The organism is Nocardia rhizosphaerihabitans, from assembly GCF_014646295.1.
GTDB lineage: Bacteria > Actinomycetota > Actinomycetes > Mycobacteriales > Mycobacteriaceae > Nocardia > Nocardia rhizosphaerihabitans.
In genome coordinates this window covers 1-115,343 of record NZ_BMNE01000001.1, presented here as the reverse complement: position 1 = coordinate 115,343, position 115,343 = coordinate 1, and the positions used below count along the sequence as shown (strand labels likewise).

Annotated in this window: 107 protein-coding genes, 1 pseudogene and 2 CRISPR repeat arrays (1 of these 110 running past the window's edge); of the genes and pseudogenes, 76 read left to right on the top strand and 32 right to left on the bottom strand. The window is 65.8% G+C overall.

All coding sequences use genetic code 11. From position 1 onward, the window contains the following. Window positions 1–513 carry the 5' portion of an endonuclease domain-containing protein gene (locus IEY60_RS35460; RefSeq protein WP_229739451.1) on the bottom strand. Its footprint begins 489 nt before the window's first position, so the window shows 513 of its 1,002 coding nt (coding positions 1–513); it begins with the start codon at window positions 511–513; its stop codon lies beyond the left edge, outside the window. A 659-nt stretch (window positions 514–1,172) separates the two neighbouring features. Next, window positions 1,173–2,912: direct repeats of the CRISPR family, unit length 29 nt; unit sequence GTGCTCCCCGCGCGAGCGGGGATGAGCCC. A gap of 202 nt (window positions 2,913–3,114) precedes the next feature. Here IEY60_RS35460 and cas3 (IEY60_RS00530) point away from each other — a divergent pair. The 17 genes and pseudogenes from cas3 (IEY60_RS00530) to IEY60_RS00455 all read left to right on the top strand — a co-directional run bounded on the left by cas3 (IEY60_RS00530) (window position 3,115) and on the right by IEY60_RS00455 (window position 28,497). Then, window positions 3,115–5,595 carry a CRISPR-associated helicase Cas3' gene (cas3, locus tag IEY60_RS00530; RefSeq protein ID WP_189022625.1) on the top strand — a complete coding sequence of 827 codons (2,481 nt, stop codon included), beginning with the start codon at window positions 3,115–3,117 and terminating at the stop codon, window positions 5,593–5,595. Window positions 5,596–6,571: 976 nt separating this feature from the next. Then, a complete protein-coding gene (cas3, locus tag IEY60_RS00525; protein ID WP_189022624.1) occupies window positions 6,572–9,169 on the top strand; it encodes a CRISPR-associated helicase Cas3' in 2,598 nt (865 codons plus the stop codon). After that, on the top strand, window positions 9,159–10,697 hold the full coding sequence (gene casA / locus IEY60_RS00520; RefSeq protein ID WP_189022622.1) for a type I-E CRISPR-associated protein Cse1/CasA: 1,539 nt from the start codon (window positions 9,159–9,161) through the stop codon (window positions 10,695–10,697). Before cas3 (IEY60_RS00525) ends, casA begins: the two co-directional genes overlap by 11 nt. Continuing rightward, window positions 10,694–11,221 (top strand): type I-E CRISPR-associated protein Cse2/CasB, encoded by a 528-nt coding sequence (gene casB / locus IEY60_RS00515; RefSeq protein ID WP_189022620.1) that lies wholly within the window; start codon window positions 10,694–10,696, stop codon window positions 11,219–11,221. The genes casA and casB overlap by 4 nt, the downstream gene beginning before the upstream one ends. A gap of 81 nt (window positions 11,222–11,302) precedes the next feature. Further along, window positions 11,303–12,448: a type I-E CRISPR-associated protein Cas7/Cse4/CasC gene (cas7e, locus tag IEY60_RS00510; protein WP_189022618.1), complete on the top strand. Its 1,146-nt coding sequence runs from the start codon at window positions 11,303–11,305 to the stop codon at window positions 12,446–12,448. Then, on the top strand, window positions 12,445–13,320 hold the full coding sequence (cas5e, locus tag IEY60_RS00505; protein WP_189022616.1) for a type I-E CRISPR-associated protein Cas5/CasD: 876 nt from the start codon (window positions 12,445–12,447) through the stop codon (window positions 13,318–13,320). Before cas7e ends, cas5e begins: the two co-directional genes overlap by 4 nt. Next, window positions 13,320–14,006, top strand: a complete 687-nt coding sequence (gene cas6e / locus IEY60_RS00500) for a type I-E CRISPR-associated protein Cas6/Cse3/CasE (protein ID WP_189022614.1) — start codon at window positions 13,320–13,322, stop codon at window positions 14,004–14,006. Before cas5e ends, cas6e begins: the two co-directional genes overlap by 1 nt. Then, entirely contained in the window at window positions 14,003–14,602 is a 600-nt protein-coding gene (locus IEY60_RS36335; RefSeq protein ID WP_308426058.1) for a CRISPR-associated endonuclease Cas1, read from the top strand. Before cas6e ends, IEY60_RS36335 begins: the two co-directional genes overlap by 4 nt. A gap of 62 nt (window positions 14,603–14,664) precedes the next feature. Continuing rightward, window positions 14,665–14,964 (top strand): CRISPR-associated endonuclease Cas1, encoded by a 300-nt coding sequence (locus tag IEY60_RS36330; RefSeq protein WP_308426057.1) that lies wholly within the window; start codon window positions 14,665–14,667, stop codon window positions 14,962–14,964. Continuing rightward, window positions 14,958–15,332 (top strand): type I-E CRISPR-associated endoribonuclease Cas2e, encoded by a 375-nt coding sequence (gene cas2e, locus IEY60_RS00490; RefSeq protein ID WP_189022612.1) that lies wholly within the window; start codon window positions 14,958–14,960, stop codon window positions 15,330–15,332. The genes IEY60_RS36330 and cas2e overlap by 7 nt, the downstream gene beginning before the upstream one ends. Window positions 15,333–15,507: 175 nt before the next feature. Next, a CRISPR array of direct repeats spans window positions 15,508–16,331; the repeat unit is 29 nt; unit sequence GTGCTCCCCGCGCGAGCGGGGATGAGCCC. Between the two features lie 543 nt (window positions 16,332–16,874). Next, window positions 16,875–18,116, top strand: a complete 1,242-nt coding sequence (istA, locus tag IEY60_RS00485; RefSeq protein WP_229739589.1) for an IS21 family transposase — start codon at window positions 16,875–16,877, stop codon at window positions 18,114–18,116. Then, window positions 18,116–18,583 (top strand): annotated as a pseudogene (locus IEY60_RS00480) (ATP-binding protein); the annotation flags it as partial. The gene istA and the pseudogene IEY60_RS00480, both read left to right, overlap by 1 nt. Before the next feature lie 397 nt (window positions 18,584–18,980). Beyond that, the gene (locus IEY60_RS00475; protein WP_189022610.1) at window positions 18,981–19,187 is read left to right on the top strand and encodes a hypothetical protein; all 207 of its coding nucleotides are present in this window, start codon (window positions 18,981–18,983) and stop codon (window positions 19,185–19,187) included. Window positions 19,188–19,341: 154 nt separating this feature from the next. Continuing rightward, window positions 19,342–20,727 carry a hypothetical protein gene (locus IEY60_RS00470; protein ID WP_189022608.1) on the top strand — a complete coding sequence of 462 codons (1,386 nt, stop codon included), beginning with the start codon at window positions 19,342–19,344 and terminating at the stop codon, window positions 20,725–20,727. Beyond that, window positions 20,724–22,148: a hypothetical protein gene (locus tag IEY60_RS00465; RefSeq protein ID WP_189022606.1), complete on the top strand. Its 1,425-nt coding sequence runs from the start codon at window positions 20,724–20,726 to the stop codon at window positions 22,146–22,148. The genes IEY60_RS00470 and IEY60_RS00465 overlap by 4 nt, the downstream gene beginning before the upstream one ends. Before the next feature lie 148 nt (window positions 22,149–22,296). Then, on the top strand, window positions 22,297–23,523 hold the full coding sequence (locus IEY60_RS00460) for a CHAT domain-containing protein (protein WP_189022604.1): 1,227 nt from the start codon (window positions 22,297–22,299) through the stop codon (window positions 23,521–23,523). 24 nt (window positions 23,524–23,547) lie between these two features. Further along, window positions 23,548–28,497, top strand: coding sequence for a tetratricopeptide repeat protein (locus IEY60_RS00455; protein ID WP_189022602.1), 4,950 nt, complete (start codon window positions 23,548–23,550; stop codon window positions 28,495–28,497). A gap of 980 nt (window positions 28,498–29,477) precedes the next feature. Here IEY60_RS00455 and IEY60_RS00450 read toward each other — a convergent pair. The 4 genes from IEY60_RS00450 to IEY60_RS00435 all read right to left on the bottom strand — a co-directional run bounded on the left by IEY60_RS00450 (window position 29,478) and on the right by IEY60_RS00435 (window position 31,902). Continuing rightward, window positions 29,478–30,173, bottom strand: a complete 696-nt coding sequence (locus tag IEY60_RS00450) for a hypothetical protein (RefSeq protein ID WP_189022600.1) — start codon at window positions 30,171–30,173, stop codon at window positions 29,478–29,480. A gap of 212 nt (window positions 30,174–30,385) precedes the next feature. Next, window positions 30,386–30,616 carry a helix-turn-helix transcriptional regulator gene (locus IEY60_RS00445; protein ID WP_189022598.1) on the bottom strand — a complete coding sequence of 77 codons (231 nt, stop codon included), beginning with the start codon at window positions 30,614–30,616 and terminating at the stop codon, window positions 30,386–30,388. Further along, complete coding sequence (locus IEY60_RS00440; protein WP_189024716.1) at window positions 30,613–31,533, bottom strand: phosphotransferase; 921 nt, start codon at window positions 31,531–31,533, stop codon at window positions 30,613–30,615. Before IEY60_RS00440 ends, IEY60_RS00445 begins: the two co-directional genes overlap by 4 nt. A 54-nt stretch (window positions 31,534–31,587) precedes the next feature. Next, window positions 31,588–31,902 carry a hypothetical protein gene (locus IEY60_RS00435; protein WP_189022596.1) on the bottom strand — a complete coding sequence of 105 codons (315 nt, stop codon included), beginning with the start codon at window positions 31,900–31,902 and terminating at the stop codon, window positions 31,588–31,590. Between the two features lie 245 nt (window positions 31,903–32,147). On the opposite strand from IEY60_RS00435, the gene IEY60_RS00430 reads away from it, so the two are divergent. Both IEY60_RS00430 and IEY60_RS00425 read left to right on the top strand, forming a co-directional pair. Continuing rightward, complete coding sequence (locus tag IEY60_RS00430) at window positions 32,148–32,363, top strand: hypothetical protein (RefSeq protein ID WP_189022594.1); 216 nt, start codon at window positions 32,148–32,150, stop codon at window positions 32,361–32,363. A gap of 223 nt (window positions 32,364–32,586) precedes the next feature. Continuing rightward, window positions 32,587–33,306 carry an NADase-type glycan-binding domain-containing protein gene (locus IEY60_RS00425; RefSeq protein WP_189022592.1) on the top strand — a complete coding sequence of 240 codons (720 nt, stop codon included), beginning with the start codon at window positions 32,587–32,589 and terminating at the stop codon, window positions 33,304–33,306. 772 nt (window positions 33,307–34,078) lie between these two features. Here the strand turns inward: IEY60_RS00425 and IEY60_RS00420 are convergent. Then, window positions 34,079–34,279, bottom strand: a complete 201-nt coding sequence (locus tag IEY60_RS00420; RefSeq protein ID WP_189022590.1) for a hypothetical protein — start codon at window positions 34,277–34,279, stop codon at window positions 34,079–34,081. A gap of 546 nt (window positions 34,280–34,825) precedes the next feature. Further along, window positions 34,826–35,644, bottom strand: coding sequence for a helix-turn-helix domain-containing protein (locus IEY60_RS00415; RefSeq protein WP_189022588.1), 819 nt, complete (start codon window positions 35,642–35,644; stop codon window positions 34,826–34,828). Window positions 35,645–36,287: 643 nt separating this feature from the next. Between IEY60_RS00415 and IEY60_RS00410 the strand changes: the two genes are divergently transcribed. From IEY60_RS00410 to IEY60_RS00275, 28 genes are all read left to right on the top strand, one after another. Continuing rightward, window positions 36,288–37,181, top strand: a complete 894-nt coding sequence (locus IEY60_RS00410; RefSeq protein WP_189022586.1) for a hypothetical protein — start codon at window positions 36,288–36,290, stop codon at window positions 37,179–37,181. Next, window positions 37,178–38,395, top strand: a complete 1,218-nt coding sequence (locus tag IEY60_RS00405) for a cutinase family protein (protein WP_189022584.1) — start codon at window positions 37,178–37,180, stop codon at window positions 38,393–38,395. The genes IEY60_RS00410 and IEY60_RS00405 overlap by 4 nt, the downstream gene beginning before the upstream one ends. Beyond that, window positions 38,395–39,522, top strand: a complete 1,128-nt coding sequence (locus IEY60_RS00400) for a lipase family protein (protein WP_189022582.1) — start codon at window positions 38,395–38,397, stop codon at window positions 39,520–39,522. Before IEY60_RS00405 ends, IEY60_RS00400 begins: the two co-directional genes overlap by 1 nt. 77 nt (window positions 39,523–39,599) lie before the next feature. Beyond that, complete coding sequence (locus IEY60_RS00395) at window positions 39,600–41,159, top strand: cutinase family protein (RefSeq protein WP_189022580.1); 1,560 nt, start codon at window positions 39,600–39,602, stop codon at window positions 41,157–41,159. Between the two features lie 461 nt (window positions 41,160–41,620). Next, complete coding sequence (locus IEY60_RS00390; RefSeq protein ID WP_189022578.1) at window positions 41,621–41,953, top strand: DUF8176 domain-containing protein; 333 nt, start codon at window positions 41,621–41,623, stop codon at window positions 41,951–41,953. Between the two features lies 1 nt (window position 41,954). Further along, complete coding sequence (locus IEY60_RS00385) at window positions 41,955–42,602, top strand: hypothetical protein (protein ID WP_189022576.1); 648 nt, start codon at window positions 41,955–41,957, stop codon at window positions 42,600–42,602. A 20-nt stretch (window positions 42,603–42,622) separates the two neighbouring features. Further along, window positions 42,623–42,901 (top strand): hypothetical protein, encoded by a 279-nt coding sequence (locus tag IEY60_RS00380; protein WP_308426056.1) that lies wholly within the window; start codon window positions 42,623–42,625, stop codon window positions 42,899–42,901. Window positions 42,902–42,992: 91 nt separating this feature from the next. Continuing rightward, window positions 42,993–43,766, top strand: a complete 774-nt coding sequence (locus tag IEY60_RS00375) for an alpha/beta fold hydrolase (RefSeq protein ID WP_189022573.1) — start codon at window positions 42,993–42,995, stop codon at window positions 43,764–43,766. After that, on the top strand, window positions 43,766–43,996 hold the full coding sequence (locus tag IEY60_RS00370) for a hypothetical protein (protein WP_189022571.1): 231 nt from the start codon (window positions 43,766–43,768) through the stop codon (window positions 43,994–43,996). The genes IEY60_RS00375 and IEY60_RS00370 overlap by 1 nt, the downstream gene beginning before the upstream one ends. Window positions 43,997–44,013: 17 nt before the next feature. Then, window positions 44,014–44,652, top strand: coding sequence for a DUF8175 domain-containg protein (locus IEY60_RS00365; protein ID WP_189022569.1), 639 nt, complete (start codon window positions 44,014–44,016; stop codon window positions 44,650–44,652). Window positions 44,653–44,716: 64 nt separating this feature from the next. Next, complete coding sequence (locus IEY60_RS00360) at window positions 44,717–45,463, top strand: DUF8175 domain-containg protein (protein WP_189022567.1); 747 nt, start codon at window positions 44,717–44,719, stop codon at window positions 45,461–45,463. Next, window positions 45,460–46,893, top strand: a complete 1,434-nt coding sequence (locus IEY60_RS00355; protein WP_189022565.1) for a TrbL/VirB6 family protein — start codon at window positions 45,460–45,462, stop codon at window positions 46,891–46,893. Before IEY60_RS00360 ends, IEY60_RS00355 begins: the two co-directional genes overlap by 4 nt. After that, the gene (locus IEY60_RS00350) at window positions 46,890–48,362 is read left to right on the top strand and encodes an SCO6880 family protein (protein WP_189022563.1); all 1,473 of its coding nucleotides are present in this window, start codon (window positions 46,890–46,892) and stop codon (window positions 48,360–48,362) included. The genes IEY60_RS00355 and IEY60_RS00350 overlap by 4 nt, the downstream gene beginning before the upstream one ends. Beyond that, the gene (locus IEY60_RS00345; protein WP_189022561.1) at window positions 48,359–50,068 is read left to right on the top strand and encodes a putative type IV secretion/conjugal transfer ATPase; all 1,710 of its coding nucleotides are present in this window, start codon (window positions 48,359–48,361) and stop codon (window positions 50,066–50,068) included. Before IEY60_RS00350 ends, IEY60_RS00345 begins: the two co-directional genes overlap by 4 nt. Window positions 50,069–50,148: 80 nt before the next feature. Then, window positions 50,149–51,774: a VldE C-terminal domain-containing protein gene (locus IEY60_RS00340; protein WP_189022559.1), complete on the top strand. Its 1,626-nt coding sequence runs from the start codon at window positions 50,149–50,151 to the stop codon at window positions 51,772–51,774. An 8-nt stretch (window positions 51,775–51,782) separates the two neighbouring features. Next, window positions 51,783–52,334, top strand: a complete 552-nt coding sequence (locus IEY60_RS00335) for a hypothetical protein (RefSeq protein WP_189022557.1) — start codon at window positions 51,783–51,785, stop codon at window positions 52,332–52,334. 459 nt (window positions 52,335–52,793) lie between these two features. Further along, a complete protein-coding gene (locus IEY60_RS00330; protein ID WP_189022555.1) occupies window positions 52,794–53,324 on the top strand; it encodes a hypothetical protein in 531 nt (176 codons plus the stop codon). 29 nt (window positions 53,325–53,353) lie between these two features. Further along, a complete protein-coding gene (locus IEY60_RS00325; RefSeq protein WP_189022553.1) occupies window positions 53,354–54,016 on the top strand; it encodes a hypothetical protein in 663 nt (220 codons plus the stop codon). Further along, window positions 54,013–54,558, top strand: a complete 546-nt coding sequence (locus IEY60_RS00320) for a hypothetical protein (protein ID WP_189022551.1) — start codon at window positions 54,013–54,015, stop codon at window positions 54,556–54,558. The genes IEY60_RS00325 and IEY60_RS00320 overlap by 4 nt, the downstream gene beginning before the upstream one ends. Next, entirely contained in the window at window positions 54,555–55,577 is a 1,023-nt protein-coding gene (locus tag IEY60_RS00315; protein WP_189022549.1) for a hypothetical protein, read from the top strand. The genes IEY60_RS00320 and IEY60_RS00315 overlap by 4 nt, the downstream gene beginning before the upstream one ends. A 1-nt stretch (window position 55,578) precedes the next feature. Then, complete coding sequence (locus IEY60_RS00310; protein ID WP_189022547.1) at window positions 55,579–56,445, top strand: hypothetical protein; 867 nt, start codon at window positions 55,579–55,581, stop codon at window positions 56,443–56,445. Between the two features lie 70 nt (window positions 56,446–56,515). Further along, window positions 56,516–57,463: a hypothetical protein gene (locus tag IEY60_RS00305; protein ID WP_189022545.1), complete on the top strand. Its 948-nt coding sequence runs from the start codon at window positions 56,516–56,518 to the stop codon at window positions 57,461–57,463. Window positions 57,464–57,626: 163 nt separating this feature from the next. Continuing rightward, entirely contained in the window at window positions 57,627–58,574 is a 948-nt protein-coding gene (locus IEY60_RS00300) for a hypothetical protein (protein ID WP_189022544.1), read from the top strand. A gap of 215 nt (window positions 58,575–58,789) precedes the next feature. After that, window positions 58,790–60,052 carry a hypothetical protein gene (locus IEY60_RS00295; protein ID WP_189022543.1) on the top strand — a complete coding sequence of 421 codons (1,263 nt, stop codon included), beginning with the start codon at window positions 58,790–58,792 and terminating at the stop codon, window positions 60,050–60,052. A gap of 16 nt (window positions 60,053–60,068) precedes the next feature. Then, window positions 60,069–61,964: a type IV secretory system conjugative DNA transfer family protein gene (locus tag IEY60_RS00290; protein ID WP_189022542.1), complete on the top strand. Its 1,896-nt coding sequence runs from the start codon at window positions 60,069–60,071 to the stop codon at window positions 61,962–61,964. Further along, window positions 61,961–62,818 carry a DUF4913 domain-containing protein gene (locus IEY60_RS00285; RefSeq protein WP_189022541.1) on the top strand — a complete coding sequence of 286 codons (858 nt, stop codon included), beginning with the start codon at window positions 61,961–61,963 and terminating at the stop codon, window positions 62,816–62,818. The genes IEY60_RS00290 and IEY60_RS00285 overlap by 4 nt, the downstream gene beginning before the upstream one ends. Before the next feature lie 2 nt (window positions 62,819–62,820). Then, entirely contained in the window at window positions 62,821–63,681 is an 861-nt protein-coding gene (locus tag IEY60_RS00280) for a hypothetical protein (protein WP_189022540.1), read from the top strand. Window positions 63,682–63,706: 25 nt separating this feature from the next. Continuing rightward, window positions 63,707–64,609 carry a hypothetical protein gene (locus tag IEY60_RS00275; protein ID WP_189022539.1) on the top strand — a complete coding sequence of 301 codons (903 nt, stop codon included), beginning with the start codon at window positions 63,707–63,709 and terminating at the stop codon, window positions 64,607–64,609. Between the two features lie 658 nt (window positions 64,610–65,267). Here IEY60_RS00275 and IEY60_RS00270 read toward each other — a convergent pair. After that, window positions 65,268–65,558 carry a hypothetical protein gene (locus tag IEY60_RS00270; RefSeq protein ID WP_189022537.1) on the bottom strand — a complete coding sequence of 97 codons (291 nt, stop codon included), beginning with the start codon at window positions 65,556–65,558 and terminating at the stop codon, window positions 65,268–65,270. Between the two features lie 914 nt (window positions 65,559–66,472). Between IEY60_RS00270 and IEY60_RS00265 the strand changes: the two genes are divergently transcribed. The 5 genes from IEY60_RS00265 to IEY60_RS00245 all read left to right on the top strand — a co-directional run bounded on the left by IEY60_RS00265 (window position 66,473) and on the right by IEY60_RS00245 (window position 69,635). Then, a complete protein-coding gene (locus IEY60_RS00265) occupies window positions 66,473–66,805 on the top strand; it encodes a phage tail protein (RefSeq protein ID WP_189022535.1) in 333 nt (110 codons plus the stop codon). Between the two features lie 153 nt (window positions 66,806–66,958). Next, the gene (locus IEY60_RS00260) at window positions 66,959–67,258 is read left to right on the top strand and encodes a carboxylesterase family protein (protein WP_189022533.1); all 300 of its coding nucleotides are present in this window, start codon (window positions 66,959–66,961) and stop codon (window positions 67,256–67,258) included. Window positions 67,259–67,963: 705 nt separating this feature from the next. Then, window positions 67,964–68,575 (top strand): MauE/DoxX family redox-associated membrane protein, encoded by a 612-nt coding sequence (locus tag IEY60_RS00255; protein ID WP_189022531.1) that lies wholly within the window; start codon window positions 67,964–67,966, stop codon window positions 68,573–68,575. Further along, window positions 68,572–68,871: a hypothetical protein gene (locus IEY60_RS00250; protein WP_189022529.1), complete on the top strand. Its 300-nt coding sequence runs from the start codon at window positions 68,572–68,574 to the stop codon at window positions 68,869–68,871. The genes IEY60_RS00255 and IEY60_RS00250 overlap by 4 nt, the downstream gene beginning before the upstream one ends. Window positions 68,872–69,038: 167 nt before the next feature. Next, window positions 69,039–69,635: a hypothetical protein gene (locus tag IEY60_RS00245; RefSeq protein ID WP_189022527.1), complete on the top strand. Its 597-nt coding sequence runs from the start codon at window positions 69,039–69,041 to the stop codon at window positions 69,633–69,635. Between the two features lie 244 nt (window positions 69,636–69,879). On the opposite strand, the gene IEY60_RS35455 is transcribed toward IEY60_RS00245, so the two are convergent. Further along, the gene (locus IEY60_RS35455; protein WP_229739614.1) at window positions 69,880–70,032 is read right to left on the bottom strand and encodes a hypothetical protein; all 153 of its coding nucleotides are present in this window, start codon (window positions 70,030–70,032) and stop codon (window positions 69,880–69,882) included. Window positions 70,033–70,042: 10 nt separating this feature from the next. Here IEY60_RS35455 and IEY60_RS00235 point away from each other — a divergent pair, with 10 nt between their 5' ends. After that, window positions 70,043–70,306, top strand: a complete 264-nt coding sequence (locus IEY60_RS00235) for a DNA cytosine methyltransferase (protein ID WP_189022525.1) — start codon at window positions 70,043–70,045, stop codon at window positions 70,304–70,306. An 83-nt stretch (window positions 70,307–70,389) separates the two neighbouring features. Here IEY60_RS00235 and IEY60_RS00230 read toward each other — a convergent pair whose 3' ends face one another. Next, on the bottom strand, window positions 70,390–70,929 hold the full coding sequence (locus IEY60_RS00230) for a hypothetical protein (RefSeq protein WP_189022523.1): 540 nt from the start codon (window positions 70,927–70,929) through the stop codon (window positions 70,390–70,392). A 180-nt stretch (window positions 70,930–71,109) separates the two neighbouring features. On the opposite strand from IEY60_RS00230, the gene IEY60_RS00225 reads away from it, so the two are divergent. The 6 genes from IEY60_RS00225 (at window position 71,110) to IEY60_RS00200 (ending at window position 78,302) form a co-directional block, all read left to right on the top strand. After that, window positions 71,110–71,535, top strand: coding sequence for a hypothetical protein (locus IEY60_RS00225; RefSeq protein ID WP_189022521.1), 426 nt, complete (start codon window positions 71,110–71,112; stop codon window positions 71,533–71,535). A gap of 233 nt (window positions 71,536–71,768) precedes the next feature. Further along, on the top strand, window positions 71,769–73,433 hold the full coding sequence (locus tag IEY60_RS00220) for a TnsB C-terminal domain-containing protein (RefSeq protein ID WP_189022519.1): 1,665 nt from the start codon (window positions 71,769–71,771) through the stop codon (window positions 73,431–73,433). Continuing rightward, window positions 73,427–74,338 carry a TniB family NTP-binding protein gene (locus IEY60_RS00215; protein ID WP_189022517.1) on the top strand — a complete coding sequence of 304 codons (912 nt, stop codon included), beginning with the start codon at window positions 73,427–73,429 and terminating at the stop codon, window positions 74,336–74,338. The genes IEY60_RS00220 and IEY60_RS00215 overlap by 7 nt, the downstream gene beginning before the upstream one ends. After that, window positions 74,335–75,717, top strand: coding sequence for a TniQ family protein (locus tag IEY60_RS00210; protein ID WP_189022515.1), 1,383 nt, complete (start codon window positions 74,335–74,337; stop codon window positions 75,715–75,717). Before IEY60_RS00215 ends, IEY60_RS00210 begins: the two co-directional genes overlap by 4 nt. A 494-nt stretch (window positions 75,718–76,211) precedes the next feature. After that, window positions 76,212–77,045 (top strand): hypothetical protein, encoded by an 834-nt coding sequence (locus IEY60_RS00205; RefSeq protein WP_229739450.1) that lies wholly within the window; start codon window positions 76,212–76,214, stop codon window positions 77,043–77,045. 366 nt (window positions 77,046–77,411) lie between these two features. Further along, window positions 77,412–78,302 (top strand): recombinase family protein, encoded by an 891-nt coding sequence (locus IEY60_RS00200; protein ID WP_229739449.1) that lies wholly within the window; start codon window positions 77,412–77,414, stop codon window positions 78,300–78,302. Here IEY60_RS00200 and IEY60_RS00195 read toward each other — a convergent pair whose 3' ends face one another. Then, window positions 78,303–79,370 carry a M35 family metalloendopeptidase gene (locus IEY60_RS00195; RefSeq protein WP_189022511.1) on the bottom strand — a complete coding sequence of 356 codons (1,068 nt, stop codon included), beginning with the start codon at window positions 79,368–79,370 and terminating at the stop codon, window positions 78,303–78,305. A 436-nt stretch (window positions 79,371–79,806) separates the two neighbouring features. Here IEY60_RS00195 and IEY60_RS00190 point away from each other — a divergent pair, with 436 nt between their 5' ends. Then, window positions 79,807–81,009, top strand: a complete 1,203-nt coding sequence (locus tag IEY60_RS00190) for a hypothetical protein (RefSeq protein ID WP_189022509.1) — start codon at window positions 79,807–79,809, stop codon at window positions 81,007–81,009. Window positions 81,010–81,031: 22 nt separating this feature from the next. Here the strand turns inward: IEY60_RS00190 and IEY60_RS00185 are convergent, their stop codons facing one another. Next, complete coding sequence (locus IEY60_RS00185) at window positions 81,032–81,250, bottom strand: hypothetical protein (RefSeq protein WP_189022507.1); 219 nt, start codon at window positions 81,248–81,250, stop codon at window positions 81,032–81,034. 142 nt (window positions 81,251–81,392) lie between these two features. After that, the gene (locus IEY60_RS00180; RefSeq protein WP_189022505.1) at window positions 81,393–81,776 is read right to left on the bottom strand and encodes a hypothetical protein; all 384 of its coding nucleotides are present in this window, start codon (window positions 81,774–81,776) and stop codon (window positions 81,393–81,395) included. Window positions 81,777–81,996: 220 nt separating this feature from the next. On the opposite strand from IEY60_RS00180, the gene IEY60_RS00175 reads away from it, so the two are divergent. Further along, window positions 81,997–82,884: a hypothetical protein gene (locus tag IEY60_RS00175; RefSeq protein WP_189022503.1), complete on the top strand. Its 888-nt coding sequence runs from the start codon at window positions 81,997–81,999 to the stop codon at window positions 82,882–82,884. Between the two features lie 32 nt (window positions 82,885–82,916). After that, window positions 82,917–84,002 (top strand): hypothetical protein, encoded by a 1,086-nt coding sequence (locus tag IEY60_RS00170; RefSeq protein WP_189022501.1) that lies wholly within the window; start codon window positions 82,917–82,919, stop codon window positions 84,000–84,002. A 331-nt stretch (window positions 84,003–84,333) separates the two neighbouring features. Here the strand turns inward: IEY60_RS00170 and IEY60_RS00165 are convergent, their stop codons facing one another. Next, a complete protein-coding gene (locus IEY60_RS00165; RefSeq protein WP_189022499.1) occupies window positions 84,334–84,525 on the bottom strand; it encodes a YegP family protein in 192 nt (63 codons plus the stop codon). A 162-nt stretch (window positions 84,526–84,687) separates the two neighbouring features. Between IEY60_RS00165 and ligD the strand changes: the two genes are divergently transcribed. From ligD to IEY60_RS00145, 4 genes are all read left to right on the top strand, one after another. Then, entirely contained in the window at window positions 84,688–85,638 is a 951-nt protein-coding gene (ligD, locus tag IEY60_RS00160; protein WP_189024704.1) for a non-homologous end-joining DNA ligase, read from the top strand. A 277-nt stretch (window positions 85,639–85,915) separates the two neighbouring features. Further along, the gene (locus IEY60_RS00155; protein ID WP_308426055.1) at window positions 85,916–87,019 is read left to right on the top strand and encodes a tyrosine-type recombinase/integrase; all 1,104 of its coding nucleotides are present in this window, start codon (window positions 85,916–85,918) and stop codon (window positions 87,017–87,019) included. After that, window positions 87,016–89,526, top strand: coding sequence for a tyrosine-type recombinase/integrase (locus tag IEY60_RS35440; RefSeq protein WP_229739448.1), 2,511 nt, complete (start codon window positions 87,016–87,018; stop codon window positions 89,524–89,526). The genes IEY60_RS00155 and IEY60_RS35440 overlap by 4 nt, the downstream gene beginning before the upstream one ends. A gap of 2 nt (window positions 89,527–89,528) precedes the next feature. Further along, window positions 89,529–90,047, top strand: a complete 519-nt coding sequence (locus tag IEY60_RS00145) for a DUF6262 family protein (RefSeq protein WP_189022497.1) — start codon at window positions 89,529–89,531, stop codon at window positions 90,045–90,047. Between the two features lie 166 nt (window positions 90,048–90,213). On the opposite strand, the gene IEY60_RS00140 is transcribed toward IEY60_RS00145, so the two are convergent. Next, window positions 90,214–91,614, bottom strand: a complete 1,401-nt coding sequence (locus tag IEY60_RS00140; RefSeq protein ID WP_189022495.1) for an alpha/beta hydrolase family protein — start codon at window positions 91,612–91,614, stop codon at window positions 90,214–90,216. Window positions 91,615–91,630: 16 nt separating this feature from the next. Between IEY60_RS00140 and IEY60_RS00135 the strand changes: the two genes are divergently transcribed. Further along, complete coding sequence (locus IEY60_RS00135) at window positions 91,631–91,939, top strand: hypothetical protein (protein WP_189022493.1); 309 nt, start codon at window positions 91,631–91,633, stop codon at window positions 91,937–91,939. Window positions 91,940–91,984: 45 nt separating this feature from the next. Here IEY60_RS00135 and IEY60_RS00130 read toward each other — a convergent pair whose 3' ends face one another. After that, window positions 91,985–92,332 (bottom strand): HIT family protein, encoded by a 348-nt coding sequence (locus IEY60_RS00130; protein WP_189022490.1) that lies wholly within the window; start codon window positions 92,330–92,332, stop codon window positions 91,985–91,987. Between the two features lie 467 nt (window positions 92,333–92,799). Between IEY60_RS00130 and IEY60_RS00125 the strand changes: the two genes are divergently transcribed. From IEY60_RS00125 to IEY60_RS00110, 4 genes are all read left to right on the top strand, one after another. Beyond that, window positions 92,800–93,057, top strand: coding sequence for a fluoride efflux transporter FluC (locus IEY60_RS00125; RefSeq protein WP_373291653.1), 258 nt, complete (start codon window positions 92,800–92,802; stop codon window positions 93,055–93,057). Between the two features lie 171 nt (window positions 93,058–93,228). Further along, window positions 93,229–93,615, top strand: a complete 387-nt coding sequence (locus IEY60_RS00120; RefSeq protein WP_308426054.1) for a universal stress protein — start codon at window positions 93,229–93,231, stop codon at window positions 93,613–93,615. Window positions 93,616–94,577: 962 nt separating this feature from the next. After that, the gene (locus tag IEY60_RS00115; protein WP_189022486.1) at window positions 94,578–94,907 is read left to right on the top strand and encodes a hypothetical protein; all 330 of its coding nucleotides are present in this window, start codon (window positions 94,578–94,580) and stop codon (window positions 94,905–94,907) included. Continuing rightward, window positions 94,904–96,187, top strand: coding sequence for a UbiA prenyltransferase family protein (locus IEY60_RS00110; protein ID WP_189022484.1), 1,284 nt, complete (start codon window positions 94,904–94,906; stop codon window positions 96,185–96,187). Before IEY60_RS00115 ends, IEY60_RS00110 begins: the two co-directional genes overlap by 4 nt. A 163-nt stretch (window positions 96,188–96,350) precedes the next feature. On the opposite strand, the gene IEY60_RS00105 is transcribed toward IEY60_RS00110, so the two are convergent. Then, window positions 96,351–96,554: a YegP family protein gene (locus tag IEY60_RS00105; protein WP_373291652.1), complete on the bottom strand. Its 204-nt coding sequence runs from the start codon at window positions 96,552–96,554 to the stop codon at window positions 96,351–96,353. Between the two features lie 500 nt (window positions 96,555–97,054). Between IEY60_RS00105 and IEY60_RS00100 the strand changes: the two genes are divergently transcribed. Beyond that, window positions 97,055–97,444, top strand: coding sequence for an ArsR/SmtB family transcription factor (locus IEY60_RS00100; protein WP_189022482.1), 390 nt, complete (start codon window positions 97,055–97,057; stop codon window positions 97,442–97,444). Beyond that, complete coding sequence (locus IEY60_RS00095; RefSeq protein WP_189022475.1) at window positions 97,441–99,405, top strand: heavy metal translocating P-type ATPase; 1,965 nt, start codon at window positions 97,441–97,443, stop codon at window positions 99,403–99,405. Before IEY60_RS00100 ends, IEY60_RS00095 begins: the two co-directional genes overlap by 4 nt. A 393-nt stretch (window positions 99,406–99,798) precedes the next feature. Here the strand turns inward: IEY60_RS00095 and IEY60_RS00090 are convergent, their stop codons facing one another. The 14 genes from IEY60_RS00090 to IEY60_RS00025 all read right to left on the bottom strand — a co-directional run bounded on the left by IEY60_RS00090 (window position 99,799) and on the right by IEY60_RS00025 (window position 110,842). After that, window positions 99,799–100,443: an NUDIX hydrolase gene (locus tag IEY60_RS00090; RefSeq protein ID WP_189022474.1), complete on the bottom strand. Its 645-nt coding sequence runs from the start codon at window positions 100,441–100,443 to the stop codon at window positions 99,799–99,801. A gap of 114 nt (window positions 100,444–100,557) precedes the next feature. Continuing rightward, window positions 100,558–101,259 (bottom strand): phosphotransferase, encoded by a 702-nt coding sequence (locus tag IEY60_RS00085; protein WP_189022472.1) that lies wholly within the window; start codon window positions 101,257–101,259, stop codon window positions 100,558–100,560. Next, a complete protein-coding gene (locus IEY60_RS00080; RefSeq protein ID WP_189022470.1) occupies window positions 101,256–102,077 on the bottom strand; it encodes a class I SAM-dependent methyltransferase in 822 nt (273 codons plus the stop codon). The genes IEY60_RS00085 and IEY60_RS00080 overlap by 4 nt, the downstream gene beginning before the upstream one ends. 29 nt (window positions 102,078–102,106) lie before the next feature. Then, entirely contained in the window at window positions 102,107–102,628 is a 522-nt protein-coding gene (locus IEY60_RS00075) for a P-loop NTPase family protein (RefSeq protein WP_189022468.1), read from the bottom strand. 50 nt (window positions 102,629–102,678) lie between these two features. Further along, window positions 102,679–103,713: a hypothetical protein gene (locus tag IEY60_RS00070; RefSeq protein ID WP_189022466.1), complete on the bottom strand. Its 1,035-nt coding sequence runs from the start codon at window positions 103,711–103,713 to the stop codon at window positions 102,679–102,681. Beyond that, window positions 103,710–105,425, bottom strand: coding sequence for a carbamoyltransferase family protein (locus IEY60_RS00065; protein ID WP_189022464.1), 1,716 nt, complete (start codon window positions 105,423–105,425; stop codon window positions 103,710–103,712). The genes IEY60_RS00070 and IEY60_RS00065 overlap by 4 nt, the downstream gene beginning before the upstream one ends. Continuing rightward, window positions 105,422–106,375, bottom strand: a complete 954-nt coding sequence (locus IEY60_RS00060) for a thymidylate synthase (protein ID WP_189022462.1) — start codon at window positions 106,373–106,375, stop codon at window positions 105,422–105,424. The genes IEY60_RS00065 and IEY60_RS00060 overlap by 4 nt, the downstream gene beginning before the upstream one ends. Further along, window positions 106,372–107,385, bottom strand: coding sequence for an NAD-dependent epimerase/dehydratase family protein (locus IEY60_RS00055; RefSeq protein WP_189022460.1), 1,014 nt, complete (start codon window positions 107,383–107,385; stop codon window positions 106,372–106,374). Before IEY60_RS00055 ends, IEY60_RS00060 begins: the two co-directional genes overlap by 4 nt. Before the next feature lie 159 nt (window positions 107,386–107,544). Continuing rightward, window positions 107,545–108,336 carry an SAM-dependent methyltransferase gene (locus tag IEY60_RS00050; protein ID WP_189022459.1) on the bottom strand — a complete coding sequence of 264 codons (792 nt, stop codon included), beginning with the start codon at window positions 108,334–108,336 and terminating at the stop codon, window positions 107,545–107,547. A 115-nt stretch (window positions 108,337–108,451) separates the two neighbouring features. Further along, window positions 108,452–109,060 carry a DUF5753 domain-containing protein gene (locus IEY60_RS00045; protein WP_189022458.1) on the bottom strand — a complete coding sequence of 203 codons (609 nt, stop codon included), beginning with the start codon at window positions 109,058–109,060 and terminating at the stop codon, window positions 108,452–108,454. A gap of 191 nt (window positions 109,061–109,251) precedes the next feature. Further along, on the bottom strand, window positions 109,252–109,773 hold the full coding sequence (locus IEY60_RS00040) for a DUF8176 domain-containing protein (RefSeq protein ID WP_189022457.1): 522 nt from the start codon (window positions 109,771–109,773) through the stop codon (window positions 109,252–109,254). A gap of 171 nt (window positions 109,774–109,944) precedes the next feature. Beyond that, on the bottom strand, window positions 109,945–110,088 hold the full coding sequence (locus IEY60_RS00035) for a hypothetical protein (protein ID WP_189022456.1): 144 nt from the start codon (window positions 110,086–110,088) through the stop codon (window positions 109,945–109,947). Between the two features lie 74 nt (window positions 110,089–110,162). Then, a complete protein-coding gene (locus tag IEY60_RS00030) occupies window positions 110,163–110,639 on the bottom strand; it encodes a DNA-directed RNA polymerase subunit beta (protein WP_189022455.1) in 477 nt (158 codons plus the stop codon). After that, complete coding sequence (locus IEY60_RS00025; protein WP_189022454.1) at window positions 110,636–110,842, bottom strand: hypothetical protein; 207 nt, start codon at window positions 110,840–110,842, stop codon at window positions 110,636–110,638. The genes IEY60_RS00030 and IEY60_RS00025 overlap by 4 nt, the downstream gene beginning before the upstream one ends. Before the next feature lie 194 nt (window positions 110,843–111,036). Here IEY60_RS00025 and IEY60_RS00020 point away from each other — a divergent pair, with 194 nt between their 5' ends. The 3 genes from IEY60_RS00020 (at window position 111,037) to IEY60_RS00010 (ending at window position 113,706) form a co-directional block, all read left to right on the top strand. Then, window positions 111,037–112,395, top strand: coding sequence for a hypothetical protein (locus IEY60_RS00020; RefSeq protein WP_189022452.1), 1,359 nt, complete (start codon window positions 111,037–111,039; stop codon window positions 112,393–112,395). Between the two features lie 70 nt (window positions 112,396–112,465). Then, window positions 112,466–112,981, top strand: a complete 516-nt coding sequence (locus tag IEY60_RS00015; protein ID WP_229739447.1) for a flavoprotein — start codon at window positions 112,466–112,468, stop codon at window positions 112,979–112,981. 2 nt (window positions 112,982–112,983) lie between these two features. Continuing rightward, entirely contained in the window at window positions 112,984–113,706 is a 723-nt protein-coding gene (locus IEY60_RS00010; RefSeq protein WP_189022447.1) for an HAD family hydrolase, read from the top strand. A gap of 10 nt (window positions 113,707–113,716) precedes the next feature. Here IEY60_RS00010 and IEY60_RS00005 read toward each other — a convergent pair whose 3' ends face one another. Next, the gene (locus IEY60_RS00005; protein ID WP_189022445.1) at window positions 113,717–115,081 is read right to left on the bottom strand and encodes an NsdA family TPR-like regulatory protein; all 1,365 of its coding nucleotides are present in this window, start codon (window positions 115,079–115,081) and stop codon (window positions 113,717–113,719) included. Window positions 115,082–115,343: the final 262 nt, after the last annotated feature.

Here is a 115,343-nt window from a genome sequence, read left to right as displayed (position 1 = left end):
GGCCTTCTCGTTGTGAGACAGGCGTGGGCGCTCCACGCTCGTGGTGGTGCGCAGCAGCTCCCACTCGCCGACGAGCCGGTAATTGGAAAGGTGTGGCCGGTTCCGCAGGGACACCGATACCCGTCTGAATACAGCCCAGTTCCGTTGCTTCCATGGTCGTCTGGTGTCGATGTAGGTGACACCGTCCGGCGCGACCGCGTGCGGCCGACACACCCCGTTCGCATCGAGCAGCCTTGCGCGCAAATCAACGAGCTCCTGCTCGAGCCAGAGCTCCGGCGTACGTGCGAGGCTGATCGCCGCCTCCTCGTAGAACTCGCCGTCGGTTCGAAGAATCCTCATACGCGCAGTGTCCGCGTCGGATACGACAAGTTCGAAGGCAATGTCTGCTCCGCAGATCTGCTGGGCGACAGCCGGATCGAGCCTGACGCGCTGGCGTTGGCACACGCGATGGCAGCTGCTGTCGACGACTTCCTGTGATCTGGAGCGGCGGTGGTGGGTTCGGAAGACGTTCATGTGGCCGTCGGCTTGGGCGATGGGATCACCTTGAGATGCAATCGATCTCGTGCTGCGTTGTCAGACCTGCGGTCGGCTGTGTCAAGTGAGACCGAAGGTGCCTGACTCAAGGTGCCTAAAGACCGCACGTATGCGACGGGCGCTGGTTCGAGACCTTGTCAGCCTCGCATTTGCGGTGACGGTCCCGCCAGGTTCTTCGGTGTTGTGCTCCATGCTCTTCGGCACTCGCGTCTAAGGTCTCACCAGGTTTCACGGTGCCTCGGATGGCTGTGGCTACGGTTGTTCTGACGTCGACCGTGGGTTGCGGTGGCCGGCGAGCACCGCATGGACGCGATTCTTCACTCGTTTGCGTGGAGAAGTGCGTGACCGTAGGGCCCTCCTCGCAGCCTGGCCGCCTGAGGGGGTGAGGAACGATCGTGCCGAAGGCTCTGGCGTTGACGCCTGTCGGGCTGTAACTACCGACCACCTGACGCGGATGCTTACCTGCGGCGACGGGAGGAAGACAGTTGAACCAAGGTTGTTAGGCCGTTTCCGGGTCCCGCTGACGCTACGGTGTAGGGGGAGGGTTAGGGACGGGATGCAGTCGCCAGGCTAGCGAGGAGACTGATCGAAAGTGAAAAGATTTCGCTGTTTGGCTTGTAAACATACAGGTCGGTTAGGTGCTCCCCGCGCGAGCGGGGATGAGCCCCAGGTCGCGACACCGTCTTCGCGGGCCCAGTCGTGCTCCCCGCGCGAGCGGGGATGAGCCCGCGTTCCGCGGCACCGCCGCAGACCTGGACCGGTGCTCCCCGCGCGAGCGGGGATGAGCCCGACGAAGGCGAATACGTCCTCATCACCCGCGAGTGCTCCCCGCGCGAGCGGGGATGAGCCCAAAGGGAGTCTGCCGAACCCGAATGACCTGATGTGCTCCCCGCGCGAGCGGGGATGAGCCCTTGCGACGTGACTCGGTGACTGGGTTACGCCGGTGCTCCCCGCGCGAGCGGGGATGAGCCCTGGCGAACCCTCCGGCGCAGTTGTGCTCCCGCGTGCTCCCCGCGCGAGCGGGGATGAGCCCGGAGCTGTACTTGAGTTCTCGTGAACCCGTGAGTGCTCCCCGCGCGAGCGGGGATGAGCCCCGACTGGCGGCGCTGGAAATCGCCGAGTGGTCGTGCTCCCCGCGCGAGCGGGGATGAGCCCCGAATTCGCCCGGCTTGCGTCAAACCATGTGGGTGCTCCCCGCGCGAGCGGGGATGAGCCCGCGCCGACCTTGCCGGTATCGGTGACCGGCTGGTGCTCCCCGCGCGAGCGGGGATGAGCCCGGATCGCGAAGAAGGAGAACACGATGAACATAGTGCTCCCCGCGCGAGCGGGGATGAGCCCCAGATCCGCGTCAGCCGCGCCGAACTCCTCAAGTGCTCCCCGCGCGAGCGGGGATGAGCCCCGGTGAACGTGAATCGTCCCAGCGTAACGCGCGGTGCTCCCCGCGCGAGCGGGGATGAGCCCCCGGTACCGCCGGTCGACTCGAAATGCTCACCGTGCTCCCCGCGCGAGCGGGGATGAGCCCGCGAGCTACGCCATCGACTTTGCACACTGCGTGTGCTCCCCGCGCGAGCGGGGATGAGCCCGCGACCATCGCTCGCACCACACAGATGATGACGTGCTCCCCGCGCGAGCGGGGATGAGCCCAGGCCGATGATGTAGGCCCGGCGCAGCACGTTGTGCTCCCCGCGCGAGCGGGGATGAGCCCGACGCTTCAGCCCCTTTTCGCGTTTGTGTGTGGTGCTCCCCGCGCGAGCGGGGATGAGCCCTCGAAGTCGCCGGCGGGCAGCGAGCGGTGTTCGTGCTCCCCGCGCGAGCGGGGATGAGCCCGAGCCGCCTGCATCGGTGCACCGTGGATTCGCGTGCTCCCCGCGCGAGCAGGGATGAGCCCGTCGAGCGCGAGAACCTCGACGTCCTCGAGGAGTGCTCCCCGCGCGAGCGGGGATGAGCCCTACAGCGGCGAGGACCAGTCCGACAGCTACGGGGTGCTCCCCGCGCGAGCGGGGATGAGCCCAAGGATCTTGAGGATTCGCAGCGCGACCTGAAGTGCTCCCCGCGCGAGCGGGGATGAGCCCCTCGGGATTCTGAACGGCGACTCGGGTATCACGTGCCCCCCCGCGCGAGCGGGGATGAGCCCACCTTGGGCCTGCTGTAGGCCTTGCCGGGGTTGTGCTCCCCGCGCGAGCGGGGATGAGCCCGGCACCGGCGTCATCAAGACGGACGACGGCACGTGCTCCCCGCGCGAGCGGGGATGAGCCCCTGTACGAGGTGCAGGTGGCGTGGACGAGCCCGTGCTCCCCGCGCGAGCGGGGATGAGCCCAGCTCGGTTTCGAATCGCGATGCCATGCCAGCGTGCTCCTCGCGCGAGCGGGGATGAGCCCTGAATAACGATGGCTGGACGTCGCCCCGGCCCGTGCTCCCTGCGCGAGCGGGATGAGCCCCGCCCCACCTTCGTGATCCAGACGAGGCGCTCCGGGTGGTAGCGGGTTTCCGCCGAATTTTGCTGGGGGAGTGTAATTGTCAGTGGGCGTGGGTATGGTCGGCAGTCGCGTTGGTCGGGTGGGTTCGCGAAAGGGGGGAGTAGTGGTTTCGTCAGCGGTGATGTCTGCGTGGGCAAAGAGCGATCGTGCTGGAGGCAGTCTGTCGTTGTTTCGGCATTTGGCTGATTCGTCGGCGGTGGCTGGTCTGGTATGGGATCACTGGCTGCCGGAACATGTTCGGGCCCTGTTGGCTGATGGTCTGCCCGGGGGACTGGCAGACGCGCGAATCTTGTTCTGCTGGTTGGCTGGCTTGCATGACGTCGGCAAGCTGACTCCGTCCTTCGCGTGTCAAGTGCCAGAGCTGTTCGATCGCATGCACGATCACGGTTTGCCTGCAGTGGGGATGCCGGTGGACCGGAAGTTGTTGCCGCATGGACTGGCCGGCCAAATAGTTCTGGAGAAATTCCTCGTCGACCAAGGCTGGTCGAAGCGAGTGGCGTCGACCTATGCGGTGGTCATAGGAAGCCATCATGGAGTTCCCGCGACAGTGGGCCAGATTCAGGCCGCGATCAATGGCGGGCGTTCGTTGTGGGGTGGGCCGGAGTGGGGTGATGCTCGCAGCGAGTTGATCACGTTGGTAACAGTCCGGACCGGTGCTGCGGATCGGGTAGCTGATTGGGCCACGGTCCGGTTGTCGACGATGCAGCAGGTACTTCTGACGGCAGCGGTGATCGTGACCGACTGGATCGCCAGCAACCAAGACCTGTTCCCGCTGGACAGTCAGCGGGTATCGAGCGTCGAGGCTGTCAAGGCGTGGACGCTGCTCGGGTTGCCCGAGGCGTGGTCTCCGGCGGGGGCGGCTACGGATTCGGAGCCTACCCGTCAGGAGTTGTTCCGGTCGCGGTTCGCACGTGAGGATCCGATGCGGCCCTTGCAGCAGGAGTGCCTGCGGATCGCCTGCGAGCTGCCCGAGCCGGGTTTGATGATCATCGAGGCGCCAATGGGGGAAGGAAAGACCGAAGCCGCGCTGCTCGCTGCCGAAGTTCTTGCTGAAAGGTTCGGTGCGGGTGGGGTATTCGTTGCACTACCGACGATGGCGACCTCGGATGCGATGTTCGCCAGGGTGCGCCAGTGGGTGGACTCGGTGTCGGGAACGCCGGGCAGCATGATCCTCGCGCACGGCAAGGCGGCGCTGAACGAGGACTATGCGCAGCTGAAGCGGCAGAGCTTCGTCGATATCGGTTCGGACTGTGAAGACAGCACGGTGCTTGCGCATGGCTGGTTCGTCGGGAAGAAGGGTCCGCTGGCGAACTTTGTTGTCGGCACGATCGATCAGGTGCTTCGAGGTGCGCTCAAGACTCGTCACGTGATGCTGCGGCACCTGGGTTTGGCGAACAAGGTAGTGGTGATCGATGAGGTCCATGCTGCGGACAGCTACATGTCGACCTACCTCTGTCGGGTCCTGGAATGGCTTGGCGCCTACCGTGTTCCGGTGCTGTTGTTGTCCGCGACGCTGCCGCCATCGCAGCGTGTAGCCCTGCTGGAAGCCTATCGGAGTGGTCGCGCTGAGGGGGCCGAGTCCGTTGACGCCGCCGCGGTCGGTTATCCCGCGATCTCGGTGTGGCCGCATCCCGAGCTGTCCTGCAGGGTCCCTGCATCGGGTAGGTCGATCGACGGTATCGCGCTCGACTTCATCGACGACGACGCTGAGCTGTTGACCAACAGGTTGGCCGAGGCGCTCGCCGAGGGCGGGACTGCTGGGGTGGTGTGCAACACGGTCGCTCGTGCTCAACACCTGTTCGAGGTGATGACCACAGACCAACGATTCGGCACTGGCGAGGTGCTGCTGCTGCATTCGCGGTTCGTGTCGGTGGACCGCGCGCGGTATGAGAACCGGTTGCGTCGGCTACTAGGCCCGCCGGGCACCGGGGATCGCCCGGCGCGGTTGGTGGTCATCGGGACACAGGTCATCGAGCAGTCCCTCGATATCGATGTCGACCTGCTGGTCACCGATCTGGCGCCGGTGGACCTGATTCTGCAGCGGATCGGCCGGCTGCACCGTCACCTGCGTTCGGGCCGCCCCACCCGGGTGAGCCGACCGCGCTGCTGGATCCGCGGCGCCCAATGGGGATCGATCCCCCCGAAGCTGGACAAGGGATGTGAAAAGGTCTACGGCCGAGCACGTTTGCTCCGCGCGGCCGCAGTCCTGACCGGTAGGCGCTCGTCGGGTGTCGATGTGCCCGCAGACATTCCGGGCCTGGTGGCGCACGCCTATGCCGAGGGTTTCACTGTTCCAGAGGGCTGGGCGGAGACGTTCGCAGACGCCGAGTCGGCGTGGGAGATTCACGTGGCTGATCAGCGCAAACGTGCCGGTGACTATCTGCTGGGCCCGCCGCACACCGAGAACTCGACCATTCGTGATTGGCTCGTGGCCGGGGTACGCGACGACGCGGACGGTGTCGGCGGCCAAGCGCTGGTCCGTGGAGCAAGCACCCCGGGTGCTCCCCGCGCGAGCGGGGATGAGCCCTGGGGTTTTGAGGCTGAGATCTGGTACCCGGTGTGCTCCCCGCGCGAGCGGGGATGAGCCCTTCGACGAAGTCATCGTCCGGGACCTGATCGGGTGCTCCTCGCGCGAGCGGGAATGAGCCCTCGATTCGGTCTACATCCCGCCGGGTGTCGGGGTGCTCCCCGCGCGAGCGGGGATGAACCCTAGCGAAAGCCACGGCTGGTCAGGATGTTTCGGTGCGCCCCGCGCGAGCGGGGATGAGCCCGCGCAGGCGTTGACGACGACGGTGGAGGCGATGTGCTCCCCGCGCGAGCGGGGATGTGCCCTGGGCGGCGAGCGCGGTCTCCTTCGGGGGAACCCCAGTCAATCAATATGCTCCCCGCGCCAGCGGGGATGAACCCGAGGCCTTCCGCTCGACCCAATACGCCCACTAATGGTCCCTGCGCCAGCGGGGATGAGCCCCCGATCCAGCGGCCCGACTCGAAGTTGACGCGGTGCTTCCCGCGCGAGCGGGAATGCGCCCGTGGATCCCCGGGACCTGTGGATCATGAACGAGTGCTCCCCGCGGCCGGCCAATCGGGCTTCTCCCCGCTTGCGCGGGGAGCAGGCCGAAGCCAGTTCTCCCCGCATGAGCGGAACGGTTCCAGCGCAACGCCTTTGATGTCGTTGCCGTTCGTCCCGCGCGGGGATGGGTCGAGCCAGGGCGACGACCTCAAGGTCGACACGTGCTGCCCGTGGGCATGAGGAAGTGCGGTAGCGGGTTTTCGACGAGTTCCGCAGCAGGAGTGTAAATGTCGGTGGTTGTGGGTATGGTCGGCAGTCGCGTTGATTGGGCGGGTTCGCGAAGGGGGAGTTGTGGTTTCGTTTGCAATGGCTGGCTCGGTATGGGACCAGTGGTTGCCGCAGGACGCTCGAATGCTGCTGGCTAACGGCCTGCCTGGCGTCGCGACGGTCGCGCGGTGGCTGCCGGCGGGTCGCCACCCCATGACACGGCACCGCTCAGCGGCCGGTGCATGCTCTGCGCCCCAGCGTATTTGCGACCCGTCGTGGCACTGTGGCTGACCCGTGGGGCAAGCGGTGGGGACTGCCGCGGCCATACCTGCTGAAGTGGCATCTGCTCGACACAGCTGCAGTGGCCTATGTGTTGTGGGATGTGCACCTGCCAGCTGGGGTGCGTGAGTGGATCGGTGCTCAGCTCGGATTGAGCCCCGAGGAGGCTCGTCGGTTCGTGGCGTTGTTGGCTGGCTTGCACGATGTCGGCAAGGCCTGCCCTTGCTTTCAGAATCAGGATCCGCCGCCGGGCACGGTAGGTTGGATTCACCACGCCAATGTCACCTATTTGACGTTGCCTGAGTTGCTGAGCTACTCCGGCCGGGAGCATCGAATCCCGTTCCGCTCCAGTCCGTATCGGATGGCAGAGCTTCTCGGTGGGCACCACGGCGTGTTCCAGGAACGCAACACCGGCGCGATCGGCAGACGCACCTCTCGCCTGGAAGGCAAACTGGGCGGTCCGGGGTTTCATCAGTGGCGGCGTGAGCTTGTCGACGGTCTGCGGTCGGTGTTGGGCGACCCGACGATTCCTGAGCACATCGGTGGCCCCGCGGCAGGTGTTCTCGCGGGGTTCGTCATCTTGACCGACTGGATCGCGAGCGATACCGACTGGATCAAGAACTCGCAACTGTCGGCGCCCACCAATCCCACACAGCGCTGGAGCCACACCATCACGTCGATGCGAGTCCGGCTGCCAGGCTTGGGGTTGGGGGTGCCCGAGCTGGCTGGCTTGGTGTCGATCGAGTTGCTCGTCAGCGGGCCGCCGAATCCGCTGCAAGAATCGATTGAGCACGACTTCCATCCGACAGGGCCCGGCTTGCTGGTGATCACCGCAGGCACTGGATCGGGAAAGACGGAAGCCGCTTTCGTCGGCGTGCACCGATTCGGCGTAGCGACGGGGCGCCCGGGAATGATCATGTGCTTGCCGACCCAGGCGACAACCAATGCTATGTGGATACGCGGAACGTCGTTCGCGGGCGCGGCCGCCTCGTCGGATCGTCCTGTGACGCTGGCTCATACGATGAGTGCGTTCTTCGAGCCGTACCGCGACTACTGCGCTGATGATGTCGTCATGGGCTGGTTGAACGGGCCACGTAAGCCGCTGCTGGCGGGCATGTCGGTGGTCACCATCGATCAAGTGTTGCTCGCAGCGTTGGCGACGCGGTTCAATATGCTCCGCCTGTGGGGGCTGCTGGGCAAGACTTTGGTTGTCGACGAGGTCCACGCTGCTGACCCGTACATGCTCACGCTGCTCGCACGCCTGCTGTCGTGGTGTGGTTTCCTGCGCGTACCGGTGATCCTGATCTCTGCGACGCTGCCCCGCCATATCACGCGTGAACTGGCGGCCTCCTATCTCAACAATTTTGATGCCAACGCTTCGCGAGCGGTGGAAGAGCTGTCCTATCCTGGCTGGCTGTACGTCGGATCGGACGGGACGGTTCAACGCCCGGCCCAGGACTCGGTTTCCCGGATGCACGACTTCGGCCGGCGGCGCACGCGCATCGACTACTGCCGGTATCAACCGGGTCGTCGGGTCGACGGCATCCTCGGCTACCTCGAATCCGCGGTGGCATCGGGTGGTTGTGTCGCGGTGGTGTGCTCGACGGTGGCATCTGCGCAACACACCTTCGAACAGATCAACGCGGTACTGAACTCCCACGACGGGTCGTCGTCGCGAAAGACCCCGGTCTGGCTGTTGCATGCTCGCTTCCCCTACCAGCAGCGGCTGCAGATCGAAACCGAAGTCATCACCAGGTTCGGCAAGAGCCCCACCGAGCAATATCCGCGGCCCGACCTCGGAATCGTTGTAACGACAACAATTCTCGAACAGTCTCTCGACGTGGACTTCGACCTGATCATCAGCGATTTGGTGCCGATCGCGCAGCTGATCCAGCGGCTGGGCCGGGTGTGGCGGCACGCCGTCTATACACGGCCGGCGTGGGTGATGCAGCCGACGCTGGTGGTGCTCGATCCCGAACTCGCCGGCTTTCCGCCCGAGTGGCGCAGCATCTATCCGGAGTACGAACTCGCGGCGACACGGCGTCTGCTCGCCGAGCACGGACCAGACCTGGTAGTTCCCGATGACGTGGATCGACTGGTTCAGCAAGTTCACAACCGAGACCTGCCGCCGATCGACGGCGCTGACGCGACCGCATGGAGCAAGCGCAATTCGACTGCGCTCGAAGGCAAGTCGATGGCTGGGTTCGTCACCATTCCGGCGCCTCACCTGCTGGGGGACCTGCTGGAGCTGACCAATCCGCATGTTGCTGAAGACGACGTGGACGCCTCGACACGCCTCGGTGTCGACAACGTGTGGCTGATACCGCAGTACACCGACACCGACGGCAGACATTGGCTGGACGCAGACCACCGCATCCCGTTTCCCGGCGGCAGTCTCAGCGACAGCGACGTGATGACCATGATCGCCGCCTCGGTGCGGTGTCCGCTCGGCTGGGTTCGAGGATGGGACAACCCATACCGGGCGAGATGGAAGAAGACCCCGTTGGTCGACGCCTACCTGTTTCCTGCTCCCGAACACGGCGGTCTGCATCTCGACCCTGAACTTGGCCTGGTGAAAGAAGGTCTGTCCGATGCCCTTTGATCTGCGCGTCGAGCCCGCGATCCCTGTGTTCGCTTCGGCGAAAGCGGGTTCCGGCCCAGAAACCGTCGAATGGGTGGGCTTGCGTGAGCTCCTGTTGAATGCGCACCTGTACACCGATCTCGCCATAACAAGCCCGCCGGCTGCTGCCGGGATGCTGCGCGTGTTGTTCACGATAGCGGCGCGGATCACCGGCCTCGACAAGGCGACAAATCGACCCGAGTTCGAGGAACGCCGACTCGACGTCGCAGAGACCGGCCAGTTCTCCGTCGACGCGATCGACGGCTACCTGTATGGAGAGGATCTGGATGGGCGCTGGGATCTGTTCGACCCGGTGTGGCCATGGCTGCAGGACCCGCGCCTGGCCGAGCAAGCAGAACGGAAATCGGTCAATGTGTTGGACCCGGCTAGACCAGCCGACAACACACCGATCTGGTGGCAGCACACATCGAATACCCATGCCCCCGACATCGCAGCACAGTATGCGCTGCAGTGCCTGCTGGCCCACCATTGGTACGGCTCGGGTGGCACCGGCGGTACCCGCACGGTCGGCGCGGTGAGCGATCACCACATGTCGGCGGGCCCACTGCGCGGAACCGTGAGCTTCTACCCATTGGGACGCAGCCTGTTCGAGACGTTAGTCGCCGGAATTCCCTCGCCGGGCACCGCTCATGGAGCCGGTGATGACTTGGCCCCATGGGAGGTACGCGACCGACACGATCCACTCGCGCAGCCGCCAGAGGCGACCTGGCCGGGCGGACTCCTCACCGGCCAATCCCGCCATGCCGTTCTGATGGTGCCCACCAACGACGAGGCATCGGTGCGGGGCTGCTACCTGACCTGGTCCTACAAGAACCGGCACCTTCCGATCGCTGACCCCTACACCATCCAGGACCGCACCAACGATGCGTGGCGGGCGCGCCCAGCGCGCGCTGCGCGCGCGGTCTGGCGTGATCTGGATGCCTTGCTGGCCGACCGAGACGGCCAGCGCCGACCGGCGGTGCTGGCTGCGACATCGACCCTGCCCATCGACTGGCAATCGGCGCTGCGGGTCCGCGTCCACGGCTGGGACCAGGATCGACAGTCCACAGATCGGTTGGTGTTCACCGCGACCACTCCGGAGTTGCTGAGATGGTCCTACGAGAACGACCCGGATGCCGCCGACGGTGCAGCCGAACTTCACGTGGCGGCAGAAGATGTCCACGATGTGCTGTGCACTGCGTTGCGGCGGGCGTACAAGAATCTGGGGACAGGTAGTTCCTCGGCGCGCAAAACGGACGACATCCCGTGGATCGCTCCTGCGCAAACATGCTATTGGCCCGAGGCGGAGGCTCTGTTCTGGAAGCTGCTCGAGCAGCGCCGATTCGAACGGACCTACCGGGCGTTTCTGGGACCAGCGTTGCAGGCCGTTGATGCCGCCACCGGGCACCTCGGCCACCATCCCTCAGTCGCCCGCGAAACCGCCGGTGTTGTCACGTACCTGCGTCGATACGTCGCCAAGAAGAACCCTCCAGCGAAGGAAGACCAGTGACGGCACCCCCAGGAAACATCAAGTTCGTCGAATACATCACCGATCTCACCGACGACCTCGGTGTCCGTGCGGCGTTGCGATCAGGGCTCGGCCGCCCGGTCGAGCGAGCCGACCGGATGCATGCCTATCTGTCTCCGTGGACCACTAGCAGCAAACCCCACGAAGAAGCTGTCCGCTACACCGTGGCATCACTGATCGCGCACCGACCCGTCGGAGCGATTCCGGGCAAGGCGCCAGGAAATATCGGCGCCAGCATCGCCCGCTACACGGCGGTCGCCGCCAATACCCGGGAATCTTCGGTTCACCTGCTGAGCCGCCAGCCCGCGGGGGCGCTGTGTCGAATGCTCACCCGCATCGTGGTTCCGATGCGAAGCGACGATGTCGCGATCGATTTCGCCACCTTGCTGCAGGACGCGACCCGATGGCCTCGATACCGCAACGACACCGCCCGGCGGTGGCTGCAGGCCTTCTACCGCGCACAGAACCTCGACCAGGACGCGGAAACATCAATAGCTGCCGAATGATCGGCCACCAGGTATCCGTGTCGCACTAGCTCGTCACCACACCTTCGAGAAAGGGAACCGGTGTTCCTCGATATTCACGCGTTGCATACATTGCCCTACTCCAACGTCAACAGGGACGGACTCGGAAGTCCCAAGAGCTGCATCTACGGCGGAACTCAACGGATCCGGGTTTCCAGCCAGAGCTGGAAACGCGCAGCACGGCTGGAACTGGAACGCCGCATCGACTCACCGACGGTGCGCACACGCCAGATCGCAGTCGAAGTACGGACAATGCTCGTCGAACAGGGCTGGTCACCCGACGATGCACGCCGCGCCGGGCGCGCGGTTGTCGAAGCGTACGGGTTGACCGCCGAGGACGATACCGACATCACCAAAGTCCTGCTGTGGTTGCCCTCCACGGTCACCCGCGATCTGGCGGATCTGGCCAACGAACACCGCGATCTGATCACTGCCCTTCCACTGCCTGAGCTCGACGCCGGCGGCAAACCGAAACGGCTCTCGAAGGCGGAAAGAGAAGCCAAGGTCACCGCGACCAAAGCTGCAGTGTCGTCGCTCGCCCGACCGGTGACTCAGATCCTCAATCAGCGTAGTTCGACGATTGCGCTGCTCGGACGAATGCTCGCGGACACCCCTGATCACACCGTCGACGGAGCAACCCAGGTGGCGCATGCCTTCACCGTGCACGAGGCAGCCCCGGACTTCGACTACTTCACCGCTGTCGACGATCTCGCGCCCAACTCCGGGGCTGGCCATCTCGCGACCGCCGAATTCGCCTCCGGGACGTTCTACCGATACTGCACGGTAAACATCGCCCAGTTCGTCGACCAACTCGGTGACTTCGGCACCGCACTCGACGTCATCGAGGCATGGACCAGAACATTTCTGACGGTCGTGCCATCGGGCAAGGCGAACTCCACCGCCGCGCACACGACGCCGGACCTGGTGTATCTCGCGGTGCGCACAGCACCGATGTCGCTGGCCGGCGGATTCGAAAAACCCATCTACACCAATGGTGACGGCTACCTCGACCGCGCCGTCTCCACACTCGACAACTACACCCAACGCCTGCACCGCTTCCTGGGAGACCAGGGATCGTGGTCCGGGCATTCCGGCACAACAGATATCGACACCAACGGGCTCGGCACCCACTACGCCTCGCTCGCAGACCTGACCGCCCACGCCTCGGAGGCCGTCTGCGGCGCGATGTCGGCCAAGGCCACGGTATGAGCGGACTCGTGCTGCGATTGTCAGGGCCTATGCAGTCGTGGGGCACTCGCTCTCACTGGAACATTCGCGAAACGTTGCCCCACCCGAGCCGTTCCGGTCTGATCGGTCTCCTGGGCGCGGCGCTGGGTCACGACCGATGTAAGCCACTGCACCGCTTCAGCACCCTCGAGTTCACCATCAGGGTCGACCGGCGAGGGCAGTCGATAGCTGACTTCCATACTGTCGGTGGTGGTCGACCCCGCGAGCAGACACCACCAACGGCAGGCGGCGGACGCCGAGCTGAAGGCAAGTCGACGATCATCTCCGAGCGGTACTACCTGTCCGACGCGGCCTTCACCGTTGCAGTCAGCAGCGTCGACGAGGAGTTGGTCACCGATCTCGAGGCAGCTCTCCACGCCCCTACGTTCGGAGTCCATCTCGGCCGCCGATCCTGCCCACCCGCTGGCCCGCTGTTGATCATCCGCGACAGCGACCCGGCCACCGCACTGTTCGACAGAGTGCCGCTGGCAAGAGAAAGGCCGCGCGACGCCCCTTCTGTATCAGTCGAATTCATCACCGAACACCCACCCGAAGACGCAGCGCCGGTGCGCAGATACACCCACCCCGCACAGCCGCTGAGCTTCGCGGGTCCGCGCGCCTACGAGCCCCACACCACGTGGCACACGACCCACGAACTGCCCGCGGCGCTGTGCGTCGGCCTCGGAACCAGCTATCTCGACGCGCTCATCGACTTCCGCGAATCCCCGCCCGCACCGAGGGACACCCAGCGACGGGAACATGATCAACGCGACAGAGGCATCGTCGCGATCGAAGCGACCAAGGCCGTCACCACCAAACCTCACGACCCGTTCGCCGCGCTGGGAGGCGCCTAATGTACCTGTCGCGAATTCCGCTCAACCCAGCGCGCAAAAGCACTCGCTTGTTCCTTAGCTCACCTCAGGTCACCCACGCCGCGGTAATGACGTCCTTCCCGCCCTCGGAGACGATCGACGCAGTGGCCCCGACCGGTGATGGTCGAGTGCTGTGGCGAATTGACCTTTCCGAGAACACGATTCACCTCTACGTGGTCTCCCCGACGCGACCGGACTTCACCCATGTGGTCGAGCAGGCGGGTTGGCCGACCACCAGCACCTGGGCCACCCGCGACTATCGAGACCTGCTCGACGGCCTCGCCACGGGACAACAATGGCACTTCCGGCTCACCGCCAATCCCGTGCGCCGCGCCATGGACCGGCAGCGCAACGACCCGACCGAACGCGGCCGAACCACCGGTCTCGACTCGGAAGGCCAACTGCAATGGCTGCAGCGTAAGTCCGCTGATCACGGGTTCGAGCTCGGGCAATGCGTCAGCGGAGACAGCAAGGAACCCGACGTCGTCATCACTGACCGTAGATCGGTGACGTTCCAACGGCATTCGCAGAGGGTGTCGTTGTCGACCGCCACGTTCGAAGGCACCCTGCAGGTCACGGACCCGCAAGCACTGCGTGGAGCACTTGTCGGTGGGATCGGCCGCGCGAAAGGGTACGGCTGCGGACTGCTCACGCTGGCGCCGGCGTGAAAGACATCCCCGGTACGCGGCCGCCACGGATCGGGGAACTCGTCCGTGCGCGGGATCGACTGTCGTTCATCTACATCGAACGCGCCACCGTGCACCGCGACGCCAACGCGATCACCTCCACCGACGAACGCGGAGTCGTCCACATCCCCGCCGCCGCCATCGGTGCTCTTCTGCTGTGTCCGGGCACCCGTGTCACCCACCAGGCGATGATGCTGCTCGCCGAAAGCGGATCCACCGTCGTCTGGGTAGGGGAGCGGGGTGTGCGCTACTATGCCCACGGCCGGTCACTGGCCCGCAGCTCACGCCTGCTCGAAGCCCAAGCAGCAGCGGTGTCGAACCAGACCAGCCGCCTGCGGATCGCCCGGCAGATGTATGAGATGCGGTTCCCGGGCGAAGACGTCGCCGGCCTGACCATGCAGCAACTGCGTGGGCGCGAAGGCGCCCGCGTACGCCGCATCTACCGCGAGCACGCTCAACGCACCGGCATCGAATGGCAACGCCGCGACTACAACCCGAACGATTCGGCGCCTCCGACCTGGTCAACCAAGCCCTTTCGGTCGCGACGACGTGCTTGTACGGGGTGGCTCATGCGGTGATCGTCGCCCTCGGCTGCGCACCAGGACTCGGGTTCGTCCACACCGGACACGAGCGGTCCTTCGTGTTCGACCTGGCCGATCTGTACAAGGCCGAGTACGCGATTCCGGCGGCGTTCGATGCTGCAGCACTGATCGCGGCCGAAGGCGGCGACGATATCGGGGGAGTCACCCGTCGGGCTGTCCGCGACGCGGTTCATGCAGGAAACCTGTTGGCACGCTGCTGTTCTGACATCTACGAGCTGCTGGTGCCCGACCGTGAAGGCGACGCCGAGGAGTGGGACAGCGACGTCGTGGAACTGTGGGACCGCAAAGGCAACCTCGCAGCGGGGATCTCCTATGCCGACGAGGACCCGCCGTGGTAGTTCTGGTCCTCACCGCCTGTCCTGCTGGGCTTCGCGGGCACCTGACTCGTTGGTTCCTGGAGGTCAGCCCGGGTGTGTTCGTCGGTGTGGTCAGCGCGCGGGTGCGGGATCTTGCTTGGCAGCGTGTGATCGAGCTCTGCAAGGACGGCCGCGCGATCATGATCCACACCACCCGCGGCGAACAACGCATGGCGTTCAAGACCCACCGCCACGATTGGGAACCGATCGACATCGACGGCATCCATCTAATGCTCCGTCCCCACACCAGTGACGGCAGCGGTGGTAGCGCACGGCCAGGTTGGATCAAGGCGAGCCGATATCGCCGTGCCCATCAGTCGAAGCGTCAGCGGCCAGACAGCGACAACTGACCGTAGGTTGGGTGTTGTCGTCCCACAGAGCGAAAGGTCACGGTGAGCCGTTCGCGGTGTCGTGATCGGGTAGGTGTGGCGTCCCTTGCGAGCATGTGGGGGTCTAGGTGTGGGAGGACGATCGAAAGTGAATGAAAATCGGTTGATTGCTTCGTGAAGGCGCAGGTCAATTAGTGTGCTCCCCGCGCGAGCGGGGATGAGCCCCTCCATCACCCCGCCGTCCTTCGGCGGAACTGGTGCTCCCCGCGCGAGCGGGGATGAGCCCCTGGTGCCGGTGGCCATGGCCACAGTGTTCGCCGTGCTCCCCGCGCGAGCGGGGATGAGCCCGCCGCTGGAGGATGCCGGCGGTGATGCACAGGGTGCTCCCCGCGCGAGCGGGGATGAGCCCAAGGGCCAGACCGCCGCCTACGTCAAGACGACGTGCTCCCCGCGCGAGCGGGGATGAGCCCTCGTGTGGGTCGTGGCGCACCAGCAGCGTGCGGTGCTCCCCGCGCGAGCGGGGATGAGCCCGGCATCGGCCTCCGCCTGGCCCAGCGCATGGAGTGCTCCCCGCGCGAGCGGGGATGAGCCCTTCATCAGGATGACGGCGACGGCCAGCCAGGCGTGCTCCCCGCGCGAGCGGGGATGAGCCCCGAAGCGCCTCCCGCTGTTGCTCGAGGTCCTCGTGCTCCCCGCGCGAGCGGGGATGAGCCCGGTGGAACACCCGAGCAGACCAACCACACCTAGTGCTCCCCGCGCGAGCGGGGATGAGCCCCGACCGACTCACGCAGACCTCCGAGCTTCTCGGTGCTCCCCGCGCGAGCGGGGATGAGCCCCAGCAGACGGCCCCGGTACCCGAGACGGGGTACGTGCTCCCCGCGCGAGCGGGGATGAGCCCACGACCACGGCGCGAACGTTCTTCCGCCGTCTGTGCTCCCCGCGCGAGCGGGGATGAGCCCTAGCTCGTAACTACAGAAGGCGTAGACGCGTAGTGCTCCCCGCGCGAGCGGGGATGAGCCCTTGAACCACGCAGCCAGGTCGGTCTTAGCCTTGTGCACACCGCGCGAGCGGGGGATTAGTCCGACAGCATGGTGAAACGCCCGAAGTCTCTCGAAGGTCGGGGTACGGGCTTGGCGTTGGCTGTGTGATCGGTCGAGGTCGACTGGTCCAACCGCACAGGGTCGGGTCCGCGCTGGCCGAGGACCTCTGGGTTGGTGAACTGAGATGTCAGGCGCGATCAGCGCGCCTTGATCACCGAAGGAACCCACGACGTGAACCATGGATCGAGAAGGTCAGGGGTTCGATTCCCCGTAGCTCCACAATATGCGCAGGTCAGGCCGGGTTCCGAGAACTCATCGGAACCCGGCCTGACTCTTTCCCCCTACTAAGTCACCACTAATTGGCGTGACGTCTACCCACTCGTGGAATCGGCCTGGTTGACACCCCACATGGCCGGATGACCTGGAGCGCGATGCACGCCGCCTCGACGAGATGTCGCTTCCGCCTGAAGACTGACCCTCTGATTCCGGGTGAATGCTGACCCACCCCGTGAACGATCATGAGGTGCTGAACGTGGAGGACTGGGCGGAGATCCGCCGGTTGCATCGCGCTGAAGGTATGGCCATTCGCGCGATCGCTCGTCGGATGAAGATCTCGAAGAACACGCTGAAGAAGGCGCTGGGCTCCCACGAGCCACCGCAGTACCAGCGCAAACCACGAGGATCGGCGGTCGATGAGTTCGAGCCGCTGATCCGGGCGGTCCTGGCGGAGTTCCCGGACATGCCCACCACGGTGATCATGGAACGCGTCGGCTGGCAGCGCGGCAAGACCGTGTTCTTCGAGCGGGTCGGGCAACTACGACCACTGTTCAAGCCGGTCGACCCGGCATCGCGGACCGAGTATCAGCCCGGCGAGCTCGCCCAGTGCGACCTCTGGTTCCCGCCGGTCGATGTCCCGCTGGGCTTCGGGCATGCCGGCCATCCGCCGGTGTTGGTGATGGTCAGCGGCTATTCGCGGATCATGACCGCGACAATGATCCCGACCAGACAGAGCCCGGACCTGCTGGCTGGGCACTGGAAACTGATCTCGGGTTGGGGTCGCGTCCCGCGAGTGCTGGTCTGGGACAACGAATCCGCAGTCGGGCAATGGCGCGGTGGCAAACCCCAGCTGACCGAGACAATGAACGCGTTCCGGGGAACGTTGGGCATCAGGGTGATTCAGTGTCGGCCTCGCGACCCTGAATCGAAGGGCCTGGTCGAGCGGGCGAACGGATATATGGAGACCTCGTTCCTGCCCGGCCGCGCGTTCACCGGGCCAGCTGACTTCAACGCTCAGCTCGGTGAATGGCTGGCCAAGGCAAACCATCGTCACCATCGCCGGCTGGAGTGTCGTCCGATCGACCGCTGGGAGGCCGACCGGCAGGCGATGCTCGAGTTGCCGCCGGTGGATCCGGTGGTCGGCTGGCGGCTCACCACACGGCTGCCGCGCGACCATTACGTCCGGTTGGATTCCAACGACTACTCGGTTCATCCGGCCGCGATCGGCCGGCGAGTGGAGGTCCGCGCCGATCTTGCCGAGGTGGTGATCACCCATGCAGGGGCCGAACTTGCTCGGCATCAAAGGTGTTGGGCAGCTCATCAAACCATCACCGATCCGGAGCACGCGGCCGCGGCCGCTGATCTTCGCAGGTCCCGGCGCCTGGTCGCGGTTCCCGCGATCGACACCGATGTCGAGCACCGAAGTCTTTCCGACTACGACCGCATGTTCGACCTCGACGAGGCGAGCGGCAGCGAGGAGATCGCCTGATGGCCACCAAGACCGCGGCGAAGGCAACGCGAAACGTCTCTTCTGAAATCGCTTATCTGGCAAGAGCTCTGAAAGCGCCGTCGTTGGCTGACGCGGTCGAGCGGCTGGCCGAGCGGGCCCGGACCGAGGGCTGGAGTCACGAGGAGTTCCTGGCAGCCTGCTTGCAGCGGGAGGTTTCCGCGCGGGAGTCCCACGGCGGCGAGGGCCGCATCCGCGGGGCCCGGTTCCCGTCTCGGAAGTCGCTGGAAGAGTTCGACTTCGACCATCAACGGTCCCTCAAGCGGGACACGATCACCCACTTGGGGACGTTGGATTTCATCACTGCCAAGGAGAATGTCGTGTTCCTGGGTCCGCCCGGGACCGGCAAGACGCATCTGTCGATCGGGCTGGGGATCCGGGCCTGCCAGGCCGGGCATCGTGTCGCGTTCGCGACTGCTGCGGAATGGGTGTCGAGGCTCGCTGTGGCGGCGGCGTAGGAATGTAGGGGAAGGTCTCGTCTCGGAGTGGGCGCGCCTTCGGTTACGGATCTGATACCCGACTCCGATGCGGTGGCCCAGACGTCTCCGCACGATCGGCGACCGGGTGCGGACAACTTGTTTCGTCATGCAGTCGCGGGGTGACGCGGGCCAGATCAGATTGGAGCCGACCGCGTCTTTGCTGCGGGTCGGCCCCACGAGCGCCATCTCGGCGGCCACTTCCAATGGGGCGGAACGGTGCACACGAGGTTGTTCGCGAGATCGGCCGTACACGGGGTCTTCGCTTCGCCCGGCCGATTCCCATGGCGCGCTTTGCTACCTCTACATCCGGAAGGCGTGGGGTGCGGCGGTGTGTCTGGTGTCAGGCTCACACCGACCGAAGGACGTCATGACCACCGCTCTGTTCACCTTGCTCAGTACTTTGTTCACCGTGTACCCCATCGCAGCGGCCGCTGTGGTGTGCGCGATCGTCGCCGTCGTTCTGGCGGTTGTGATCGTGGCCGTCGCAGCGAGCACCGAAAAGCGGCGCCGGGATGCCCGCCGCACGCTTGACAAGATCGATCGGCTGCTGGGCACGGTTCTCAACCGCCGCTGACGCACTGTCCCCGCCGCCGCGCTCCTCGGGCCCGGGACCGGATCATCTCGATCCGGTCCCGGGCCCATTTTCGTAAGATACGCTGGGGCGCAGTCGATGCAGGCGGGGCCGCAACGACGATCCCTGCCGCTTCGAAGGGGAAGTGTCCAGTTCCGTGACCGCACACAATGACCCGGTCGACGAGCGCGCAGCCTGGTTCGACGTTCATAGCCCGGGGTTGTCTCGCAACTCCGTGCTGCAGGCGTGGGTGCTGACCTCTCCTCTATCTCCCGCGTGCCCGAATCGGGTGCAGCAGCGCGAAGTTCACGGATGGTCGACGGCGCTGGGGCAACGCGATTGGGTGAGGGCTGTGTTCAGCGCGACGGTCTGTGCCATAGCCGTCGACGAGTACCTGAGTAACGCCGAACCCTCGACATGGCAGCAGTACGCGGCGCTCGTCGAGGAGTTGGTTTCGCCGCTGGCACACCGCAGTTGCTCCTACCGCCAGGTCTTCGCCAGAATTCGCGTGGCGGGCATCCCGCGTGGCCTGTACAACGAGAAGCACAAGCAGTTCGCCGACCGCCTTCCCCCGGCGGCCCGTCATGCGCTCGTCGGTGCAGGGATCCTGGCCGACCGCACGGTTACGAACCGGTACCTGAGAACCGGCTACCAGCTAGACGACGCTGCTGGCGATGACCCCTGCCCCGAAATCGCCGCACCGTATCGGGCAGTCGTGCACGCTTACATCACCAAGCTGCGATGGCTTGCCGATCTCGCCGCCGACAGTGCCGATGACGACCATGCTTTACGATGGCATGCTCACGCCGACCGGCTCGCCGACCGAGTCGGACAGCCACCCCGGGAAGGTCACGACAAGGATCATCGCGAGACTGCCCGCGCGATCGTAATGGCCGAGGCGACTCGCGACGTTGCACGTCACTGGGGCGATGGAGCTTTGCCACCGACAAGGCACGCTGCCGACGGCTCTCTCCAACCGGTGGAAGATGAACTCGGCCTGAGCAATGGAGCGTTTCTGTTCGACGCTCCACTGGCTTACGAGAAAGCCATCACCACCGTCGCCAACAAGCTCGCCAAAGGGCACCTGGCACTCACCGACAGTCATGTCGTCACCGCGATCTACAAGGCGAGTTTCAAGTACGCCAGCAAGGACCGTCAACGTCGCAGCCGCGACTCGACCACCCCATTGTCTCTGGAATCGCTGCGGGAGTCGGGTATGGAACCAGCCGCGGGCCCGGACGGCCCCCAGTCTTCCCCTGCGATGCAGCGGTGCATCGAGCGCGTGCGCGGCTACCGCTCTCAAGCACCGGATGACGCCACCGATTCCTGGGAGAAGACGACGTTGCTGGCGATCCTGCGCGATGGCGGACCGTCCGCAGGGCTCGCCGAGGAAATCGAAGCTCGGTGGCGCGAAGATATCGATGCGCACGGTGGTGCGGTGGTGCCTTACGCGCTCTCACGCACTCCGGATACCGCAGTGGCCGCAATAATGATGATGCTCAAGATTGCGTGCGGCGAACCCGAGCTGTGGGAGGACCGATGACCGCCTCAGTGGAAGTGATCGCGGGAATTCTGGCGCGCAGCAACGATCGCATAGAGTGGGTCGCTGCCCGCAGCGCCGCTGTCGTACCGGTAGAAATGCACACCCGCGGCGCGGTTGCGGTCGTTGTCGACGCTGCACTCACCCACTGTCCGCTGGCTTGGTCCATTCCGGCTACCGGCCCCGACCAACTGCTGGATGACGCTGTGGGGATGCCCGGCTTCACCTCTTCGGTGCGAGCCGCCGTCGGCGACCACGCACTGGACTGGGACACCCCGGTGCTGGCGGCGGCGTGGGCGCACCTTGCGGAGGTGATCGCGGTACGCCGGTGGCTGCCGCGGCCGATGAACGAAGCGATCCTCGAGCTCGACCAGGCGCTTGCCGCCACTCAGGCAGGCGATTGCGACGCGCTCACCCGCCTGCTGCCGATGGCCGACACCACCCTCGACGACCTCGTCGACTACTGCAGATCCGACAACCGACCCTCTGCGGTGACCGAGCGCGTCGTCGAACTGCTCAAGGCCACGAGCACGCCGGAGCGGCCCTCGCAGTACCTCGCTGCGATTGCGTCGTTGACCATCGGCAACGCAGTCGCCGACGAGACGCTGATTCATGCGCTGGCTCAGTGGGGCGGCTACGACGCCGATCATCAACGCTCGAACATCGCACTGCACGCAGGCGAGACCCAGACGACGTCAACGGCCAGCGATGCCGACCTGCTCGGTTACGCCGCCATCGACCCGATCCTGGTTCCTGCCCGCGTGTTCGAATGGCGCGGAGCCGACGTGCCCGAGTTACGCCTCGCTCGCACCAGCGACCCGGACCGGGTCACCCTCACAGCTCGGCTGGCCGCCCATTGTGACCCCTTCAGCGAGGAAGCCGAGAACTTGCTGGCTTTCGCCACCGATGCGCACTCGGGCCACCTGATCAGTGTCTCCCCGATGACGGTGATGAACGACCTCAGCGCACTCACCGCTGCCATGTCGTGTCAAGGACACCCCCCAGCCAACCTGCGGTTCGGCGTCACCAGCGCCGATACCCTCGTGGACACCACTCGAACCGACCTGACTGGGCGGACCCTGGTCAGAGCGGATCGCCTGATGCTGCAAGCATGGGCAGCGGTTCGCCACGCCGCGACAATCCTGCAATTGGCGGCACCCGACCCTGTTGCTTTGGCGACCGCCGAATATGCCGCCACGGCACTTCGTCAACAAGCCCGTTCTGATGCCAGCGCCGCCAACTACGCATTGCGAGTGCTGGCCCGCGACATGGATCACGCAGACCCGCGTTTGGTACATCTCGATGCACGCAGCGACGCGATCCGTGAGTTCGTCAACCGCAAACTCACCGCACCGGTCTCCAGTGTGGACGCACTGACTCTCGCAGAGCTGCTACCGCCGCAATCGGCGGACACGGCGCTGTAGAAGCCGAGACAGCATGAGCACACCGTGCACCGTCGATCTGCTGCTCCGCTATGTCGACGCTGGTGAGACCTATGTTGCGTGGCGGTGGCTCGATACTCCGACCATTCCCTACGCCGACGTGGTCAGCCCCGAGCACTCGGCCGCGGTCATGGCCCGGCTCGACCGCAGTTTGCCCACCGCAGTCGACGGCGAAACCGAGGAGCAAACACTGCACCGCACCCTCGTGGCCGGTGAGCTCGTCAACCTCGACCAGGAGCAGCGACTGTGCCGACAACTGGCGCAGACAGTGCTGCCCGTCGGATTACGAAGTCAACTGCGCCGACGAATCCGGGATGGCGAGAATATCCGGATCCGGGTCACCCCCAGCCCGCGGCTGTCAAGGGTGCCGTGGGAATTGCTCGCCGAGGACGAGTACCGCCTCATCGAACACGCGATCATCCAGTACGACCCACCCTCGACCTTGTACGCCCACCGGGGTCGTAACCCGCTCGACTGGCCCGATGTCTCCGAGCTGCCCGCGTTGCACATCGTCGACCCGCAGCTGCCGGCCTCCACAGCCGGCCTCCACCAGCTGCTGACAGTGGCCGGAACCGCAGCATTCGAGAAACATCTCGGGGCCTACCCTGACGACAAGATCATCGGTGTCGATGAGTTCAGCGGCCCGTGTGTGCGCCCGACGATCGACCGTCGGCAGCTGGCCGAACTGCTCGACACCACGCGACTGGCGAGATTGTTCTATTTCGGCCACGTCACCGCCAATCCCGGCAACCCGGGGTCGGCGGCCATCCATCTCAGCGACACCATGTCCACCAGTTGGGGATGGGCCGCACCGATGGGCGATGGCGATCGAATCGAACCCGACAGCCAACATCGGCCCTTCTCCGCACGAGATATGCTGCTGGGCACCGCGGGTGCCCCCGAACACGGCTTGGCGCAATGGCGGCACCAACAGGGCCGCGCCGGATACGAGATCTGGAAGATGCCCAACCGGGTCGCCGTCATCGCCTGCGAGGGCGGGGCAGACTACCGAGCCATCGAACCCTTCGGGCTAGTCATGGCGATGCTCAATGCCGGTGCCGAAACCGTCACCACCACACGATGGGCGCTCCCGACCGATCACGCCTTCCATCGTGCCCACCCCGGCCTGAACCGCACCACAGTGCTGCCCACCACCGATCTGGCACTTGCAGTGGACCTCGCCCACAACGATCCTGACCCGATCACGCGTATGCGCGCATGGCAACTGCAATGCTTGACCCGATGGAAAGCCAGCGGAGATATTGCGGTAGCCCCGGTGGTGTGGGCATCGCTGATGACCACCCACGCACCCAACCGCACGTCACCTGCGGCTGCGCCACCTGAGACCCTGATCTGATCGCACACCGAAAGCACAGCAATCATGGGATCGACTGACTGGGAATCCACCGCCTCGGCACTAATCGCCACCGCGATCGACCATTACGGGCACGGTCGATTCGCTGATGGAGACAGCGTGTTCGACCAGGCGCGATCATTGACCGCAAACCAGGAGGACCATTTCAGGCTTGCCGAACTCGACCTGCGTCGCGCCACCGCATTGTACGAGGCCGGGCGCTACGACGGCAGTGAGGAATTCGCGAGCGCCGCCGAGGCCACCTATGAGCAACACAGTGCTCATACCGAGGCTGCCGGTTGTGCCCTGCTGGCGGGGACCGCAGCGCTTGCCCGCGACCACGGTGCCAACGCTCAGGCCCACTGCCTACGAGCCCGCGAGATATTCCATTCACTCGAGATGGCCGACCGGGTCGCCGACACCGATGCCGTGCTGGGATCGGCCTATCTGCGCGAGCACCAGTTCACAGCCGCCGAGGACACTCTGCAACGCGCCGCGCAGCACTACGCCGCAGCGGGGTTGGACGACAAAGCGCAGCGCTTACGCCGAGCCGCCAGCGATGCGCGCGGACAACGTCTGCACACCGATGCGGTGGGCTACCTCACCGCAAGTGATCTCGAGCAGGCGATGACCGCCTTCGAACAAGCTCGCGTGAGCTTCGCCGACGCCGACAACTGCCGTGGTGTCGCTCAATGCCACGACAACATCGGCCGGATCCACCTTCGCGAGGGCCGTATTGTCAAGGCCGAGGAGCACCTGCGCCACGCTATCGAAGGCTATCGCAGCCCTGCCCAGGGCCCTGTGCATTCGCCGTTGCTTGTGCTGGCGTTGCTGCTACACAGAACCGATCGTTCCCCCGAAGCCGTCGGCCTAGCCGTCGAATCGCGCGTCACTGCCCGACAAAACGGTGACCTCGCTGCTGCCGGGTCGGCGAGCATCCTTGCCGCCGCCATACTCAGCCTCAGCGACCTCGACGCCGCATTGGTCGAATACCAAATCGCGCGAACATTGTTGATCGAAGCCGACCTGCCCGACAAAGTCGCCCAAGTCGACAACAACATCGGAGCAATCGAGCACAAGCGCGGCATGCTCCGCGCGGCAGCGGACGCCTTTCGCAGCGCTGCCCAAGGCTACGAACGCCTCGGCCAAGACCAACCCATGCGCTCCGCACGTAGCAGCCACGCCGCGACGATCGTCGCGATCGGTGATCGCGAACGCACAGCAGGAAACCACGACGCTGCACTGCACTGCTACGCCGAAGCTTGCCAGCTCTACGACGACCTCGCCGACCACCGCTGGGCCGCCGGTTGCCACGCCCGCGTCGGCGACATCCACCTCACTCGCGGAGACCATGATGCCGCAGTCGAGGCGTACACCACCGCGCGCTCGCGCTACGACAACGCCGACGCGGCAGCCATCGAAATCGCCATCTGCGAGGACAATCTTGCTCGCGCCCACGCCGCAGCCCGACGACTCGAGGATGCGGTGGCTGCGTGGGACCGTGCACGATCCGGCTACCTCGAGGCCGACCGGGTCGATGCGAGCACTGAGTGCCAACGACGCAGCGCTGCAACGGTGCGCGCCTGGGCTATACAGCTGCGAGACGCCGGGCAGCACCCTGAGGCAGCCCCACAATTTCACGACGCGGCACAGCGCTACCGCAGCATCGGCCTCGACTCCGACGCGGCCACCTGTCTGCAACAACAGGCCTATCTGACCCGCGCCCTCGGCGACCATGACACCGCCACCCACGCCTACACCGGCGCTGCCGATCTTTACGAGCACAACCATCACCATCGAGAGGCGGGCAGATGCCTGTTGGCTCTCGGTGACATGCACATCTCGACCTCACGTTTCGCCGACGCAGCCGCCGCGCTGCAACGCGCCGCCGATCTGCATCGCATCGCCGGCGAGACCGTCGGCACCGAAGCCTGCGAGCTCGGCTGCGCAGCCGCCCACCAAGCGGCTGGGCGCCAATTCCTGGATGCCGACCGGCCTCTGGACGCGGTGCCGGACCTCACCCACGCCGCGCGATTGTTCCGTCAGCACAAACAGCACCAGCCCGCCGCTGATTGCTTGACCGCGCTCGCCGACGCCCATGCCGGGTGCGGTGACCCGGTAGCAGCGCTGTCGAACCGTCTCGAAGCCCGCACCATCCTGCGCGGGCTCGGTGCCCTCGGCAAGGTCACAGCCTGCGAATTCAATATCGGATCCGATCATCGCGCCCGCGGTGACATCACAGCAGCAATCGAGAGCTACTCCACCGCACGGCACCTGGCCATGCACCTGTCCCACACAGTGGTGATCGAGCAAGCCGGGAAGCAATTGACGGACTTGAGGCAGCATCCTGCCGCGGTCGACCAGGCCAGGCAGGACACCGAGCTCGACAAAGGGCACGAGCGCTACCGCCTGGGAATCGATCATCTGCAGAAGGACGAATGGGAACCGGCACTCGGTGCGTTCCGTGACGCACGGGCCCACTACGAGGGCCACGATTTGCTGGTTGCACAATGCGATCGCGCACTCGGCGACACAGCGCGCGAAACCTGCGATTACGCGAAGGCCTTAGATTACTTCGAACGCGCTGCCGAAGGCTATCGAGCCACCGGATTCTTTTCCCTACTCGCCTTGTGCACTCGGTCGATGGCCGAGGTACACAATCTCCTCGCCGACGTCACCACAGCAATAGACAGCTACGACACCGCGATCGCTCACTATGAGCACTCTGGTGATCTGTTCGGTCTCGCTGAATGTTTGGCCAGCGCCGGGGATGCGAACCGCATCGCCGAACGATACGACATCGCCGCGCAGTATCTCGACCGAGCCAAGGAGATGTTCACAGCGCGCCGTCGCGCCGACCGCGTCGCAGTCTCCACTCTGAACCGTTCAATGGTGCACGTCGCCGTCGGCGAGATCGACCAGGCCGAAGCCGGGTTAAACGAGGCACTGCCTTTCTTCGAGCGAGTCGACGATCGGCTGGGAATTGCTCAGTGTCACAACGGATTTGCTCGAGTTCAACTCAAACGAGGGCTCAATGCCGAGGCGGTGGCATGTCTAGAGCGTGCCATCGCTCAGCTACGCGGTACGCGACATCAGTTCGTGCTGGCCCAAAATCTGTGGCTGTCGGCGGTGACTCGGATGGAGCAGCCCGACAACCATGACGCCGCGCTTCATGCGGTCACCGAAGCCTCAGCGATCTATGTCGAGCTCGGTCTCGACCGCTGGCGCGCAACCAGCAGCCGGACCCATGCCGGGATCTTGCTCCGCGCAGGGCGTTTGGATGCGGCCGAAGCCTACTACCTCGATGCTCGCACCTCATTCCAGCGCCTCGGCCGGGACACCGACGTCGCCGACTGCGAGTTCGACCTGGCCGACATGTACTTCGGCGCCGGCCGCTTCCACGAGACCCTGACAGTGCTCGCCCACGCGATAGAGATCTACGACGAACACGAACAACACCAAAAAGCTGCACGCAGCCGTCGCCTCGCTGGCCAAGCCCACCGCACGCTCGGACAATTCCCTGCCGCTACAGCGGCATTCGAGTCCGCGCGCGCACAGTTTCAAGCGTTGGATCTGCCGGAAGACCTGGCCCAGTGCAACTACCTGCTCGGCAGCGTCTACCTGTGGTCGGACGATCGCCCCGAAGACGGTGAAGCGCCACTGACCGCCGCACTCGAGGCGGCGAGCACCCTGGGCATGGATGGACTCCGGATCACCTGTGAACAAGGGTTAGGAGCCCTCTACCGCCGCATGGGCCGTTACACCCAAGCCCGCGATCTCCTCACCCGCGCCCTCTCCGCCGCCCGCAGCCATGATCTGGCCGAGATGATCGCCAACTGCCTGGCGAGCATGGGGCTGCTCGAGGAAACCCTTGAGCGCTACGACCAGGCCGAGCAGTACCTGCTTCAAGCCCGGGAGGTGAACATCGAACGCAATGATGCGCTGGGCACCGCACAAAACCAGCGAAATCTCGGCGCGGTCTACCAGAAGACCGGCCGTGTGAGCGAAGCGCGAGAGGCTGTCGCCGCAGCTTGGCAGATCTACAAGCAACACGAGATCGGCCGATCTGTTGCCGATTGCGAACACACCCTCGGCGACCTCGCCTCCAGGGTGGAGCAGCTAGATGAAGCCGAACAGTGGCAGACCTCGGCGCGCGCGGAGTTCGCCCGCCTGGGAATCCTCACCGGAGTGGCCGAATGCGATGTCAGCCTGGGCAACATCCATTCAGCGCGCCAACACCACACCCTCGCCATAGACGCCCACCGCAGTGCCCTGGATGCCTTCGAACGCCTCGGCGACGAGCTCGGCGTGGCCGCCTGCGCCCACAACCTCGGCACCTTGTATTCGCAGCTACTCAAGTTCGCCGAGGCTACCGACTACTTCCGGCGTGCCCGCGCGGTCTACCTCGAGCACGGACTGCAGAACTCGATCGCCTCCGTTGACCTTGCCCTCGCTTCGATCGAGTTCCGGCGATGCCAGCTCGAAGGACTGGTCGACTACCAGCGGTACATCAAACTAGCTGCGGTACTGGAGGATTCACTGCCAGCGCTGATCTTCCTCGACGCACAACGCTTTCAGTTCCCCAAGGCAGCCACCCGTCACGCCTGGACGCGCACCGTACGCAGCTATCTCGTCGACGCATTCGCCTGCGCAGCCCAACTGGGAACCGCCACCATCCTCGCCGACCTCGTAGAAACGGTTCTGAACTCTGGCGTGCACTCCGTCACCGCACATCCGAACACACAGTCAACCGACCCTCACGGTCTCGACGACGGGAATCAGATCGCGGCCAGCGAGGACGTCGACGACATTGTTAAGGAAGGCGCCGGCATGTTCTTCACCGCCGACCACCTACCGATGAGCCCACCGCCGATGCTGCTGATGCCCGATGGCCGCCTGGCCCTCGAGCGCTACTACCGTCAGGCGGATCTGCGCTACCGCCCTGTCGCGCGCCCCTCACCAGTCCGCACTTGGTGAGCCGCCGGGGCGATCAACCCATTTGCTGCACACCACACCAGCGCCGATTGCCTTCATACGCTGCAGGTCTCGAGCGCTGCCAACTCCGCGGACATCAGTCGTGGTTCACGGCACGACCGGCAGGGAAGATGGCGCTCTGCTGCCGCTGTCGTGGGGCTGGTCACGGTGGCGGCCGTATCGGGATTTGTTGTGCCAGTGAATCGCGCGACGTCGTATGTCGATGAACTCTGGCGACGGTCCGGCGCGGCGATCTTGATTTGGGACGGCGAAACATGACGGCACCGCGACCATGGAGCTGCGGAGTACATGCCTGGCCGGCCGGACCCACCGCCTGCAGGCGACGAAGCTGTTGCAGCGCTGAGGAACGAAGCTGACTTGGCGTTGTAACGATCTGCAGCGCATCCTGATTCGCGGCGAGGTCGCCAGACACACGCTTAGAGCTACTCCTCGGCCGCCGCTGCGGACAAAAGTCTCGGTGTAGTGGATTGAGCAGCCTCTCCTTGCTCTGATGGTTCCTCGCCGACCCGCGCTGTTTCTCGCGGAGTTGCTCGGTGGGCCAGGTCGGCGGCGGCCGGCGACAGCGATTCGCGGAGTGCCGCCATAAGTCTGACGGGATTTTCCGGACAGACCTGCAGTCTTTCTCGACTGGGCCCGGCGCAGTGGCGTGCTCCGCGTCAACGCCACCGCCTATCAGTTCCGGCACCAGACCGATCAGCAGCGGATACTTCTGCCCCACCCCGACCCGGACGCTCGTCACAGCCTCCGGGAGTCGACGCCGACTGGCGACTAGGTGTGCTGGAACGATCTCAGGCCAACTTGTGTCGCACTGGGCTATGCCCTCGCCACTACGTTGATCGCAGGCTGGCGGCGTTGACAATCGGATTCGAACGGTCACGGGTGAGTTGGGATGTGCCAGGAGTGTTGGTCGGCAAGGGTCGTTGAGAGATTTGGCCGTCGACGGTGGCCTCCATGATGCGTGGTCAGGCTGGTGGAAGCCCTTGGGCCACGAGTTGATCGTGAATGAGGCTGGTCAATACCTCTGCGAGCGGGTCCAGCGGCGTGACCGGGATCGGCAGCCTATCCTGGAGACGGACGTCGACCAGGGCCAGGGCGAGCAGGATGAAGTCCGCGGAATGGGCTGTCTGCCACGTGCGCAGGACGATGGACTCGGCCATTGGCGAGGCCGCGGCGGTCCGATCTCGCCAGCGGTGCGGATCAGGGCTTGCAGCTCCCTGATGTGGCCTGCTCGCGGACCTGGCGGCGCGGTGTCGTTCGGCGATTGATTCCGGCGGGATCAGTGAGTACAGGTCCTCGCACAGCACTTGTCTGCGGGCGTCGGCGTGTGCGGCGTTCGCGAAGGAAGCGATGGTATCGGCCGTCGGGATCCGATCGTAGGCTTTGATCCATCCCGCGATCAGTTCGTCGAGAAGATGGGAATCGCGCTGGCTGATGCGGGCAGTGAGTTGCCTGGCTTCCTCATCGATACCCAGCGTGCGTTCGATCGTGCTCAGACATGGATCGACGATCCACTCGCCGCGGATCCGGGCGACCTCCTGCCACACCAGTAAGTCGATCTCACCGCTGCGAGGCCGCCCTTCAGGCTCGCGGCTAAACGCGCTCATGGCGCGCCGATAGATCGGTGTGGCAACACCCACTGAGGCCGTGGCGGTGAGCATCGATGCGATTCATCGTCCCTCCATGTCCTGAACAGCATTACCAGGACGGCGCCACACCACCATAGTATTTGCGGTCTAGTTGCTGAAGTTAGACGGCAATTGTGACCTGACGTCGAGCGTGGGGTCGTTACAACGGAGCGGTAGGCACCGTCACAGGGGGCGGGGCAGTGTTTCGATCACAGCCTTGGCCCGCGCAAGCCATCTTGGTCGGCTCACTGTCGGCGCGCCGCGGCGGCAATTTGGCGAGCCTCGGTGCCGTTGACGGCATCGCGCGGTGTGATTGCCGATGCCTCACGGAATCTCGCGGTGAAGTGCGACGGAGAGGTGTAGCCGATCCGATCGGCGATGCCTGCGGCCGGCTCCTCGGTCAACCAGCTCGCCCGCGTCGGTGGCGCCAGGCAATTCCCGTCAAATATGGTCGCGACCGAGGCCTGTCCGGTCACGCGTTGGCGCGGCGGAGGCGCTCTGCTGCCTGGATGCGGACGGCCGCGCAACACAACGGGGTGCCACCATGCACCGCTTCCCAGCGGGCATTGTGCGCCGCGGGCCAGAGGCTGGCTGCCCACGCCACCTCCCGCTCCGTGGCGGTGAGTCGACGCCCACGTAGTTTCTGATAGGTCTCCAGGAATGCTGCGGAGCTCTCGATCGATGCCAGGGCCGGCGGTGAGACGCTGGCAAATGTCCCGCTTGCCGCACCCACCAGCGCTGCTTCCGGCTGCCAAGCCAGGCTGTCCCAGTCGTGCACCACCCAGACGTCGCTGCCATGCCAGCGCAGGTTTTGCGCTTCGAAGTCGCCGTGGCCCAGTACGTACGGCAGATCGGTGGCGAGTATCCGTTCGCGGACCCGCTCGGCCGCGTCGAGGACGTACCTGGGCACGACACTCTGTTCCTGAGTATCCAACTGCGCGATTGCCGGCCACAACCCTGGATCTGTGTGATCCCAACGTATCCAGCGTGGATTAGGCAGCGGCGGAGCGACGGCGAGTTCGGCCAGTTCGTCCATCGACCGGGCGAACACGGCTGCGTACTGCGCGGCAACATCAGGGGAGTCGCCCAGCAGCAGTGCACCGCCGGGTCGATAGCGTTCGGCGTGCACGGCCAGTCGACCGACGCCGACAGCGGCCGTGAGCGGACCGGCGCAGGGAAATCCCCGCTCGGCCAACCACAACTGTGCAGCCACGCACGATGCTGCCCGACCGTCGTCATCACGTGCCTTCACCACGATCTCGCGGCCACTGGCCATCCGCAGCCCGAACACCGCAGACATTCGACGTAGTACGAACAGCACACCGACGGGCTCATCGCCGAGGTGGGCTGAACACCAGTCCGGTAGCCAGTCCGGCAGATCATTCGTCGACACAGCGTCACTGTGTCCCCGATGGAACAGCGATGGCATCGGATAATTCTTTCGGTTCTAGGGTGCGCCAAGAAGTTCTGTTACGGCATTCCAGATAAGGTCCGAATATTTGGAAACTTCGATGCGGTCCGCGCCGCGATCGACCGCGCGTTTGATTTGCCATTCAGAGAACTGCGGAGCAAACCAAAGGAGACGGACGAAGTCCGAATGAAGACGTTCCCCTTCGGGTATCTCGATGGATCGGAGCAACTCGAGATAGGCGTCGCCCAATTCTGGAACGAATCTGCCATCGCGCAGATTCCCGAGAAAACCTCGCTCGAGGTCCCAGGCCAGGTCGAGCGCTTCCAGAACTTCGGGTGAATCGTATTTCATTGCCAGAATCCTATGATTGCTTCGGGTGGGACATGTTGGTAAATAAGGACTTCCAAGTCCTTTCTCGCGTAGAAGTCCAGTCGCCCCTTTCCTGGGAATCCCGCAGAAACGTCGGTGAAACTGCCAACCTTTGATAGATCGATGGCGACGATACCACTTCCTCCGTCGTACTTGCCGAACGCTGTCTCGGGCAGCTTACTAGTGGAGATCCATGGTGAATCTTGCTTGCTCGCAATGTGTTCGCGTTGAGTGAACCGACGGTGGTGGTAACCGGCTTCTTCGACCACGGCGCGCATTCGGACTGTTCGCGCGTGATGTCGACGCCGTCGGCGTCACTCCCCTTAGCCACCGGTGACGACTTCGGGTGGGTCGGCGCGGACGTAGGAGTTGACTTCACGAAGGCGATCGTCGACGCCGTCGGACGTGCGCCGAAAAAGCAGGACCCGAGCCGTTTCGAGTAGCCGACTACTCGTGTCGAACTGCGGTGAGGAGTGCAGTATTGGAGTCACGTCTCAACAAGTCGACAAACAATCCGCCGCAGCATGCAGTGGTAGCGGAACTCCGGATGCTCGGATCTGCTAATCCAGGTCGTTCCACGACCATCGCCCGGTCTGAGTGAGTTCCGTGTCCGTCCCGACACCCCAGTCGGGATGATCTGCACTTCACGACGCAGAGGAGTTATCCATGGGGAGAAAAATATCAGGGCCAGACCTGGACGATTCGCGGCTATCCAGCTCGCCCCGCGTTGTCGCACATTACGGCGCCCACGCTCGTAATGGCGGTCGCTGGGTTAAATCAGGGCTGAATATCGTTTCCCTGCTGGTTGCCGCAGTGGTTGGTGCACTGGGGGTTAAAATCGCCGATAACCTACCCGAGTTATGGACGACCGTGTCCAGCACGTGGCAAGGGCCTAGCTGCGAAAATCCTAAAAGCCTCAAACTCGTTCACGGCGAAATATCGGCTACGTCATTCCTGCCGGAGACTGTAACTCCTAGTAGGACGTACCATTTCGATCCAGCTCGCGCGGCTGATGAGGACCCGGGAACGGCATGGGTTGAAGGAGTAGGCGGATTCGGTGAAGGGCAAAAACTTACTATCACGCTGCCGGGAACCTATGATGTGCGACTTCTCTGCATAGTAAATGGATATCCGCTGGAACCTAAACTATTTCAGAGGAATGGGCGCGTTCGCACCGTCGATGTTCGCACTGACCAGGGGAACATGTCTGGATCAACCTTGAAAGATCCTCCTGGTGACGATCTTCTTGAATCTCAGCAGCTGAATATTCCGGCTGGCCCGACCACCATGATCGAGCTAACCATCAAAAAGGTCTATCCTAGCTTGGGGCAAGACCGATTTGAGGACACAGCTGTAGCCGAGGTAGCAGTTTATGCTGCCGACTGACAGTTCCGTGGCGAGGATTCCCCGGAGCCGCGGTGGGTGCCGCCGAAGCTTGGGGCATATGCGACTCCGCCGGTGATCGAGTCTCGCATCCTCGGACACGGGAGAGAGGTCATCTGGTGGGTGACAGACACGACCCGAATCGCCGATGCCTACGATGGTTACCTTCGGGCTAGATGTAGCAGCGGTCGTGCCCGCATGGGTGGAGTGTGGATCGAATGCTTTGGGGGAGATGCTGGCCTGATTCTGGCCGTCGCAGTGCAGAATCGAAGTGAATGAAGTCGGGCTGGCTGTCCTGGAAACCTGCAGGTGAAGAAGTGTCGGCTCGCACCCGCGGAGATGATCCGGACTGCGGCGGCCAGCTCAAGGCCGGGCCGTGGTCGGCCCCGTACGAGCGGGGATGAGCCCACTCAGCGTCGAGCAAGTCCTCGAGGTCTCAGTGCTTCCCGCGCTGGCGCGCAGCCCGCGGCGACAACTTCGCCTGGGGACCGGGAGGTCGCGGCGATCGCATTCACCTACCCCGCCCCCTCGAAACCTCCGACGGTGCTGAACGATTCCCGAGCGAGCGCGCCGAGCCGATCAAGTTCCCCTACCGGACCAGCACCAGGACTACGAAGTCTTCATCGTGTGGGGGTACGCACCAACGAGCACGTGAAGTGGCGAGTACGGATCGAATGGAGCACCGTTGTTACCTCCGGCACGACGGTCATCGACGACAAGGACGACCCTTCGAAGTCGCTGCGCCTTGTCCAGCACCTCGTGAGGCCGCGGCGCTCTACCCCGTCTCATCGTCGTGCTCCTGTGGTTGGTCGTCCAGGTTTGCCAGGGCTGTTTCGAGTGCGTTGATGTCCCAACGGAATTCCTTTCCGACTCGGATGGGCTTGGGCAGCCATGCGTGCTTTCCTGATTGGCGTGCCCAGCGCCGCAGCACTTCGGGATGGATGCCGATGTAGGCGGCGGCGATCTTGGTGTTCACCCACCGGCGAAGAGACGGCGCGGGGTCGGGCGGGGGCTCAGCAGACACCGCCGCCGCCTGGGCCGTCGAGGTGGATCCCGCGGGTGCGGTGTTGGATGAGGTGGCGCCGAGATGGATGGCAACCGCCGAGATTTGCGCTGGGCGATGTCGATGGTCCGGATGGCAACCCGACATCACGCAGGCGTGGTGCGCCAGAACTCAATTCGACAAGAGGGACACTGTAGAGCCGGGCCGCGAGCTGACGCGCTCCATCGCCGAGGCGAAACGGCGTCGACGGAGCAGTGGCAGAGGAAGCCCTGTGACGCAGGCCGGCCGCGGTGGGATCGTGAAATTGCATCAGACACCTCTGAAATTTGCGGAGTTCGCCACCAATTTTCGCTGGAACTACCGAATTTGTGCGTCGTTCGCGCACAACCAGCCAGGTGCGGTTTCTTGGAAGATGAAGAGCCACTGGTCGGGCAGAAACCACGGCTGCTGTGAACGCTCGCAGAAACAGGACCGGTGCATCGGAAGGCTTCCGCGGCGCCGGTCGGGATCGTGTGGTGTCTAGTCGATTTCGGGCCCGGAGTAGGGCTCCGGGGTGGCCGTGACGAGCTGGATGTGGTGGGCGAGGATGCTGTCGGTCAGCGCGAGTTGGTAGGAGACCAGGTTCCGGTCGGGGCCGTGGGCGTGGAGCAGACACCGGTAGTCGCGGCCGTAGGAGGCGTTCACGCTGGCTGCCCACAGACGCTGGGCTTCTTTGACCGGTGTCAGCGCGGTGACGAGTTCTTGGGCCTGCACCGAGTCGCGGTACCTGCCCAGGATGCCTTTGAGCATCGAGACCCACCAGGCGCTTTCGGCTTCGGGTTCGACCATGGTGGCTTTGCCTGTCTCGCTGAACATCCAAACCGGGATCGATCCGCTTTCGTCGATACCGGGCAGGACCTTGGCAAATAGATCGTTGCATGCCAGCACATTCCACAGCGGATCCACATATGCGGCCAAGATCCCGCGGACCTGGAACCGCTCGAGGTTCAGGACCAAGGCGGTGTCGGTTTGGACCCAAGTGCGCAGGTGCTCGGCCGGGGCAAGTGGGATGGCCGGGATGACGAGGTCGCGAAGGTGAGTGGCCATCGCCTGGTCCAGGTGGTATCCCGTGATGATCAATTCCATGATCTTGGCCGACGGTAGGGCCTCGCCACGTTCGAAGCGGCCGAGGTGAACGGCGCTGATCTTGAGGATGGCTGCTGCTTGCTCGCGGGTGAGTCCGCGGCTTTTGCGGAGCCACAAGCACGTGGCGCTGAACTCGGGAATCGAGACGGGTGGCGGTGTGGGGTCGCGTCGGCGGCGACGATCCGAGTGACCGTGTGGAGCCTTCTCTGTCATGTCTCCCCCCCGGGAGTTCGTATTGGATGTCACAGATTGAGAGCTTTGAGTTGAGCGTTACCTCTCAGTGATGGGAACCGTTCTACCAGAGGGTGTTTCGTGCGGCAAGTTTGCTCACCAGTCCGTACTGGCGGACGAAGGTGTTCGCCGGATTCTCGGCGAACGCGCGAGTTTGGATGTGGCGCCGGTCACTTCCGATGAGCCTGGCGGGTGTATCTGCGAAAAGCATTCTCGGTACGAGAACGGTGAATAGCCAGCGTAGGATATATTTCCGGACTTGTCATTTTTGATGTATCAAAACTGATTAGCGAATGCTATAGCGGTGCACCAGGTTTCGTGGATTGAATGGAAATCGCAAACGCTATTCATCCGAGAAAGGAAACCTGTGGATCCCATCGTGATCGCCAGCTACGCCAACGCGGTGCTGTCGCTGCTGTCGAACGGGCTGGCCCTGGCCGGCAACGCGCTGACCTTGGTACTGAACTTCCTCTGACCCTGCCGCCGAGAGTCACCGCCGAGCTCGGTCCTTCACTGACCGGCGGTGCCCGGCAGACACTGATCTGACTTTCGCCGCGCACGACGTCTAAACCGGCTGCGGCACAACCCACCAGCTTCACCTTTCGGCTAGAGAGGTCGACCCGTCATGTCAGAAAACTCCTCCACGGCCCGCGGAAGCGCAGCTCGCGGTCGATACAGAAATCCTGCCGCCCGTCGAGCCGGCACGCTGCTGCTCGCCGCGGCGATCCCCGTCGCCATCGCCGTGGCCACCGCCGCACCGGCCCACGCGAACGGGCCACTGGCCGCGGTGGCCGACCAGGGTGGCGTCACAAGCCCCTCCCAGCCGGGCACCGAAACCCCCACTCCGCCACCGCCTCCCGAACCAGAACCCCAGACCGAACCAGCACCTGCACCGCAGTACTACGAGCAGCCCGCCGAGGTACGCAGCGGCCCGTCGCGGCCCGCGCCGAGCGTGGAGGAACCGGTCGAGCCGGTGCGGATCGAGGAACTGCACCTGCCCGAACCGGTGGAGCCGGTCGCACCGATCACCCCGCCGGAGAACACGATCCGGATCGGGGAGTTCCAGACCCCGAGCCCGGACTGGCTGCCGGTCGAGGTCCGCGACACGATCAACAACACCGCCGCCGACACCGAAGCCCAAGTCGCCACCGCCCTGGACTCGATCGGCATCCCCGCTGGTCGATCCGACCGTGTCTCCGGTGCGGTCTTGGGCGGCGCCGGACTCGGCGGCGCGGCCGGTGCGACCGTGCTCGGTGCCCCGGCTGCCGCGGCCGGTGCGACAGTCGGTGCGCTGATCGGCGGCACCGTCGGCGGGATCGCCGGTGCCGCAGTGGGCATCATGGTGCCGGTCCCGATCGTCGGCCAGGTCACCAGCGGTGTTGCCGGCACGGCCTTGGGTGGCGCAGCGGGTGCAGCTGCCGGTGCCGCGATTGCCGGAGTGCCTGTCGCGGTCGTCGGTGCGGTGGTCGGCGGCACGATCGGCGCCGGGTTCGGCGCGGGTGTCGGAGTCGGCCAATGACCGGTCGCAGGGTTGCGGCCGCGGCCGCCGCCGTCCTGGGTGCTGCGGCGGTGACCGCCCCGACCTCAGCCGGTCCTGCGAGCGCAGTCCCCATCAACGGCTGCCCAGCCCTCTACATCCTCGGTGTCCAGGGAACCGGCCAGTCCTCGCCGACAGCGGATCCGCTCGCCGACACCGGCGTCGTCGGATCCCTGATCGGACCGGTCGTGGCCACTGTCCCCGCATTGGTGCAGCGCGCCTACATCGGCTACGAGGCCGGGTTCGGTGGCATTGTCCCCGGCGGCGGCGCCGACCCGTATGTGTCCTCGGTATCGGGCGCGCGAGCCAACCTGGATGCCGCAGCCGCCCAGGTCGTCGAAGCGTGCCCGGACACCATGCTTGCCGGGGTCGGCTACTCCCAGGGCGCCCAGGCGATGGCGAGCTTCGCCCGCGACGTCGGCTCCGGCAACGGACCGGTACCGGCTGATCGTGTCGCCGGGATCGCGCTGTACGCCAACCCCGACCGCGGCCAGCTCGAGCCCGTGTTCCCCGGAAGGCCCGGTCAGACCGTGCCCGACGCGGCGCCTGGGACCACCGGTGCGGCGGTGTCGACAGTGCAGGTGCTGGCCGCGCCGACCGGGGGAGCGGGTATCGCGACCACCGCCGACGGGTACGGTGATCTCACCGGCCGTGTCGCTGACATCTGCAGCGACGGCGACCTCGCTTGCTCAGCCCCCGGGCAGGCCGCGGTCCTTCGTTTGGGCGCGGAGCTGTTCGCCCAAGCCGATCTGACCAACCCGATCGGCGCGATCTCGACCCTGGGCGCGGGTCTGTCGAGCGCACTCGGCGATGCCTGGAACACCGTCGTTCTCAACGACTTCCAGTTCGGTCCGGGCGACGTCGACTACGTACCACAGGCCGGATTGGGTGATCGACTCGTCGATGCCGGTGACCCCCGCACATCCAGCCCTGATCCGGTGGCGGCCGGTGCGCGGTGGAGCGAGATCATCGCAGCCGTCACCGCGAATCCGGGGGTGGTGGCGAAGCTGATCGCGCAGCTCGGTGCGGCGTGGGGGCAGTTGGCGGCGGATAACGCCGAGCTGGTCAACCCGGTTACCTGGGTCCGCTTCGCCGACACGGTCGGGCGTCACAACGGCTATGCCCTGACCGGACAGATGAATTCGGGCATCGCCTGGATGATCGCGCTGGCTCACGACATCGCCGGAGCCCGGTGATGACCGGCAACAAGACCACCGACGCCTTCTACGACAACACCTATCTCGGCGCTGGAGATGAGCGTGGGGTCGTGCTGCGCACGCGCGATGTCACCGTGCCGCACCTGGCGGGGCTGGGCCGGGCATGGCAGGTGGTCTACACGAGCAGCACGAGTTTCGGGATTCCTGTCCCAGCCTCGGGCATCGTGCTGGAACCAAAGACCAGGACCGGCAACGGCACCGTGCGCCCCCCGCTGGTGGTCTACGTGCCGACCTTCCACGGACTCGGCGGCCGGTGCGCACCCTCGCAGTTGCTCGTCGACGGCGCCGAACCCGACGCCAGCAGTATCGCCGCAGCGCTGGCCCAGGATTGGACCGTCGCCGTCCCCGACGGCATCGGTCTGGGTATCACCGGGCTGGGGCCACACCATTTCCTGGCCGCGAAGGCGGGCGCGCACGCGGTGCTCGACCTGGCGCGCGCCCTCACCAAACCTTTAGCCGGAGAACGACGTTCGGTGCCGGTCGCGCTGTGGGGATACGCCGATGGCGGCCGGGCAGCGGTCGCGGCGGCCGAACACCAACCCGGCTATGCCCCTGACCTTGATCTGCGGGCCGTCGCCGCCGGTGCGGTGATCCGGGACCCGCGTGGGTTGATCACCGATCTCGATGGTGGTCCGTGGGCGGGGCTGGCGTTCGCGGGCATGGTCGGGCTAATGCGCGCTTACGCGCACCTGCCCGTCGATCACCTGCTGACCGACGCCGGCGTCCGCGCGGTCACCGACGCATCCCAACTCGATCTTGCGCGGCTGATGGTGGAGTACCTGCACCCGCTGTCGAAGTGGTGCGAACGCCCCGACCCGTGGAACGACCCGGTCTGGGGGTACGTGCTGGCCAACGAAGTCCTCGGCACAACAACACCTTTGGTCCCTCTACATCTGTATCACGGGCTCCTCGACGGTCTGGTTCCGATCGAGTCCGCGAGAGGGCTATTCGCCGAGTACATCTCGCGCGACGTGGCGGTGTCGTGGTCGGAATACGACGTCACCCACCTCGGCGCTGCCGACCTCGGCGTCCCCGACGTCTTCACCACCCTGCGTGAGGGATTCGCCCGCCCCTCCGGTCGACCCGGACCCATCCAAGCCACCTGACGCGCCTGCCCGCGCCGCAACCCTTGCACGGCGCGGGCAGGCCGACCACCGACGATCTCGAGAGGAAGCCGAATCTGATGAAGCGCTCCGCAACCCATCACGTGACACACATCGTCGCGACAGTGTCGCTGGCTGCGACCGTCGCGATCAGCGGGTCGGCCATCGCCACGGCCGTCCCTTCTCCCACCGGGCCGAGCGCAGTGCCGACCCCGTCGGCGACAGCGGTGAAGTCGACCTGCCCGGTGCTCTACGCCGTCGGCGTGCAGAGCAGCGAGGAAGGCGCGGCCACGACGGTGGACACTGGCGACACCGGCGTCCTAGGGCAAGCCTTCGGACGGATCGCCAGCGCGAGCGGCGACACAGTAGAGCGGTCCTACATCGTGTTCGGCACGCAAGTCGGTGCGGCGAACTACCCCGCAGCGGTAACCACTGCAGCTGATCAGATCGAAGATCTCGCCGCTGCCGTTCTCGAAAGGTGCCCCTCGACTCAGATCGCGGTCGCTGGATATGCCCAAGGTGCCGCCGCGGCAGCAACTTTCGCCGAGAAGGCCGGTGCCGGACGCTCACGGGTTCCAGCCGAGAAGGTCGCCGCGATCGCCTTGTTGGCCAATCCATCGCGGCGGGCCGCAACTGGTGTGCTGCCGGGCAGCGACGACTCCAGCACCCCTGCGGCGGCGCCAGGCACCGCCGGCGCGAACGTCGCCGAGATCAGCCTGACCAACACCGGCCTGTCCGGTGCGGGGATCGACGCGGCGGCCAACCCGGTCAGCTACGGCACGCTCGTCGGACGGGTCGCCGACCTGTGCGTGGCCGGGGACGCCACCTGCGACGTCCAATCGGGCAGCCCGCTGATGAGCGCAATCGCCAACATCTCCGGCCGAACCGAGGGCAAGGACCCGGTCGCCGCTATCGCGACGGTCGCTCAAGCCTTGGTCAGCACGGCCTTTACCACCGCTGTCGGGGTCGTCAACGACGACATCAGCGGCACCAGCCTGGACCAGCTGACCTACTCGCCGTCGAAGACCCTCGGGCAGCGCGTGGCCGAAGCGTCCTCACCGACCGCGACCGCGCCGACCGAATCCGACGCGCTCTCGGCGTTGTTCAAGATTGGCGCGATCGGCCTCAACGCCGTCGTCTCGATCGCGCAGAAGGTGTTCACCGCGACCACGATCGCCGAACTGGCCGCCGTCGGCCTGTCTAACCCGGCCGCCGCCGTCGCGGTGTTGGGCACGAAGGTCGCTGACGCGGTGGTGGATCTGGTGCCGCCGCAGTCGATCAGTACTTGGGTCAACGACGCGTTCGAGGCGTTCACTTCCACGATCACCGACACCCAGGACTTGTACACGACCTCGGCCACCGCCCAGTACAGCGATTCCTCCGGGCGGCGCAGCAGCTACAGCACGGTCTCGGCGACCACCAGCGGCGACAGCCCATTGGCTGCGACCGCGGCCTGGTTCACCGCCGTAGCCGCCGACCTCGCCATAGCCTTCCCGCCCTTGTCGTCCTCGACAGCAACCCCGACAAACGACGCCACCGTGGTCACTAGTCCAGCTTCGACATCACCGAATCCCACCACCACGCCGCCGATCTCACCGTCGACCACGCACGGTCCGGTGACGTCAGGTCCGCGTCCCTAGACCCCTTCGGAGCACAAGGGCTGCCACTCGGCTTTCCCCCTCCGATCAGTGGTTCTTCCAGCGGTGTGCTCCGAAGGGCCCGACCCGACCCCGATCCCGACTCTTCCCAGTTCGAGGAGGTGAACCACATGCCCAGCAATGACTTGCCCCCAGGCCACGGCGCCGGATGGCTGAACGTGCCCCGCGCCGACGACCAACCCGATCAGGCCCAACCCCACACCGCGCCGACGGGCGAGCGGGCCGGTGCCCCGAGCCCTGGCGCCAGAATCCGCACTAGGACCGCCTTGTTCGCTATCGGCGGGGTAGGAACCCTCGCCGGTGTGGTCCTGGGAATCGGGGTCGCCTTGATTCCGAACACCGCAACATCGACGACGCCCACGCTCGCGAGCGCGTCCACGACCACGCCGAGCCCGACGACACCTCACCGAGCGAGGGCCTGTGCCGGGCTGAGAGCGGCGACGGTGACCGACGGCGCAGGGGACACCACGACCGTCGCCGGTGTGATCGCGAAGTTCCAACACGCCTACTACGTGCAACGCAACGTCGACGCCGGACTGGCTTTGGTCGGCCCGCAGTCCGGCGTGACCCGCGAAGGGCTCACCCCCGTGATCGCGGCCCTCCCTGGTGGTGTCACCCACTGCGTGGGCATCGACGTGATCGCCGAGAACACCGCCGAGGTGCACCTGGTGGAACTGCAGGCCGATGGCCACCGCATGGACTACCTGCAGCTGGTCAACGTCACCGCCGGTCCCTCGGGCCTGGTCATCGCCAACATCCAGAGACGAGGTAACTGACGTGGTTGCCCTGACCTCTCGTGATCATCGGCTGCACGCGGTCGGCCGCCGGTTGGACCCGGCCACCGTGCAGCCGCCCAGTACTCGCGCCGGACACCGCACTGAACCGCTGCCGATCACCGGTGCTCATCCTCCGCTGGTCGCGATCGTCGGCGCCCACGGCGGCGCCGCAACCTCGACCCTGGCGCGCTGGTGGGCACCCGCCGCCGACTGCGGACAACTCTGGCCGGCCTCACCGGAAACCACGCAGCGGGTCGTGATCGCGGCCCGGCTGTGCCTGCCCGGACTGACCGCCTGCGCCGACCGGCTCCGCGAGTGGCAGGTCGGCGCAGCCCCCGACGGTGTTGAGGTCATCGGTGTCGTCTTGACCGCAGCTCACTCCGGGCGGGTCCCCGCGGCGGTGCGCCGCTATCGCGCCACCGTCGCCGACCTCACCGAGGTCGTGTGGGAGATCGGCTGGCACGACGAGCTTCTCGAACGCGAACTAAGCGAACTTGCCCAGTTCACCCCCTTCACCCCGGCTCCGCCACGGCGGTCCGGTCTGACCGAAACGGTGCCCGCCGACGTCCACCGCATCGGCGGTGAGCTCATCGCCGCGCTCGCCACTTCGTTGAAAACCGCCACAGAAGAACAGGATTCGGAGAGATGAGAATGTCCACGATATCGGTTGTGGGAGACAGCCTGTCGGTGCTGTCGCAGCAGATCACGATCAACCCGACCCGGCCACCGGGCGGAGAGCGGCTGACCAACCTCGTTGGCTATCTGAGTTGGTTGGTGATGCTGGCCGGGATCGCGGCCCTGATCTATGCCGGCGGGAAATTCGGGTGGGAACGGTGGCACGGCGGCGCCGTGGAGTCACCCAAGATCGTGTTCGCGGCCCTGGTCGGCGGCATCATCGCCACCTCCGCCGGCGCGATCATGAACGCCGCCGTGGCGGGAGGCAATTGAGATGGCTGAATCCCGCAGAAGCGCAGAATCGTTCACTCGCAACCGCGACCGGCACAGGTTCATCGTCACCGCAGACGACGACACCCCTTTGATGGTTACCCGCTACGGCCGCCGCGACGCGGCAGCGACCGTGGTCTACCTGCACGGCCCGTTGAGCGATGCCACGTCCATGGCACCGTTGATCGGCGAACTCCACCAGCACTTCGGTGGCGAGATCGCGCAGCTGGTCTACGACCAGCGCGGACACCGCCACGGTGTCCCGTTCCATCCCGACCGCCCAGCAATGGCGCAGCTTGTCGCAGATCTCGACGCCGTCCTCACCCACGCCAGCGGGCAAGTGATCCTGGTAACGGAGTCGTTGGCGGCAATCCTGCTGCAAGAGTGGCTGTTCCGTCACCGCCGAGGGATCCTGCGTCTGGATGCGGTCGTGGCGATCTGCCCGGTGCCCGAGCTACCTGGCGACGAGCGGTCCGTACGAGACGGACGCGCCGACCTGGCGCGTCGGGCTGCCAACAGCCTCGAGCGCGAACTCGCCCTCGCTTTCGGCATTCTCGGCTGCGATGACGAGCTACCGATCCTCGAGTCCGTCGGCGCGATGATGCGCGCGCTACGGGGAGGCGAGGCCGATGTGGCGGTGGTCGAAGACATGCTGCGTGCCACACCCACCTGGATCGTGGCAGGCAAACAGGACCGGCTCGTCGGTCACAAGCGCGTCGCGGAGCTGGCCGACACCGTGTGGGCCGAATGGGTCCTCATCGACGACGCCGCCCACGACCTGATCCACACCCACACCCGGATCGCCGCCGACACGGTGGTCGCCGCCCTGGAAGCAGCACACGAACAGACGTTGTTCCGGGGCGCTTGATGCTGGCCACACCCCTTCCCGCGCAGGTTCTTTCACCGCTGACACAGCTGGTGAATTGGCTGGCCTGGTTCGTGCTGCTGGTCTGTATCGCCCGCGCGACCTGGGTCGGCGGCCAGCTCGCGATCCGGATCTACCGCGAAGAAGCCATCGAAGGCTTCCTCGGATCCCTGGCCGCAGCCGCCCTGCTCGGATCAGCCAGCGTGCTGGCGATCGCCATCCTGCCCACCTGACTGCCAAGGACACTCCGATGCCCCAGAACTCATCACATCCCCAGGGTCACGGCGCCGTCGCCGTGATGACGCTCGCAGCACTGCTGACGGTCGCCACCGGGTGCGCCGGTACCGATACCGACCGCACGACCACCAGCACGACGAGCTCGGTGCCACTCGTTCCGAGCGGAGTGAGTTGGCGGTCCTGGCAGGGCATCGAGCTACCCGTGGCGGTGCAAGGCCCGCGTCTGATTGACGGCGCGGTGGCCTCGGACTTCGACCGGTCCCCGGCCGGCGCCGCTCTGGCCGCAATCCACGCGACCGTGCGGATGTCGCTGGCACCGGACGGGCAATGGCCACACGTCGGGCAGCGCATGCTCGCCCCTGGCCCCGGCCGCGACAAATGGGCGACAGCACGCGCCCAGGTCTCGATCTCCGGACCGGCGTCGGACTCGGTGCCCAGCATCCTCGGCTACACCCTCACGGTCTACACCCACACCGAAGCACGGGTCGAAATCTACAGCGCCTACGCCGATGACTCGGTCACCCGCAACACCGCCACCGTCGTCTGGGCGGTCGACGGATGGCGACTGCTCCTGCCCGACCCGGTGACCGAAAGCCCCGTTACTGCTGTCGATTCCGCACCGGCCGACATGATCCCCCTGATTCGCCCGTAAGGACTTCCTCGTGATGCGTTCGCTGCGCCTGCTCCTGACCCTGTTCGCCATCATCGCCTCGATCGTGGTCGTCGTCTTCGTCGTGACAATCACCGACGACGACCAGCCCGAGAACCCGCCGCCCCCACGCGCACACACCGAATCGACCACCGCCAATGCACCGTCGACGACCTCATCTCAATCCCGGCCACCGACGGTCGACATGTTCGGCAACCGCCTCGAAGTCCCCGCCGACGACGCCGGCGCGACACTGCCACAGATACTCGACGGCCGCATCGACCCCGCCCGACCGGACTATCTGACAGCGGCACCAGCCCGATTGCAGTGGCAGCGGATCTGGGGTGGAGCGGCAGTACCCGTCTCGGGCAGCGACGGCCCGGCCCGCATCGACGGCGGTGTGGCCGCAGGGTTCGCCCGAACTCCGCAGGGCGCTGCGTTGGCGGCGATGGATGCGATTGGACGGGCCTACGCCGCACCGGACCCGCTGTGGCAAAACGTGATCCGTGCACGCTTCTACGGCGGTGGCGACGCATTGATCGAAGGGTTCGCCCGATCCCGGGCCAGCGCGCCAGGGATGGCACGCTTCGTCACCGTTCCCGAAGGTGTGCGGATCCAGCCAGGCTATCGCGACGACCTGGCCGTGGTGCAGCTCGCGGTCCGCTCCACAAGCGGCTACGCGATCGCGACTTGGCCGATGGTGTGGGTTGAGGGCGACTGGCGCATCCGCGTCCCTGATGACGTCGACACGCTCTGGGGTTCCGGCACATCGACCGTGTCCACGGCAGGCTTCGGCATCTGGAGACAGTCGTGACCACCGTCTTGGCCGCCCCGGCACCCCCCGGCAGGGGCGTGCACGCCCAGCTCACCGATCTCGCCTGCATCGCTGTGCCCGGCATCAAGGAGGTCTGTCAACTCGGGAGCGCGGCGGCGGGCGCGGCGAGTGCGGCGCGGGACTCGGTGATCGATGGCATCGCCTCCGACCTCATCGAAAGCCTCGTAGTGGCGCTACGGATCGTGATGGCGTGGTGGACAACATTCCCGTCCCCGGAGTTGTCGACTGCCGCAGGGCGCCCTGCACCAGTGCTCGCCCAGATCCGCGAGTACACCAGCGGGTTGCAGGTTGTGTTATTGACCGCGGGGATCATGTTCGCCGCCGCCCGCCTCGCCTTGGCCAAGCGTGGCGCTGCGGCAGGTGAAGCACAGGAGAGCTTCTTGATGCTGGCGCGCGCGATCTTCGGCGCGCTGACCTTCGGAGCACTAATCACCGTCGCAACCACCGCCGGTGACGAGTTCGCGTCCTGGGTCATCTTCGACGTCACCAACAACGACCTCGATACCGCCGTCAGTCGTATCGCTGATCCGAAGATCATGGCCAATCTCGGTCCGGGAATCTTGCTGGTCCTCGGTGTTCTGGGGGTGATCAGCCTACTCGTGCAAATGGTCATGCTGGTAGTCCGCCAAGCCCTGCTCGTCGTGGTCGTCGCGGTGATCCCTATGGCCGCGGCGGTGTCCGGGACCGGGCCGGGATCGCAGGCTTACAAGCGCCTTGTGGCGTGGTCGCTGGCGTTCGTGTTGTGGAAGCCGGTCGGGGCGTTGGTTTATGCGATCGCGTTCACCGTGACCGGTGGCAGCGACCAATCAGATCCCCAGATGGTGTTGCTGGGGGTGATCTTGATGGTGATGAGCGTAGTGGTGCTGCCCGCGCTGATCCGGTTGATCGCACCCGCCGTCGCCACCCTCGGCGGTGGGGGCGGCGCGACCTCGGTCCTGGCCGGCGCTGGCGCCGGTATCGCCATGTCGGCTGCGGGAAGTCGACCTCAGGCCAGAAAGATGTCCGAATCCGAGAACACCGGAGCGTCGAGCGGGCAGTCGAGCCAAGGCAGCTCCTCAACCTCGCGCCCTGGTGGTGCGGGCGGAGCGCGATCGATGACGGCGAGTTCGGGATCACCACCGGTCGGGACGACTCCCGCAGCAGCAGCAGGTGGTGGGGCGGTCGCGGCGGGACATGGAGTTGGTGGTGCGGGAACCGGTGCGGCTTCAGCAGCGGGTGCAGGCACAACAGGTCGGGCGGCCGCGACCGGGGCGATGGGGGCCGGGCCTGCGGGTGCGGCGATGTTGGGCGCGCAGCTCACTGTCGGCACGATGCAGAGCCTCGCGTCAGCCGCGCAAACCGCTGTCCCGGAGTCGTCCTCGGCACAGATCGACCCGGACGCGCTGGGTCCTGGGGAGGTTCGGCGATGACCACACGCATGTACGGGCGTTGGGAACAGCCTCGCTCGGCTGGGTTTTTCGGATTGACCTGGGGTGTTTCCCTGCTGGGGCTCGGGTTGATCATCGCGGTGATGGTCTCGTTCATGATCACCCGGTCTCTCGAATTCGCCGGGATCATCCTGCTCGGCGCGGCCGTGGTGTTCGTTCCGCTGGCGGTGACTCGGAACGGCCGCACCGGTTGGGAACTACTGCTGCTGCGAGTCCAATTCGCGCGTTCGCGCTCCCGAAGCGAACTGACCTACCGGTCCGGACGATTCTCCCGCCTTCCAGGCGTGGCGAAACTGCCTGGACTGCTGGCGGATTCACGGCTGACAGAGTACGAGACATCGGGTGGCAAGCGGTTCGCCATGCTGCACATCCGGCGCAGCGACCACTACACCGTGATCGTGCGCGTGGTCCCGCGCGGCAAAGAACTCGTCGACCAGCCCCAGATCGACTCCTGGGTCGATGGTTTTGGGCAGTTCCTGGCGGCCCAAAGCCGCGGCGGAGAAGTCGTCGCGGTCACCGCGGTCCTGGACAACACGGTCGAAACCCGGTTGAAGCAGACCCGCGAAGTCACCCGTCTCGTTCGCGCTAACGCTCCCGACTTCGCGAAAGCGGTCATGCGGGAAGCCGCCGCCGACAGTGGCGGAGTCGGGGTGCGGATCGAAGCCCGCATCGCGATCACCTACCGCGCGATCGGCAAAGGCCGCATCCGCCGCGACCAGGCCGAACAAGCACGCGAGATCGGGCAACGCCTGCAAAGCGTGCTGTCCCAACTCGCCCGCGCCGGACTGCCCGCCACACCCCTGCACGCGTGGGAAGCGCTGGGTCTGGTTCGCAGCCGCTACGACCTGGCCTCCCAGCGCGACGTCGAGGCTGCTGGCGCGCAGATCGTCGAGTCGCAGTCCTGGGATTCGGTGGGCCCGCTCGCGCATCAGGATCGGTGGGATCACTACGTCCACGACGGTGCCCGCTCCATCACCTGGGAGATGGACGGCGCCCCACGCGGTGCGGTGATGGAAACCGTCCTCGAAGAACTCCTGCGGCCCCGCCCGGACGTGCCGCGCAAGCGCGTCGCGATCGTCTACCGCCTGCACTCGGCCGCCGAAGCGACATCACTCGTCGACTCCGACTTCCGGGACGCGGTCGCGGCCGAGCAGACCGAGCGGGGGATCTCCTCGGCCTCGGCCCGGATCCGGGTCGGCAACACCCAAGCCGCCCGCGAGGAACAAGCCCGCGGCGCGGGGTTGACCCGGTTCGGGGTGCTGGTGACGGTGACCGATCACCTCGATGCCGACCTGCCCGGGATCGAAGCGTCGGTGAAGGGGATGGCGGCGGCGTCTCGGTTGACGGTGCGTCGCTGCTATGGCTATCAAGCCGCCAGCTTCGCCGCTTCCTTGGGGATCGGGCTGATCCTGCCCGAGCACGCGTCGATCTCCAAGCGGGTATCGGGATGAACACCGAACGCAGTCCGCGGCGTGAGCGGCACCCGAAATCCGAAGTGGTCGAGGGTATCAGCGTGCTCTCCAGCACCCGACGCGCCCAGGTCGAGGCCATGGCTACCCGTGGTGGCATCGTGGGCTGGCGGGCACGGATGCTGCTGTCCAGCGATGATCACCGGCGCGCGACCGCGACTCGACGCCGCGACGGCGCCGCTGGTGACGGGTTCGACCTGACGACGCCGACCTTCACCGACCGCGGCTACGCGGGCATTGGCGGAGGCCGGGCGGCCGTGGTGCCCCGGACGCCGGAGTGGCGAGCAACGACCGTGCAGGTCGCCGGGCTGTGGCCGTTCTGTGTCGGCGCGACCTCACCGACCGTGGGGGTTCCGGTTGGTAGTCACTACATCACCGGTGCCCCGGTGCATTTCGATCCGATGTCGTGGTTCCTGCGGGGTTTCATCACCGCGCCGATCGCGTTCGTGCTGGCGCTCAACGGGTTCGGCAAGTCCTCGCTGATCCGGCGCATCGTGGCCGGAGCGGTGGCGGCGGGGGAGACCGTGCTGTGCATGGGCGACACCAAAGGCGAATACCGCGACCTGGTCGATCGGCTCGGTGGGCAGGTCGTCGACATCGGCTACGGACACGGCTGCATCAACCCCCTCGACGTCGGCGCCCTGGGCGCCATCATCGCTCGCCTGCCCGATGTCGATCAGCGCCGCCAGGTCGCCGCACGGGTCGAAGCCGGCCAGATCAACATCGTTGCCGGCCTGATCGAGCTGGTGCGCGGTGCGCGGGTCGCCGACTACGAAGAGGTCCTGCTCGCCGCAGGGCTGCGCGAGCTCTACAGCCCTGCCGGTGGGTTCACCCACGCGAACCCACCGTTGCTGGAGGACCTGCTCGCGGTGATCTCCGCCGGCGGTGACCGTCTCCGCGTGTTCGCCGAAGAAGACGACGAGCTCTCCTACCGTGCCGCGACGAAGACCTTGCGTCGGTCGATGCGTGCCTTGGTCGAAGGGCCGTTCGGGGCGATCTTCAATGGGCCCACCACTACGCGAATCGATCTTGCCAGCCCGGCGATCTGCGTTGATATCTCCCACATTCCCGAAGGCGACACCAAACTGCTGGCCGCGGTCCTGATGACCTGCTGGTCCGACGGATTCGGCGCTGTCGCTGCCGCTCACGCTCTCTCCGATGCCGGGCTCGCCCCGGCGCGGACCTTCGAGGTCGTGATGGACGAGATCTGGCGGGTCCTCGGCGTCGGGGAATTTATGGTCGACCGCGTCGATGCCCTGACCCGGCTCAACCGGCCCCTAGCTACTGGGTTGATCATGTGCTCGCACACCATCAAAGACCTCGCTGCCTTCGACTCGCCCGCCGCACAGGCCAAGGCGCTGGGCTTCTTCGAACGAGCACGGGCCAAGATCATCGGACCGGTCGGGCCCGACGAAGCCACCCGGATCGGTGCGGTCGCCGGCATGACCGACACCGAACGCCTCCTGGTCACCTCCTGGGCCGCACCACGACCACCCTCGGACGACGATCTCGACGCCTCGCGTCGTGAAACACCGCCGGGGACAGGGTGTTTCCTGCTCAAGACCGGGGAGGCGAACGAGCCGGGGATTCCGTTCCGGATGGTGTTCACCCCAACCGAACGCGACTCCGATGTGCACAACACCAATCGCCGCTTCGACAACCTCGACACCAGTCCGGCGGACAGGTGATCCGGAATGCGCGCAGTCGAGCCACAGCCACGACGCCACCGTGAGGTTACTGCCTGCGCCGATGGCTCGGGGGTGAGGACGTGACCGGCACCGCGCGCATCGGTGTCGCCGTTGCCTCGGTAGTGGTGCTGCTGCTTACCCTTCTGCTCCTGGTGGCGGGCGTCGACGACAACGCGTGCGCCTCGACGACCGGTTCAGGTCCATCGGCCCGCACTGCCAGCGGCGCCAGGACGATGCCCCTGGCAGCGGGGACCTTCACCCTGACTTCCGGATTCGGTATGCGGTGGGGCGAACAACATCAAGGTCAGGACTTCGCCGCACAACCCAAGACCCCGATCTATGCGGTTGCTGATGGTGTCGTGGTCCGGGCGGGCACGGCCAGCGGCTTCGGGTTCTGGGTGGTGATCGACCACAACATCGGCGGGGAGGTCGTGTCTTCGGTCTACGGGCACATGTTCGCCGCCGACGTCGCCGTCGGTGAGGGCGACACCGTCGGTATCGGACAGCGGATCGCGGCCGTCGGCTACAACGGCCAGACCGTCCCCGCCGGCCCTGATGGCGCGCATCTGCATCTGGAAATCTGGACGAGGGGAGGACGATTCGGCGGCGGCACCGCCATCGACCCCATGACGTGGCTGCAGGCCAGCGGCACCTCGCCCAACACGACCGCCACACCGTCGACGACACCAGGCCAGCACGAATCCGCCGTAGCCGATGCCGGAAATGTGGGCGCAGAGCTGCCCGCCCTGCCGGCCTCCATCGGCACCGAGGCCGGACTGCAGGTCGACACCATCCGGGTAGCTCGCACCATCGCCGTCGAATTCCCGCAGATACAAACGATCTACGGGCAGCGTGAGGACCCGTTGCCCGATCATCCCAGCGGTCGGGCAGTCGACATCATGATCCCGAACCCGACCTCCGGCAACGGCAAAGCCCTCGGTGACCAGATCGCCGACTACCTCATCGCCAACGCGGCGCTCCTGCGGGTCGACTACATCATCTGGCGCCAGACCTACCGCGCGACCACCGGTGAATCCAACCTGATGGAAGACCGCGGTAGTGACACCGCCAACCATATGGACCACGTCCACGTCACCACGTTGGGTGGTGGTGATCCCGATGGTGCACCGGTCGAGTCCGCAGCCACCAACGCGACCTCGGCCGGTGGCGCCGGATGTGGGAGCAGCGCTGGAGAATCGGACCTCTCACCGGGAGCGGTGCCGGCTGATCTGGAGCCCTGGTATCGGCAGGGCGGCGCGGTGTGCCTGCAGATCAGCGCGTCGTTGCTGGCGGCTCAGGGCAAGCAGGAGAGCGGGTTTCGCCGCGGCCTGACTTCTTCGAGCGGAGCGCAGGGGTTGGCGCAGTTCCTGCCCGGGATCGCTGCCGCGTTGGCCTCTGATGGCCGCCCGTATGTGATCGACGCCGACGGCAACGGCAACGCGAGTGTGTGGGATGACGGGGACGCGATCATCGGCCAAGCCCGCTACATGTGCGACATCGCCGCCAAGATCGAGGGCTGGATCGCCGAGGGCAAAGTCTCCGGCGACCTGACCACCCTCACTTTGGCCGGATACAACGCCGGAGAGGGCGCGGTCCTGCGATCAGGCGGATTCCCCACCGGCTCACCCGATTACGAAATCCAAACCAGGCCCTACGTCGCCAACATCCTCGCGATGGCCGCCCCGATGTCGACCTCGATGAGCTGAGGACACCCATGACAAATCGACTCCACCTTCGCTCAGCCGCTACCGCGGTAGTGGTCGTGCTCCTCGGGCTACCAGCCGCCGGTTGCACCACCGACTCGCCCGCGGCCGTTATTCCACCGGCACCGACCGAATCGCACAGTGAGGGTCCGGCACCCGGTACCGCCGATGCCGCGACCACGGCCCAGATGGGCTTGGCTGCGATGTTCTCCTGGCAGCCGAGCACCGACGCCAGTCCCGGGGAGGCTCTGTCGCGTGCTGGGCCTTGGCTGACCGGGGAACTTGCCACCACGGCCGCGAACACAGAGGTGGTGAGCGTGCTGCGGTCGCTGCCGGAGTGGGCGGGCTGGCGTGACAGCGGCGACATCGTCACCGCCCTGGTCGAGGCGCAAGCACCGCGGACGGTCGGTGCCGAGACGTTGGTGGCGGCGGTGGTGACCCAACTGGTGCTCCACCGGGATGGCTCGTCGACCCGCTACCAGCGCCTGCACGTCACCGCCACCGTGGCGAACACGGCGTCGGGGTGGCGGATGGCTAGCTACCGCGTCAACCCGGGGACCTGACATGACCGAAACCACGATCACGAGCACAACGCCGACGATGCCCGGCAAAGGGCGCATAGGCAGGCCTCGTTCCGACAGCACCGGTGACCGGTCGGGGCCGCCGCCATGACCGATGCAACGGAAACCTTCGGTACAGCAAGCTATTCGGCCGTGCATCGACGCATGGCCTATGCGATTCAGAACGTCACCGCCGACTTGACGATCCTGTCCGGTGAACCGGCCATCGAGCCGCACGCGCGGAAAACGGTCCGCGATCTGTCCATCGCTCACCGCGTATTGCACGAACAGGCCGCCGCGATCGGCGTGCCAGCGAACTGGATTGACCACGCCAGCGACGCGGGACGCCGTAGTGAACGAACCACGGGTGAATCCACACTTCCCACCGCTCACGACGTACCTCGGTCGATGCTGATCGCGCAACTTCGTCACCAGGTCGAGTCGCTACATACCCTGCCCGCCTTGGCATCCGTCCGCCGCGACCGCGGCCTGGCCGAGCGCCGTGGCGCCGATCGTTTGAGCGAGCATTTGCGGTTGCAGTGGCTGCGGGTGGCGATGACCGCCACCGCCATCGACGCCACCGAAGCCGAAACGCGTGGGTTGTGGGGCATCGACCCGAAGTCGTGGCAGCCGCGTCTGGCCGCGGTTGCCGACCGGCTCGATCTCGAAGGTGGGCGGCCTTGGCGCGCGGTGACGGCACCGGCGGTCCTGCGCGAAGCGCGATGCCGTGTCGCGGTGATGCGCATGGTCGGCATCACCCTCACCGACAGTCCAGCCCATCAGCTGCCACCCGCTCCGCACCTGCTCGAGGCCAGCTCTGAACACGCCTGGCAAACCCGCGACCGGATCGAGCGACCCGCAGGGGAACTGATCGGCGCCGCGATCGAGGCCACGGGCGTCACCGCCGCCTACCTCGATCACGCCGAGGGCGGTGCGCACTACCTACCGCCTCCGACGGCGTCGGTAACCCCTGTCTCAGAACTCGACCTGTGACCACATCTTTCCGAAAGGAGGCCCGTCTCATGACGGCACCGCGTTCCCCGTTCGGTGCGTTCGCGCCGATCACCCCCGAGGACATGGTCGGCGACCGTGCTACCGAGTTGTTGACCTTCACCTGCACCGAGGAATTCGATCGGCTCGCCATCGAATACGGGTTCATCACCGCCTACCTGGCTGATCGGTTCGTCACCGCGCTGCTCGACATCGGGATCGACTACGAAGGTCTACGGCAGACCGAAATCACCCGCGCCACCACCGACGCCACTCTCGTGCGCCAAGCCGCCACCGGCCCGAAGCTGCTTGTGTGGTCGGCCGCGACGCTGGAGGCGTTCACCCTCTGCGCGGCCACCGGCCGCCTGGTCTGGCACGAACCGTTCCCCGAACACACCGCCGTCGACGGGGTCATCGCGGCCACGACCTCAGCGGAGAAAGCGATCGAGCTCGCCGGGCACGCCCTGCGCGACTGGGGCGCCCGAGCCGGAGTCTTGCGCTTGAACCTCGCGCGCAGCCGCGGCCTGGACCAGCCACGGCTGCACCGGATCGCAAGTGTCACCGGGTTGGTGCTCGAGGTCGCGACCATCGGCACCCACAACCCGGCCGCCGAGAACTGCCTGCACCCCGACCCGGTCATGTGGCGCACCGCGGACCTGCTCGAGCTATGGCAGCGCCCGGAGACGGACTCATGAACCCCGGCCTCACGAACCCGTGGGTGCTACTCGCCGCCGCGGTGATCGCCGCCCTGGCGGTGGGATGCAGTACCCACCAGTCCCGGCCGGTCGTCGCACCGGCCTGCCGCGCCGAGGCCTTCCCACCACCGCTGGATGGAGTGCGGCCATGTTCGGCACCGGAGGTGCTCCACGCCGCGGTCTCCACGATCTACGCCCTGGACCCGATCCTCGGCAGGGACACCCGCGCGACACTCGACGCCGCCGGGCCGCTGCTGCGGACCGCGTTCGCTGCCCAAGCGTCGGTGGGAGTGTCGATGTGGGCGCCGATCACACACGGGCAGTGGCAGAGCTGGGTCGAGGAAAAGACCGCGGTGAGCTCCGAGGTGGTGGTGCACACCGATGACCATCCCCCCGACACCGCGACCTCGACCAGCCGGGTCCTGTCGGTCACCATCACCCCGACTGGCCAGGCACCGATCGCGTTCACCGTCTACGCCCGCGCGACCCGCCACGGATCCGAAAGTGCCTGGCTCCTTGCTGAATTGCAGGTGATGTCGTGAGCGGGGACCCGGTCGAGGAGAGTGGCCAAGCCGTTCGGCAGGGATTCGTGCAGGCCTTGCAAACCGCACACACCACCGCAGGGCTGTTTCGTAGCTGGGGCGCCGACTCGCGGTCGCACACCGAATCCAATCAGCGGGTCCGATTGGCCGACGCGAAAGACTTTCGGTCTGCGATCGAGCATCAGGGCCGCCTGGGCAATCTGGGCATGGAGCAAGAGCTGATCCGGGCGCGAATCGCCGAGGTCCATGCCCGCATTACCAACGCCGCCCAGATCGCCGAGGTCGACGTAAGACACAAAGAAGGCCTGATCACCCGCGCTGACACGGATCTGGAACGGCGCGAGCAGGACGGCGAGCTCGCCCGCACACAGAGCAAGGAAGTGCACACCAAGCGGATCGCAAGCTACACCAACCGCGAAGAGCGGGAGGTCGCGCTGCACGACCTCGACGTCGAGTACAAGAAACTGCTCATCGACATCCGGCGCCGCGCCGCCGGATTCACCGACACCCTGCACCAATCGGACCAGCGCACGGGCCGCGGCCAGGCGTCGGCCGCCCAGTTCGCCGCCGCCGACGCCACCCGGGACCTCTCACTGGAGGCCGAGGCCGCCGCCGAGGCGTACCGAGAACGGCTGATCGACGACACCGGCCTGGATGTCGAGGACCTGTTCACCGACAGTGACCGCGCCGACGTAGCCGATGGTTGGTCTCAGGGCCTCGCGGACGTGGCCGGGTTGGCCGAAGACCTCACGATCGCCGCGCACCTGCACCACGAATCCGGTGTCGGTGTCGACGATCTCGAACGCGACTACGAGCCGGTTCCCGAGGTGATCGACGTCGAAGTCGTCGAGGCCGGCGAGTGGATCGAGGCAGCGGTGTCGGCGACCGGGGTCCACGACGTGGACCTCGCTACACCGGATCCCGGCCTGACTCAGGGGGGCGAAGAGCCTTCGGTGCGTGGGCCGGGCACGGAGATCGAAGTGTGGCGCGGCGGTCCTGAGGCGGAATGGGGCCGGTGAGATGTTCGAACCGACTCCGATCCAGTCCAAGCTGCTCAAGGCCGTCCAGAACGTGGCCACCGAACGCCACCGCTTGATCGGAAAGTCCGGTACTGCAGGCATTCTCGACCTGACGCCGGGCGAGCGTGCTCACTTGGAGACTGTTCGCCGGACGGGGAATGAACTCGAAGCGCTGGCGGCCGCGGTCGGTGTGCCGCAATCGGTGATCGACTACACCCGCGCCGCCGGCGAACGCGGGCACGGTTGGCGCCCCGGCCAGCCCTTGCTGAACACCGAAGTCATCGACCGCGACACGGTCGTGGCGGGTCATCTCCGGTCGGTCTGGCAGTTGCAGACGATGGCTGGGGTCGGGGCCGCGATCGCCCAGCAAGGAACCCTGCCGCGCGACGGATTCGATGCCTTCCGGCGAGTGATGGGGGCGAGTTGGCAACGCGTCGGCGCCCTCGGTCACGCCCTGGACTTGACCCAGCGCGAACGCGAGCACGCGTGGGAGCCCAGCTCCCGGCCCTGGACCGAGCGGGTCGCTGAAACCGTCGAATCAATGGAGCGCTCGACGTTGACGGCACGGTGGCGGCGGATCGTCGAGACCGACTTCGTGGCAGCGACGATCCCGGTGACTGTGCTGACAGCGGCCGGGGTCACCCCCGATGACATCAGCCGCCAACTACCGGTCCTGCCGGATCGGATGGTCGAGCTCGCTGCACTGGCCCTGCGACCGGAACCCACGGTGCGCGAGGTCTTCGGCGCTGGCATCAGCGCCGCGATCGAGGTCACCGGCATCGACGCCCACACCGAACCCGAATCCGACGACCCCACCGGGTCGGCAGCGGATCGAGGCAGCGACTACGACCTTGGCCCCGACCCGTGACGCCTCGATCTGGCATTCCCGCCGCAACTCGAGCGAAAGACGCAGTAACTGAGCATGATTGGAGAAACCGATGAGCCATCCCCTCTCAGGGGCCGAGGAGTTGCCGCCATGGCAGCTGCGGCTGCTCGAACAAGTCCAGCACCTGAGCCATGCCCGCTACCGCACGCTGTTCCACGCCTACCCCCAGTACTCGACCGCCCACACCAGCGGCCCGAACGTGCAGCTGGAAGCCTGGCGCACCAACCTACGTGCGTTGGACGACGAGCGAGGCGAGGTCGAACTGCACGCCCACAGCCTCGACATCCCCCAACGCATGATCGACTACGCCACCGAAACCGGCGCCAGGGGAGTGCGTTGGGGCGACACCCCCGAAACCGCACGACTACCCATGGCACCGGACGGGGCGAACTCGACGCGCATGCACATGCTCGAACAGATCTCCGGTGACGTGTGGCGCCTCGAACACGCCGCACTGGTGCGCGCGGAGTACCTGCACCGCGTCCACACCGGAGCACTACCCGACAACGAGCCCGGCGAACGCCAGCTCCACGACAACATGGCCGCGCTGTGGCGGCGCATCAAAGGCACCTCGGCCTTGATCGACCTGCAGCCGGGTGAGGCACGACAGCTGTGGGGGCGCGGTTCCGACTCGTGGCAGCGGCTGGCGGAGCTGACCGCGGCCTCCTACACCGACGCCGAACTCCAGCAGCGCTTCGGCGAGCTGTCGTGGAAGGGCATCGAGGCCGACGTCTCGCGCGCTTTCGACAACCAAGCCACTTCCAAGAGCACCGACCTCGATCCACCGACACCCTGGCAGGTCGCCGAGAGCGCCGAAAAGGCTTTGGCAGCGGTCAGCTTCGCCGACGATCATGCACCGCCCATCGGCCGCGATATCGGCTCTGCGGTGGAGGCCACCGGTGCCGGGACCCGCGCGAAGTGGGAGCCCGACCCGCACCAGCAACCACATCCACCTGACCGCGATACCGGCATGGTCCGGGATCAAGGGGTGTGGTCATGAGCGGCGAATGGGACCCTCACAACGCGCCCACGGGTTGGGCCCTGCACGCCCGGCCCACTGACGACACCGATACGCCCGACACCGACACCGACAGCGACCTCACACTCGCGCTCGAGCCGCCCGTACCCGGTCGACGATTCGATCACGATCGCGGGGTGTGGTGATGACCAGTCCATATCAACCGGTCGACGCGGCGGCGCACTGGCAGGGCGACGCACTGCGCCGAATTCAGCACCTGGCCGCCGAGCACCGCCGCGTCAGCGAAGCCGGACCGCAAATGTTCGAAGACGGAATCTCGGCCGACCAGGAGAAGGTCTGGCGCGACCGCCTCGATCTGGTCAACACCGAACGCGAGCACGCCGAGTACGCGGCACTGCTGGGCGGGGTGAACCCCGACTGGGTCGTCCAGGCCCGTGAACTCGGCTACCGCAGCGACTCCACGCCGGCACGGACGGTCCTGCGCCAGCACCCGGAACGCGCCGATAGCGCGCAGGAGTTCTACCTCGACATGCTCGGGTTGGACCTGTGGCAGCTCGAACGCATGGCCAGCCTGGAAGCCGCACGGTTGGACCGGATCAATACCGGGCGGTGGAGTTTCGGTCGCGACCCGATCGGTGCGGCGCGTTTCGGCGAGAACATGACTGCCCTGCATGCCCGGGCCAGCGTGCTCGCCGCGGCGGCGCAGCTGACACCGACCGAGGGTGAGAACTTGTGGGGTGCGAGCGTGGACGGGATCCGGCGCGTGCACGCGGTCTCGATCCAGGCCTACGACGACCTCGCCCTGGCTCAGGAATGGAACCGCTACGCCCGCGCCGACCCCGAACCGACCGTGCCGCTGTATGTCCCGCCCAACACCAGCGCGGGTGCGGCCGTGCCGCCGGCACCACATCAGATGCTCGCCGACGCGACGAGTGCGTTGCGGACCGAGATCGTCGACACCGTCATCCGCAGCGTCGAATCATCGGATCTGGCCGCGGAAAGCACCGCGATCACCGCAGTGGTCGAGGCGGCCCTGCGTGATGACCACGAGCTGATCTGGGAAGAGACCGCCAGCGACACACCACCTGACCGCAGCACGGGGGCAGGAAAGGATCACGCACGAGACCTGTGAAGTAGTAGCGAAATCGTCTGTGTCTGTCGGTGTTTCGGCTAGGGGGAACTGGACCGAGGCGACCGAACCTGAACCGCTGGGACTCAGCACACCCCGAACGGGTGTGACGTTTTCTCGATCCGAGGAAGCACGATGCCCAACCCTATCCGCGAAAGAAACAGCACCACAATTCATCTCCCACGCCATGATCGCGATCACTCCGGCAGGAGTACGCGATGAGCTGGCAGATCCAAGGGACCCGCTACACCGATCCCACCTACTATCGCGACGCCGCCGACCGAGTCGAAGCGCAGCTCCGCGCAGACTTCGCCGCCCACCACCAGCTTCGCGAGATCGCCGCCCACGGTGAAACCCCTGCCCACGTCGTCGAATACGCCGCCCGCGCCCACGACTTGGCTCGCGCGTGGCGATACAGCGCCTCGCCAGGACACCGGCACCTGTGGCAGCAGCTGAGCATCGCGGTCGAGTCCTGGACTGCCAACCCTGAATCTGCCCGCGTCGAGTTCGGACGTCTGCAGCAGTCCTTCATCGAAGGCAACCCCGCGGTCGAATCGACCACCGTGCGCACCCAACGCCAAGCCGCCGAGATCACCGGTCATCTCGAACCGGTCCAGGACTACTCGGCCCAAGACGGCGCCCGCTACCGGCCCCGCCATCTGTCTGCGGTCCCCGACCTCGGCGCTGACGGTGCCCGGCGACTGGGTGCCGCTGATCGGGCGTTGGGTGGACGCGGCCCCGATCTGCTCGACCTCGACGAGATCCAGCAGATCATCGACGCCACCGACGACCTCCTCGCCATCGAGGAAGCCGCCGGTGACCGCGACACCGGCGCCGACGAACTCGAGGCGCTGATTCCTGCCGAGCAGCGCAACGCGCCGGTCATCTTCGACTACACGCGCACTTTCGACCAGCACAAGACTCAGATCGCCGCGGTTCGCCGCGTCCAGGACCTGGCCGCGGAGCACCTGCGCCTGGCAGGGGAATTCGACGGGACCGCCGAGGGCGGGCAGGTGCTGATCGAGCGCTTGGAAACGCTGATGGACGCCACCCGCCGCGCCCGCCGCGAGGCCGTGTCGGCTGGGGTGGGCGAGCACGACATCAGTGCTGCCTACCGTGCTGGCCTGACCGGGCAGTTCTGGTCACAGCAGCCCGGCGTGCCCCACCTGGGCCAGCTCGACCAGATCCTCGGCGAACGTGACCACGCGCTGGCCGAGATCGACACCCTACGTGCGGAGTTCGGGCCCGACGCGTATCCGCGTCCAGGACTCGCGCTGGCCGTCGGCGCCGAACCGGCCTTCCTCCCGCTGTCCTACACCCCGAGCACTGCGACGCCGACCGATCCGGGCGGTGCGGCGATTGCCGACGCGGTCGATGCCGCGCTCCCAGAGACCGGATTCGCCTCCGCGTGGAGCACCCCGGAGGTCACCGGTGTCATCGACGCACCCCGCCATGAACCTGCCGTCGAGCACCACCTGTGAAAGGAGCTGGTGAATCATGTTCTCTCCCCGAGAAACGCGCCGCCGCGACAAGACCGGGATGGGTGAGGAAGCCGGCATGCTGGCGATCCTCCTGGCCCTGCTGGTGCTGGTGTTGCTGGTGTGGGCAGCATTGAAACTCGGCAGCTGGTGGGCCGGGCAACCGATGGCGTGGAACCCGTTTGCGGCGTTGCTGTCGGTGGTATCGAATGAGCGGCGGTGGCCGTGGCAGTCCACCCCGATCGCGCTGGGGCTGCTGTGCACCGCCGGTGCGGCGGGTGTGCGAGGGATAGAGGCCTTCGGCAATGACCGTGAGGTCGACGCCGCAGCGCGAACCATGCAGCGGCCCGGCAAGATCCGCATCGCCCGCGCGGCCGACAACCTCGCCGAGAACCAGCGCCTGCTCAGCGACGCACCACCACATGTTCGGGACAACCCAGGACCGCTACTGGGGCGCACGGTCGTCGGCGATGTGGCCCTGCACGTGCCCGCCGAGCTCGGTGTCACGGTCGCGGCGGGACAACGCACAGGAAAGACTGTGGCGTGGGCGATCCCGGCTGTGCTCTCGGCGTGGGGACCGTGCCTGGCGACCTCCAACAAGCCGGACCTCTACCGCCACACCGTCTACGCCCGCGAACAACTCGGCCGGGTCTGGGTGTGCGACCTGCAAGCGGTCACCGGCACGGCGGTGTGCGGGTTTTGGGTCAACCTGTTCACCCAGGTCACCAGCCTGCCCGCGGCACGCAAACTCGCGGGATTCTTCGTCTCCGGTTCAGCAGGGTCGGCCAGCGAGATCGCCAACGCCAAGACCGACGCCTACTTCGACGGCGGAGCCCAAGAGTTGTTCGCCCTGTGCACCTTCGCCGCCGCCTGCGTGGATGGCGACCTGCACCATGTGGCCGAATGGCTGGGCCGAGACCAGGACCCGACCCCGGCATTGATCCTGCGCCACTTCGGCCACGACCGGCCCGCCGCACGGATCATCGAATGCCAAGGCCTCTACGCCCGCCAGCGCGACGGCCTCTACGACATGGCACGCCGTTTCCTCAACGTGCTCTCCGATTCCGGCTACGCCCAGATGGTCACTCCGCCGGTCCGGAAACTGTTCCAGGTCAGCGAAACCACCGCCAAGACGGGCGACGGGCGAGCGAGCCGACCGGACAAGACTTCGAGGGTCGCGAACGGGGTCCTCATCGAGGTCACCGAGTCGGCCCGCACGCACGCGTTGCCGGAGTTCGTCCCGACCGAATTCGTGACCTCGAACGACACTCTGTATCCGCTGTCGATGGCCGGGCCCGACGGTGCGACCCCGCTGACCGCGGCCCTGGTCGGCCAGGTCCTGGAAGCCGCGTTGATTACCGCCCGCGCTCGCGCGGACGGACGGTTGCAGACCCCGCTGCTGTGTGTGCTCGATGAGGCCGCCAACTGCGCCCGTATCAGCGAATTGCCCAGCTACTACACGTATGCGGCGGGCTGCGGGATCATTCTGATGACGATCCTGCAGGTCCTCGAACAAGCCGAAAACCTCTGGGGGGTCAACGGCTGGAAGACCATGCAAGCCCAGTCGATCGAGGTCTACGGCGGCTCCATCGCCGCCCGCGACTACCTCGAGCACTGGTCGGCGATGGCCGGGCAACACGATGTGTCCGACCGCTCCCGCACCTACACCCCCCAAGGCATCCAACGCACCCTGTCCTGGCGGGCCGAACCCATCCTCGACGTCGCGATGCTCGCCGCGCTCCCGAAAGACCGCGCCTTGGTCCGACTCCCCGGCCACGGCCCGGTCGTCGTCCGAAAAGTCCCCTGGTGGGACAGCGACCACGCACCACTGGTGAACAAGTCGATGCAACGCTTCGGCGGAGGCCCGGTCTCGCTGATCAAGGCGACCTCGGCGGCAGGGGAGGCCCGGTCGTGACCAGCCCGAGCCCAGCACCTACCGCACCCACGAACGCTCCGATCCCGCCACAGTTCCGGCATTTCACCGACTTCGCGCAGGCATGGATGCTGCCCACGATCAGTGTCCGCCTGGCCGAGGCGAACCGGGAGAACACCTACACCTGGTGCACCCGCTGGTGGGCGCACAGGCCGGTGGCGGTGCGGGTCGCGCACCTGCACACCGCGTTCGAGGCGATGCGCCGCTCCAAGGCCGGATCCGCGCTGAGCACGTTCCTGCTCTCACACTTCGACCCACACGTCACCCACATCCTCGATGCCGCCAACGGGCCGCTGCACCGGTGCACCCGCACCCACCATCAATCCACGCCGTCGTTGCCGTTCGACCCGGTCCCGCCCGGCTGGTTCGGCACCCGGCCCGCCGAACCGCAGCAGGGCCAGCCGCCCAGGAAGTTCGGGCACTACAGCGAGTTCACCGAGCAGTGGCTGCTGCCGGTGACATCGGTGAAGGTCGCGGCCAACAACCGCGAAGGCCAGTACACGTGGTGTCGGCAATGGTGGCGCCACCAATCGGTAGCGATCCGGTTCGCCGGCCTGCACGCCAGCTTCGAAGCCGCAGTCAAAGCCGAAGACAAGATGGCAATGAGCAGCCTGTTCGTCCGCCACATCGATCCACAGATGCGCCATGTCCTCGACGCCGCCAACGGACCCCTGCACCGGTGCACCCCCGACCGACACATCGACAGCCCCGGTATGACCGGCAAGGAGATTCCAGCGAACTGGTTCGGCACGCCCGGGTCGACGATCCCCATCGAACACCTCGGGTTCGGCCCTGACTTCCGCACCCTGGCCAGCGCGGAAGGCAACGACGAATGAATATGGCGAACGCAACCGCGGTTCAGAAGCGAATCCTCAAGGCGTTGCAGAACTTCGCCGCAGACTCGCACACACTGCGCCAACAGCAGCGAGCCAGCGGTACGACACCGACACCGCAGCAGGCGAAGGACTTCGAGGATCGAGCCAGACTGCAAGCCGACTTCGCTGCGGCCGCCACCGCAGGGGGAGTCCCGCCCGAATGGGTGAAACAAGCCAGCGAACGCGGCGCGAAAGGGATCAGCTGGAACACCAACTTGTTCCTGCGCCCCGCGGCCCCGATCGACCGCGACCGGCTGCTGGCGGGGCTGGGCGCCGACTGTGACCGATTGGCGCGCTTCTGCGGAATCTATGCCGCGCATTCCCGATTCACGCCAGCGGAGGATCTGCGACAGCGCGACGCGGTGGAGAACGTGATCTTGACACTGTGGCAGCGCTCTGCCCAGATCGGTGCACTCCTGGGCGTCGACGCCGCCGAAGCTGACCAGCATTGGCCACACCAAGGCTGGATGGAGACCGCCGCCTCGGCTGCGGCCGCCGTGAGCCGCGATCAGCTCGCGCGCCAGTGGAGCGAGATCGCCGCGACCGACATCACCGGCTACGCGAGCCAGTCGATCATGTTAGAGCGTGCGGGAATCAGACCCGATCCGCAGTTCGCGCCACCGGAACCACCAGCGGCGCTGTCGGAGCTGGAGCGAGCGCAGACCCCGTCGGCGACACAGCCGCTGTTCTCCGACGGTGCGCGGATCGACGCGGCCGTGGACGCGACCGGAGCTGCCACCGCACACACAGGCGACGACCCGCTGATGACCCCGCCCACGTTCAGCCACGCACCGACACCACCCGCGCCGGGGGCCGAACCGTGACCCGCCGATCGACCGGGATGGATCCATGACCAGCCCGGTGCCACACCCCCGACTCGTCGCCGAGCTGCCCGCAGCACAGGCAGAGGTCCTCGCCCAGATTCAAGATCTCGCACGCCAGGGCGCCGCTATGCGCCGCGAGCATGACCACTCCCCAGAACTCGTGCAGATCGACCGGGATCGCAGCCTGGCCGAGGCCACCGCCTCAGCACGCGGTGTCCCCGCTGTGTGGATCAATCAAGCCAGAGAACTGGGAACCAGGAACCGTGCCTGGCGGCGCAGCACCGTCCTGCGAGACCCACCCAAAAACAACGTGGTCCGCCGGGGATTCGGTCGTGTTGTCGACGACACCCGCCGGCTCGCCGACATGGCCGCGGTCACGGCGGTCCGCGAACACTACCTCCACAGCAGGGGAATCGACGCCGATCCCGAACCAGTAGTGGCTCACCAGCTCCGCCGCAACATGGAGGCACTGCGGACACGGATCATTTATACCGCTGACGCGATCAAAATGAGTCCAGTACAACGGGTCCGCAGCTGGACCGTCACCGGCGCCATCCTGACCGAGCGAGTCCACTCCCACCGTCACCTCGCTGTCGAGGACATGACCGCGTTGTGGCGCGACCATGGCACACCCGCGGTTGCCGCGAGCGTGCGCTCGTCACTGTCGAGCCTGCGGCGCACCACCACCGCAAGCAGCGAGTTGGACATGGCGCCAGCGACCACGCAAGACCTCCTCACCCGCGCCCGCCAGCAGCTCGGCACAGGGACGACACCACGAGCGGCGTCAGAGGAAGGACGAGTCATCGATGCTCTCGTCGATGCGGCCACGCCCACGGCGGCCTTCGAGCCGGACGCCCTCGACGACCAAGAACACAGATCGATCGATGAGCCACCGGGACGACACCCCACACCCGAGTACGGCATCTGACCGGCAACACGAGTTGACCGTTGAGCCGGTTGACCACCAACGGCGCCTTCCTCCACTTGGGCTTCGCGAGCGTGCCGGATGCTTTGTTGGTCATGAAGTCGGCGCAGCATTTCCGCAGGTTCCCGAAGTGGCCCGATTCTTCCCATGATTTCCCTGTTTCCGCAGGTAGATGGGTATCTGATAGTCCTGAAGTCACCGGATCCTTCCTGTGAGTTCCCGTGCGTCCCCGCCTGCAAATCGTAGAAAAATCGTAGAAACGCGCGCGATGGGATCCTGTGGAGCGTGATCGGGATCTCCTGCCCCGGCATGGGCAACCCCACCGTGCCGGGCTTGTGCCCACGGCGGGGCACGTCGGGAACTCCGAGGTGCCGTTGGGTCGGATCCTGTGACCGACCACCACATCTGTCACCATCGGTGATGCCCGAGCTGGTGAGGCGGGTCGCATTGGTCAGCGAATCTGTCACCAGATTTCCATCGTCGTTGTCACGGACCGTGCGTTCAAGGTCGCCGAGGCGAGTTGCTCGGCGCCCAACGTCCGCTCATGCCGAATGCAGGATGTCTGGTCATCCTCGGAACGATGCTGACTGACACCCCGAGGATTGCACACGGCCGCAGCGGGACCGATCGAAACCGGTCACCGCCGCTTCCTCGATGACGGCTACCGGCCGAGCGTCCACGCGGATGCGTAGCTGACATCGAACAGCCCGTGCTCCGGTGCATAGATAGCGGCGTGGTCTGCGGTGGTGAACGACCGCGACTGTGCCTGCGGCTGAGGGACCGCCTCGGCTCGGTAGACGGCCACCACTCGACCGTCACCATCCACGACCGGAATGGTTGTAGGGATCGCCGATCCTTGAGCGAATTCGATCGCGGGCTGATCTTGGGAATACGCCAGTGACAGCGTGGCTGCCTGGTTGGGTGTGGTCTGCTGAGCTTCGTTTTCTGACATCGAGCGGCCTCCATACAAAGGTCGGATTGACACCAACGAGCGTCCAGATCACCTTACGTACAGGATGATTGACACATGTGGGAACGGCTCACCAACACCCTGAAGAGTTGCCCCGAGACAGTCGGCGCGCTGGCCGCTTCGCCGTTGCAGTGAGTGCGCTCTCAACGCACTGTCAGCCGCATACCGCTCGCTCTCGATGACAGATGTCCTGATCAAGTGGCAGATACGGTGGTCAGCCACAGATCCGGACAAAGTCGTCTACCTGCATATCCCAAGAGGGTAATCGAACATATGAGCGAATCATGGGGCGGGGTGGGTGGTTGGCCGGACCGTGGTCGACCCCTGCCGGCTCTACGGGGTCCGTGGTGGCTGGGCCGAGGCTGCGCCGCAGGCCTGCGGCAACGGGCATCCGCTGCGACGCAACGCGATGGTGGGTTCGGTGCCGTGCGGGCAACACGGGCACTACCGCAGTTGCAGGTGCTGCACGTGCGGGCACGAGATCATCTGGCCGACACTCGATGAGGCCTGTCGCACCCCGCACTGACCGTTAGCGCGGGTGTCGTCGTCGGGCCCACGGGGTGCGGGGGTCATGGGATCACCGGCGCGGCGTGGCGGATCAGGATCAGCGTGGAGCGCACGGCGGCCAACGCGTCAGGTGACCCGGCCCCATCGCGGGCGGCGCGGGTTTCACGCCGTGCCCCGTGATACAGCGTTGGCAGGGATCCGGCCTGGCGTGCCAGCGCGCACGCAGCTGTGCCAGTCCACGTTCCACCTGCAGGTCGTCCAGGACAGAAACAATGAAGTGCGCGCAACGGCTGGTCAGTGGGCATTTTTCCCGGTTTGGTCTGTGTTACACCGTGGTTGATGCTTGGCTTGGTCGCCGCTCGATACCCCGCCACGAAGGGAGTACGACCATGACCGAGCCCGACGGAGTGACCATCAAGTTGCGTGAGGACCAGATCGAGACAGCACCACTGTCGGAGAGCTCCTCAGGTTCTGGCCAGATCACGATCACCCGCGATGGAGACAAGCGCGCAGCGTTCACCGACTGGATTGAACAAACCTCCGACGGCCAGCAGGCGCCGTTGACCGTGACCGTGTTAGACGAGCAACGCCAGCAGGTTCGGCGGATCCACCTGTCGAACGCATGGGCTTCTCGGTGGGAAGGACCTTCGCTGCACGCAGGTGACAGCGGCGTGGCCATCGAGAGTGTCACGATCACGTACGAGGACATCACCGTCGATTAGTCGACTGTCCACCGCATGACCGCCAACACCCCGACTACGGGATCCGTCGCGGGGTTGGTTGGGCCAGTTATAAGAACCGGCCTCATGAGGTGTGTCTGTCCTGGAGGATGTATCGCAAGGCTGTACTGAGCACTCTAAGAGGAGGCGAAGGACATGGCTGAACTGAACTCGAAGGGCCCAGCACCGGTAAGTCTGCCTGTTGACCAGGCCCAGACCGAGAACGGCGGCAAGCCCGCAACATTGACTCTTACCTACACCGACCGAGGTCCGGTTCTGACTGCGACTGATGGCAATGTCATTCCGGGACCGATCCCGGTTGTCGATAGCGCCGGTAATCTGGTCGCCGAATGCGTCGTGACAGCACCTCGTAGCCACGAAAGACTCCCCGTAGTCGTCTGGATCTACGGAGGGGGATTCCTGATCGGGGATTCCTCCACGTGGGACGCGAAGTAGGAGCGCCCTTCAGGTAGGCGCTGACCTGCACATCCGTTGGTTTCCGCGCCATTTCTACCGGAACCCCCGCAAACCCGAATAGCCCACCACCGCCCCCGCTGGCCGGGGGCAGGGTGCGCCCAACGCCGGTCGATGGCGGTCGCGGTCTTCGCGGCCGCCATCTCCTGATCGCGCAGACGGGTTGCGTGCGAGATTCGTGGCATGGCAGGTCCTTTCGACGGATATAGCAGGTCAGTCGCAGCGTCACGGCTTGGTGAGACCGCCGCGGCGCCTTGGGTGATCCGCAGCAACTCAAGCGGGCGAGGCTGCCGCAGGCGAGTCACCCGATAGCCAACGCCGGGTGTCGAGAATCTTGATTCTCGACAGGTCCGTCCTGCGCGTACGCGGGGTGAGACCCCACGGCTGCACACAGCTGTCACCGAACCGCTGACGCGCCGTCGACGGAAGCCATGCCGCGCGCGCGACCCGAAATCAGGGGAGTGCGCTATGGATTCCGCTAATCTCAGGGCGCGTTTTCCAGCACCGCGCGGTAAGCGGGCTGATCGCGGTCTCACCCAGCTCATCTACGGGCTGGTGCTTTGTTCTCCCTGGACGTCGGTCGATGTTGGTTGGAGGGCACGTGCGTAGTTCATCTGTAGGGGTCGCAACCGTGGTGTGTCACGGTAGAGGCAGCGGTTCGTCGTCACGGAACGGGCGGTGCCGACGATGATCGGAACCGTTTTCGAGCTGGTTGTCCGTACGGGTGTGGGGGGCCTGCTGGTCCTGGCCGGGTTCGCGAAGTTCTCGACTTCGGCGTCGTGGCGGGTGGAGTGGCTCGATTCCTACAAGCTGCTTCCGCGTCCGGCTCTCCGTTTGGGAGCGTGGCTGATCCCGGCGGCAGAGCTGGTGGTGGGAATGATGTACGTGCTCGGCGCCTTCGGTCGTAGCGGGGCGGTCGCTGCTGCGGCGGTGCTGGCGATGGTGACTGGCGCGGTGGTGATCGCGTTGATGCGCGGGCAACAGGTCTCGTGTGGATGTCTGGGCAAGGTGGGGACGCTGGTGTCGTGGCCGGTCGTGGCACGCAACCTGGTGCTCATCACCGTGGTGGGCTGGACCGCGGCGCGCGGAATGTCCGGGCCGACCATCACCGGATTCTCCCTGGCGATCCAGATCACTGTGATCGGTGCCCTCGCGATCGCGTTGGGCCTGTTGGCCTACCGACGCCGCCCGCCCGAACTCGTGCACGACCCGTTGGTGCACACGCATGCCCAGGACCCAACGGAACCGGCCGATTTGCCCTTCCCGCACTCGCCCTCGGCTCAGGAGGCCCACTCGTGACCACACGTCGTGACCTGCTCCGCCGCATCGGAGTCACCGCCGTTCTCACCACCGCCATGTCGGCGCTCACTGCGATCTTCCCCGAAATCGCCAACGCCGCTAGCACATACAACGGTTGCCAGTGCCGGCCGGGGGCAAATGCGGGCGTGTATTGCGGTTGGTGTGACGCCGTCACCAATACCGGCAACGGTGGTGCCTGGTCCGACGTCTACCTGTGCAGCAACAGCGGGTCTTGCTGCCGCTACGGGCCTCGCCCCAGTTGCGCCGACTCACAGAACTATTCGCCGTGCGGCTGATGGGCTGCTGATCTACGGCTAACCACCGATGCGCGACACAGGGGTCCTCGATCTGCCTGATCGACTTGCATAGCCGGAATCGGCAGAATCATCGTCAGACTCGCAGGGGTGTTCCCTGGTTGCGGGCATCTGCACACGACTGCACGGGGGGTTCGTTGACTAGCCAAGTGGTTCCGATCGCACTGGGGTTCGTACTGACGACGATCATCGGTGGTGTCTTTGCGAGCTTCCTGCAGCAACGCGCGTGGCGACATCAGAATGCCGAGCGGCTGCGCCAAGAGGATCTGGGTAGAGCCAGTGACGTCTGCCGGACCACCTCGGCACTAGTGGACAAACGCGCGTATCGGATGCAGCGACTGCTGTGGTCGGTCACCGGGTATGCCGAGGGGCGAGTCGCCCTGGAGCTGCTCGAGAGCCGCCTCGTCGAGTACGACAGCACGCTTGTCGAATGGAACGACGAGCTGAACAGCCGCCTCGCGGTGGTAGGTGCCTACTTCGGCCGCGATATCCGGGACTTCGTGGACACGACTGTGTATCCGGCATTTGCACAAGCGGGCGGCCGACTTGAGTTACTGGTACGGGCGGCGCGAACTGGGGCAGAACACCTCGATAGTGATGAGATAGCAGCCGCGAGAGCCGAACTCGTAGCGCTCAACAGCGCCGCTTACCGTCTCGGCTTCGCCATGATGGTCCGCATCCGCCAAGGCCGAGTCGGAAGGCACGCTGTCGGTCTGCTCGATGAAATTGACCTCAACGCTGGGTGACTGGACCCGGATGCGGCGCAGGGTCGCATCCGCGTCGCTTCGCGAACCTTGGTGTCGAGAATCGTTCGGTTCTCGACAGGTCCGCCGACGTGTCAATAGTCGGAGTCCTGTTCAGTGCTGACCTGCGAATTCCGCTGCGGCTGAACGGGACTAGCGATCATCGGTGTGTCCCGAGCTCCTCGGCAGTACCGTGCTTTCAGCTCGTACTCGTCTTCAGCACGGGGGTTGCGGGATGGTCGGACAGTCAGCGTTGCCCGAGCGTGGTGTTCTGACCGCCGACGAAACGCGGTGGCAGACCGCGGTGGCCCGCGCGAAGGTCATCGGTCCTCTCGCGGAATCGGACCGGGTGAGCGTCGCGGCCGCCGACCAGGCCGCTGACCAGCTCGGGGTCACTCAACGGCAGGTGTATGCGCTGGTTCGACGCTGGCGTGCGGGCGACGGGGTGGCGGCTGCGCCACCGGGAATGCGCCCGCGCCCAAGGCTTTCCCGATTCCTACCGCTTCGCCACCCTGCGCGATGCTCGCCGTGAACTCGGCCCCGACGTCCAGTCGATCGGCAGCACCCGCGACGTGGTCAAACGCCAGATCGGAAACGCCGTCCCGGTCAAGCTGGCCCGCTGGCTGGGCACCCGCGTCGCCGCCGGGCTGGCCAGCAGCGCGGCCGCCGCCTGAAGCTGAGCCTGCCGACCGAGCGTTCGTAAAACGACCGTGAATCCTGGTCACCTGAGATCCGAAGATGTTCGTATCGGCGGACTTTAACGCCGTGATCTTGGTTGCGTGGAGGGCAGGGCTGTATCGCCGCGAACACCGAGTTCGGTGCGCATCGCGGCGTGCAGCGCGCGGCGCAGCGGCGACCCGGCGGCCAGCTCCCGTTCGAAGGCTTCGCTATCGTGCTCTTCGGCCGCTTTCGCCAGATCCCACAACTGTGCCTGCGCGGCGTCCGCGGCTGCTGAAACGCTGGCACTGGCGGTGATCTGCAGCGTGTGGAATGCGCGATTGAAGTCGGTCGACTCCGATGGGGCGAAGGCTTCGATCAGCGTGGCGGGCGTGGAGGCTTCGCTGCACTCGTTCCGGAATACGAGGATTCGATCACGCAGCGCGGTGTAGGCCGAGAGATAGTCGACGAACGACTCGCGAACCTCTTGCCGGATCTTGTCGTCAGCAGCGGATTCCAGCTGTCGTTGGGACGCGAGACGCTGATTACGGCTGGTCAATGAGCTCGTGGTGATGCCTCCGACGGTACTCACAACCACACCTGACAAGGTGCCGAACACTGCAATCCACGCCGGGTCCACGAGCTCATGGTAGGTCAGTAGCAGCCGATCCTTGCGTGGCCGCCGAGCTCCCGACCTCTGGTCGGTGCGCGCGCTGAAGGAGAAGGCGCGAGGCGGACGTTCAGAAAACGACGGTTTACCGGCGACCTAAGCCTTGGAGCTCGACCAGCGCTGGCGCCGCCATCATGGGACCGTGTCCTGGTGACAGAGCAGTACGCTTCGGCAACGCCCGATAGCTCCGAGAGCAAACGGGCCAAGCTGTGGAAGGTCGCCGCGATCGTCTTGGCCGGTCTGTACCTGGCCACCATCGTCAGAATGATGGTCAGCGGGGACTGGAGCGACCATGTGGCATGGCGGATGGTCGGCCTGATCACCCTCGCAACAGGTGTGTTGCTTTTGATCGCGATTGCTCTCGCGCCCGCGCCGAGGCCACAGCAAAAGCGCTGGCCGATACGGCGAAAGGCTGCAACAGTCATTGTCATCGTCCTGGTGCTCGGCGGGACGATCCGGTGGATCAGCACCGATGCCGGTGATCCACTTGCCCAGGTGCTTCTGCAGACCGGTGCGCTCGCTGCGATGCTGCTGTCCATTGCCGGATGGCTACCGCTCGGGTCCCTTCGTCGTTGAACGCATCTGTGCGCTGCGGATGCCGCCCCTGGGGTGTTCGGAAAACGAACGTTTACCGAACACCCCGACCGCGGGCGGGCGTCGTCGGCGGTGTCAATAGTCGAAGTCCTGTTCAGCGCTGACCTGCGAATTCCGCTGCGGCTGAACGGGACTAGCGATCATCGGTGTGTCCCGAGCTCCTCGGCAGTACCGTGCTTTCAGCTCGTACTCGTCTTCAGCACGGGGGTTGCGGGATGGTCGGACAGTCAGCGTTGCCCGAGCGTGGTGTTCTGACCGCCGACGAAACGCGGTGGCAGACCGCGGTGGCCCGCGCGAAGGTCATCGGTCCTCTCGCGGAATCGGACCGGGTGAGCGTCGCGGCCGCCGACCAGGCCGCTGACCAGCTCGGGGTCACTCAACGGCAGGTGTATGCGCTGGTTCGACGCTGGCGTGCGGGCGACGGGGTGGCTTCGGACTTGTTGCCGCGCCGCTCATCCGGCGGCCGCGGTGGTGCCCGCCTTCCCGACGAGGTCGAACAGATCATCCGCAAGGTCCTGCGAACCCGGTACCTGACCAGGCAGAAACGGTCGGTGACCGTGATCTGCCGCGAGATCACCCGGGAGTGTCGGATCGCCGGATTCAAGCCGCCGTCGCGCTCGGCGGTCACGCGCCGGATCCGCCGATTGGACCCGGTCAAGGCCACCACTGCCCGCCAGGGCACCGACGCGGCCCGCGCGCGGCGGGCGGCCGGCGGATCCACCCCGGCGGTGGACGGGCTGTTGGAGCGGGTCCAGATCGACCACACCCCAGCGGATGTGATCGTGGTCGATGATTTTCACCGGCTGCCGATCGGGCGCCCGTATTTGACCGCGGCGATCGACGAGGCCACCCGGTGCGTGCCGGGACTGGTGATCACGTTGGAAGCACCGTCGGCGACCTCGGTCGGACTGTGCTTGGCGCACATGGCGATCGACAAACGCCCCTGGCTGGAACGCTTGAGGGTCGACGCGGAGTGGCCGATGGGCGGCAAACCGGTGCAGCTGTATGTGGACAACGCCGCGGAGTTCAAGAGCGAGGCCCTGCGGCGTGGCTGCGAGCAGCACGGCATCGGTGTGGACTACCGACCGCCGGGGCGGCCGCACTTCGGCGGGGTGATCGAGCGGCTGATCGGCACCATGATGACGATGGTGCACGAGCTGCCCGGCACCACCTTCTCCAACACCGGAGACCGTGGCAGCTATGACAGCGACGCGAAAGCTGTTCTCACCCTGGGCGAGTTGCAGCGGTGGATGGCGTTGGCGGTGGCCTGCTACCACGGTCGACCGCACGAGGGCCTGGGTGGGCGGACTCCTGCCGGGGTGTGGGCGGAGCGGTCCGCGGTCCAGGGCGCACCGGCGACGGTCATCAACGAGACCGCGTTCCTCGTCGACTTCCTGCCGGTGATCCGGCGCAGCCTGTCGCGCACCGGGTTCACTGTCGACCACGTGCAGTACTACGCCGATGTGCTGCGGCCGTTGATCGCCCGCCGTGAGCGGCTGGACCGGTTCGTGCTGCGCCGCGATCCCCGCGACATCTCTCGGATCTGGGCGCTGCACCCCGAAACCGGCGAATACCTGGAGGTGCCGTACCGCACGTGGTCGCGACCGGCGATCAGTGTGTGGGAACACAGCGCCGCGGTAGCCCGGCTGCGCGAGCAGGGCCGTGCCGAGATCGACGAGAATGCCCTGTTCTCGATGGTCGAGCAGATGCGCGCCATCACCGAGACCGCCGCCGCGACCAGCCGCAAGGCCCGGCGAACCACCGCCCGCCACACTACGGTCCGGGCGCAGCGACCTGCCCGACCCGAACCGCCACCGACCCCACCGGCGGCCGCCGCACCGGCGCCGGTGCGGCCGTTCGAGGTGATCGAGCAATGGTGATCGGCGAGCCGGTCGACCTGTCGCACCTGCATCCCTCGGCGCACCGGATCGCGATGCTTCCGGCCACTGAGCGGGTGCGCCACGTGCGCGCGGATCGCTGGATCGGCTACACCCGCGCCACCGAGGCCCTGGCCCAGCTCGAAGACCTGCTGACGATGCCGTCCAAGCAGCGGATGCCGAACCTGTTGCTGATCGGGCCGACCAATAACGGCAAGTCGATGATCATCGAGAAATTTCGCCGTGACCACCCGCCGATCTCCCACAACGACCACGAGGAGATCCCGGTGCTGGCGGTGCAGATGCCGTCCGAGCCCAGCGTGCTGCGCTTCTATGTCGGGCTGCTGACGGCGATGGGAGCGCCGGTGCGGGCCCGCGCGCGGCGTCTGGCCGATGTCGAAGAGCTGGTGGTGCGGCTGTGCCGGGCGTGCGGGGTGCGGATGCTGGTGATCGACGAGCTGCACAACGTGCTGGGCGGGCGCAGCAACACCCAGCGCGAATTCCTCAACCTGCTGCGGTTTCTGGGCAACAGCCTGCGCATCCCGCTGGTCGGGGTCGGCATCCGCGACGCCTACCTGGCCATCCGCTCCGACGACCAGCTCGAGAACCGGTTCGCGCCGCTGGCCCTGCCGCGCTGGGAACCGGGCGAGGAAGCGTACGCGCTGCTGGCAAGCTTCGCCGCGGCGCTGCCTCTGCGTCGCCCCTCGCCGATCGCCGACCAGGAGATGGCGCGCTACCTGCTGACCCGGTGCGAGGGCACGATCGGGGAACTGTCGGCGCTGCTCGCCGATGCCGCCGTCGCCGCGATCGAGACCGGCGAGGAGGCGATCAACCAGCGCACCCTGCTGCTGGCCGAATACGCGGGACCGACCGAACGCCGGCGAAGCTTCGAACGCGAACTCACATGAGCGCACCGACGCGCTGGCCGCTGCACCCGCCGCCGGGAGAGCTGGAGTCGCTGTCGTCGTGGCTGGCGCGCATCGCCGAGTTGTACCGGATGCCCGTGCCCGAGCTGGTGGGCCCGAATCTCGGTGTACTCACCGAGATCCCGGACCGTCTCGACGAGGATGCGCCCGCGGAGCTGCTGCGCGCGTTGGCGACAGCGACGGCGGTGCCTCTCGCGCGGTTGAAGGCGATGACGCTGCCCGGGTGGGTGCCGTGGCTGTTCGACAGCTTCCCGATGCCCGAACGCGACGGCGAGGACACCTTCTACAGCTACGTGCGCCAGGACTCGGTCCTGCTCGCCCCCGGTGAGGCGACCCGGTTCGAGGCGACGCGGCGGCGCGCCTGGCGTGGTCCGTGGATTCCAGAGACCTGGATGGATCGGTCGTGCCCGCTATGCACCGCCGACCCCGACCCGCACCGTAGTTGGGTGTGGACGTTGCCGTTGGCCATCGGCTGCACCATCCACCGGCGTCGGCTACTGCGGCGCGAGGAACTGCTCACCGCCGAGCTGGCCGGAGCCGATATCGTCGGTGCCCCGATCGCCGAACCGGTTGCCACACTGGAGAACTACACCCACCAGGGGCTGACCACCGGCTCGGTCAGGCTGCCGGGCCGCCGCGTGCACGTGGCGGTGTGGTTTCGGCTGCTGCGCACCCTGCTCGACGAACTGAGCCTGTCCACCACCGGCCTGAGCAGGGCATCGGCCCGCATCCTCACCCAGGTGTGGCAGGTTGCCGAGCTGACACCGCGCGCCGGGATCCGCATCTGGCAGCCCTACGAACTTCTGCCCTGGACTCGCCAGGAGGGCCTGCTCACCGCGGCCGCCGTCGCGGTGGACCTGGTCGCGCAGCGGCGACTTCGACCGCGAGGAAGCCTCGCCGCGGTGCTGGCCCCGCCGCACGCCGAACCGGTCTATCCCGGCGAGGACCCTTGCCGCACCCCCGACAGCCCTGCGGCCCGCTCCCGGATCCTCGACACCCGAGCGCTGTATCGCCGCGCCGACTACAGCGAGCTGTTCGACGAACTCGCCCGCGGGGTGCGCACCGACCCCGACACCGCCCGCCGGGTGCTGGTCTTCCTCACCGCAACCGACCCGAGCCCGGCCAACCTCGACCGCGAGCGCGACATCCTGATCCGAGACACCGGCATGCCACCGGACTTCGTGCGGACCCGCGCCGAAACCGAGACGCTGCTGATCCTGCACGGCCACGACCCCGGTGAGATCACCCGCGTACTCACCGAGTTCTCGGCCGAGTCCCCCTCACACAGAATCAGCGGACCGGCCGCGGACCTGTTCGTTCCCGACGACCTCGCGCGACTGCGCGCCCGCCTGGATCGGTGAACGGTGCGCATCGAGGATCAGTTCGCCGCCTCGCCCAGGACGGGCCCCCATCGTGCTCTCCACAGAGATGGGCTTGGGGCGACTACTCGGCGGCGGGGAGAAGACCGCGGTGTTCGGCCTCCGGACGGTATTCGGCTGCTGCAGCACGAAGCTCGGCGACCGCCTCGTGAGCGCCTGCTGGTCGTACTGCTGCGCCCGTCGGCGTTCTTCGGCAGGTATTGGCGCAGTAGGCGATTGGTGTTCTCCTTCGTGCCTCGTTGCCAAAGGCTGTGGGGTTGGGGTCGCCGTGATATCGGTCGGTTCCGATGGGTGAATAGGGCTAACCGCAGGGTGCGGGCGAGTCAGCCCTAGGGGTGGTGTTTCCCATGCGCCGGTGAGTCAAGAATTGCAGATACCTACACAAACAGCTTTCGGAGCGAACGGTCACGATTGAGTTCTGAATTTTGGTCATCAAGGCAACTTTGAATGCTACGCACACGCGGGAGATGATTGTTATGCCACAGCAGCACGACTGGCGTTGGTGCCGCAAATGCCAAGGTTTGTTCTTCGGAGGCAGGCCGGGTTCGAGGTGCCCGGCGGGCGGCGCGCACGAACGCGCCGGGAGCAGCAACTACAGCCTTGCCTTCGATCTGCCCGCCACCAACGGATGGCAGAGCGACTGGCGTTGGTGCAACAAGTGCCAGGGTTTGTTCTTCGGAGGCAGGCCGGATCCGAGTTGCCCGGCGGGCGGTGTGCACGAACGCGCCGGGAGCAGCAACTACAGCCTTCGCCAAGCCAGCGTGATCGTGGATCGGATGGCGCTTCCTAATTCTGGCGACGAGTGGGGATCTGAAGATGTCTACATGCTGACCTTTCGCGGGAGCGTTCCCGCTGACGGTGGCGTCAATTCCGAAACGCAGTTCACAGTTCGAGGCCCAGGGGCCTATTGGAACAATTTCACCAACGGGGACGTACGTAATCGCGATATCGCGATCGCTGCTTACGAACCCGACTCGTTGTATATTGTCTCGCTGATCGAGGAAGACGGGGAACGAGACGTAACTGAGGAGATCGAAAGCGCTTACAGGACCGGACTCGACGTGGTATGGACCGCCGCGCTCGCCCGTACAGTCGGGCAGTCGATAAACGATCGGATCGAAGTCCTTGCCAGCGCAGTAATCGAAGCGCTTCACGGTACTAGCGGTATTCTTACGAACATCCCCGTTCTTGGTGACGACGACCAGCTCGGAAGACCACAGCGACTGGTTCTGCCTACGAACAGTCTTCAGGCGGTGTTGGACTTCAAAGGCGAAGGCGCAAGATACCGAGCCACCTTCAAGGTGGAATGATCTGCGAGGGTGGCTCCCAATCTCGTTGCGGACGGAATCGGACCGGGTGAGCATCGCGGCGGCCGACCAGGCCGCCGACCAGTTCGGGTCACTCAACGGCAGGTGTATGCGCTGGTCCGGCGGTGGCGTGCGGGCGAGGGGGTGGCGTCGGACCTCCACGCCGACATGATCATCCACGCGGTGATGCAATGATCCTTTGCGCCCAGGACCGCCTACCAAACACTCCTGCGCGGCGCTGCCAGGGTGTTTCATAGGTGATCACTCATGAAACATCCGGTACGACGAACGACATCCAGGGCTATCGGTGTTTCATAGGATGTTGCATAGATCCCTGCATTTGAAACGCACCTATGAAACACTGTGGGGGTGAGCGACGACGACTTCCTCCGCGTGGAGGCCCACGACTGCCCGATGTCGAGCTGCGCCGCACCGGCCGGATCCCCGTGCCGCACCGGCAAAGGCAAAGTCGCCATCGGCTACCACACCGCCCGCTTCCGCCTCGTACCCTCGCTCGCGAAGTCGCTCACCGTGGCCACGCCGGCACTGCGGTGCCCGGGCACGGTGTGGACCGAACTACCCCGCCCGGCCGCCGCCTCCGACGAGACGGGCGCGCACGTGCGTCTCGGCTACGCCCGCGCCTCTACCGTGCGCCAGTCCCTGGACACTCAACTCGATTCCCTGCGCGCGGCCGGGATCGGGCGGATCTTCTCCGAGAAGATCTCCACCCGCGCCCTGGTCCGCCCCGAGCTCGACCGCGCGGTCGCCCTGGCCCGGGAGATCCGCGCCTCCGGTGCCGCGGTCACCCTGGTCGTGCACGAACACAAACGCCTCGGTCGCGGCATCGAACTGGCCGCCCTGGCCGAACAGCTCAAGGCTGCCGGCATCGGCCTGGAATTCCTCACCGGCGAACTCCAAGGCTCCCACGACCCGTCCGGACTGGTCTTCACTGTCCTGGCCGCCCTGTCCGGCATGGAACGCGAATACATCCGCGACCGCACCCTCGAAGGCCACGAATCCGCCCGTGGCCGCGGAAAATCCATCGGCGGTGTCACCGTCGTCGACGAGACCATGCTGGCGATGGCGTTGCACCTGCGCGCCAGCGACCTCAGCCTGCGCGACATCGCCGCGCGGCTGGTCATCACTTCCGGCAAGAAGAAAGGCCAGCATCCCTCCCCGGCCACCGTGATGCGGCTGCTGCGCGAGCACGATCGTGCCAAAGGACACGTGCCTGCCACCTGGACGGTCGGTCGCACGTAGTTACAGGGATTCGGCGAAGAACCCGTGGTTGTCGCCGTTGAAGACTGCTCTAGCGGGGTCGTTGGCGGCGAGGTTCTTGCAGGCGGTTTGGCCGTTGGCGTAGTCCTCGGTGTAGTGGCGGGAGTGGCTCCATTCATGGATGAGTGTGCCGATTTTGCTGTCGAACCCCGATAGGGGGCGGCCGAAGAACTGGTTGCACAGCCACACGGTGCCGGAGTCGTCGTAGGTGTAGGCGACGTAGGAGGGGGCGCAACCTTGGCGGGTGAGGTCGTAGGTGGGAGTGATGGGGAACATGGCGCTGGGCAGGGTGCTGTAGGTGGTGAAGTGCGAGGTGATCACCTGATAGCGGGTGGGCCCGAGGACACCGAACAGATTGCCGTCGGTGCCAAACCATTGGGCATAGCGCTGGTTGACGGCGACGCTGGTGGTGGTGAGTTGCTGCACGGCGGCTGCGGCACGGGCGATCATGGCGTTGTGGGCGGTGAGGACATCGCCGCGCTCGACGCCGGTGCCGCCGACGAAGTCGGGGCCGAAGATCCGCACACCGGGTTCGGCAGCGCGTTGCTGTTCGGCGGTGCGGGCTTGCTGCCCGAAGGTGAGGGCGGGCGCGTCACCGGGGGTGACCGTGAATTCGACGCTGGCAGCTGGGAGTGGATGCTGGGCGTGTTCGGCTAGAGATCTGGCGGGGCGTTCGGTGCCCGGGTCCACCGCTCGTGCGTCGGACAGGACGGTGGCGAGGGTGGCGCGGTAGTGGCCGGGTTCTTCGATGCGGTACAGACGCGCGATATCGATGTCGGCGGTACGCGATTGCCCGGGCGCGAGGGCGAGGTAGTCGGAGTCAGCGGGGTTGCCGCGTTGGACGTGGCGCCCGTCATATCGGACGGTGATGCCGTCACGGGTGAGGACGAGGAAGTTGAGAGGGTCGCCAGCCAGTGGTGTGTTCCAGGTGAGCAAGGCATAGGTGTGGTTTGCGGCGTTGCGAATGGCGAACGTGAGCACGATGGGTTCGCCAAGCCTGTAACTGGTGCGGCCCTGCAGCGAGCATTCGAACGGTTGATTGTCGATCATGTTCCCTCCTGGATGGGTCCGCGTTCACACGCGCGATATGTATGAGGGTGTGGGGGCGGTGGAAGGGCGGCAAGAGTAATGCGGTACCTGTTGTTCGACTCATCGCTCCTTTTCGACGAATCGAGCGGATAGAACAAATCAGACCGCACAGAACTCGGCATTTCAGTGCGTTTTCCACCCTCCCGACCGAACGGAGCCACCGGCCGGATCCGAGATGTCGGGCCTGCTGAAGTCCACTCCGCACATCGCTGAACGTGACTTCGAACATCGACACGACGCTATCGAACGGGCGATTCTGGGCGTCGGAAATCGTGTCGAGATCCGCGTCGGATGCAGGGGTAGGCATGTTCGCCCGGGCCGAGGGACCGAACAGGATCTCAACGCCAGGGCGAGGTACCGCCCGCGACTGTCGGTGAAGCTCGCTACTGTCAACGCTGTGTTCGACACCGTCAGCCGAGGCCCTGATTACCTGCTGCGTTGGCCGCGCGATCTTTTCGTCCTCGAGGCGAAGGCGATCCTGGCCGCTGCTCACGCCGCCCACGGAAAGTCGGACTGGAACAGCGAGGTGAGCCTCTTGCTGAGCGAAGCTTTCGCGGCCGACACACCTCGCAACGACTTCGAAGGCATCACTGAGGGCACGATTTGGGGGTCAGCGCCTTCGTCTGATCCGTGGGAGGACCTCGGCACGCAGAGTCGTTCGCGCCAGACAGATTTGAAGCGGGAGTTCCTCGAAGATCTCATCGCTGCGGCCCCGAAACTCACCGAGCAGCACACACCGCGGCCCTACTACTCGCAACGAAAGACGGCAGCAGCCAACCCGACGCCGGCAGTAGAGCGAGATCTCGACTCAGCCCAGCGTGACTGGCGCTCTGCGGTCGAGGACCTTCAGCAGCGCGGATATCTGGGGATGGTGGCACCGGACCCCTGTGTGGACGACAACTACCCAGGGGCGTTTCCGGATGCGATTCTCGATGCTTTGATCGAGGAGCGCATCGGGAAGAAGAACTTGTGGTCTCCCCGTCCTGAGGCCTGGGATGAGGAGACATTCTTCGACCTTGTCGAGATCTTCCACGACCTGGTCTCGCGACCTCGGCGGCGCCACTTCCACTCCTTCAATGGCTGTGGCTGGCACTACTCAGCGTTCACTCCGCGACCGGCGCAGGCTCTCTACGGTTGGTCGGTCAACCGGCTCTTGGCACGTAACGGCATCGGTCTGCGCTTGGCGACGGACGGGGAAGATCTTGGTCGCTTAGTCCATGAGGTCGACGAAGCCCGCGCAGATCTGGTCGAAGCTGCGCTGGCCACAACCGACCCGGACCGCCGAGCCGTTACTGCCCACGCGATCGCGCTGTTCCGAAGTCGCAGTGCCGGAGTGGAAGACAAGCGCAGTGCCTGTGTGGCATTGGCGAGTCTGCTCGAGGAGCGACGCGACTTACTTAAGCAAGAACTGTTCAGTACCGATGAGGGCGCTCTGTTCCTGATCGCCAACAAGTTCGCGATCCGCCACCGCAGGGCTGACCAGCACGCCGACTACGACTCTGCCTACCTCGACTGGATCTTCTGGTGGTTCCTCTCCACAGTCGCGCTGATCGACAAGCTCCTGACCTCCCAAGCCTCCGATCCGGCTATCAGCGGTTGATAGACGTAGAGGTGCCGGCCAATCAGTTGAGGCGCCCGCGCGCTCGGCGCAGCTCGTAGATGTAGGCGCGGTCCTCGTCGTCGTCCAGACCGCGGGCCTCACGGTCGACCAGTCGCACCTGCGCGCCGTGTAGCTCGCGGTCGACGGTGGTGCAGTCGGGCAGCTCGAAGTTCGACTCTGTACAGACCCAGCCTGGCCGGTCGATGCCGAACGGTGGCACCGCGGCGATCAACTCGCACACAGGCTGGGCGGGTCGGTATCCCTGCTACAGCTCGTCCTCGGCGTCAGTCCAGTCCTGATGCTGTTCCGGTGTCCAGTGGGCGCGTTCGTTACCGGAGAGGCCGCCACCCTGGTCAAGGGAGGCGGCCTCATCATGCACGACGCTATTTGCCGTCGCGGAATACCACGAACAGTTCGAGCACGATCACCAGCACGGTGACCGCGGCCTGCCAGTCGACCAGTACACCGGCTGCGATCGCCAGCGACATCGCGATCCCCAGCGCGACCAGCGGGGGCAGGTCTCGTTCCTCCTTCGGTGGTGGCATCGGGTCCGGTGTCACTGCAGGCAGATTGGCCTCCGTGCCGGTGAGGGCGGTGCTCGGCATCACCGGCACGGGGCTGCTTTCGGCCGGGCTACCCTGCACGAGGCCAGCCAGCTCGGCGAGCTGGTCGGTGTCGAAGCGGATGGTGATCTCGATCGCGGGCCGTTTCGCCGCGACAGGCGCGGGGATGCCGCTGGTTGTCTCGGGCTGCTCTTCGGTGGTCATCTCGTGCTCCTCCATCGATGTCGTTCGCACAAGGTGGTAGGCACGATGGAGGTCGGAAGTCCCCGCTACAGAGCGTTTTCAATGAGAAATCGCGCTTTCCCGAACCGGTGGGGATTTCGGTGGACCTCGATGCCTACAACGTTGCTGACGCCCGCACTCGCGCGTCGCAGTTGGGCGATCGGGTACACGCTCGGTCGCAGGTCTACAGGCGGAGGTACACATGGCGTGGCGGGACGATGGCTCCGGATCCGGGACACCCGAGCGTAGGAACGAGCTGACAACGGCTGAGCAGGATCTGGTGCTCTCGACGGCCGAGCAGGTGGTCTGGGACCTGTCCACCGACACCGACTACGACTTCGCCGCCGACGAGGTGGCCGACGACCTCGACCGCGTGGCCGGGGATATGCGCCTCTATGACCGGCTTGCCGCCGCCGGATTCTGCGGCCCGGTCTGGACCGAGTCGGTGATCACGCTGGTCAAGCACGGCTCGGTGGTGCTGGACACCTGGTCACGCAGCGGCCGGATCTTCTCGGTCTTGTGGGACAAGGGGATCGCGCTGAAACCCGCGGCGTCGGAGGCCGAACGGCGGCGGCTGGCGGTCGATGAGCTGCACCGGCGTGAGATCGTGCATCCGGCCGTGGCCGAAGCGGCGGTCAAGGTCCAGCAGGAACTGCAAGCCGGTGTCGGCTGGATGCCGGGCCCGGGGCGGCTGAGCCTGAAGTCCTACTTCGTCGGGTCGTGTACCTACGGCTTTGCCAACGAATTCCGCAAGCACCGCCGCCGGGAGAAGGCGATCGTGCTGGCGGCCTCGGACCGCTACGACTGGCCGGATGCGGGTTCGCTGGCCTTCGACAGGTCCAATCCGGTGGGGATCTACCCGGACCCGGAGATCGCGGTGCTCGAGCGCGAGGTGATCCGCGAGCACATGGACGAGCTCACCGAGGTCGAACGCTTCATCGTCTGGTCGAAGCTGTTGGGCCACACCGCCGTCGATATCTCCGAATTTCTGGACGGGGAGTTGAGCCCCAAGGCTGTGGCGCACCGGTGGGAACGTCTGCAACGCAAGTTCGCCTGGGTCAATCGACTTGCTTCGGTGAGGAACTCCTAATGAACGAACAACACGACACCCAAGGGGGTCAGATGCCTGATGAGTTCTGCGACATCCAGCGGCTGATCGCCGAATCGTCACTGGGAAGCCCGGGGGCGCGGTCGGTGCAACGCCACGCCACCGATGCCGATGTCGAGCACATCCTGGGACTGATCGCCGGGCACGACATCGCGGCCCCGCCCGCGCCGCGCGCGGCCCAACGTTGTTCGGGTCGAGACATCGAGCCGACCTACTGCACCGATCCCGCCACCCGAGCTGACCAGTTCGCCAAGTTGCTGGCCGAGCTGCGCCGTCAACTGCCGGCCGAACAGGACAACACTGTCGTGGCGTGGCGGTCCTACCGCTCGACCGACACCTTGGCCAGCACCTGCCACCTGACCTTCATCGACTCCCAGCAACGCATCAACAACGCCCACCGGATCTGGGCGTTCGTCTCGGCGACCTCGGTGAACACGCCGTCGCATTGGCAGCGCACGGCTGCGGCCTGGCGCAGCGCCTGGAACAGCTTGTCGAGCACCTCGCGGTGTGCACCGGCGCTCACTGAACGTCCGGATCGTAACTGGAACAAGCTGATCGACGAGGTGTTCGACCCTGCGGAGTTCGACGTGAGCATCTCCAGCAGCTACCTCTCGCCGGCCGCGGGCAACCTCGACCGCACCCAACTGTGGGTGCTATTGCGGCTCATGGCCGTTGGTGGCCGCCACTCCGCGCGCCCGATCGTCATCGTCGATGACACCTGCGGGCGGGTGCGTCCCACCGATACCCGCATGAACGGGGTGCTGCTCACCGAAACCGCGTGCGAGTCCGGCGGTTTCCTCGAAGCCGCCATGGACGCGATCGGTGACTACGCCGACCGCGACCAGCAGATGTCGGCCTCGGACGCGGTCCTGGAAGAGCTGCGCTCGGTCGCCGAGGCCTTCGCGGTCTATCTGCCCGACGACAAGCAGGAGGAACCCAATGCCATCATCTACGTCGACGACCCCACCGATGTCGCCCCGCTGCTCAAATTCGAAGGACGCGCCGTCGAACACACCCGTCGGCACAACTCGACCACCGAACAGTCCCAGGGCAACCTCGCGGTGATCGATCCGCCTTTCCAAGGACCGACCAAGCCTTAACAACTCCACCTGCCTGAAAACAAACCGATGCTGGGCGATGTCGGCACAAGCCGAGGTCGCCCAGCATCATCTGTGCTCGGTGGTTTCGAGGTCGGTGGGTTGACCAGTCGAAAGCTGCACCGACCCACCGACTTTTCCAGGCACCGGCGTGAGCCGGGCACGATCCGGCCGCATACCCGGCACCGGTGAGATGTCGGCTGGGATCCGGGTTTCTGCGGATTCGGTGACCTGGCGTTCGCCCGAATACCAGGTCACGCGGTATTCGGCGACCACGCTATCGAGGACGGATCCCACCCCGCCGAGGTCGGCAGAGAGCGGCCCTGCGCGAGGGCTACGTCGCCGCGGTGGTGAGGTCGACCAGGGTGGCGCCGGCGGCGTTGGTCTGCACCGAGGAGATGCCCTTCTTCGCCGCGTCCTTGGACTCATAGGCCTGGGACTGGGCGATGATCTCGCTGTTGCCGGCCTTGAGCCGCCACCGGAACTTACCCGCCGCATCGGCGAAGATCTCGAACTTGCCTGCCATGACCGGGCCTCGCTCTCGTTCGAAGAGGAAACGCGCCTACCAGCGCAGAATAAGCCCGCACCCGGGCTGACCGACATTGCCGCGCCGAGGATCCCGCGCCCGACCGGGACAACGCCGCAGCGGGCTTAGGCTGATCTTGTGGGTCTCACGGTGCCGGCACCGATGCTGGCCAAACCCGGACGGCCACCACGGCCGCCAGGTGGATGGACCGCGGAAATGAAATGGGACGGCGTCCGCGCGATCACCCGGTGCGGGTCCGACGGTGTCAGCTTGTGGAGCCGCAATCTACGCGAGATCACCGGCTCCTACCCCGAGGTCGTCGCCGCCCTGGCCGAGGTCACCGAGGGCCGGTCGATCCTGCTCGACGGCGAGCTCGTCGCCCCCGACGCCCGCGGCGCCCCCTCGTTCTCCCGGCTGCAGCGGCGCATGCACGTCGGACGCCCCTCGCCCACGCTGATCGCCGAGATCCGCGTCGACTACATCATTTTCGACCTACTCGGCCTCGACGACGAGATGCTCGTCGCCGACCCGTACTGGTCGCGGCGCGTGGCGCTGACCGAGCTGGGCCTCGATGACGGTGCGCGGGTGCGGGTTCCGCCGACCTGGTCACTGGCCGAGGTCGACGCCGGCCAACTGCTGCACTTGGCCGCCGACTCCGGGCTCGAGGGCATCGTCTGCAAGCGCGGCGACTCGATCTACGAGCCCGGCAAACGGTCCTCGGCCTGGATCAAGACAGTCCTGCGGGCCACGACCGAGGCGATCATCGTCGGCGCGGTCCCCGGCACCGGCCCCAACGCCGCCACCTTCGGCGGGCTGGTCCTGGCCGGGCACACCCCCGAGGGCCACCTGCACTGCATCGGCGGGGTCGGGACAGGGTTCACCACCGAGGCCCGGCGCAGCATCCGCGCCGCCCTCGAGGAAGTCCGCCGCGAAACCAGCCCACTCGACGACCCGCCGCCGCCGGCGGTGACGCGGGCTGCGTGGTGGGTCGAGCCGGTGTTCGTCGCAGACATCGAGTACCGCGAGGTGAGTGGCGACGGGCTGCTGCGGCACCCCAGCTTCCGCGGGATCCGCACCGACAAGACGCCCGACGAGGTCGGACTACCTTCCTGATCCAGGGCAATCCAACTGATCAATCGGGGCTATCGTGACGCCGCGTGGTGCGCATGATGCCGTGGCAGACGAGCAGATCGCTGATCCGCTGCTGGATGGTTCTCTCGGGGTACGTGACCTGCGTCGGGGTGTTGCGTCAATGACACTCCGGCGTGGTTTTGCGACGGTTCTTTGGGGTGTGTAGCTCTGTGGCTCCGTGTCGAAGTGAGGACGGAGAGCGGAGGACTTGGTGCGGGCGTTTCTGGTGAGAATGCCGTCGGGTGGCCGGTATTGGACAGTGATCAGCGAGGACTATGAGGTGGAGCCGGTCGCTGACCGGTATCTGCTGGAGTTGAGATTCGGCCGAGATCGTGCCGAGTCGACAACGAAGGCCTACGCGGAGAGCGTGTCGCTGTTTCTGCGTTGGTGCGCGGGTAGTGGTCGCGAATGGCGCACAGCTGCAAGAGATCTGGGCTTGTTCATCGTCTGGCTGAAATACACTCCGGCCGGTGGCAGCCGAGTCGTGATGGGATCGACGGTGAAGCCGGTTCGTAGTGAGTCGCGAATCAACCAAATTCTCACTGCCACCCGGGGTTTCCTGATGTTCGCTGCGGCAGCCAGAGAGGTAGCCGGTTGGGTGGTCGAGCAGCTCTACGAGATCGGCGATTCGCGTGATCTGCCATCGGTGGCACAAGGCGAATCGACCAGTCTGCGATACCGTCTGCGGGCCCGGCACCGCCTCCACGAGCCTGAGACGGCGGTGGATCGGGCTATGGATTCTGAAATCGTCGCGGTTTTCCGGGTGTGCCGATCAGCCAGGGACCGGCTGATCGTGCTGCTGCTGGCGCGAGTCGGGCTGCGGCGTGGAGAGGCCACGGGCTTGCGGCGCAGCGATCTGCATCTGCTGCCGGACAATGCGGTGCACGATTGTCTTGTCCAGGGCGCGCATCTGCACGTGGTTCGCCGGGACAACCCGAACGGTGCCTGGGCAAAATCCAGGTACACCCGGGCGGTGCCGTTGGACTTTCTCACCGTCCGGGCACTCGATCTCTACCTCCTCGAACGTGAGGAGCAGCCGGCCGCGGCTGGGTGCGATTTTCTGCTGGTCAACCTGTTCCGGCAGCCTCTTGGTGCGCCGATGTCGCCTCATGCGTTGAATGAATTGTTCGCGGCGTTGTGTCGGCGCGCGGGGCTGGCACGCTCGATCTCGCCGCATCAGGGCAGACACGGCTTCGCCAGCAATCTCGCTGATAGCGGAGCTGCGCTCGATGAGATCCAAGCGCTCCTCGGTCACGTGAGCCCCTCATCGGCCGAACCGTACCTCCATCCTGGGGCGGATCGGCTGCGTAAAGCCATCGAACGGATTCCCTCTCCGCGGGAGATCACGGAGGAGTTGCGATGAGCGGGTTGGCTTCTATCGCCGCGAACCAGGACTCTCCCGAGCAGGGCGTCGAGGTCGCGCGGCTTTGGGCTGCAATCGATTCGGACTTCTTGGAATTGCTCGGCTGGTCTGCCGAGCGTCGGTACGTGTTTTTTCCCCAGGACCATCCGGTGTTGGGGTGGAGGCGGTGTCCCGTGGCGGCCTGCGACACGGTCGTCTACCGCGGGCAGCAAACATTGTGTGCTCACTGCCGGATTCGATGGGAGCGAGAAGGTCAGCCGCCGATGGATGAGTTCCTCGCCATCGAACGCATCAAGCTTCGCCGTGCGCGAACCGGTCGCTGCGCGGTGCCACAATGCCAACGGCCTTGGGGATCAAGCACATCGAGGCTCTGCAGCGCCCACCACAATCAGCGGGTCAGCATCCTCAAGGTTTCACTGGATCAGTTCGTGGCTCACCCGGTCGTCGTCGCACTGCCCAGTTTCGGCCCCTGCGAAGTAGCCGCCTGCGCGCGTGACAAGCCCGGCAACGCCCCCTACTGCGACGGCCATCGCAACAACTGGAGAAACTTCCGCCGCCACAACGGTGAAGATGCCGACGAGATGCGCTGGCGCATAACCACATCAGCCATCAGCATCGAGGCGGAGGCAAGCTTGCGCGGTCTGCCCGACCGCGTTGTCGCCGAGATCCTGTTCGGCCTGCAACAGCGAGTCGCGCAAGGCGTCAAGACATCCCCGGTCACGCTGCGCCCCCTCATCGACCATGTTCGCGCCGAACAAGTTGCCTCGATCGAGGAGATCGATCCGGGTCGTCTCAATCGCCGATTCGACGTGAAGGTGGCGCACGTGCTGACGAAGTTCGTCACCTCGGCCCGGCTGCTGCGGGCAACTCCAGAGACCGAACGCCACAAGGACGAGTGGAATGTCGCGGTCTTCGGGGCAGGCAGCGGCACACTGCGTTTCGACGCGATCTCGCAATCCTGGCTGCGCGAAGCCGCGAAGATCTGGGCAGCCAATGATCTGCCCCGACGCCGCGGACGCCAAGCCAAGGGCAGCTGCCAGGTGAAGATCAAATCGCTGACGATGCTGTCGAGCAGCCTTCGCCTCCAATGTCCCGACCACGGCGACAACCTCACGGCGCTGTCTCGGACCGATATCACGAACTTCTTGAACCGGATAGCCTTCCTTCGAGCCGAGGGGACCATCACCCTCCTCTACCAGATCCGAGTTGTTCGTGACGTCAAGCAGGTTCTCGCTGGAATGCGCGCGCTGGGGTTGACCAGACCGGGCCAACCCTTGCACGGACTTCACGAGGATTTCGTGCTCAGCACCGACGACATCCCCGACGAACCCGAGGAGCGGGCCGGTCGCGATCTACCGATCGAGGTCATGCGGACCCTGTGCGCGAACCTCGACACGCTGGAAGCTCGCTCTGGCACCGACATTCGCGTCGTGATCGAGCTGATGATCGATACCGGCCGTCGACTCGAAGAGATCTGCCAACTCCCGCTGGACTGTCTCGACTACGACGAACAGGGCCAGCCCGTCCTCGTCTACGACAACTTCAAAGCCAACAGGAACGGCCGCCGGCTACCGATCAACCTCGCCACAGCATCGGTGATCCAACACCAACAAGCCCATATCCGAGCGAGGTTCCCCCACGAACCTGCTGGTCAGTTGAAGCTGCTGCCACGGCTGACGAAAAACCCGCACGGCACCGTCGCGTTCCACACCAATACCTGCCAGGGCATCCACCGAGACTGGGTCGCGTCGCTGCCCGACATCCTCGTGCCGACGACCGTTCACGAAGGCGGCAAGTCGGTGATCACGATGCTGCCCTTCGACAAGAAGCGCATATTTCCCCACGCCTACCGCCATACCTACGCCCAACGCCACGCCGATGCCGGGGTCGCGGTCGACGTCCTGCGTGAGCTCATGGATCACCGGCAACTGTCCACCACACAGGGGTACTACCGTGTCGGGGAGAAGCGCCGTCGGGAAGCGATCGACCGAGTGACGACAATGCAGTTCGACCGGCACGGCAACCGCATCTGGCGAGAAGCCAAGGCGCTGTTGGATTCCGAGCACCTGCGTCGCGCGGTCGGTGAAGTCGCTGTCCCGTACGGAAGTTGCAGTGAGCCCACCAATGTCGCCGCAGGCGGAGGGGAATGCCCCGTCCGGTTCCGTTGCGTGGGCTGCGCGCACTTCTCCACCGACGTGTCCTATCTGCCGGATCTGGAGGCCTACCTTGCAGATTTGCTGCGCAGTCGGGAACGGCTGCGCAGCGCCTTCGACGCCGCTGACGATTGGGCCAAGAGCGAGGCCATGCCCTCGGACGAGGAAATCGGCCGTATCCGCAGGTTGATCGCACGCATCGAGACGGACGTCGATGAGCTCACCGCAGATAACAGGGCCCACATCTCGGACGCGATCGCCATCGTCCGCCGGGCACGCAACAGCGTCGTCGGGCTGGGGCTACCCCGAGTCCGGCAGCCGCTCCCCACCATCCGTCCCGACAGGAGTGCCTGACCATGCCCGGCTCGATGATCCAAGGCCGCCAAGCGGATTCAGCACGCAGACGGCAGCGAGTGATGAAGGTTGTCAGCACCGCCCGCCATGATGGGAGCGAGCTCAGTGTGTCCGCGATCGCCCGTGCCGCGGGCGTTGATCGCAGCTTTCTCTATCGCCACCGCGACCTTCTCGCGCAGATCCGTACTGCTCAAACCTCCCCGCCCGGTGACCGCGCGGCCGGCTCGGTCACCACTGCGTCCCTGAAGGCGGATCTCGCCAACTCCCAGGCCCGCATCGCTCGCCTGGTCGCTCACAACAAGCAGCTCGAACGCAAACTCTCCGAGCTTCTCGGTGATCAGGCTTGGAAGGAATCCGGGCTCGGCGCACCCCCAAATATCGAGGCACTCCAAAGCCAGATCATCGGCCTGGAACAGCAGGTGGTCGAGCTGGTCGACCAGCTCAGCGAACGCGAGCAGGAACTCGACGCGGCCCGCGCCGCGAACCGGGAACTGTTCGCCAACATGAACAAGCGGATCTGACCGCCGGTTTCAGGGGCAGGAGCGGCCAGCCCCACTGCCGGAGTCGGGAGGTATCGGCAACAGCTAGGCTCGCCGCACAGCTCGAACCGCGCGACGTGCGGCTATACAGAACGCGTTGCATCGACGGTCTGGTGAGACTCGTCAGCCTTCCCGATCAGGCGAGCATCTACGGAACCGGGATCATTCCTGGGTGCAGCAAGGTGGTGGCTGGGGTTTTCGTGAGATCGTCGTATCGACCGAATGTCGTGTCGAAGAAGGTACGCAGGTAGACGCGCTGAAGATCGAGCGAGTCTTGCGGGGCGATGGTGCCGACCACCTTGGCGGCGAAATCGGCGGGCACGATGCCCGCGGCAGCCAGAGCTGGAACGATCAGCTGGTTGTCGCTGAAGGAGAGATGTTGCGAGCCGTCGAGCCGGAATTCCAGTTTCGGTCCGTGATCGGCGGCCCAGAATTGCTGCCAGCTGGGGTCCTGGGCTCGTTCGCGACCAGCGCTGCCGATCAGTACGAACGGGCGGTCCAATCCGTCGGTGAGCACCGAACCCAGCAGGGAGCCATCCAGATCCACCCCTGCGGCGACCCGTCGATCATCGTGCATCACCTGGGCCGCGGTGGCGCCGCCGAGTGAATGCCCGAACATCCCGATCTTCGACAGGTCGAGTATTCCGGCGAGATTCGCGGGCAGTGGATGCCCGTCGGCGTCCGGGTCGACACCGGTGCTGAGGTCGGCCAACTGGTCGAGGACGAATCGGGTGTCGGCGACACGGACCTGTATCGCCTGTCCGATCTGCGCGTTGACCTGCTCGGCATCCACCACTTGCGGCAGCACGCTTTTCTCGAGTCGTCCGTCGGGGAACTCTGTCGCCTGCGATTCATAGGTGTGGCTGATGGTGACCACGACGAATCCGTGACTGGCGAGGTCTTCGGCTTGGGCGGTGCTGGTCTCGCGCGGCATGCCCATGCCTGGGGAGAACAATACGATCGGTCGCCGCCCACCCGCGCTGTCCGCAGCCGCATCGACCCGACCGTGGCTCGATGCCAAGGTCCACGACCCCGTGATCGGCAGACCGACCTTGGCCAGGCCGTCCGAGTACGCCCGGGACACTTGTTCGGAAACCCAGGGCCGCAACGGTATTGCTGCTTGATCGGCGGCGGGATACCAAATGCTGACCATCAACTCGCGTGTACGAGTCGGGAGATACGGATCGTGACGAGACGGATCGACCAGATGCAAATCGACCACGCCGATTGCTTCAGAGCCGGTCGGCTCAGGCAGGGTGACGACGGCCGATGCCTGTTGCGACGGCGCTGGTTCGGCTCGGGCAACAACGCCAACCGCCGCCCACGCCGAGGCCATCAGGAGAATCAACAGCCATCGAAATACCCTGCCCAACAAGATAATTCCCTCCCCGGTCTGGACGGTGCTCGCCCTCGACCGGTTCAGCCTAGTCCGGCTCTCGGCAAGCATGGCAACCTGTTCCAGAGGATCCCGGCTACCTGCGGTATCCGAAGCGCGGCATTGTGGTGCGACGCTGGCCCTCGCTCTCCTGAGCGGAGCGAAGGATTTCATCGGTACGCTCGTCGACATGGGCGGGGAATTCATACTGCTGATCGCCATCATCGGCCCAATGGCCGTGCTCGGGTGGGCAGCTGTTCGGGCGAAGCGCCGCGGCCTCGGGGGGACGTTCGTCGGACCGCTTCAAGAGATGTTCGATCCAGGCGCTGCGCGAGCGCAGATCGTTATCCAGGAGCGAGCGGAACTGCCGGATCCTGCGGACTCCGGCGACCCGGACAACGACGACGACGTGCCGAATACGGTGGTGTATGAGGGTGTTCGGCTCTACATCAACCCGGACAGGGCTCGGCGGCAAAGAGGTGACGGGACCACCCGGTGAGCTGGGTGAACATTCGCGCCGAGCTTCTTATCCCTGCCCGCCCAGCTAATCCTTTCGGCGGACGAATCGAGCGACACCCTCACCAGCAGCAACATGCAGATGGAGATGCCGGTTGTGCTGTTCGTCTCCAAGCGTCGTCAAAACCTGACACCCTCCATGCGCATCAACAACTTGGCGCGCGACATCCTGTGTGACCCTTAGCAATTCGGCGCCCAGCGCCGGGTCCAGTTCCAGCAAGGAACGGACATGCCTTTTCGGCACGACGATTACATGCTCGGTTCCGAACCCTCGGATCGGCGGCCGGAAGGCCAGCACGTCGTCCGTCTCGGCCACGACATCCACGTCGATCGCGCGAGGGATGACCTGATCGCAATACCAATCCGGCTCGCTCATACAGCAACCCTACGGGCCGCAGAGCCCTGCCCCATGTCACCGATGCTGCACGACAGCTGTTGCAGTTTGCTACCGTCTTCACGGAAGCCACTGAGCTGCACTAACTCCGACAAATCGGTGATCGTCAGCAGCCCGACCCCCAGAGAAGCACGGCCCAGACCTGCGGGTCATCTGGATCCAGTCCAGCATCGAGTAGCGCTTGGCGGTCTACAGAGTCCATTCCCATGCTCGGATTGGACGGCCCCGGCGCCGGGAGGGTTCCCGCGGCGATGTGACTGACCTGTACTTCGCCGCAGGACAGGAGGGGGCCGGACTCGCTGGCCGGTCCGGCTCATGCCCGCGGCGACCGGGGCTATCGCCGGTGCAGTCCTGCCGCCGCAACCCATACAGTGCTCGCGCGGTTCGTACCGCGGCCTGGAATTCGGGGGAGTAGGTCAGCCGGTGAGCAAGTCCATGGTTGGGCGACGGTGGTCGTCAACGTGACCGGATCGTTGCTGCTGGGGTTCGTGACGGGGCTGATCGTCTTCGATGGGGTGCCGGGTTCGGTGCAGACGGTTGTGGGAATCGGGTTCTGTGGTGGGTACACGACCTTCAGTACCGCCAGCTTCGAGACAGTGCGTTTGATCCAGCGCCAACGGTATCGAGCCGCTGCGGTCAACGCCTCGCTCACGTTGGCGTTGACGGTTCTAGCGGGTGCGGCCGGGTTGGCCCTGGCACGATGGTGAGGACAACACGATGAGCGATATCCCCGAGCGACGCGGAGGCGGCCCGACCCCGCCCTGGCGAGAACCTGTCCGGGTGGACGGGCCCGCTGGACCGAGGCTCCCGGCCGCCCATGTGGTGGTCGGATTCGACCGCACAACGCCAGCCATGTCGCCCTCGACTACGCGATCGGTATGGCCATTGCCCTGAACGCGTACCTGCATGTAGCCCATGTCGTCGATACCGACGACCTGCCCATCGACCCCGACGCCGCGGATTGGGACCAGGCGATCGCCGAGGTTGTCGAGCGTGAACGCGAGTACGCGTGCTCGATGCTGACCGCTTTGCCCGGCAACTGGTCCTACTACGCCCGCCGCGGCAACCCGGCCCAGATGTTGAGTGTGATCGCCGACGATCACGACGCGTCGATGATCGTGCTCGGTGCCCCACGCCACGGCGTGGTCTCGCTGGTCGAGCGCTTGCTCGGGGAATCGGTCTCGGCGCGTTTGATCCACCACGGAAACCGGCCGGTGCTGTTGGTACCCGAACACAGCGCCGCCACGGCCCGGCTCGCCCAATGACGAGTTCAGCGTCTTCCACGCGAACGTGGTGATCTCCGGCGGGGTGTCGTTGCTGGTCGGTAGTGCCTCGTCACCTATGCCGTCGGCCGAGCGCCGATGCGGCGGGCCGCATCAGCTGCCTACCGCCGGCTCGGATTGGGCCGGATGCGACGGCGACAGCGATCAGTAGGAGCGTGATTGTCGTACGCGGTGGGCTTTGCAGCATGCCGTCGGCTTTTTGGCAGCGCCGAACGTCGTCGTCGCAGTGCGGAAACGAGGAAGGCCTCAGGTCGCCAGTGGGCACCTGAGGCCTTGTTCTCGACGGGCCTGCGGGAACAGGCGATCGCCGGGTACCCGGTCTGCTCGGCTGTCTCAATCGACCATCCGGGGTATCTGGCACCCTATCGCGGTAGTTACTCGCAAGTAGCTTTGGGGCCGTAGTTACACACTAAGGCACAACCGTGTCGTCCAACGTCACGCTGGACAAGCAAGTTCCGGCGCCAATGGACACGAACGGCCGAGAACAGGGAGATCAGGACCGAATTCGCCCGAGGATGTGTCCAACGTTCCGGGGCGAAGACGCGCTATCAGGACACCCTGGTGGCAGATTCCGGCCCCTGCTGGACACACTAACGGTGCGCTAGCGAACGCGTGTTCGACAGTTTGGCGGCCACCCGTTGGACGCCAGTTCGAAATCACCTGGCACATCGGAAGTTCGGGACGTCGTAATCATCTCGTGACAGTGGCAGAATGATCAACCGCTGGCTCCGGACCACCCGGACCAGACCTTGTCCGCGAGCGGGAACTCGAGGACTCGGTGCCGAACCTTGATCACTCGAAGTCTCGGCTGTCTCTGCACCATTTGAAGGTGGCCGGGGCGCAGTTCAAGCGTGTGTGTTGCGATCGAGGTTCCGCGTGCGAGCTGCGGGCATCGAAATGCCTTGTCTGCCCTCGGCCGCCTTCCCGAACGGGAAGAAACCGAAGTGTCCCTGCGCCTGCGGCAACGCCATGCCCAGCCCCCTGACCCCTCTCCGATCTCGATCGCACCGACTCCGCAACCGGCCACCCGGCCGGCGTTGTCGTGGCCGGAGTCGTTTCTGGCCGCGACGATCGTGGTGGCCGGGTTCGTCTACCACTACCTGCTCGTCGCCCGCGGCACCGATCCTCTACTGGCCGTGCAGTATCTGATGGCGATCGCGGTCCCGTTGGTCGGGCTGGTCCTGCCGAGCACTGTGCTGGGCGGCGCCGCCCGCGCCGTCTGCCGCCTGCTCGGCGCGCTCTTCAACAGCCTCGGCAGCGGAGGCGTCAGGTGACGATTCCGGTCAACCCTCGGCACAACAAGGCCGAGGACCCGAACGACACCGCCGCCGCCGCGTACATGGCAATGCTGCGGCGAATCCACGAGGTGTCGGGCTTCACCGCGGGCCAGATCGCCATCTACTCAGGGCTTCCACGTTCCACGGCATACCGGTTCATCGACCCCAACAACAACACGCTGCCCAAGAACCGAAACCAGGTCGAAGCGTTTCTGCATGCCTGCCGGGTGCCGCAGCGCAACGTCGACCGCATGCTGGAACTGTGGGATGAGGTCAGCGGCAACCCGATTCGGCAGAACGCCTCGGCCGGGAGGGTCTTGCCACCGGCCGAGGACGACGACACCGCTCTGCCGATCCGAAAGAAGTCCTCGGCCAGGCGAGTCCTGCCGCCGGCCGAGGATGACGACACCGCTCTGCCGAAAAGCACTCCCGAGCCCGTCTGGGAGGAATGGGACGACGAGCAGTACCCGCTGACGGAAGTCCCGCGCCAGCGCGGCGCCGCTGCGCTTTCCGCGGCGCACTCGCAGCCACCGCGGGAAGAAGATCTCACCGTGCAAACAACGATGTGGACGACCGCCCACGCCCACGGGGATCCGTGCATCTGCATGGATCTCGCGCACCGACCGCCCGCGCCGAATCAGAGCCCGCCGGCGGCGACCGGATCAGGATTGGGCATGCTGGCCGTCCGGGTGGTCCCATTGGTGATGCTCCTGATGGCGCTCTACCCGCTCGCGGTGGCCGTCTGGTTCGGGCACCGGTTCACCGGCGGGCTGACCGGCATCATCTCGGTGATCGTCGCGGTGGTGCTGCTGATGATGATCACCGCGTGGACACACCGCTCCAGTGAACCCTCGGGGCTGACACCGACCCGGCTGGCCCTGGCCGCCTTCGGCGGATTGTGCGCTGGGGTGCTCGCCTGGGCGGCGGTCCCGGTGCTGCCTATCGCGACGCTCACCGGGTTCGTCGTGTTCACCATGGCGCCGATGTGGTTCAGCCTGACCAAGCTGGCCGATATCGCCACCAGCACCCACGGTGTGTTCGCGCTCATTGCCGCGCTTTGGTGCGGGATCACCCTGGGCACCGCCGCGGCGCACACCGGTTTCCCCGTCTTCGGGTCAATCCTGGTCGGCGTCTTGGGCTCGGCGACCGCGGTAGCGATGCTGTGCGCGAACTCCCCCGGCGCAGACCGGCCGCGACAGAAGCAGCTGGAGGCCGTGCGATCCATCCTGCAGGCGGCGGATGAGGCACGCCACCGAGCCGGGCCGCCGACGATCTGACCACCGAGATCTACACGGGGTGGACCGACAACGCGAAACGGCCCCAGGTTCCCCGCCGAGGGATCCTGGGGCCGTTCTGCGGGTCGACGGGCTCCGTGCCCGTGGAGTTCCCATCCGCCCCGGCCGCTAGCTGTTCGTCTCGCCCGGCACGCCCCGGGCGCAGCTACGTGTCGACGATCGTGGCGCCCGGGGCGCTGTTCTGGACCGAGGAGATGCCCTTCTTCGCTGCCTCCTTGGACTCGTAAGCCTGAGACTGGGCGATGATCTCGCCATTGCCGACCTTGAGCCGACGCCGGAACTTACCTGCCGCAGGAAGATCGACATCGCCACCACGGCTGTGTTCACTGTGGCGCAGGCGCGCTGCCACGCCGAAACCGGGTCGGCGCGAAGAAGCCGGTGCCGCCCTCGCGGGCCGTCGAAACCGGAATCCACGCCGACCAGGTGGCCGCGACCCCCGTCTGGTGTGCGTTGTGGTGCGGCGGCAAAGCCACCGCCCGCAACCACGGCACAAGAAGTCGGTGTTTCGGGCGTGGCGTCAGACGCCGGTTCCGCGCCACTGCAGGCGCAGGCTAGAGCTGGGAAGCCTGGATCAATGCCTGTCCTGACGGGTCGTCGCAGGTTCGCGCCCTCGGCGGGGCACATCGAAGATGGGAACGCGGGCGACCTGGGAATTCACCCTGGTCGGCTGGTTGTCGAAGCTGAGTTCGCGCTGGCATGACGGTAGACGCGCGTATCCGGTCGACTGTGTGAACCCCTCCCCCTAGGTGCTTCACTGTCGGTTTCGCGACGGATCCCGCAGAACCTCGGAGTATCAGGCTGCGAGTCCTCATTCTCGATATAATCGCCAGAGTTCGATAGCATCGCCATATGACGATGAATCGGGATGGTTGTTGTGCAGACACTGAGGGCCTGGATCCTGCGGTGGCGTTGTTCCACAGCCTCTCGGACGCGACGCGGCTTGCGATCGTGCGCAGGTTGGCAGGTGGAGAAGCGCGGGTCTCGGATCTGATGACCGGGCTGGACTTAGCGCAGTCGACTGTATCCGCGCATGTGGCGTGCCTGCGCGACTGCGGCTTGGTGGTGGGGCGGCCACAGGGCCGCCAAGTGTTCTACAGCCTGGCCCGCCCCGAGTTGATGGACTTGCTGGCCTCGGCGGAAACCCTGCTGGCCGCGACCGGCAACGCGGTCGCGCTGTGCCCGAACTACGGCACCGACTCTGCCCCCGCTGTGATGACGACCACGGAGGTGCGAGCGTGAGCGATGCGTGCGGCTGCGGCCACGACGAACCGGCTACCGGCGGCGAGGCCGAGGAACGCGAACCCGAAAAGCTGTGGGAGGTCAGCGAACTACGCGCCGCTGCGGTCGCCGGTGTATTGCTGGCCGCTGCGTTCGTCGTCGGTTGGAGTGGCGGTCCGCGTCTGGTCGAGTTGGGTCTCGAGATCGTTGCGCTGCTGGTCGGTGCCTACACGTTCGTGCCGTGGACGTTGAAGCGGTTGGCTAAGGGCAAGATCGGTGTCGGCACCTTGATGACGATCGCCGCGATCGGTGCGGTGATCCTGGGCGAGGTCGGCGAAGCAGCGATGCTGGCGTTCCTGTTCTCCATCAGCGAAGGCCTAGAGGAATATGCCGTCGCACGCACCCGACGCGGACTGCGTGCGTTGTTGAACCTGGTACCCGAGCAGGCAACCGTTCTGCGTGATGGTGTCGAGATCGTCGTCTCACCGGCCGACCTGCGGGTCGGGGACCGGATGCTGGTGCGTCCCGGCGAGCGTCTGGCCACCGACGGCGTCATCGTCGAAGGCCATAGTGCGCTGGATGTTTCGGCGATCACGGGTGAATCGGTGCCGGTGGAAGCCGGACCTGGAACCGAGGTTTTCGCCGGATCCATCAACGGCACCGGTGCCGTGGAGGTCGAGGTCTCCACTACCGCCGAGGACAACTCCCTGGCCCGGATCGTGCGGATCGTGGAAGCCGAACAAGCCCGCAAGGGTGAAGCCCAGCGCCTGGCGGACAAAATCGCCAAACCTCTCGTTCCCGGGATCATGATCGCGGCCGCCGCGATCGCGGTCATCGGGTCGCTGGCCGGTGATCCGGTGACCTGGATCGAACGCGCGCTGGTGGTGTTGGTCGCTGCGTCGCCGTGCGCGCTGGCGATCTCGGTGCCGGTCACCGTGGTCGCCGCGATCGGCGCAGCGAGCAAGCTCGGTGTGCTGGTCAAGGGCGGTGCTGCGCTCGAAGCGATGGGCAGGGTTCGTGAGGTCGCACTCGACAAGACCGGCACCCTGACAGCGAACAAGCCTGCTGTCGTGGAGATCGCGACTGTCGACCGCGTCGACCAGGCCACGGTCCTCGCGGTCGCGGCGGCTCTGGAAGCGCGCAGCGAACACCCCTTGGCGCGAGCGATCCTCGCTGCCGCGGGCACCGTCGTACCTGCCGTCGAGGTCGATGCGGTCACCGGTGCCGGGCTGACCGGTCTTGTCGATGGGCGCGCGGTGCGGTTGGGGCGCCCGGGCTGGATCGAGCCCGGTCCACTGGCCGCTGATGTCGAGCGTATGCAGAACGCGGGCGCGACCGCGGTGCTGATCGAGGACGAGGGTCGCGTGATTGGGGCGATCGCGGTTCGTGACGAACTTCGGCCCGAAGCGGTGGAGGTCATCGACCGGCTGCACGCGCTTGGTGTGGGGGTGTCGATGCTGACCGGCGACAACACTCGCACGGCGGCTGCGTTGGCCTCCGAGGCAGGCATCGAGGATGTGCACGCGGACCTGCGCCCGGAGGACAAGGCCCGCATCGTGGCTGGCCTGCGCCAGCACCGGTTCACCGCGATGGTCGGTGATGGCGTCAACGACGCTCCCGCCCTGGCTACCGCTGATCTGGGTGTGGCGATGGGTGCCATGGGAACCGATGTCGCGATCGAAACCGCCGACGTCGCACTGATGGGTGAGGATCTGCGACATCTGCCACGCGCCCTGCAGCATGCACGTCGGGCGCGCAGAATCATGTTGCAGAACGTCGGGTTGTCGCTCGGCCTGATCACGATCCTGATCCCGCTGGCCCTGTTCGGAGTGCTCGGGCTGGCGGCGGTGGTGCTGGTGCACGAACTCGCCGAGATCGTCGTCATCGCCAACGGTGTGCGAGCCGGACGCACCAAACACCTTGTCCCGGTGACGGATCCAGTGATCAAGTCCGCGCCCGCACTGGCGGCAGCGTCGTCGTGACTGCCGCACCGTCGGTCCCCCCCTTGGTTCACGGTGGGGACGGCGGCTGCGGTGAGCGGCGGCGGCCACGGGGTAGCTGCGGCCGATCTCGGGATCAAGGCGTGGGGGACAGACCACGCTGGATGGATCCCCGATCGAGGCGGGCCCGGTGGGTCTGCGGTTGGCATTCAACCCCGGCGGCGGCCACCGCGTCGATGTGGGCTACTTCGGTCGTCGCGCGGGTCATCGGACCAGTCCGCTCTTGTGTGCCTCGACTCGGGGTTGGACTGAGTTGCTGTCGGCGTGCAAAGGGCAATCACGGGCCGGGGTGGCTCCTCCGCGTTGAATCGGCCAGGTACGGCTCGAAACGTGGGCCGCCAACGGCCGATGTGTAGTCGGGGTGATGACCGGCGGTCAGTCGAACATCGTTGGTAGGTCTGGCTTATTCCAGTGGTCATGGAGAAGTCGGATTTGGGTGTCGAGCACCCGGGTGGTCGACAGTTCGGGCAGCTCTTCGACGTCGAACCAGCTGATTTCCATGGTCTCGACGGGGCTGGGTTGGCCGTGGGAGATGGTCTCGCACAGGAAGAACAGCTTGTACACGTGGTAAGGGAAGGCGGGTTGGTGGCCTTGCACATCACGGTCGTGCAGTGCCACGAGTTTGCGGGCGCGCACGGTGATGCCGGATTCTTCGTGTACTTCGCGTTCGACGGCGAGTGAGGGCGGTTCCAGGACGTCGCACCAGCCGCCGGGCAGGGTCCATTTCTCGTCGCTGCGGTCGCGGATGAGCAGGATGCGACCGCCGTCGTCGAAGACGCCGCCACGAACGTCGACTTTGGGTGTCATGTATCCCTGTTCGAGGAATACGTTCTGGTGCAGGTCCTCCACGGTGCCGCTGCTGATGAGGGCCAGCAGGTCGGTGGCTATCTGTTTGGCCTGTTCGTAGCGTTGCCGGTCGAAGACGTCGGTGGAGAAGACGAGGCCGTTGTGCGCGAGGGCGGCCAGAGCAATGGCGTGTTGGCGGATCTGGGTCTCGGCTGTCGGTTGAGCGTTGTCCATCCATGGTCCTTTGGTCGGATCGGCGTTGTTGTCGCAGCGGCTGTTCGATGGTTACGACGGCTCCGGCGTCGCCAGCCGCGCGGCGAGGCTGTCAGGCTGTTTCGATACACCCGGTCAGCCGATCACCCTGCGGCCCCAGGGCCGGACATCTGGCCACCCGTGGGTGTAGCCGTGGCGGCCGAGGTAGCGGACGGTGAGTCGGTGGTGGACCTCGGTGTAGAGCTGGAATCGACGCATGTCGCAGTGTGCGTCGGCGATGCTGCTGGTTTCGACGTTGTAGCTGTTGAGGGTGTGCTTGATGAGTTCGCCGCTAAGCGGCCCGTGGGTCATGGCGGCGCTGACGACGAGTTTCGCGAGGTCGTAGCCGAAGGGCGCCAAGGTCAAGTCGTCGAAGTCGATGATGGCGACCTGGTCGTCAGTGAGGATGAAGTTGCGGATGTTGCTGTCTTTGTAGAGGGCACACGGTAGTTCCCCGATGGCGAAATCCTGCGGCAGCGCAGTTGCGCGGCGGGAGACGAAGTCGACGAGCGTCAACGTCGGTGTCGCTTCGAATGGCTGGTCGAGTCGCCCCGCATGCAGGTGTCGGATGTATGCGGCGGCGTGGAGGCGTCCGAGGGCGGCGGCGACCACCGGCAGGTCGGCGGGCCCCGGCTGGTATCCCTCCATATGTTCGAGAACCATTCGTGTGCCTGTGACGCCATACAGTTGCGGAATGCGCACTGCGGCATCGAGTCGGCACAGCCAATCATGATGTGCGCGCGCAGATTCGGCGAGATTCGGTGATGCATAGTGCTTGACGAAGGTTGTCGCGCTCATGGTTGGCCGCTCGCGGCTATGTAGGTGACGGTCGAGGTGGCAGTGAATGGCCGATCACGAGTTCGCCGTCGAAGCTCGGCCGCGAGATCGCGTGGATTGGTCACTAACCATTGGGGCAGTTCGTATTTGGGGACCGTGACTGCGTAGGAGGCGAGGTGGTCGAAGTCGGTGAACCGGAACGTGTGGTCGCGGTGGATGACCTCGGTGACTTCGAGCCCGGTCGCGACGATGTCGGCGGCGTTGGCGCTGTGGAAGGTTTCGTACAGACTCGGCCGGCTGGTCGCCAATGGGTCGAGGCCGGTGTCGACCATGAGTTGGTCGATCTCGTAGTAGCTGTCGATCGATTTGGTGGCCAGTATCGCCCGGCCGCCCGGTGCAAGGCAGCGCGCGATCCTGGCGACGACATCAGCGGGGCGTGCCGAGTGGTAGAGGCAGAACGCCGCGACGAGGACGTCGAAACTGGAGTCCGGCAGTGGTAGGCGATGGAAGTCGCCTCGCACCGTTTCCACGGCGAATCCGGTGTCGGCGGCGCGTTTGGCGACGGTGGCCAGGAATGCCGGTGAGATGTCGACGACGGTGTGGCGTGGGGGCGTGAGGGACTCGGCGAGGGCGAGGGTGACTGTCCCTCTGCCGCAGCCGATTTCACACACTGTTGGGTGCTTCGGTGCGTGGTGTGCGACGAGGTCGACGATGGTGGCTGTCGCGTTGTCGCCGCTGGTTTTGGCGGTGAGCAGTGCGTTGGTGCGTTGCTGGGTTCGCCCGGCGTCGGCGTAGAGGCGCGCGACGGTGTCGGGGTCGGTGAAGGGCGTGGAGGTCATCGACGGTTCGCCTCCGAACGGTTTCGGTGTCAGCTGGTGGTGTGAGATTGCGCGCGCAGGCGGGTGAGGTAGCGCGTGGATTGGCGGCGGCTGGTTAGCGTGACCAGCTCGACGTGGGTGCTGTGTTCGGCGATCAGCTCGCGCACGCGGGGGCGCATCTGGGCGCGGTAGCCCCAGATGTAGCGCAGGAATCCCCAGGTGATGCGGTCGTAGACGCCGTCGCGGTGTTGTCCGCCCCGGTAGCGCCAGCGTCGTTGCAGTACGCCGGTGATGCAGGTGATCGCGGGCAGGTCGAGGAAGATGACGGTGTCGGCCGCGGCGAGCCGGATCGGCAAGGTGCCCGCGTAGTTGCCCTCGATCAGCCACCGTGGTCCGGCGACGAGGCGCTGTTGGATGGCCTGGAACTCTTCAGCGGGGAGCGGGTTCCAGTCGGTGTCGTAGTAGACGGCGTCGAGGTGGGTCAGCGGGAGCTCGTGTAGGGCGGCGAGCTGGTTGGCGAGGTGAGTTTTGCCGCTGCCGCCGCAACCGATGATCACGATTCGCTGGTCCACGCCCGGCCACGATACCGGCCCCGACTCCGGCGGTCGGGGAGGCTGCCCGGTCACCACCGGACCTCGATCCGGGAAAGGACTCGATCGAGGGTGTCGAGCTGGCGGGAGAGCCGGAAGATGTGGAGCTTGGCCAGGCATTGCGCCAGGAGGTCGGCGTGTGCCGGTGTTCCGGCGATACGCCGCAGTTCCGCCAGCTCGGTGGTGACGTGGGCACCACTGGTGACATGCAGCTGGAAAGGACTGAACTGGGGTGCGCTGCGGATGTAGGCCGGGGTGAGTGGCAGGCATCCGGCGAGGACGGCTTCGGGCAGGCGCTGGGTCATCTGCCCGGCTGCGGCGTAGCGGTCGGGCAGCAGCAGGACCGTGGCCAGCGCGTCGGCGTGTATCTGTGCGACCTGGGGGAACGGGACCCGGCCGATGAACCGCACGTGCGGCCATCGGTGGGTATCGGGCCATTTGCCCGCGACGACGCAGTCCTGGCGGCCGGTCGCCGGGGTGGCGAAGTAGGTGTCGAAGGTGTCGTCGCGGTCGTATTGGTTGCCGACGTAGGCCAGGCTCAACGGTCGAGGCCGCCGCGAGAGGGCGTCCGGGTCGGCGGTGTCGAGTGCGGTGTCGGCGACGGGGAACAGCAAGCTGACCGCGCCGTCGGTGGGATGCAGGGCCGCCTCGCACACGGTGACCTGGGGTGTGTGTCGTAGCGGGTGCCCGGCCGGGAGCTGTAGGTCCTTGTCCCACACGATCGTGGGCAAACCACGCTCGAGGGTGTAGTAGTCGAGGAGTTGGTGTTGCCGGTGTAGATCGCAGGTGTGGCCGGGAGTGCCGCAGGGTGTGGTGTTGCGGCCGGGGATCGGCCATCGCCATTCCAGGAACAGTGCGTCGAGGTCGGGTAGCCCGCTGTCCCAGGTGTAGGTGGGGGTGAGGTCGGTTCCGGCTTCGATCCTGTCGCGGTCGGGCTGGAGGAACACGAGGTCGTGGCCGAGCGCGCGTAGGCCGTCGATGAGGGTTCGGCGGTGGCTGCGGCCTCCGTCGGGGGTGTCGGTGATCCCGGGGCCGAGGAACCCCCAGAAGCTGTAGCCGATTCTCATTTGCTCACCCACCAATCTTCGAGCAGCACGGCGTCCAGGCCGCTGGCGAGCAGGCAGTCCAGTGCCATGTCGGGTGTGCCGCAGATCGGTTTGCCTTTGATGTTGAGCGAGGTGTTGATCAGTACCGGGATGCCGGTGATCTTGGCGAACTCGGTGATGGCCTCGGCCAGGAACGGGTTCTGTCCCTCGGTGAGGGTTTGTACGCGGGCGGTGCCGTTGGCGTGCACGATCGCCGGTATCTGTTCGCGCGCTAGTTCGGTGACCGATGAGGCGATCGACATGAATGGCGCGGGTTGGGGCAGCGTGAAGTAGTCCGACGCGGTGGCGGTGAGGGTGACGGGCGCGAACGGCCGGAACGGTTCTCGGAATTTCACGGTGTCGTTGAGTTGCTTGACGACCTCGGGGTTGGCCGGCGAGGCCAGGATCGAGCGGTTGCCCAGTGCGCGAGGGCCTGCCTCGAGCGGCCCGCGGAACACTCCGACGACGGCACCGGCGGCGAGCGCCCCGGCCAAGTACTGGGCCGGGTGTCTGGGTTTGGTCGCGGTCAACCCGGGGCGGGGATTCTTCGACAGCACGACATCGCCGAAAGCGGGTCCGAGGTAGCAGCGGTCCTGGATTCCGGTGGCCAGTTTTCCGGTGCGGTCCAGATACGCGGCGGTGGCGGCACCGATGGCAGTGCCGGAGTCGCCGGGAGCCGGTGGCACGTGCACTTCGTCGAACAGCCCGGATTCGACGATCTTGCCGATAGCCACGCAGTTGGCCGCCACACCGCCCGAGACACACAGCAACCGAGCGTTGGTCAACGCGCGAGCTCGCACGGCCAGGTGCACCATGACCTGTTCGGTGCGTTCTTGCAGAGCGGCGGCGAGGTCTCTGTGTACCTCTTCGATTGGTCCGTTGCCGCGAGGCGGGCAGCTGCGGGTGATGAACTCGGTGCTGACCCGCGCGAAGCAGCGCGAAAGGACCCGAACCGGGAACAACTCGGGGTTCAGGGTGAACCCGGTGTCGGTGATCGGGATCGCGTCTCTCATCAGGTCCCGGAATGGGTTGGGGTCGCCGAGGGCGGCCAGGGCCATGACGGTGCCTTCCTCGTCTCCGCGCCGCCAGCCGAGGTGTTCGGTGACCGCACCGTAGGCGTAGCCGAGGGAGGCCGGGTCGTCGATGGCGTCGATGATGTCGTAGGTGCATCCGCCGCCGGGCGTGCGGCGGGCGTGGGCGATGGTGGTGGTTTGGATCTCGCCGAGGCTGTCGACGACCAAGACGGCGACGTCGTCGTAGCCCGAGGACGCGAACGCATACAGTCCGTGCGCCCGGTGATGCAGGATCGACGAGCTCGAAGCGTGCGGGAACAGCCGTTCTAATCGCCTTGTGCGGGTGTGTGTTCGGGTTGCGACCCGTGCGAAGCTCGCGGCGCGTGGCAGCGCCCTTCCTCGCGTCTTCGGGTCTGCGAGGTGCTCACCGAGCTGCCGTGTGGCGGCGAGGTAGCCGGGGGCGCGGAAGTTGTAGGCGACGGTATCGATCAACTCCGGGACGAGATCGCTGTCACCGAGCAGCCACTCGACGGCGTGGGCGGGGTAGTCCTTGGTGTGTTTGTGGTTGTTGAGGCGTTCTTCTTCGGCGAACCCGACGAGGTGCCCGTCGAGGATCAACGCGGCAGCGGAGTCGTGTGTCCAGGAGCAGAATCCGAGGACCGCGCGAGGGGTGGGGGTCATGAGGCGTGGGCTCCTTGCTCGGTCGCGAGGGATGAGAGGTGGTCGTACCAACGCTGCAGGGCTCGCGCGAGCTCGTCGTCGGTATCGGCGAGCAGGGTTCGGGCGTGGTGGCGGTCGCCGGTGGTCCAGGCTCGGTAGCTGGCCAACATCTGCGCGAATGCCGACCAGGTGCCGGTCAGGCCGCGTGTCCGTGGCTCGGTGATCGTGTTGCGAAGGACTTGGTCGGCGGTGTTCCACGGGATCGAGACCTCCGGCATCACCGGGGACGGGTCGGGATCGTGGGCGAGCTGTGCAGCGGCGCTGGCGTGTTCGGCGTAGAGGTGCAGGGAGTCGATGTGGTGGTGGTATTCGCCCAGCTCGGCACCGAGCCATCCGGCCAGCAGCTCCTGGATCAACGTGTTGGTGAAGATGTCGTAGGGGAACCCGAGCCACAGGTCTTGGCTGCGCATGGTGGTGTGCATGTGCAGGCGCCCTCGCCTCAGATAGAACCGGTAGCCCAACGTGCAGGGGACATCACGGTGCCCGCGAGTGTCGCGTTGCGGGTCATAGAGCTGGATGACCGCCTGGCGGGAGTCGGGGTCTTGTTGGAGCAGCTGCCGGGTCCGGTCGAGCTGGTCGATGCCGTTCCACCGGCGCATGCGCGGCCCATACGCACCGCGCAGGACCCCGTCATCGGCGTAGCGGGTCAATGCCCGGTTGTACTGAAAGATCCAGTCCTCGTCGGAACCGGACAGAATCCACAACGCCTCGGCTACGGCGAAGGCCGGATTGAGCAGCCGCAACGGCGGCACGTCGACAAACCGTCGTCGCGGCTGGGTCAAACGCAGGTGCGCGCCGAGGATTTCGGTGGTGGCCATGCCGCGAGGACTGACCGGCTCGCCGAAGTTGGTGACCGCGTGGCACGCGGACGTGAACAGGGTGTTGGCGTTGTCCGCGGTGAGCACGATCATCGCGACACCACCTCCGCGACGGGCGTGGAAACCGATTGCGAGGGTGGTTGTTTGACCATCCAGTCCAGCTGGCGCGCGATCCCCTCCCGCAGCTCGACGCGCGGTGAGTACCCGAGCAGTGCGTGCGCCAGCGTGAGGTCGGCACGGGTCGCTTCCACGTCACCGGCCCGGGGAGCTTCCATGGCGAGAGGCACTTTGCGGCCGGTGATCTGACCGATCATCGCGATCAGTTCGAGCATCGAGACACTCGAACCGCCACCGACATTGACGATCTCGGCATCGATGTCGTCGGCGATCGTCGCCGCGGCGAGGGTGGCGGCCACGATGTCGTCGACGTAGGTGAACTCCCGCGACTGGTGCCCGTCGCCGTAGAGCGGAACCGGAACCCCCGACAGCACCGCCGCCAGTACCCGCGAGATCGCCATATCGGATCGTTGACGTGGGCCGTAGACGGTGAAGTAGCGCAACGCGACCACACTCGTGCCGGTGTCGGGTCGCGCCGCGTGCGCCATGCACAGATGTTCGGCCGCCAGCTTGGTCGCGCCATAGGGCGACATCGGATAGGTCGGGTCGCCTTCCGCGCTTGGACCCGAGGTCTGTCCGTAGACACTCGATGACGAGGCCAGCACCAGCCGTGGGACCTGGGCGCGTTCGCAGGCGGCGAGCAGCCGCTGAGTAGCAACGACGTTGGACGACGCGTAGTCCGGGAACCGTTCAGCCCACGAATCCCGCACACCTGGCACCGCAGCGAGATGGAACACCGTGCGCGCACCGGTGATCAACTCGTCGAGCTCATCGGTGGCCAGATCGGCCTGATGCAATGCCAGACTCGGATCGGCGAGGGCGTCAGCGAGATTTCGAGCCGCGACCGGATCGTTGTGAACCGACCGGCGGTCGATCGCGATCACCTCAGTCCCACGAGCCAGAAGCCCGTCGACCAGATGCGAACCGATGAACCCGGCCGCCCCGGTAACAACGACGGGACCCTGGTTGATTAGTGGTGCGGTCATGTGGAGCCTCTACTTTCAAACATGCTGTTAGTCGATGTGTTTCGGGATTGCCTACCGACTCGCGGTGCCGCCAGCACGCGGCCACCGTGCGTTCGAAGCTGACCTCTTCAGGACGAGGCCCGGCGCGGTCGGCTGCCGGTCGTGGGATTGAGTGAAGGTCTAGTGCGGGAGCTGGCCGACAGCGGCGTAGGCGCTGAGGTCCCATTCGGCGGGGTGGGATGGCTGGTAGGCGGGGTTGCCGGTGTCGGGTCGCCATGTGTGGGGCGAGGCCAAGCCTGGCTGCAACAGCCGGTAGGGGGCGAGCATCGCGGTCACTGTGGCGTGGTCACGTGGCCGGTAAGCGATGCCGCAGTGCTCGAGCTCCCTCGCCGATGTGCGGATGTCGTTGGTGAAGACGTCGTCGGTGATGTGGCTGAAGATGAGCCAGCTGCCGCGCGGGAGCCCACTGGTCAGTTCCGCGAGCATCGCGGGGGCGTCGGGCAGGAGTTCGGCAGTTCCGGACAAGCAGATCGCGATCGGTTTGCCCAGATTAAGGAAGCCCGCGATCTGGTCGAGGACGGCGGCGGTATTGGTGATGTCGAGCATGGCGAAGCGTCGCTTCGGGCTGGTGGCCAGCAAGGCACGGGCGTGGACGGCGACCAATGGGTCGTTGTCCAGGTAGAGGGTGCGGGCGGAGTCGATGTTGTCTGCGGCGACGTCACCGATGTCGGGCGGCAACGCGATACCGCACCCGAGGTCGACGTACTGGTGGACCTGGTGTTCGTTGGTCAAGTACTCCACTGCGCGAAGGAGGAATCGTCGCGCCTCGCCCATGGCGACGACGATCTTTCTGCTCATCCTCGAGGCGACGAGGTGATCGATGTCGTAGTTGTCCTTGCCTCCCAGCAGTTTGTTGCTTACGCGTGCGCTGCTGGGGGTTCGCTGGTCGAGCGCGATGTCTTCGCTTGTCATGTCACCTCGATCGAAGTAGTCGGGGTCTGCCAGGCCCCGACCGTCTCCTGGGCCGCGACGAGGGGTACAGCGTCGGAGAGGTCGGGGCCTGACTCGGGTCAGGTGGTTAGATGGGTTAGATGCCGGGGCCGACGTGCTCGGCCAGTGCTCGGTCGAGCAGAGCGTGGGCGTGCTCGCCGTAGACGGCTTGGCTGGCGAGTAGGTCGAACGTGCGCAGTGCGAGGGCGACCTCGTCCTCGCCGGTGGTCTCGATCGACCCGGTCACGGCCTCGATGTCGACCCCGGACGTGTCGTGGATGACGAAATTGTCGGCAGGGGCGAGGAATTCGGCGTCGAGGGGAATGATGCCGATCTCGACGTTGTCTCTCGCGGTGAGGATGTCGGCGAGTTGGCGAATTTGGGTGACCATCACGGCGTGGCTGCCGACTGTGCGCCGCAGCGCGGCCTCACCGATGAGCAGGTGGAACAGGTGTCCGGGCGAGTCGAGCACGGCCTGGCGCTGCAACCGCACGCCCGCGGTCGCCTCGCTGTCGTCGGGCAGCTCAAGCACTGCCGAGCATTTGGTCAGGATCGCGCGGGCGTAGGCGAGGGTCTGCACCAGGCCCGGGATGATGTCGGGGTTGTAGCTGCGCTGGTGTTTGGTCTCGGCCTCGATGTCGATCAGGCTGCGCTGCAACGGTTCCAGGCCGCCTTCTGCAACGGCGTACCAGCTCGAGTAGGACATGCTTCTAACCTTTCAATAGGTGTTGATGGTTGAGAGGTTTCGGTGGGAGTCCACCGAATGTGGTCGTTGGGGGAGCGCCCGGAGGCGCGGCGGTGGGCGGCCTCCGGGGGCTGTCCCCACCCTCGGGGTCAACCGGCCGATTGCCCGGCCGGGGTGATGATCCCGAGGTATTCAAGTGGTCTGAGGGCAGCTCAGGCTCGGGCGATGGAGCTGATCCGGGTCACGCCGTCGACGGTGCGGGTGGTGATGATCTGGCGGGGTGCGAACGGTTCGCCCTCGGGGCGGTACTCGGTCACGGTCACCGCCCACAGGTCCGCATCCCCGAAGGTGTCCAGAGGTGAGATGGTCACGCAGTGGCGGGTGTCGGCGGGCACGGCATCGATTCCCGCCTGCAACCGGCCACCCGGGCCGACGACCGTCTCGGCGGTCAGGTACTGGCGTGCCCGGTCGGCGGAGCGCTGCACGTAATAGGCGTAGTTGTACCCCAGGATCGCGGCCGGGCCGCTGGAAGTGTCACCCGGACCGGACCCGGTGACCACACCCGAAGGGGAAGTGATTCCCGCGCAGGCGAGTTCACGGGACTGCGCAGAGCTGTCGGGTGCTGTCACGGCCGCGACTGCGGCCAGTACCGCAAGGGTGGCCAGCGCGGCCGCGGCGATCCATCGGCGGCGGTGCGAGCGGTGTGTGGTGGTCGTGTCGAACTTGGCATACATAGTGTTTCGGGTCCTTCGAGCGGGTGGGTTTGGGGGTGGCCCCGGAGTCGTCGGGAAGCGACTCCGGGGCCGCCTTGGCGCGGGGCCAGGACCGGGTGAGGTGGTGTGAGGTCTCACCGGGTCGTCGTGCCAAGGCCATTCGGGCGGTCGGAAATGCGCGTGGTGCGCGGGTCAGGGCAGCAGGTAGAGGCGTTCGTTGGGCAGGCGGGGCAATCCGGCGCAGTGGCCGGGGGAGACGGCGACGGTTCCGGGGCGGCGGGCGGCCACGTCGCAGACGAACATCAGCGCGGCGGTCAGGCACGCGGCGAAATCCATTCGCACACTGGAAATCAGGACCGCGAGCCGCACGTCAGGTTCGTCCGGGCACGGTGACCGCCTGCCTCCGTTGTTCATCGCTGGGCCGGTCTCAAGATCGATAGCGCGGACGCGATCACCACCGCCCCAGAGGGCCGGAACGCGCTGGTGGCCGGGGACTCCCAGGTGCGGATCATCAGCGGGTCCGGTGCTGGGGACGGCAACGCGATATCGCCTTCGCGGATCACCACCACCCGCGCCTTCCACAAGCGCGCCAACTCGGCCGGGTCACCGATCGGCCGGATATCTGTCCTGACCAGAAAGGTCCACATGTCGGCGCGCGGGTGACCGATGATCGACAACGGCGCGATACCGCGAACGTCGAGGCTGGTCTTGACCTGATGAGCGAGCTCGGTCGGCATCATCACCGCGCCGACCAGCCCGGCCCGCATCGTGATCCGGCCCGTTACCGGGTCGATCACGGTGGGCAGCGAGCAGATGCTCCGGTAGAACTCGCAGCGTGTCCGGGCGGTTTCGTAGAACGCCTCGACCGGTGTGCTGATCTGCGTCATTTGACCCCTCCCGCCGGTTCGGCCACGGTGGTCACCCATCCGGCAACCCTCATCGCCTCGAGTTGCCTCACGAGGGTCAACAGCGAGCGATCGAACGCGGGATGGATCTCGACATCGGCGAGGGCGCCGGCCGAATTACCCTCTTCGAGAAGGCCCTGCCTCGCCGCGGACGGGTGCGAGTTCAGCTCGTTGCGGTCTGTCATGCGCGGCCTCCCTGATGACGCTTCCAACTCCGAAAGGGAAGCGTGTCGGGCTGGTGCGCCTCGGCTTCCCCGGGAACGGGTTCCTGGTGAAAATCGTGGCCCGCCAGCGGTATCGGCAGGAACCGCACGGTGGTGGCGTAGCGTAGGGGTTCCGTAGGTGTTTCCCAGTTCAGGAGCTGGAAATAGGGGTCGGCATGATACGAGGGCAGGGGTGGACCGGCTTCGAAGCTGCGGCGCTCCAAGAGGCGATGCGATTGTCGATCCGGGAGTACGCCGCGATGCTCGGCATCGAGTCGACCACGATCAACAACTGGCGTTCAGGACTGAGCGCGGTCAAACCCCGCTCGAAAGCGCAGGGGATCCTCGATACGACCTACGCCAAACGCGCGACGCCGGAGGACCGGGAACGATTCGAGCAGATCGTGGCCGAAGGCGAAACAGCCTGGAGGGCTCGACACTCGAAAGACGTGCGCAAACACAATGCCGTCTCGAACACCGACAATGTGCCGACCGATAGTGAACCTGATCGAGGATCGACCAGAGTCGACGCGCCGCTGGTCGAGGCCGACGACTTCTCCGCTCTGGTGACCGATATCGAAACCGCCTTCTGGACAGCAGGCAACGTCACCGACACCGGAGCGCTGCGCCCGCTCTCAGCTCTCCTTGCCGCCAGCCGGGCGGTCACGCGACTCAACATGGCCGGTGAGTACACCACTCTCGCGCTGCTAGTGGGCCCGTTGATCACCGACCTCTACCGACACGCACACGACAGTCGAGCCGAGGACCAGCGCATCGCCTGGGACACGTTGACGCAGGTCGCTTTCGACACATCCGTGGTGATGCGCGCCCGAGGACACCTCGCGCTGGCATGGTCAGCCGCGCGCACCGCCGAAGAGGCCGCTCGCAGCATCGACAGTCAGCCGGGAGCTGCTGCTGCGGCGTTTGTCAGCAGCCAGGTTCTGCTGGCCCGCCCGGCCTCGGCGAAGGCCGCGCTGGATCGCGCGGAACGAACGGCGGCCATCGTCGGAGCACGAGCACAAACCGCCAACGAGTTGCAGACGGTCGGGATGCTGCACCTGCAGGCATCGTTGGCGACAGCGGCCACCGGCGGCGATCCCCGCGACCACCTGGAGTATGCGGCTGCGTACGCCGCACGACTCGACCGTCCTATCTCCGCCGACAACTCGTCCGTCATCTCGAACACTACTTTCGGTTCATCGAACGTGGCGCTGTGGAAGATGTCGGTTGCCATGGAAGCGGGTGAGCCAGAAGCCGTGCTCGACCTAGCGAAGAAGCTGAAGCCGCAGACATTGCCGACCCCGGGCAGGGCTGCCCAGTACTGGGTCGAGGTCGGGCGCGCAGCGGCATCGCGTCGTGCCCACGAGATCGCCCTCGACGCCTTCCTGCGCGCGGAAAGCATTGCACCAGAACATGTCCGGACCATGGACACCGTGCAGGAGTCGGTGGCTCAGATGATGCGGGAAGCCAAGCGCAGCCTCACCGCGGGCGACCTGGGCAACCTCGCCCAGCGTGTAGGCGTAGCGGTGGTCTAGCCCGGACAGGGCCTGGTCAGGCTGCCATGATGGGCTCATGACTGAGCGCACTCAGGTGCTGTATGCGATTGTGACCGGCGCGTCACCAGCTGACACTGTCGGCGAGCTGGTCGAACTGGCCCGAGCTGACGGTTGGGACGTGTGCGTCGTCGCCTCGCCGAACGGCGCCCGCTTCCTCGACATCGAAGCGTTGGAAACGCAGACCGGCCACCCGGTACGGTCGGAGTTCAAAGAACCGGGAACCGACGATCTGCTGCCTCCCGCCGACGCGATCATCGCCGCACCGTTGACCACGAACTCGCTGGCGAAATGGGCCACCGGCATCGGCGACACACTGCCGCTCGCCCTGCTGGTAGAGGCCGTCGGCGCTGGGCTGCCCGTGGTGGCGATACCGCATGCGAAACAGGAGCAGATGAACTTCCCAGCCATCCGCCAGGCACGCGAACGTCTTGCGGAGTGGGGCGTCCGATTTGTGCGCATAGCTGAGGATGGGGACTCCGGCCCGCTTCCATGGACGATCGCCCTGAAGGTCCTTCGAGAACCTGCTGTCGGTGCGGCAGCAGGCACCATCTGCAAGGATCGGTGAGCATGGCTGAGGTAAAGGCAGGACTGATCGTCTGGGATGTGGACGGAACACTGATCCCAGCGGATTTGCGCTGGCTACGGCGAGCGGTGGCTCGCACCTACACCATCGAAGAGTCTGCGGTTGTTTTCCCCGCTTCGCGTGTGCATGGCTACACCGATGAATCCATCGTGGTCGATACGGCCATCGCCTCTGGAGTCCCCAGCGAAGCGGCTGAAGAAGGCTTCAGCCGGTACGCCGACGTACTGATGGAGGTCATGGTGGAGGGTGAGGCGGAACTGGCCCGCGACCAGGCCGCATATCCGGGTGCGGCTCACACCATCGCCACCTTGGCGGAGCATGGCTACATACAGACCGCACTCACCGGAAACCTGCGAGTCTCGGCTGAATTCAAGCTGGCGGTTGCGGGCCTCGACTCACATCTTGACCTCGACGTCGGCGCGTTCGGTTCGGACGCGCGGGAACGTTTCGACCTGCCTGCGTTTGTTGCCGACCGGTTTCAGGCGAAGTACGGACACCCGATCGACCCTGCACGAACCGTCATTATCGGCGATGCGCCGAACGATATCGCTACCGCTCGACATGCTGGATTCGCGGTCGTTGCCGTCGCTCACAGGTTGACCCCCGAACAGCTGTCTGGGCACTCGCCAGATGCGATCGTGAACGAGCTCGACTCGGACAAGGTGTTGGAAGCCGTCCGTTCAGCGCAGGCTATCCAGCGGTTGTGAGGATCGATCGTTAGGCGTTTATGCTGCGTACTCGCTCCATCAACGCGAGGACCGGTCGTTCATTCTGCCAGGGGGCGATTCTCTCGATGGCTCGTTGTGCGCGTTCGATTCCGCGGAGGTTGCCCATGGTTGTGAGCGCTTCGTAGGTGTGGCCGAGAACGGTGCAGCCTTCTTCGAGCTCGCCCGATACGGAGTAGGCGCTGGCGAGGTCTACGCGGGCGGCCAGGGCGACGTTGGGGCTGTCCATCTCGGGCGAGCTCAATGCGTTGTTCAGCGCAGCGATTGCGCGTTTCGAGTCGCCGAGAAGTAGTTGGCACGTGCCGACATAGACCTGGACGCGAGTGGTGTTCCAGTCACTGAACAGTCCCGAACGGTCATTCTCGTCGATGTCCTCGGCGGCGAGTTGTGCGCGAGTCAGCGCTTCCTCGCATTCGTTCCGCAGGTCGAGCACTGCGTACGCTTGCGCTTGTTCGGCGCCGATCCGTGCTCGCGCGGCAGGCGGCAAGAAGGCGGAGAGGCCGGCCGCCTCGTTTAGTATCCGGAGTCCGATGACGACGTCACCGTCCGAACTGATCAACGTGGCAGCATCCGAGCGTAGGTTGCTCTCGAAGATGCGCGCGATTCCGCCCATCGTCTTGTCCTGGAGTTCGTCGGCGAGCTTACGGGCGAACGCGCAATGCGTTATTGCCATCGGCCGGTCACCGATGGCACTCCACACCCTGCTCGCCACAACGGATGTTTCACACAGCAGTGCCCCGGCCCGCTTCTTGATTCGGTCGTCGGTCGCAGCCCGGAACAGCGAGGCGACAGCATCTCGATGAGCTTCTGTCGGGCCGATCAGAGCATCAGGTGCGATGCTTTGGCGCTGGCCTGCCAGCAGATCGGTGACCGCGGCATAGCTACCGACCGAACCTTCTGACGCCGCTCGCGATCGCATCAGCGACGAGGCCGCGCTGCCCTTCAACACATCGACCGTTCCCCGATCGCTCTCCACTGGCAGGTAGCTGCCTGTTGGAGTGGCGGCGAGTGCCGTACTCGTTGGTTTGGCGGACCCGCGCGAGGTCGCCGGACGCCGGAATCTCCATGCGGCCTCGCCCTCTGCGACGATATGTTCGAACCGCGCTCTGTCCTCGGAAGTGGCACGTTGTGCGTAGGTCGTATCCAGGATCGCTTGTGTTGCAGGACGGAGTGTCACCGAGCTCAGCCGCGAACGCCAATTGTTGACCGTTGTCGTCTCGACACCCAGCAGAGCGGCGAAATCTCGTATCGACCTACGCATCGCTTCCTGAAGCGCAACCGCTTCGAAGCCGGTCCATTCCCGCCCTCGTATCACCGCCGACCCTACTTTCCAGCGTGTGGCCTGATGAAGCGCCAACGCTACCCCACTACCGCTGATCCTTGCCGCTGCCGTTGGCTGCTGGACTTGAATCGGAATCCGATACAAATCTTCACTATTCGGCGATCGCCTTGCCAAACATGTTGTGACAGACAACGACCACGTACTTCGATGGGCGCCCAAACTGCGACTGTCTAGGCCAGGTCGGCGATCTGTAGCAGCCCTCGGGTCAGCCGACGGGCTAAGGGTTGTCCCGTAAGTCCGGAATAGCCGCCTCGAACCGGCTCATACACCCCTGTCA

Coding starts and splice junctions, on each gene's coding strand:
- casA (WP_189022622.1), top strand. CDS start 9,159: ATGCCCTTTGATCTGCGCGTCGAGCCCGCGATCCCTGTGTTCGCTTCG.
- IEY60_RS00050 (WP_189022459.1), bottom strand. CDS start 108,336: ATGACAAGCGAAGACATCGCGCTCGACCAGCGAACCCCCAGCAGCGCA.
- IEY60_RS00175 (WP_189022503.1), top strand. CDS start 81,997: ATGGCGTGGCGGGACGATGGCTCCGGATCCGGGACACCCGAGCGTAGG.
- IEY60_RS35440 (WP_229739448.1), top strand. CDS start 87,016: ATGAGCGGGTTGGCTTCTATCGCCGCGAACCAGGACTCTCCCGAGCAG.
- IEY60_RS00215 (WP_189022517.1), top strand. CDS start 73,427: ATGGTGATCGGCGAGCCGGTCGACCTGTCGCACCTGCATCCCTCGGCG.
- IEY60_RS00010 (WP_189022447.1), top strand. CDS start 112,984: ATGGCTGAGGTAAAGGCAGGACTGATCGTCTGGGATGTGGACGGAACA.
- IEY60_RS00030 (WP_189022455.1), bottom strand. CDS start 110,639: ATGACGCAGATCAGCACACCGGTCGAGGCGTTCTACGAAACCGCCCGG.
- IEY60_RS00450 (WP_189022600.1), bottom strand. CDS start 30,173: ATGCTCACCGCCACGGCCTCAGTGGGTGTTGCCACACCGATCTATCGG.
- IEY60_RS00305 (WP_189022545.1), top strand. CDS start 56,516: ATGAGCCATCCCCTCTCAGGGGCCGAGGAGTTGCCGCCATGGCAGCTG.
- IEY60_RS00475 (WP_189022610.1), top strand. CDS start 18,981: ATGACCACCGCTCTGTTCACCTTGCTCAGTACTTTGTTCACCGTGTAC.
- IEY60_RS00465 (WP_189022606.1), top strand. CDS start 20,724: ATGACCGCCTCAGTGGAAGTGATCGCGGGAATTCTGGCGCGCAGCAAC.
- IEY60_RS00310 (WP_189022547.1), top strand. CDS start 55,579: ATGTTCGAACCGACTCCGATCCAGTCCAAGCTGCTCAAGGCCGTCCAG.
- IEY60_RS00405 (WP_189022584.1), top strand. CDS start 37,178: ATGACCGGTCGCAGGGTTGCGGCCGCGGCCGCCGCCGTCCTGGGTGCT.
- IEY60_RS00090 (WP_189022474.1), bottom strand. CDS start 100,443: ATGGACAACGCTCAACCGACAGCCGAGACCCAGATCCGCCAACACGCC.
- IEY60_RS00025 (WP_189022454.1), bottom strand. CDS start 110,842: ATGACAGACCGCAACGAGCTGAACTCGCACCCGTCCGCGGCGAGGCAG.
- IEY60_RS00435 (WP_189022596.1), bottom strand. CDS start 31,902: ATGAAATACGATTCACCCGAAGTTCTGGAAGCGCTCGACCTGGCCTGG.
- IEY60_RS00425 (WP_189022592.1), top strand. CDS start 32,587: ATGGGGAGAAAAATATCAGGGCCAGACCTGGACGATTCGCGGCTATCC.
- IEY60_RS00265 (WP_189022535.1), top strand. CDS start 66,473: ATGACCGAGCCCGACGGAGTGACCATCAAGTTGCGTGAGGACCAGATC.
- IEY60_RS00320 (WP_189022551.1), top strand. CDS start 54,013: ATGAACCCCGGCCTCACGAACCCGTGGGTGCTACTCGCCGCCGCGGTG.
- IEY60_RS00055 (WP_189022460.1), bottom strand. CDS start 107,385: ATGACCGCACCACTAATCAACCAGGGTCCCGTCGTTGTTACCGGGGCG.
- IEY60_RS00045 (WP_189022458.1), bottom strand. CDS start 109,060: ATGTCCTACTCGAGCTGGTACGCCGTTGCAGAAGGCGGCCTGGAACCG.
- IEY60_RS00350 (WP_189022563.1), top strand. CDS start 46,890: ATGACCACACGCATGTACGGGCGTTGGGAACAGCCTCGCTCGGCTGGG.
- IEY60_RS00165 (WP_189022499.1), bottom strand. CDS start 84,525: ATGGCAGGCAAGTTCGAGATCTTCGCCGATGCGGCGGGTAAGTTCCGG.
- IEY60_RS00300 (WP_189022544.1), top strand. CDS start 57,627: ATGACCAGTCCATATCAACCGGTCGACGCGGCGGCGCACTGGCAGGGC.
- IEY60_RS00280 (WP_189022540.1), top strand. CDS start 62,821: ATGGCGAACGCAACCGCGGTTCAGAAGCGAATCCTCAAGGCGTTGCAG.
- IEY60_RS00460 (WP_189022604.1), top strand. CDS start 22,297: ATGGCCCGGCTCGACCGCAGTTTGCCCACCGCAGTCGACGGCGAAACC.
- IEY60_RS00145 (WP_189022497.1), top strand. CDS start 89,529: ATGCCCGGCTCGATGATCCAAGGCCGCCAAGCGGATTCAGCACGCAGA.
- IEY60_RS00325 (WP_189022553.1), top strand. CDS start 53,354: ATGACGGCACCGCGTTCCCCGTTCGGTGCGTTCGCGCCGATCACCCCC.
- IEY60_RS00260 (WP_189022533.1), top strand. CDS start 66,959: ATGGCTGAACTGAACTCGAAGGGCCCAGCACCGGTAAGTCTGCCTGTT.
- cas6e (WP_189022614.1), top strand. CDS start 13,320: ATGTACCTGTCGCGAATTCCGCTCAACCCAGCGCGCAAAAGCACTCGC.
- IEY60_RS00120 (WP_308426054.1), top strand. CDS start 93,229: ATGGCCATTGCCCTGAACGCGTACCTGCATGTAGCCCATGTCGTCGAT.
- IEY60_RS00195 (WP_189022511.1), bottom strand. CDS start 79,370: ATGATCGACAATCAACCGTTCGAATGCTCGCTGCAGGGCCGCACCAGT.
- IEY60_RS00140 (WP_189022495.1), bottom strand. CDS start 91,614: ATGAAATCCTTCGCTCCGCTCAGGAGAGCGAGGGCCAGCGTCGCACCA.
- IEY60_RS00100 (WP_189022482.1), top strand. CDS start 97,055: ATGACGATGAATCGGGATGGTTGTTGTGCAGACACTGAGGGCCTGGAT.
- IEY60_RS00400 (WP_189022582.1), top strand. CDS start 38,395: ATGACCGGCAACAAGACCACCGACGCCTTCTACGACAACACCTATCTC.
- cas5e (WP_189022616.1), top strand. CDS start 12,445: ATGAGCGGACTCGTGCTGCGATTGTCAGGGCCTATGCAGTCGTGGGGC.
- IEY60_RS00395 (WP_189022580.1), top strand. CDS start 39,600: ATGAAGCGCTCCGCAACCCATCACGTGACACACATCGTCGCGACAGTG.
- IEY60_RS00345 (WP_189022561.1), top strand. CDS start 48,359: ATGAACACCGAACGCAGTCCGCGGCGTGAGCGGCACCCGAAATCCGAA.
- ligD (WP_189024704.1), top strand. CDS start 84,688: ATGCTGGCCAAACCCGGACGGCCACCACGGCCGCCAGGTGGATGGACC.
- IEY60_RS00455 (WP_189022602.1), top strand. CDS start 23,548: ATGGGATCGACTGACTGGGAATCCACCGCCTCGGCACTAATCGCCACC.
- IEY60_RS00255 (WP_189022531.1), top strand. CDS start 67,964: ATGATCGGAACCGTTTTCGAGCTGGTTGTCCGTACGGGTGTGGGGGGC.
- IEY60_RS00270 (WP_189022537.1), bottom strand. CDS start 65,558: ATGTCAGAAAACGAAGCTCAGCAGACCACACCCAACCAGGCAGCCACG.
- IEY60_RS00205 (WP_229739450.1), top strand. CDS start 76,212: ATGCCACAGCAGCACGACTGGCGTTGGTGCCGCAAATGCCAAGGTTTG.
- IEY60_RS00170 (WP_189022501.1), top strand. CDS start 82,917: ATGCCTGATGAGTTCTGCGACATCCAGCGGCTGATCGCCGAATCGTCA.
- IEY60_RS00180 (WP_189022505.1), bottom strand. CDS start 81,776: ATGACCACCGAAGAGCAGCCCGAGACAACCAGCGGCATCCCCGCGCCT.
- IEY60_RS00290 (WP_189022542.1), top strand. CDS start 60,069: ATGTTCTCTCCCCGAGAAACGCGCCGCCGCGACAAGACCGGGATGGGT.
- IEY60_RS00020 (WP_189022452.1), top strand. CDS start 111,037: ATGATACGAGGGCAGGGGTGGACCGGCTTCGAAGCTGCGGCGCTCCAA.
- IEY60_RS00375 (WP_189022573.1), top strand. CDS start 42,993: ATGGTTACCCGCTACGGCCGCCGCGACGCGGCAGCGACCGTGGTCTAC.
- IEY60_RS00060 (WP_189022462.1), bottom strand. CDS start 106,375: ATGATCGTGCTCACCGCGGACAACGCCAACACCCTGTTCACGTCCGCG.
- IEY60_RS00220 (WP_189022519.1), top strand. CDS start 71,769: ATGGTCGGACAGTCAGCGTTGCCCGAGCGTGGTGTTCTGACCGCCGAC.
- IEY60_RS00065 (WP_189022464.1), bottom strand. CDS start 105,425: ATGACCCCCACCCCTCGCGCGGTCCTCGGATTCTGCTCCTGGACACAC.
- IEY60_RS00410 (WP_189022586.1), top strand. CDS start 36,288: ATGTCAGAAAACTCCTCCACGGCCCGCGGAAGCGCAGCTCGCGGTCGA.
- IEY60_RS00070 (WP_189022466.1), bottom strand. CDS start 103,713: ATGAGAATCGGCTACAGCTTCTGGGGGTTCCTCGGCCCCGGGATCACC.
- IEY60_RS00040 (WP_189022457.1), bottom strand. CDS start 109,773: ATGTATGCCAAGTTCGACACGACCACCACACACCGCTCGCACCGCCGC.
- IEY60_RS00415 (WP_189022588.1), bottom strand. CDS start 35,644: ATGACAGAGAAGGCTCCACACGGTCACTCGGATCGTCGCCGCCGACGC.
- IEY60_RS00275 (WP_189022539.1), top strand. CDS start 63,707: ATGACCAGCCCGGTGCCACACCCCCGACTCGTCGCCGAGCTGCCCGCA.
- IEY60_RS00235 (WP_189022525.1), top strand. CDS start 70,043: ATGCGCTGGTTCGACGCTGGCGTGCGGGCGACGGGGTGGCGGCTGCGC.
- IEY60_RS00210 (WP_189022515.1), top strand. CDS start 74,335: ATGAGCGCACCGACGCGCTGGCCGCTGCACCCGCCGCCGGGAGAGCTG.
- IEY60_RS00365 (WP_189022569.1), top strand. CDS start 44,014: ATGCCCCAGAACTCATCACATCCCCAGGGTCACGGCGCCGTCGCCGTG.
- IEY60_RS00130 (WP_189022490.1), bottom strand. CDS start 92,332: ATGAGCGAGCCGGATTGGTATTGCGATCAGGTCATCCCTCGCGCGATC.
- IEY60_RS00085 (WP_189022472.1), bottom strand. CDS start 101,259: ATGAGCGCGACAACCTTCGTCAAGCACTATGCATCACCGAATCTCGCC.
- IEY60_RS00035 (WP_189022456.1), bottom strand. CDS start 110,088: ATGGATTTCGCCGCGTGCCTGACCGCCGCGCTGATGTTCGTCTGCGAC.
- IEY60_RS00080 (WP_189022470.1), bottom strand. CDS start 102,077: ATGACCTCCACGCCCTTCACCGACCCCGACACCGTCGCGCGCCTCTAC.
- IEY60_RS00370 (WP_189022571.1), top strand. CDS start 43,766: ATGCTGGCCACACCCCTTCCCGCGCAGGTTCTTTCACCGCTGACACAG.
- IEY60_RS00135 (WP_189022493.1), top strand. CDS start 91,631: ATGGGCGGGGAATTCATACTGCTGATCGCCATCATCGGCCCAATGGCC.
- IEY60_RS00335 (WP_189022557.1), top strand. CDS start 51,783: ATGACAAATCGACTCCACCTTCGCTCAGCCGCTACCGCGGTAGTGGTC.
- IEY60_RS00295 (WP_189022543.1), top strand. CDS start 58,790: ATGAGCTGGCAGATCCAAGGGACCCGCTACACCGATCCCACCTACTAT.